The following is a 115,343-nucleotide window of genomic DNA, read 5'->3' on the forward strand; positions in this document are numbered from 1 at the left end:
GACTCATAGTGCTTGTAAGGTAGATACTTTTGATATACACACCTTTAGCAGCAGTTGGCTTAAGTTTGATTAATGTTTGAATAATTTCGTGTGCATTGTCAACAATTTGCTCAGCTCCAAAAGAAACTTTACCAATTCCTGCATGCACGATACCAGTTTTATCAACTTTGAAATCGATTTTACCAGCTTTAACCTCTGCAACAGCTTTTGCAACATCCATAGTTACAGTACCTGTTTTAGGGTTTGGCATTAAACCTCTAGGCCCTAAAATACGACCTAATGGACCTAATTTACCCATAACGCTTGGCATAGTGATGATAACATCAACATCCGTCCAACCGTCTTTAATTTTTTGTAAATACTCGTCAAGACCTACATAGTCTGCCCCAGCTTCTTTAGCTTCCGCTTCTTTATCCGGAGTAACTAATGCTAATACTTTAACATCTTTACCAGTTCCATGAGGCAATGTTACCACACCTCTAACCATTTGATTCGCTTTTCTTGGATCTACACCCAAACGTACTGCGATATCAACAGACTCATCAAATTTTGCAGACGCAACAACTTTAATTAATGCCGCAGCATCTTTCAAAGAGTACATTCTGTTTTTGTCAATTTTTGAAGCAGCCTCTTTTTGCTTTTTTGTCAATTTTGCCATGTCTTTCTTTTAATTAAAAAGGAGCGTCTCCTGATACAGTTATACCCATAGATCTAGCTGTTCCAGCAACCATACTCATTGCAGACTCCGTAGTGAACGCATTTAAGTCAGGCATCTTGTCTTCAGCAATAGCTCTAATTTGTTCCCAAGTAACACTAGCTACTTTTTTACGATTAGGCTCACCAGAACCAGATTTTAGCTTCGCAGCTTCCAATAACTGAACAGCTGCAGGCGGAGTTTTAACAACAAATTCGAATGATTTGTCTTTATACACAGTAATTTGTACTGGGCATATTTTGCCGGCTTTATCTTGAGTTCTAGCATTGAATTGCTTACAGAACTCCATGATGTTTACACCAGCAGCTCCTAAAGCAGGTCCAACCGGTGGCGATGGATTCGCAGCACCTCCCTTAACTTGTAGTTTAACTACTTTACTAATTTCTTTAGCCATTTTTTAAAAAATTTAACACCACAATCATTAAGAAGCGATTGCGATGGATATTATATGTAACAAAATATTATACTTTTTCAACTTGCATAAACCCTAATTCTAATGGAGTTTTTCTTCCGAAAATTTTCACCATTACTTCAAGTTTACGCTTCTCTTCATTAATTTTTTCAACTGTACCGTTGAAACCGTTAAAAGGTCCATCAATAACCTTAATAGTCTCACCTAAATTGAATGGTATAGATCGAGTATCTGCATTAACTGCTAACTCATCGACTTTACCTAGCATTCTATTTACTTCTGAAAGTCTTAATGGAACCGGCTCTCCTCCTTTAGTTTCACCAAGAAAACCAATAACACTAGTTATTCCTTTTATAATATGAGGTATTTCACCTATCAGATTCGCTTCTATCATGACATAACCAGGAAAATAAACTTTATCCTTGATTAATTTCTTTCCATCTTTTACAGTTACTACTTTTTCCGTCGGAACTAAAACTTGAGAAACATAGTCACCCATCTCTAATCTAGAGATTTCGTTTTCTATGTAAGCTTTCACTTTATTCTCTTGCCCACTTACCGCACGAACAACATACCACTTTTTTAGATTATTATCTGTCATCACAAAAATTAGGCTTTTATCCAATTAAAAAATCCAGCTAATGCTTTCGCAAAAAACTCATCTACTCCCCATGTTGCCAAAGCGAATAATACTGAGAAAATAGCAACAACAATCGTTAGACGTTGCACTTCAGGCCACTCTGGCCAAGTCATATTTGACTTTAATTCCTCAAATGATTCTGATATGTAATTAATTATTTTTGCCATTATGATATATTTTTTTTGCACGGGCGGAGGGATTCGAACCCCCATCAACGGTTTTGGAGACCGCTATTCTACCCTTGAACTACGCCCGTTTGTGAAAAACCAGTAACAGCACGAAGCGTTACTGGTTTTGTAATTATTTATAGAATTATGCTACAATCTCAGTTACCTGACCTGCACCTACAGTTCTACCACCTTCACGGATAGCAAAACGTAATCCAACATTCATAGCGATTGGGCTCAACAAAGCAACATTGATTGTTAAGTTATCTCCAGGCATAACCATCTCTACACCTTCTGGTAAAGTAATAACACCTGTTACATCAGTTGTACGTACGTAGAACTGTGGACGATAGTTATTATGGAATGGTGTATGACGACCACCTTCTTCTTTTTTCAAGATATAAACCTCAGCTTTAAAAGTAGCGTGTGGTTTAACTGATCCTGGCTTAATGATAACCATTCCTCTTTTGATAGATTCTTTATCAACACCACGTAACAATAAACCTACGTTATCTCCAGCTTCACCTCTATCAAGGATTTTACGGAACATCTCAACTCCTGTAATAGTAGAAGTTAATTTTTCAGCTCCCATACCAATGATTTCAACAGCATCTCCTGTATTAGCAATACCTGTTTCGATACGACCTGTAGCAACAGTTCCACGACCAGTAATTGTAAACACATCCTCAACCGGCATCAAGAAAGGCTTTTCAGTATCACGTACTGGCTCTTCAATCCACGCATCAACCGCAGCCATCAATTCGATGATTTTTGGTACCCACGCTGGATCATTATTCAAACCTCCTAAAGCAGAACCTTGAACAACTGGACAATTATCACCGTCATATTCATAGAAAGACAATAAGTCTCTAATTTCCATTTCAACAAGTTCTAATAATTCCTCATCATCAACCATATCCACTTTATTCATGAATACAACCATTCTAGGAATACCAACTTGGCGACCTAATAGAATATGCTCACGTGTTTGTGGCATTGGCCCATCAGTTGCTGCTACAACAAGAATAGCACCATCCATCTGAGCAGCACCAGTAACCATGTTCTTTACGTAATCCGCGTGACCTGGACAGTCAACGTGAGCGTAATGACGATTAGCAGTTTCATACTCAACGTGTGATGTATTAATTGTAATACCTCTTTCTTTTTCTTCTGGAGCATTATCAATTTGATCAAATGATTTTGCTTGACAGTAACCTGCATCAGATAACACTTTAGTTATCGCTGCAGTTAATGTAGTTTTTCCGTGATCCACGTGCCCAATTGTACCAATGTTTAAGTGGGGCTTGTTACGGTTAAAGGTTTCTTTTGCCATTTTACTTAATTTTTAATCTATTTATATATTTAATTTCAATCTCTTACTTACTTGAGCCAATGTCGGGAATTGAACCCGAGACCTCTTCCTTACCAAGGAAGCACTCTACCCCTGAGCTACACCGGCAGAGTTTTTACTTTTAGATTTAAAATCTAAAATTGTGGGGAGAGCAGGATTCGAACCTGCGAAGTTTACACAGCAGATTTACAGTCTGCCCTCGTTGGCCGCTTGAGTATCTCCCCTCTTTTCTTACTTTATTTCAACCCATCAAAACCTCAGTTTCATTTTGAGCCGGCGGAGGGACTCGAACCCACGACCTGCTGATTACAAATCAGCTGCTCTAGCCAACTGAGCTACGCTGGCAAATTCAATAAAAAAAGTCCGCTATTTCTAACGGACTGCAAATGTATAGATTTTATCTCTCAATCAAAACATTTTTTTAAAAAACTTTCAGATTAAATATGTGTTCTTATTTTTTCTTTCCTTTTCACTAACAATCTCTCTAAAGATTCAGCCGATAACTCGATAGCCTCTTCAAATGTTTTGCATTGTTTTTTTACCATAAAATCATCACCAGGGACATTCATCTTCACCTCAGCAACCTTATTCTCCTTATCACTTGTCTTTTCAACTTTCAAATAGACATCGGCAGACACTACCTTATCGTAGTACTTCTCCAACTTATCCATTCTCTCTTGAACATAACCTACTAATTTTCCGTCAACAGCAAAGTTAACTGCGTGAACATTTACCTTCATAATCAATTTTTTTAATGGTTAAACATTTTTTGAACTATTACTTATTCCTTGGATGCGCATCTTCATATACTTTTTTGAGCTCTGACAAACTACTGTGTGTATAAATTTGTGTTGAAGCCAAACTGGAATGTCCTAACAATTCTTTCAGTGAATTTAAATCAGCTCCGTTATTTAATAAATGAGTCGCAAATGTATGACGTAAAATATGCGGACTTTTTTTTACTTTTTCAGAGACAGGACTAAAGTAAGAATTTATTAACCGATACACAAAGGATTCATTTAATTTTAACCCTTTTTTTGAAATAAAAAGACAATCAAAACCCCTAACACTTTCTATACGAGACCTCTCGTCAAGATACAAAGAAAGTTGTTCTACTATAATTGACAAAATAGGCAAAATCCTCTCCTTATTTCTTTTACCAAGTACCTTTATTGTACTGTTAGAAAAACTAATATCGCTAATTTTCAAATGAATCAGTTCTGTTCGCCTAATTCCGGTCGTATAAAACAAATCTATTATTAATTTATTTCTAACTCCTTCAAAACCCACAGGACTTTCCATGCCCTTCAACACCTCCGAAACTTCCTTCTCAGAAAACGGAATCTGGAGTACCTTAGCTGTTTTTAGTGCCTTATGCTTTAGCATCGGACTAATCTGTATTTGTTGTATCTTTAATAGAAACTTATAAAAAGCCTTTAGGGACGCCATTTTTCTATTAACAGAAACATTAGACATTCCAGCATCCACAAGTGACACAATCCAACTTCTAATCTGATTGTAATTTACCTGATCTATATTTTCTTGATCAAAATGTATCGTATTGAATGTCTGGAAGTTTGTTACATCATTCAAATAAGCACTTACAGTATGTGTAGAATACTTTTTCTCCTTTTGCAAATAATCCCGAAACGCATTTATAGTAGCCACCATATAAAATAAAAAAACCGTTAGCATCAAAGTTATAAAACTTTAATGACTAACGGTAATTACCATGCAAAAAGAACTACTTAGTTTTCTAAGTTGTCTTTCATGTTTTGAATATAAGCTGCTTTTTGAACTTTAATTCTATTTTTTACAGAAGGCTTAATAAAAGCAGTACGTGCTCTTAACTGACGAACAGTTCCTGTTTTATCAAATTTTCTTTTATAGCGCTTTAATGCTCTATCTATATTTTCTCCGTCTTTAATTGGTATAATTAACATAATTTTGACACCCCCTTTCGTTAAGTGTGCAAAAGTAGTTATTATTTTGACTTATCAGTCATCAATCACCAATTTATTTTTGGTGTGCCGGCAAAACACTATTTATTTCCAAAATAAATTCTCTTTTGCCGTCAGGCTATCCGCTGCAATCTTTTACTCCGCAAGGCTTCATAAAAGGATTTCCACTACTATCCTTCACACATAAAAAAAGAGCCAATAACTAAATTGACTCTTCTAATACTTTCCACTGGCTATTACTCCACCGCTGGCTTATAATTTTTATTATCTATAATCATTTTTGACAATATCTCTTTAAGTATCTCCGAAGTTCCGCCTCCTATCGGCCCCAAACGACTGTCTCTTAATAAACGTGCTAAAGGATATTCTTCCATATAACCGTAACCTCCCAGCATTTGCAAACAACTATAGATTGTTTCATCAGCCACTTTTGTAGATTTCAATTTAGCCATAGTAGCTTCTTTTACTACATATTCTCCTTTATTTAATCGCGCTACGGCAGCATAATTAAACACTTTACAATGCTCTACATCTGTCGCATGTTCTACTATTGTATGTCTCAATGCTTGAAACTTATCTATTGTTTTCCCAAAAGCCTCACGTTGCGACATATATTCTATTGTATAATCAATTGCATACTCCGCTCTTGCATGCCCATTTATAGCCATAATCAAACGTTCTAAAGCAAAATGTTGCATAATGTAAGGAAAACCCTTTCCCTCTTCACCCATCAAATTCTCTAAAGGGATTTCAACGTTGTTAAATGCAATTTCTGCAGTATCTGACGCTCTCCAACCTAATTTATCTAATTTTGTCGCAGAAACCCCGCTCGTTTTTGTATCTAATAAAAATATGCTTATTCCTTTATTCCCAAGTTCAGGACTTGTTTTGGCTGCAACTATATAATAATCCGCATAAACGCCATTAGTGATAAATGTTTTCGAACCATTAATAACATATTTATCTCCTGTTTTAATAGCAGTAGTGCGCATACCCGCAACATCACTACCTCCAAAAGGTTCCGTAATACACAAAGCCCCTATTTTGTCACCTAAAATACTTGGTGCTAAATAATCTTGTTTAATTCTCTCGTCCCCTTCTGCATTCAAATGTGTCATGGCTAAATAAGAATGTGCCCACATCGCAGCTGCAAAACCAGCTGATTTAATTTTCTGAAGTTCTTCTAAAAAAATAACGGTGTAAAATAAATCTAAATTTAATCCGCCATAAGCCTCCGGATAATTTATTCCAAAAAAGCCCATATCGCCGAACTTTTTCCATATAAAACGCTCTATTGTACCTGTTTTCTCCCATTTTTCAATATGAGGCACAACTTCTTTTTGTAAAAACCCTCTTAAACTCTCTCTAAATGATTGATGTTCTTCTGTGAAATAACTTGAATTCATATAACTAATATTATTTTTAACAAATTGATGTGATTGAAACGAAAAGCAACAGCTTTATGTTTCAGGACTTGGTTTTTTTGAGTTACACAATCGAGCGACGTTTTATAGAAATAGAAACCTACGACAAAACAACCATTTTGCAGTAAATTAAAAAATTTCAAACTAGCTAATTATAAACTTCTAATTAAAGTCCAAATATAAGGCAATTATATTTGCCTTATCAACAGGAAATCCCTTAATTTTTGTTAAATCCTCAATATTTCTAATATCTCCGTTCATACTCCTATAGGTCACAATTTCTTTTGCAAGAGCATATCTAAAATAAGAGAACTGAGAAATTTCTTTTAAAGAAGCGTTATTTATGGCGATTTTATTAACTAAAGGTAAAGTGTACACTTTAAAATGAGAATTAAGATTTGCAACAACTTCAGGAGACAAACCCCAGACATCAGTCATCTGATCCATGGACACAAATCCACCAAGACTTTCTTTTAACTTTAGGATTCGTAGCGAAATCGCTTCTCCTATTCCATAAATTTTAATTAGATCTTCTTGTGTCGCACGGTTAATATCTATTAAAACTATTTTTTCTTTTTTGGCAAAACCCATCTTTTCATATTTAATGTACCCCCTACTTTCTGCTTTATTTTTTACCCAATTCGGAAATTTAAAATAAGGCGCTATAACATTTAACAACGAATCTGAAATTTGAGTAACGGCTTGAAATTCTTTTGGAGAGTTAACATATTTATTTTCTTTTCTATAATCCAATAGTCTGTCAATTTCAAGAACAGACATTCCGAGCTTGTATCCTTTATAATCGGTAATGAAATTGGGATTAAACAGATATATCTTTTTACTATACTTTGGATTTGACTCTTTTAATGAATCAATTTTAGATTGCATCGAAAGCCATTTCTGTTTATTAGGAGAAATGGTTTGCAGTGAACTGAAATCAAAGAAATAATAAACCGATTGCAAAACGATTATTATTGCAAACAATATCAAAATACCTGCGCGTTGCTCTGCGGAAAACGCGAAATAACTCCTTATACCTCTTAAATGCATTTTGAAAGAAATAAATGTAAAGAAATTTTGACCATTTTCACTGCTTTTAAAAATTAACTACTCGCTGTTATTAAAGCCTAAATTTAGAAAATAATTTTTGAAATATACATTTCTAAAAAAATAATAATCTAAATATCAGCGTTTAATTACTACTTACATAACGAAATCCATAATCCATGTTGCATTTAATTCTGAAAAACTTGACTAAACTAAAGCACCACAATAAATTTATTTCCATATTAATTTATATAATAACTTTTATTTTTTATAAAATAAATAATACATTTGGGCACTATTAATACTAAAACTAATAAATATATGTCAATTTGGAAAACAAAACCACTTTCGGTTTTATTAAATGAAGCATCAGAAGATGAAAAAGGGCTAAAAAGAACTTTATCTTCAAGATCCCTAGTTGCTTTAGGAGTTGGTGCAATTATCGGAGCGGGTTTATTTTCCTTAACTGGAATTGCTGCTGCTGAACATGCTGGACCTGCAGTTACACTTTCATTTATTTTAGCAGCTGTAGGCTGTGCCTTTGCTGGACTATGCTATGCTGAATTTGCTTCAATGATACCCGTTGCAGGTAGTGCTTATACGTATTCCTATGCAACTATGGGAGAATTCATGGCTTGGATTATTGGTTGGGATTTAGTTCTTGAATATGCTTTAGGAGCTGCAACCGTTGGGGTCAGCTGGTCGCGATACTTACTCGAATTATTAAATAAATATGGTGTACATCTAAATCCAAAATTTATATGTTCCCCCTGGGAAACCTTAACATTGGGTGACGGTACCATCATAGATGGCGGCTACATCAATCTACCAGCTATCTTAATAGTATCTGCACTATCATTATTATTAATAAGAGGAACCCAAGAGTCTGCTTCTATAAATAATATATTAGTGGTATTAAAAGTTATCGTTGTAATTATGTTTATTGTTTTAGGATGGGATTATATAGACCCTGCAAATTACTCTCCATATATTCCTGAAAATACTGGCGTTAAAGGTCAATTTGGTTGGTCTGGAATTGCTGCCGGAGCCGGAACCGTCTTCTTTGCCTTCATTGGTTTTGATGCTGTTTCAACTGCTGCACAAGAAGCAAAAAACCCTCAAAAAGGGATGCCAATTGGTATTTTAGGTTCATTAGTTATCTGTACAATACTATATGTGTTGTTTGCTCACGTTATGACTGGTCTAGTACCTTATTACAAATTTGCAGGTGATGCAAAACCTGCTGCGACAGCATTTGCGGTAACTGGATATTCTTTCCTTCAAACAGGATTAATTGTGGCTATTTTAGCTGGGTATACTTCTGTGATGCTTGTGATGTTAATGGGACAAAGTCGTGTTTTCTACACTATGAGTAAAGATGGACTTTTACCTCCTTTATTTGGACAAATACATTCAAAATTCCGTACTCCTTATAAAACAAACCTTTTCTTTATGGTTTTCGTTAGTTTATTTGCTGGTTTTGTTCCGGTAAGCGATCTGGGACACATGGTAAGTATTGGAACCTTGCTTGCTTTCGTATTAGTATGTATTGGTGTGTTAGTAATGCGTAAAAAAATGCCAGATGCACCAAGATCTTTCAAAACTCCATTTGTTCCTTATGTACCGATTGCAGGAGTTTTAGTTTGTACTTACTTAATGTACTCTCTACCCTATGAAAGTTGGATTCGATTAGTTCTTTGGATGGCAATTGGTGTTGCTCTGTATTTTGTTTACGGTAAAAAGCACAGTAAATTAAATAATCCGGATAAATAGACTTATTCTAATATAAAAAAGGGATGATAAAGTATTTAAATACTTTATCATCCCTTTTTCTTTGCACCTATTTTAAGTTTTGTTACAAGTCAAATACAGAAGTTCTCTTAGCACGAATCAAATCCTTTAGCCTAATCCAAAAGGCTAGCGTTAAATACACTCCAAACCATAATCCAACCGTAACAAATGATATATAAATAAAGAACAGTCTTACGCTCGTCACCCTCATTCCTAAACTATCTGCTAGACGCGATGATACATGGAAGCCATACTTTTCAAAAAAGTATTTAAGCTTAATTATTCTAGGTACACTTTGTCCCATTGCATTATTTTTATAATCTATTTTACAAAAGTACGAAATTATTATTTCTCGAAATTAAAACAGATAAGAATCAGTCCGTTTTCATTAATTCCATACCGATCGCACATTCTAAACATTTGCCTTTAGAACAGTACTCATTCTTAAGTTGTAGCATCGATTGTGTTTCAAAAGCACTTACTGACTTCACTCCAAAAGATTTAAATTTATCTATAATAGCATTTTTTTCTGGTGCAACTTGATCCAGCAATTGGATTAAATCTTCCGCAATCTCCTCTCCCTTACTTTTAGCATAAGCAAATTGAATTGGCATTAAGGTATTTACAATAATCAAATCTATAAATGACTTTGACAGCATCTTCTTCTTCTTTGAACTTTCCTTATCAAATTGATAATGGTCTTGCCAATAAGAAGAAGCGGAAACCTGAAAAAGATCATAGATTACCTTAACCGAAGTAATCTCGCTTATTTGTGAAAACAGATTTTGATTGCTATGATACAAATTGGCAAACTGTGAGAGTCGTATCGTGGGAAAATTATCAGGGCGGTGCTTAAAAAACTCAACGGGATTACCGCTGCATTTTTCTATTTGGTATTTGTGCAATAAATAGTAATACCTGAATTTTAAATCTTTAAAATAATTATCCTCCTTTTCAACGTCTAATAACCCTGCATTACCAAAGAGTAAGCTTTCCAAATTTTCGACCTCAAAACTTTCCTTTCTTATAATAGAAAACGGAATGGAAGTCGCTATTTTCAGAAAGGTTTCCCCGTTCGTATTCAATCCGAAGTTTTTTGCCAACAGACAAAACAAAACCGCCTCCCAATCGTTATTAGTTTGTCGTAGCAACTCAAAAACAGGTTTGGACTTTCTTTCTAAACGTTCAAAAAACAAGCGCTCTTGCCAGTTTTTTAAAATAAAAGGAGAAATAGCAGCTAACTGCTTTTCACAGAAAATCCATGCCTTTGGAGACATTAATGACTGATAATTAACAATCGTATCTTGGTCGACATACTTCTTAAGTTCCAGAACAGGAATTTCAGTATTGTTTTTTCTATAAATTTCAGTATCGTGTTCCCAAACTACATGCAGAATTACGTTTTCGTATGCCGCATCTCTTTCGTGATGATGCACATACCAATCAGAAGATTTAAGGTGAATCTCTACGTTTCCCGCCCACATTTGATCATCGATTGTGATTTGAGCATTAAAAAAATCAGGACCTGCCAGTTCTAAATACTGCCCCACATTGGCAATCGTGATTTGCTCGTGATTTGAAGTTTTCAAATTTAGGACATCAAACTTCTTAAATTTCCAGAGGTAATGGAGAAAATCTTCTTTCATCGTAAAGCCTTGTAGTTAAGAGACTAAAGTAATGAAAAAACAAACAACTTGTACTTCCTATTAAATTTCGAAAACTATCTCAGTAAATACAATTTGGCGCAAGCCCGAGCATCTGACAAAGCTTCATGGTGATTCAATTGAATTTTCATTGTACGGCAGCAATCACTAAGCTTTGTTGGTTTTAATCCTTTGGCTTTGTATATTTTCACGGTACATTCCCAGCGAGCTGACAAATTCAAATCCTCATAATTTAAACCACACAGCGCCATTGATTTGGCCAAAACATTTCTGTCGAAGCTTTCATTATGCGCCACAACAACTCTATTCTGGAGTCGTTTTTGGATTTCAGGAAATATCTGTGCAAATGATTTGGCATTCACCGTATCCCTTGGATAAATTCCATGCACTTGAATTGTAAAAGGGGAATACAGATTGTTTGGCGGTTTAATCAAACTGACAAACTCGTCTACTATTACTCCATTCTCAACTGTCACTATTCCCACTGAACAAGGGTGAAATGCAGTAGCCGTTTCAAAATCTATTGCCGTAAATGTCATTCTGTTTTATTTATTGTTTCTGAAAAAACCACGAATTTAACGAATTTAATTCGTCAATTCCGTGGTCTATACAATGTAATTATCGGAACTAAAAACTATTTAATAGAACCTATAATATCATATTTTGTAATAATATGGTGTCTTCCTTTTCCTAAATCAATTAATACCGCCGCATTATCTCTGGTAAACAATTTAGAAACTTCTTCGATTGTCGTTCCCAGTTGCACGATAGGATAAGGACTTCCCATGATTTCCCGAATTGGTCTTTCGGCTGAGTTTTTATCTTGCACATAACTTTGGAATAAGTCAGACTCATCCAGAGAACCTACAAATCCTGTAATATCCATAACTGGTATTTGTGAGATTTTATATTTACGCATTCTTTCAATCGCATGTGAAACCAATTCTTCTGTACGAGCTACAATTAATGGCTTATCAATATGATCTTTGATTACATCTTCGGCTTTTGTAACTTCCTCTTCAAGAAAACCACGTTCGCGCATCCAATCATCATTGAACATCTTCCCTACATAACGGCTTCCTGAATCATGAAACAAAACAACAACTACATCTTCTGGTTTGAAATGCTCCTTTAGTTGCAACAGCCCTTTTATGGCAGCTCCAGCTGAATTCCCAACGAAAATCCCTTCTTCAAGAGCAATTTTTCGGGTGTATACTGCAGCATCTTTATCTGTTACTTTGGTAAAACCATCAATCAAAGAAAAATCTACATTCAATGGCAAAATATCTTCTCCAATTCCTTCTGTTATATAAGAATAAATCTCGTTTTCATCAAAAATACCTGTTTCATGGTATTTTTTAAATACGGAACCATAGGTGTCAATTCCCCAAATCTTAATATTAGGATTTTTTTCTTTAAGGTATTTTCCAACACCGGAAATGGTTCCTCCAGTACCAACACCTGATACAAAATGAGTAATTTTACCCTCTGTTTGCTCCCAAATTTCTGGGCCTGTTTGCTCGTAATGTGCAATAGCATTCGACGGATTGTCATATTGATTTACATACCAAGAATTAGGTGTTTCAGTCGCTAATCTTTTAGAAACAGAATAATAGGAACGGGGATCCGTAGGCTCCACATCTGTAGGACATACCACAACTTTTGCTCCAACAGCGCGAAGAATGTCCATTTTTTCTTTAGATTGTTTATCCGAAATCACACAAATTAATTTGTATCCCTTGATAATAGCTACTAAAGCCAGTCCCATTCCTGTATTTCCGGAAGTCCCTTCAATAATAGTTCCTCCTGGTTTTAGTCTACCGTCAGCCTCAGCATCTTCAATCATTTTTACCGCCATTCTATCTTTTACAGAATTACCGGGATTAAAAGTTTCTACTTTAGCTAGCACTAATGCATCTATTCCTTCAGTAACTTTATTTAACTTCACTAACGGTGTATTGCCTATTGTGCCTAATATATTTTCTGCGTATTGCATTTAATTGTAATTTTTAAGATTGTAATTTGTTATAAATACTTTTGCAAAGATAGTATTTTGTTAGAAAACATTCCTGCTTCTGCAAAATTGCGTTCTTGATTACTTCCTGTACTTTTATTTAATTAGAAGTACAGTGAATTTCATTTAAGGCAACATCCTTTAAGTAATTGTGGTCGAACCAATGAATACAGATCATTCCGAAGAGTCTGGAGTAGTAGACGACTCCAAAAAAAACGAAGGAATTAATTAAAGAAGTTCCAGATTAGCCCAAAACGAATCATGAAATCACGATACGGATTATTAGGAGCAGAGTAGAAATTATTTCCTGTTAGAGACGAATTAAAATGCTCTGCTTTCAAGTAAATTCTAGTTCTTTGAATCCGTGCATTAATAAAAAAATCAAAGTTTGGATAATTTCCAATTTCTTTTTTATTCTGAATAAAGAACTCTCCGATTACCGGATTATAATCATTTGCCAAATAGTTTGTGAAATAATTTAAGGTAATCCCGGTTTGTAAAAACAAGGCTTTTTTGAACAAATAATTAGTGTAATAAATGGTGTTTCTAGTCACAATTTGAGGAACGTTTAAGATTGCATCCTGTTGACTCACTTTTTGATATAAAACGGTATTGTCAAGCGCAAATCTTCCGAATTTAATTTCTTTATTTGCCTTAACAGAAACATAATTTATGGTATTCCCATATTGATTTGGATTCACAATTTGCTGACTTTCATCAGTAGCAATATTTTCAAAATAGAGATGATCATCTAACGTCAAAAACTGTACTGATGCTTCTACCCATGGAGTTATCGCATTAGCCGTGACCGAGTTTATTTTTTCATTCTTAAAATTATTAGACCAGTTGTAATTAATATAACTGCTTTGATACAAATTGTAATTGTCATTGGGTAACTTATTCAAGTTTTGGTATCCAAAAGAGAATTGATAATCATCATTAAAATCATAATTTAATTTAGCCTCCAAATTTGATAGGGATTGATTCGTCACTGATCTTGAATACAGGAACTTCCCATTCCATTTCTTTTTTTGATATTCATACTGTCCTCCGGCACTGTTAATGTTTCTGGTTAGTGAAGCTGGAATAGTTTTGTCATCCCTAATTAATATTTGGCTGTAGTAATAATTGCTTCTGAAGTCATCTGCAAAAAACTGAAACTTCCCAAGCGTTGTGTTTTCATACATCAAGCCCAGTTTATTATACATTTTGTTATAATGTGTCTGGTCGTTAATACCACTTGTAACATAAGAATCTCCAAATCTATAAACTGTTTGTACGCCTACAGTTGAAGGCACCGTTGCCTGATTGTATTCAAAAAATTTATTCTCGTAATTAAATTGATGGCTCACATATAAATTGTTAGCTCCTTTCTTAGCATTTATTCTCATAAAGTGATCTAAGAATACACGCTTGCCTTTTAGAAAGGATTTAGCATCTTTAAAATAAATCTCGAGTCTTTGTCTATTATCATACTTAGGGTCTTCATTTTCAAAATCACTGATGGTGGTAATTCCACCATTTTCCTCATTTAAGATGTCCTGATAGGTAAAATGTGCATTCGCAAAATAGCGTTTATTTAGCGTATTATAACTTGTGGTATATCTGAAATTTCCTGTGCTTGACAACTGATTAATATATTTTCCCTCAGAACGCAGGCCTTTGTAAGCAATAGAAAAATTAAGCCTTGGCGAAATGTTTAATGTAAAAAAAGCATCCAGAGATTGTCCCTTTTGCATCACCGATTTGAAATACAATTCAGTAACTGGAGTGGCTACAGAGCTATATTTTATTTGGTTTGCTTCCAGAAAATTAAAATGCTTGGCCTTGAAGCCAAATTCCGGATAAGGAGTAAACTGCGTTAAACTATATTGTAAGGTATTATAAGTTTGTCCCTCATTAGCGAAAGCCAAAAGTCCAAAATTATCCTTTCGTAAATAATTAAAACTATATTCTCTTTGAATGGTCAGTGAAGTGTCTAAATAAGTAGTGTCGCGTTCTATAGAAATAAAACGGTATTGATCCATTGCTGCGACTTTGTCAATCAATTGTCCCTCCTTAACTCTACCTATACTTGCATCCAAACGATCTTTACTTTGGGCTAATAAAAAAGATGGCAATAATAAAAATAACCATAAACTAGACTGCTTCATAAACATATTGTAAGTGGGTAAAGATAAAAAAAAAACCATCCCAGATTTGGGATGGTTTAAAATGTTTCGACAAAAAAATTAAAGTTTTAAACTAGGCCAATTTGTATTGTCGGTTCTAGTAAGAGTAGTTAATCCTTTTTCACCAAAACCACTAGCCCAATTAAAAGTTAATTTATTACCACTTACAACAAGATTTGTAAAGGTATATGCTTCACCGTAATTATCTGTACCGCTATATGCGATTTTATTACAAACATCAGTCAACTTTAAGCCAGTAGCGGCAGTATCTCCGTATGCAGCAAAATACAATGCTCGGAACCCACCGAATGACCCATCAGATATTGTATAAACCCCAGCAGCGGCAGTAGCTTCAAAAACTACATTTCCAGTTACTGGCCCTGGAACAGATCTTCCACCTGCATCTGGAGAAGAGATATTAGTTGTTGAATAAGCATACGTACCTGCTAAATCTGATGAACAAAATTTATATATTGACAGTGTAAATAAATTTTTGCTTGGTTCAACAGTGGCGTCACCAATTTTATCCAAACTTAAAATTAAGGATACAGTTTGACCAACATTCAAATTATCAAAGTTACCTTTTACAATAATTTCACCTGAATAAGACCCCGCAGGAATAACTAAACTGGCCGCATCAATTTGATATTGCGCTGGTAAAGCAGTAGAGGCCTGAGCAACACTAACTTCAATAACTCTTGCAGCAGTTGACTTTGATGATATCTCAACTTTAATTTTGAATGTAGACTCTACCCCTTCTTTTACTGGCAATGAACCAGAAGCCGTAGGAAAATCAGCAAGCGATAAATCACCTTTATAAAAAATCTTGTCTTCCTGACAGCCTGTAATTACTCCGAAAAATAAAACAACAGCAGTTATTTTTAATAAATATTTTTTCATAATTTAATTTTAATAATTAATTTGTAACATACCCTGGATTTTGTTGTAGGGGATTAACATTAATTTCTGCTTGTGGAATTGGCAACGTAAATCTATAATCGCCATTATTTATATTAACAGGATTAGTAGCAGAACCATTCACAGCATCGCGAGCATATCGATCAGTACCAGTAACACCCGCATCTGATCCTAGTCTTTTTAAATCTATGTATCTGTGTCCTTCAAAAGAAAGTTCCTTTCTTCTCTCTAACAACACATCAGCTAAAGCGCCGGTAACATTTGCATAAACAGGAGTTGGAACAACACCTCCAGTATAGCTTCGAGCTTGTCTAACCTGTTGAATCAAACCAGCAGCTCCAGGTAAATCTCCACTTCTAATTAAACACTCTGCCTTAATAAAATATATTTCCGATAAACGGAAAACTTTTAAATCATTAGCAGTGTGTCCACCTGTTTTACCGGGATACTTATCAATAACAATCTCTTCATTAGTTCTTGAAGCTGTTGCTGGTGTAGTAGATATAGAAGCTGAACGGTCAACAAAACACCATCTTCTATAGTCTTCTGCTCCTCCACCTAAACTACTTTGATAAGCAGTAAAAAGATTCCTTCCCATATCGTATAACGGACCACCTGTAAGATAAGAACCATTAGTGTTATAAGTACTACTAAAGTTAACTTTGTTAACAGGTCTATCAAGAGCAAATAAAATTTCACCCTGAGCAGCATCAACCCACATTTTTCTGTAAACAGGACTTACTGCAGATACCCATTGATCAACCTGATATAATGCTCTTTGGATAGGAAAACCAGATCCAGGATCAACATTTATAGTAGTACTTCCAGTCCCTGCACCTTGAGGCACGGTAGCAGCAGAAGTAGCAGGAAAATTAGGAACAGTTACAGTACATGTTGATAGAATCCTACCTGAAGTACTAATAACAGAATTAGCATACTTTAAAGCCTCAGGATAGTTTTTTCTGTATAAGTACATTCTAGCTCGAAAAGACTTAATAAAATTAGTGTTAACAAATTTATAAGCATTAGTTCCTGTTGGTTCAATTAAATTTGCATCTACATAAGTTAAATCACTTTCAATAAAATCAAAAACTTTACCATTTGTAGATCTAGGAATATCTTGACTCGCCGCAGGAACAAAATCCACAATCATAACTCCAGGAGCAGCATTATCACTCAAATCAGTAGAATAATAAGTCAATAGCTCAAAATGAGCAAAAGCCCTCAAAGCTCTTGCTTGAGCTATTATCGAATTATATGCAGGAAGTTCTGCAGCTGTTGGTGTATATAAAGCAGCACCTCTAATTAATCGATTACAATAATTAATTAAATTATAATGACTATTCCAAATACCTGCTGCGTAGCCGTTAGTAGTTACCATGAAAAACCTTTGAGTATCATTTACTGTAAGGCCACTTCCAATTGCAACCTCATCTGTTAACAAAGAGGATACAGTAATATCATTTTCAAGGTTTAATCTATCATATGTTTCATTTAAAAACAATTGCATATTGCCTATAGATGTAAACAAGGCCGCGTCATTTAACTCACCTTTTTGAGTTATTTCTAATGCATCGTTGCACGATAGCAACATTGCAAAGAGACTAAAAAGTACTATTCTTTTTTTCATTTTTATTTTTTTAAAAATTAACATCGATTCCAAAAGTATATAATCTTGGAGTTGGGAAATAACCAGTTGTAGAAGATTTAAAACTCTCAGGATCAAATCCTTTCCATTTAGTTAGAGTTAAAATATTTTCACCTTGCAATCTAAAACGTATACTTTTCATAAACGTTTTATCTAAAAATTTAGCTGGCACATTGTAACCTATACTTAAATTTCTTAAACGAACATAAGAGGCATCCATTAAGAATCTGTCGGATAAATCTCCTGAATCGATATTTGAAGCATCCCAAGACGGCACATTAGTATTCATGTTTGTAGGAGTCCAAGCATTTAATATATCAGCAGAAACAGGTAAAGGATCAACGTTTCTAATATCCATCAAACCTGAATAATCCACATCAAATCTGAAAAAATCAGCTGCATAAGTAAAGGCTGCATCAAGGAAGAACCCTTTATAGGAAGCATTAAGACCAAAACCACCTTGATAAACTGGCAAAGCATTTCTATCCGTTAATCTTCTGTCTTCATCTTTAGGACTTTCAGTTAAATCCCCACTTTTGTTTAAGAACAACAGATTCCCATTAGCAGGATTTACGCCTTGATAAGGGACTACATAATATTGATTACTAGGCCCTCCAATTGCATTTGCAAAATCAGTACCTATTCTTTGTTTTCCAGTACCATCATTAAGCACACCTAAATCATCGATCTCATTACGATTATATGATCCATTACCATAAACTGATAATTTAAATTCAGAATTCTTAAGCACATCATATTTAAGAGAAAGCTCTATACCTTTATTTAACAAAGAGCCATTATTTCCATTAAGGAAGGTCACCCCATTAGATGAAGAAACTGGAATAGAAGTATATAAGTCTGTTGTTAGTCTTCTATAAAAGTCAAGCGAACCAGATAATCTATCTTTAAAATTAAAATCCAAACCAATGTTAGCTTGAGCAGTAGTTTCCCACTTTAAATCTGTATTTGCAATAGACGAAACACCAAAAGAAGCTACGTTACCATACCCTGTCTGAGTACTATTTAAATCTCTAACCGCTTGTGCAGCTCCAAAAATCGTAGCAACATCACTATCCTCACCTCTTGCAATAACATTTTGATTTCCAGTTGTACCATAAGAAGCTCTTAACTTAAGATCTCTGATAAAATTATTGTCTATCAAGAAATCTTCTTTAGCAATATTCCATCTACCTGCAACTGACCAAAAAGTACCCCATTTATTATCACCCACAAATCTATAACTTCCATCTCTTCTTACAGAAGCAGCAAATCCATATTTAGAATCATAATCATAATCCAAAGTCCCAAAATAAGAAAATAAACCAGCATCTACTCTATTAGCACCTTCTATTGGCGCATAGGTAATAGGTAAAGCTGCACTATAAGGTATATAACCCGTTCCTGCCCCTGGATACCATGTCAAAGGGTTAAGACCAGTTTGTCGGAAAAAATTAGATCTTCTATGAGCTTTTAAATATTCAGTGAATAATGACACATCAAGTGTATGCTTTCCACCAAATTCTTTATTGTAATTAAGCTGGTTAGTAGAATTAAAAGTAAATTCTCTAGCAGAACTTTGAGTTTCACTTCCATGGAATGCCTGACCAGCTCCAACAGCTCTTACAACAGATAAATAAGCATCTGGTCCAATAGCGAAAGTTCTTTTATCTTCTGCGTAATCAACACCTGCTGTAGTCCTAAATGTTAAATCGTCTGTCAATTTATATCCTAAATTTCCAGAAATTATAGTTTTAAATTCTTCATAAAAACTAGGAGCATTTTTTCCTTTATACAAATCGAGAAGCATAAACGGAATAAGATTTAACGAAGGAGATCCAAAGTCATTAAATAATTTCTGACCACTTACATATGTTGCTGGATCAAAATAAGCAGCTGAAGTAAGATATCCAGTTAAAGGATTCTGCAATACATTACTGTTAATTGCTGCTCTATTTTCTTGCTCAAGTTGGTTTCTTTTAGAAAAAGCAGAAGTTATATTTAAACCGTAAGTTGCTCTTTTATTTGATGATCTACCAGAAAAATTAGATCTTAAAGTGAACCTCTTAAAGTCAGATGTAGGAACAATCCCATCTTGTTGAAAATATCCTAAGGAGGTAAAGTTTTTACTATTTTCACCACCAACGCTAAAACTTACATCTTGACTAGAAGTTGTTCCTGTTCTAAAGAAAATCTTTGACCAATCCGTATCTATAGCATAAGCATCAATATTAGCTGGATCGACTAGCACTCCTCCTGGAGCAGAACCTGAAAAACCAGGACCTGAGCCATATTGCTTTTGAATATTTAAATGCTGTTTCGCATTAACTAAGTTATAATCATCTCCTCTAAATTCAGATGTACCATAAGAAGAAGAAAAATTTACATTTAAATCAGATTTAAAATCACCTTGCTTTGTTGTTATAACAATTACACCATTAGAACCTCTATTACCATAAATAGATGTGGCCGAAGCATCTTTCAATACTGAAACTGTTTCAATATCATTTTGATTCAAGTTTCTAAAGAACGCTTGAGTTAATGGAACTCCATCAATCACGTACAAAGGATCTGTACTCGCATTCAAAGATCCTTGACCTCTAATGATAACATCAATCTTGTTACTACCAGGCTGACCTGAAGACAAAGCAATATTTGCTCCAGCTAACTGACCTTGTAAAGATTGCAAAACATTCACATTAGGTCTTCCTTCGATTGTCTTTGAAGAGACAGTTTGAGTTGCTCCAATTGCTTTGGCTTTAGTAGATGTTCTACCATAACCTTGAATTACAACTTCCTCTAATGCTTTCCCGAATTCCTCTAATTTTACATTAATTGTATTTGAAGCACCTACTACCTTAGTTGTTTCCTTCATCCCAAGAAAAGAAAAAATTAAAACATCTCCAGTTTTTGCTTTAAGAGAGTAGTTACCATCAAAGTCTGTTTGAACGCCTGCCTTAGTACCTTTGACTAGAACATTTACCCCAGGTAATGCTCCAGAAGCATCTGAAACTACACCCTTAACTGTTCGCTCTTGCGCAAACATAAATTGCATAGATAACGTTATCAGTAACGTTAAAATCCATTTGAATTTTGATCTCATTATTTAAATTTTTGAATTAGTTAGGACAAATATGCTAATTATATCTTAAATAAAAAAATAAACAAATCACAAATTTAACGTTTTAATAACAGTAGTAAGGAGACGTTCTTAAAAAATGACCATACTCTCACGCTTTCACCCTCAAAAAAACACAGATTTTATTCCCATGAAAAAAGCGTTAGCAAAAAAAAACTACAAAAAGTGATCGGATGCAGCCAAACCGTAAAAATGATTAAACAATATATAGTCCATTATTATCTGCTATTTAGCCATTTCCGTTATATCATTTGTCTAAAGTCTTATATACACTTATGTTTCTTCCGCAATTCCTCTATCACTAGACTTGGAAGAGTTAGCACCTGAAATCAGAGCATTCCAATAACACATTTCGAACGATATGCCAATAGCCTAAATATATTGTAACCACAATTGAAGCTTTTTTTCATAAATTTGCTTTATGCTGCAACTTAATTTTTCAAAACTCCTTTTAGAATCTGGAACCGATGAGGCCGGCCGAGGTTGTCTTGCAGGACCTGTTACTGCCGCGGCTGTAATCCTTCCTTCTGATTTTGAAAACATAATTCTAAACGACAGCAAACAATTATCTGAGAAAGCGAGAGAAAAATTACGCCCTTTTATTGAGCAGCAAGCCGTTACTTTTGCTGTAACTCACCTAGAACCTTTAGAAATTGATGACATCAATATTTTGAATGCCTCGATAAAAGCAATGCAGGAATGCGTTTTGAAACTCAATCCGCAACCTGAATATATTATTGTAGATGGGAACAGTCCTTTTATTCGAAAAAAAGGGATCAAGAACAGTAGTGGGAAAATTTTTACTCCTGCAGAGCTTACTATTTTGACCTCCATTCCGAGTAGCAGTATTGTAAAAGGAGATGCCAAATTCATGAGTATTGCCGCCGCATCCGTATTGGCAAAAACGTATCGGGATGATTACATGAACAGGATTCACGAAGAATTTCCAATGTACAACTGGAAACAAAACAAAGGATATCCAACAAAAGAACACCGAGAAGCAATTAGAAAATATGGCGTTACTAAATACCACAGAATGAGTTTTAGATTGTTGCCTGAGCAGCAGAAATTTGATTTTTGATTGTAAATTAACGATTTTTGATCTCAGATTTTAAACTAAAGAACTTCTTATACCTTCTCAGTATAGAAAATACTGTAAAATTTTTCAGCCCCAAAATCTAACACTTAGTTTGTCATTCCGACGAAGGAGGAATCCCCGTTATGTGAGTGGCTTGATGAGATTCCTCCTTTGTCGGAATGACAAGATTGTGGTTTTGTTCTATTACAGTATATTCAAAAATAAAATAGTATTATATTTTTTGATTCCAGATTTATACTAAATACAAAATTCTGATTCGATATTGAAATTTGTTATGGTGCTATATATTGAAATTCACAACCAAACAATGCAGTTAAATGTTTCAATATTTTTTCTTTTACTTCGTCCTCATTTACTTTTTCAACACCAAGTTCCACATTTAAAGAAGTTACCGCTTTACCACGAATTCCGCATGGAATGATATTATCGAAGTAACCTAAATCAGCATTTACGTTTAACGCAAATCCGTGCATGGTGACCCAGCGTGAAGCACGAACTCCCAACGCACATATTTTGCGTGCAAATGGTGTTCCTACACCTAACCAAACCCCTGTTTCGCCTTCGCTTCGACCGCATGCTATACCATATTCCTGTAAAGTAAGAATAATGGCTTCTTCCAAAAAGCGTAAATATTTATGAATATCAGTAAAGAAATTATCTAAGTCTAAAATAGGATACCCTACAATTTGTCCAGGCCCATGATAGGTAATATCACCGCCACGATTGATCTTGTAAAAGGTGGCGCCTTTGTCTTCGAGTTGTTTTTCGGACAACAATAAATTAGATAAATCACCGCTTTTTCCTAAGGTGTATACATGTGGGTGCTCTACAAACAAAAAATAATTTGGAGTCTCTAAAGTGAGTTCCTCTCGCCTATTTCTGATTTTTAGATCAACGATTCCTTTGAACAGTTCTTCTTGGTATTCCCAAGTTTCCTTGTAGTCTTTATTTCCTAAATCTTGAAGTTGGATTGTTTTGTTCATTTGAAATTGTTAGGAGTTGCGAAGCACGAAGCAAGGCAATCTATTTTCGTTCACTTATTTGTTGGATACAAAGGTACTATTAATTCTCGTTTTATGCCATGAAGGCACAAAGTCACAAAGTTTGTTGGTTAACGAATTTTTTAAAATAATAATTTATTCCAACACTACCTCAAGATTTGTACTTGTAGGGTTTTGTAGAAAGTCAACTATATTGAATTGTAATTCCAGCGATTTTTTATCGGAGCTAATTATTGCGTTGTGATTTGAAACAGCTTTTATTTTTCGTGGAAAATGATACTTAATTATGTAGGTCTGTACTAGCTTAAAGCTAGCAAGCTTCGTTTTATAGATTTCCAATTTTTCTTTTTCTGTTATAAAAATAGCCTCATCTGTAATGGTCACAATTCTATTAAACTGATTTCCGTTTAAAGTATAGCGAATATTATAATAATGCTCTTCGGCCGTTAAGGCGTAATTGTGCCTAATGTCATCCGCATAGTCTTGTGTTTTTGTCAAGTCTGCAATGTCTTCTACTTTCTTGAAATCTTGAGAAATTGTTGTTCTGTATTCTTTATCAAAAGCGCTTTTTTTCATGTGCACTTTTACGTTTTTAAAGCAGTTAAATAGTTCTTGCTCTTTTGGCGTGTACTTAATAAAATTAGCATTGTATTTATTGATGTATTCATCAAATACATAAGTGGTATCCTGAAAGACGGTTTCTTTTGAATACTCTTCTTTGGCAATTTGCATGTAGCTGTTTTCGTTTCTATGGCTATCATATTCAATATTCCCAGAATTATCTGGATTAATATGTAAAGTTTCAGTGACTTCACAACTCGATAAAAGGACTAGTAACAACAAAAGGCAGGTGTATTTCATATTCTATTTTTTAAAGTTCAAAAATACTAGACTTTTATATAACGACATGCTTTTTAACAAAATATTCTTACAAATACAACTCGTTGTGATCTAGCCCCGATTGAAAGCGATATCCCACGCTCATTTTTGGCGTGGATAAAACGGAAAGCGGGACAGCTCGATATTGAATTTCGACTCCTTGTGCTCCAGAAATTCCACTTTAGAATATTCCTATTTTAGCAGTTGTTCACTTTGCAACTTTAAGACATAAAGACTATCTTTGCGCTCTTAAAATAAGCACAAAAATGGCATTATCAGAACAAGAAAACATCCGAAGAGAAAAACTTCAAGCCTTACGCAACTTAGGAATCAATCCTTATCCCGCTAATCTTTTTCCTGTAAATCATACTTCGAAGCAGATAAAATCGCAGTTTGAAGAAGGAAAGAAGGTAATTGTGGCCGGACGTTTGATGAGTGTGAGAGATCAAGGAAAAGCTTGTTTTGCCGAATTGCAAGATAGCGAAGGCCGTATTCAATTGTACGTCAATCGTGATGTTTTGTGTACTGGTGATGATAAAACATTGTACAATCAGGTATTCAAAAAATTAACCGATTTGGGTGATTTTATTGGTATCGAAGGAGAATTGTTTACGACTAAAGTGGGTGCACAATGTATTCGTGTTGATGGATTCACTTTCTTGAGTAAAACATTGCGTCCATTGCCATTACCAAAGGTAGATGAAGATGGAAAAGTACACGATGCCTTTAATGATGCTGAATTGCGTTACAGAATGCGTTATGTAGATTTAACCGTGAACGAGCATGTGAAAGAAACGTTTATCAAGAGAACAAAAATGTTCAACGCGATGCGTTCTTTCTTTAACGACAGAGGGTATCTTGAAGTAGAAACTCCTGTTTTACAACCGATTCCTGGTGGTGCTGCAGCGCGTCCGTTTATCACACACCACAACTCCCTTGACATGCCATTATACATGCGTATTGCTAATGAGTTGTATTTAAAAAGATTGATTGTTGGTGGTTTTGAAGGGGTTTATGAGTTTTCTAAAAATTTCCGAAATGAAGGAATGGATAGAACGCACAACCCAGAATTTACCGCTATGGAAATATATGTAGCCTACAAAGACTACAACTGGATGATGGAATTTGCCGAAGACCTTCTTGAACATTGCGCGATTGCCGTTAACGGAACGAGCGAAGCTACTTTTGGCGAGCATAAAATCAACTTCAAAGCTCCTTATGCACGTGTAACAATGACTGATTCTATCAAGCATTTTACTGGTTTTGATATTTCAGGTAAAAGTGAAGCTGAATTATTTGATGCAGCAAGAGGCATGGGAATTGACGTGGATGCTACGATGGGTAAAGGGAAATTAATTGATGAGATTTTTGGCGCTAAATGCGAAGGAAATTATATTCAGCCAACATTCATTACAGACTATCCAAAGGAAATGTCACCCTTGTGTAAAGAACACAGAGACAATCCAGAATTGACGGAGCGTTTTGAATTAATGGTTTGCGGTAAAGAAGTGGCGAATGCTTACTCTGAGCTGAATGATCCAATTGACCAACGCAGCCGTTTTGAAGAGCAAATGCGTTTGTCTGAAAAAGGAGATGATGAAGCAACAGGAATAATTGACGAAGATTTTCTTAGAGCATTAGAATATGGAATGCCTCCAACATCTGGTATGGGAATAGGAATGGATCGTTTGATTATGTATTTGACTAATAATGCTTCTATTCAAGAAGTGTTGCTATTTCCACAAATGAGACCAGAGAAAAAACAAGTTCAAGTGGAACTGGAAGACGATGAAAAACTAATTGTTTCTTTATTGCAGGCTAATGAGAACCAAATGGAATTTGGATTACTAAAAATAAAATCAGAATTGAGCGGTAAAAAATGGGACAAAGCCATGAAAAACTTATCTTCTCTAGGAATGACTGAAGTCGTTGTTGACGGAGAAACTAAGGCTTGTCGCTTGAAAGAATAAGTAATTCTTAAAATTATAGTAAAAACGGTCATCTAAAAATTAGGTGACCGTTTTTTTTTTGAATATGCACCGGTGATTATTTTCTATAAAAAATGAGTAGCAATTAAAATTATAAATTTCTATCTACTTCTCTTCTATAATAACGATTCCAGTGAGGGAAAAGCCCGAACTTTTAAAAACTTTCTAAAAAAAAATTCTTGTACCTGTAATAATCCAGAACTTTAGCCACTAATTAAGAAAAAACAATAGTGAGTAGCGATTTTTACACCACATTCATTTTACCCTATTCAGGAATTATCATTAAGATCTGCAGGGCTTATACGAATACCCAAGAGGATTTTGAGGATTACTATCAAGAGGTCTGTTTACATATTTGGAGAAGTCATGCCAGTTTTCGAGAACAATCGGAGTGGTCAACCTGGGTTTACAGGATATCATTAAATGTATGCTTGACTTTACTGAAGAAAAAAAAGAAACATAATTTTGTTTCTAATTCTTTGCCTGAAGAGGCAATAGAGGACAGCCGTTCTTTTGTAGATGAATCACTTAACCAACTCTATCAGGCAATCAGACAATTATCTGATGTGGACAGGGCGGTCATTATGCTTTATCTGGAAGAAAAGTCATATCAGGAAATCGCCGAAATTATTGGAACAAACCCAAACAACATCGGGGTGCGCATTAAACGAATTAAAGAACGATTAAAAAAATTATTAGATGAAAAAGTCAATTGAAACAATTTGGAAAGAAGGTTTTTTAAAAAACGATCCTCTAGTAGCGCCCAAACTGAACAATCTCTATAGTCAGAAATCGATAGATATTGTAGATAAATTTAGAAGAATGTATAAAATAAATCGGGTTGCAATCCTTGCATTTGCATTTATAATTTTGCCTCTTTCTTTTCTAGTCAAAATACCCTACATGGGCATCGGTATGTTCGTTTTATTCAACATACTAGCCGCAATAGCTCAGAAATTCAGTAGAAGCCTAAACAAACTGGACAAAACCGAAAGCAGCTACCAATACCTGATTTCGTTTGACAATTGGGTTAAAGAAATGGTTTCAACAAACACTAAACTCTCTCGATTTTTATATCCTTACGTTTTCATAACGATGACTGGTGGATTTTGGTTTGGAAGTATTGGAGGGGATATTCCGGGCAATACATTTTTAAACCACTTTATTGAGCGGTTCCCCGACAGCTATTTGGTCTTGGGTTTTCCCCTTATACTACTAGTTGTAGCATTCACAATCATCAGTTTACTAGCCTACTTTGGCGGACAAATAGGGAATTTCGATTTGAACCTTGTTTATGGAAGAATTCTAAAAAAACTAGATGAAATGCTCGCTGACATGGATGAATTAACAGCCTAATGGCTATTCGTCGAGCAATACATAAGCTTGTTTTGATTATCTATATATCACAACATGACTTACGGAAAAGATAAAAAAGCGGCTTGAAATTTCAAGCCGCTTTTTCTATTTATACCACTTCCATTTCTGGAATTTTGACACTTAACAGCTCTTCTTTATAGAAAGTAAGTAGATATTGATTCTTATCATTTTCAGAAGAAATAGTCGTTGAAAATAAGGTTCGATAGTAGTCAATTCCCTCTCCTAAATTCTTTTTGAATGCATTCCATTTTTTAATTTGACCCGCCGTAATCTCTTCAGATACTCCTTTGATTTCATTTTTTAGATAATCGATATACATCGTCAATTCTTTGACAAACATATTCGGCCGATTTGTTGTGGTCAATACGTCAGCATTCCCGTAAATGTGTTGCACCATTTTAGAAAGTGATACTTCCTGATCAAAATAAGCCATATTGGGTCCGGGACAAATAACAACCCCTTGCGCCTGCCCTTTGATTTTCATGTCATTCTCTAAATAAGAAGCATTGGCCAAACCTACACAAAGACAAGATTTCTCGGTAATTTTGGTTTTTGCGTTTTCAAACATTTCTACTGTCAAAGTCTCTTTCTTACTATCCAATTCCTCCAATTTCAAATCCTGGAATTTCTTGGAAGCAGAACAGATTCCTTTTGCCCCATATTCTTTGCTTAACGCCAAAAATTTCTTCGGGCAGGAGCTTCCTGCGTTGCTTTCCTGAATTCTTTTTAGTTTCAATAGTTCATTAGTTGTGCCTTTCAAAGTATTAAAAGGAATTCCCAAAGGAGAAATATGACTCAAATACAAGTCTTCTTCTTTGGCTTTCGCCAATAACTTACGGGTCTCTTTATCAACCGAAGTCGCTTCAGGAACTAATAAAAAAGGTGAACCCCAACCCACAGAATCCACTTGATAGTAGTCCAACAAAAAGTTATGTTCTGCAGCTGTTCCTACCCCACCTTGAACAGTGATTTTTAATTCTAATGGATGCTCAGGAACATGTTTTCCTTTTTGCCCTAAGGCCTTCACCATTAGTTCGTGCGCCGATTGGATCAATTGGTCTTTTTTTTGTTTGAACTCTTCTAAAATAGGTCCCAAAAGATGCCCTTCGGTCGCAAAAGCGTGACCTCCGCAGTTCAGCCCTGATTCGATTCGGTATTCAGAAACCCAAAGTCCTTTTTTAGCCAAAAAATTCCCTTGAATCATAGCCGAACGGAAATCACTCACTTTGAGAATAATTTTCTTGTTTAATTTATTCTCAAAATCCGGGAAAAACACATCAAAATTTTCAAAATAGCTATACAATCTTGGATTCATCCCCGCAGAAAGTACCACCGAAGAAGTCAATGAACTGTTAGCAAAACCACGAAGAGAGGCATGGGCATCATTAAATTCCGTTGACAATTGCTCGTCTTTAATAAAATTGTCCTTGTCTACTTTAGTCATGATATTGACGTCAATCTCACCAGCTATCAGATTGTTTTCAAGAAAACTTTTGATATTGTCTTTAAAGGCAACACCTTCATCGATTAAATGCTGCAAGCCCAGTTTTATCTCAGACTTGTTAGGCAACATCGCGATGTAATTTTCTAAAGCTAATTTACTTTCAGCCAGTTCGTTTTTGAAATTCTCGAATTTATCTTTTACGATTTTGTCTACCAAATTCAAATAAGAAGTAATACGTTCCGCACGGTAATCCTGTATTTTTTGAGTTATTTCCTGGTAAGGCAAATTAAATTTAGTGCTGTAAAAGGCATTCATTTTTTCAATTAAATCATCATCTATAATCGAAATTACAGAGGAGATTCCATACTTCGCCACCCTAATCGGACTGTCAATCGTATATGCCAGTCCCATTACAGGGATATGAAAAGTATGTAAGGGTTTAGTTGTTGTTGTCATTCGTCAAATTTTATCTATTGTAATAGACCGCAAATTTCATAAATGCAAACCGTTAAAAAGCTGATAATTATCATTTTATTAAAGTAAAAAAGAGATGACTTTTGCGTTAGTATGCTAAAAATAAGCCAATGTCCCTTTACTAAACATCCAGTTAATTATGTCGATCGATGTTAATTTAATTTTCCCCAGAGTGCAGTCGCAACAAAAGATAAAAAAAATGAAATCGCTATTCATGAAGGAGCAGCGGCTTATTTTTACTATCAAAATATTGACGGCGGTATGACTGTGCAACTCCAACATTAAAGCTAACGAATTCACACAAGATCATTTTTGTGATGGAGAAAGATTTAGCGAATCGCCCCTGTTCATTGATGGAAAGTGTCCTTCAATGCAGTTACAATTCTGGACAGCGACATTCTAAAATTATCAAAAAAGGATTTATCGTAAGATTGTGTTGAAAAAAAAGAAATCTTTTGTGAAATTAAGTCATGCTTTGGTGTCATAATATTGAGATAATACTTCTTCCTAAAAGAGAGATTGAATAATAATATCTAAAGTTCGAAAAATAGTACAATTACAATACTTATTCAAAAATACTTATAAACAAAAAAGCAATACCGATTCTATAGAATTAGTATTGCTTTTTTTATTTTAGAAACTAGGTAATCTCAAAATTCCTATAAAGTATAATTTAAGTTTACACTCCATCTATAATTAGCCTCTATATTGCCACTTGATAAATTTTGATTGATGGGAAGCATTGCATTAATTCCCAACGAAAGTTTGTCTTTTCCTACTTCAAGACCAAACTTGCTAAAAAGAATATCTCCAGCTGTATTTATAACCTTTTCACCATATTGCTTGTTCGTTTCATAGACTTCGCCTGCAAAACCAACTTGCGGAACCAGCTGTACCGTTTTCAAGTCTAAAAGATAGAAGAAAGTACTTCCGTAATTCAATTGGTTACCAAATTGGTACTTCTTAGAATTCTCTGTTTTGATGTTGTAATTTATCATACTATTCAGTCCTAAATTTTCTTTCTTGATCATATATTCGGTAACAAAAAGATAATCCCAGCTTCCGGTTCCCAATTGAAAACTTTGATTAACTGTACCTAAATTATTAGATTCTTCAAATTTTCCTGTGGGCATTTTCACACCACCGCCTATTTGTATATTATGAGTAAAAACAGCACTATCCTTTTGTGTCTTATACACAGAATAGGTTGCCATAAGGGTAATGTCCCCCAGACCGCTGATTTTTTCAGTTCCAGTAGTTAATTCTCTATTATGAAAATGATACGGAATCAAAGCGGCGATTTGGATTTTTTCGTTAACAGGAATTTTAGTCCAAATTTGAGTCGTATTAAAGTTTTCGTCAATCCATGGCGAATTAGCAAAAATCCCATCTCTACTAGAGTAACTTTGATTGAAGTATCGAATACCAATAAAGTTACTATTCAGCATCGAACTGAATCCCATACTTCCTCCGCTGGCAGAACATCCGCAAGCATCACAGTCAAAATCCATGGCGGCATCGAGTTGCATTTTCTGGAAAGTAAATCCAGAAATACTATCTTTTACAGGAGCAGCTTTAACAAATTGAATGGATAAAAAAGTAAGTAGGCTTATTATTATTGTATTTTTCATTGTAATTAAAATTCTGAAAATCGTTTATCAGTAAGATATTGATTGTCGGTTAATGTTTTTAGAAATGCTATTAGCTGTACTTTCTCCGTTTCAGAAAGTGCGATTCCCAATTTTCCATTTTGTTTTAAAATAGGATCTAATGTTGCTGAATCAACAACTCCAGAACTGTAGTGATTAAGCACTGCCTCGAGTGTTCCAAAACGACCATCATGCATATACGGTTCAGATACCTCAACATTACGCAAACTAGGTACTTTGAATTTGTAATAATCTTGTCCTTGTTGAGTTACTCTATAACGCCCAACATCATTGATTAATGGATTAATGGCAAGTCCGCTGTTTCTAAAAGCATCATCAGTCATCAGATCTGTTGCATGACAAGAAGCACATTTGGTATTAAATAGCGCATAACCAGCTGCTTCGTCACTAGTAAGCGTTCCTCCTGATTCATTGCGTCTGTAATGATCGAATTTTGAATTAGAAGAAGTCAGCATGACCATAAATTGAGAAAGTGCTTTGAGCATGTTCTCAATAGAAACGGTGCCGTCATCAAAAGAAGCTTTAAAGAGTTCACGGTAGCTTTTATCCCCTTTCATCATGGCAAGAATGGTATTTAAATTACCATTCATTTCTATTTCGCTAGTCAAAGGAATGATGGGTTGCAGGTCTAAATGTGACGAAGCTCCGTCATACATAAAAATACGTTGAAAAGCCATGTTTTGAATAGCGGGCGCATTTCTGGTTCCCAAGGCATTATCTACACCATGACTTACGGTGTGTCCATGATGGGTGAAGGCATTTTCTTGCAGGTGACAAAATCCACAAGATACTAGTCCGTCAGAAGCTAAGCGACCATCATAAAATAGTTTTTTACCGAGCTCAAACCCTTTTTCTGTTGGAGGATTTATAGTAATATCATAGGCTAAATCCGGGAAATTTGAAGGCACTACAAAATTTAATGGTAGATTTACATAGGTGTCATCTTGATCAGAGCAACTAAATACTAACGGAAGGAGTAGCCAAAGAAAATGTTTTATTTTCATGATTTGGAATTTTAAAAGAAGTACAAAAGTGATGGAATAGCCCCGGTTGCAGCGGCATCCTTTTTTTATTTTCAAAAAAAGATACAGCGAAAAACGGGACTCGACTTGTTTAAACCACCACTCCTGTGCTCCTAAAAAATGAAATTAATCGTTATGAACGTGGTCAACAGTAAACATAGTAGCTACGTTTTGAGTGACTAGAGGTAAGTTTGCACCTCCCATAATCATCGCGCCTGTTCCGTTAGGATTATTATCAGAAAGCTTGATTACATTGGTACTATTTAACACTTTAGACAAATCGGTAACGATATGAATTTGAGGCGTAATGTTACTTCTTACTAATGCTTTCGTCTTTAAATCAAGGATAATCGTTGCGTAGTTATAATCTGTTCCTGTTTGTCCGGTATGTACCTTAAACGGTAAAGCAGTCCCTACGGTAGCTGATGTAAAAGTACCTTCAAAAGCTATAAATTTATATCCTGCTGACCAGCTCCACATCATTCCTTCTGCCTGTGCTTTTGCCAAGAAATCAGCTTGTCCTGTTGCTCCCAGCTCCCACTGCGCTTTATCTACTCCAACTCCAAAAGTTACTTTAGTATAGTTCGCCGCAGGCACATTTTTTAAGTCTAAAACATGACTAGTTGCAGTTGCTTCATCTACGATAAAATAGCTGTCGCTTTTAGGATACGTAAAAGTAGTTCCGTCTTCTTTAGTCAAAACTATATTACTGATGATGTATTTTATAGCCGTAATTTTAAGTACTTCATTACTGGCAGTTGTATTTGCTTGTGTTTCAAGAATTAAATCGTTTCCGTTGAAAGAGTTATCAAATTCTAAAGCTACTTTCCCTGTCCCTGAAACTGTTGTTTCATCATTAGAACATGCGGTCAATGCAGCGCTCATAGCTAAAACAGCTACCGCCTTGTATAGTAAATTTTTCATTTCTTTAAGTGTAATTTCTTTTTTATAATTTTTTAAATAAGCTGCGCCAAAAGAACTCCTCATAGGCTTTGGCCAAAGGGAATCAGACGCAAAAAAAATACGATATTGTTAAGAAATGAAAATTGGTGGGTGAAAAACAAAAGAGCTGTCTAAATACGAATACAAATTAGCATAACTGCAATTTAATTCTTGGTTGGTCCCATTTTGAAAAGAGAGAAAATTAAAAGAAGTCGTTTCTGTAACAAAAAGATCTACAAATGGATTTGAACTTTGCTTTTTATCAGAAGAAATGGGTTTGTCATCTTCTGAAGCTTTTGCCAGTTCTTTCATCAAGTGACATTTTCCATTACATTTCAATTCAGGTTTATCTTTATTGATACAAAGTACTTTTGAAATATAATCATAATTGACGGCGTAGTCTATAACCGGAAAGATTGGCTTTAGAAATAAAACGAGAATAATTATGACTGCACACTTTTTCACTTTGCAAAGATAGATTTTCATTTTCAATTTTATGTGATAAATATCACTTTTACTAAACTTATGTTAAGGATTAAACCTTAATCAGCTAAACGCATCTTATACATATAATCCTAAAACAATAGAAATGAAAAAATTAATTATTGCCGCATTATTAGTTGTTAGTATGACTAGTTTTGCACAAGACCGAAAAGACATGCCTAAAAGAGCAGAAATGGAAAAATTTACTCCTGAGCAACGCAACCAGCTGATGTTGAAAAAAATGACACTAGAACTGGACTTGAGCGCAAAACAGCAAGAACAGATGAAAAGTATCATTGCTGAACAAACTGCTAAACGAGAATCTCGCATGAATGAGTGGAAAGCAAATAAAGATACCGATTCAAAACTTTCTTCAGACGAGCGTTTCGCAAGAAAAAGCCAAATGCTTGACGAGCAAATTGCCATGAAAGCCAAAATGAAAACTATCTTATCTGCTGATCAATTTGAAAAATGGGACGCTATGAAAAGTAAACACCACAAAAGAGGATCACACAGAATGCATAAAAAAATGGATCACAAAATGGATCACAAAAAAGAAATGCAGAAATAAAAAAAAACTTCCGGCTTTCGCCGGAAGTTTTTTTGTTTAAAAAGTTTTAGATACTTTATCAATCGCTCGAATCGTAAAGTCTAAATCTTCATAGGTAAGCGCATCCGTAATAAACCAAGTTTCATAAGCCGATGGCGCAATATAAATTCCCTCTTGCAATAATCCGTGAAAGAATTTTTTGAACGTCTCATTGTCTCCATTTGCAGCAGTTTTAAAATCAACTACGGGAGTAGCGTCAAAATGTACTGAAATCATAGATCCAATTCTATTAATCGTGTAAACCACATTATTTGCTTTTAAAACGGCATCAATTCCTTTATGCAAATAAGCTGTTTTCTCCTCTAGTCTTTCAAAAATAGCCGCATCATTATTTAACGCTTGCAACATCGCTAGTCCCGCGGCCATCGCCAAAGGATTTCCTGATAAGGTTCCTGCTTGGTATACGGGTCCTAGTGGCGCGAGATAGTCCATTATTTCTGCACGAGCAGCGAAAGCACCTACGGGTAGCCCGCCACCAATTACTTTTCCGAAACAAATAATATCTGCATCAACATTCAATAATTCCTGCACTCCACCGCGTGCCAATCGGAATCCGGTCATCACCTCGTCAAAAATAAGTAGTATACCATTGTCGGTACAAAGTTGGCGCAAGCCTTCTAAGAAACCGTTATTCGGCGGGATACAACCCATATTTCCTGCAACTGGCTCCACTATTATAGTGGCGATTTCATTTTTATTGGCCTCAATTAAGATCTTTACGCTTTCTAAATCATTGTACTTCGCTAATAAAGTATCTTTAGCTGTTCCGGCAGTTACTCCAGGACTGTTAGGCGATCCAAAAGTTACTGCTCCACTCCCTGCCTGAATCAAAAACGAATCAGAATGTCCGTGGTAACAACCTGCAAATTTTATTATTTTATCTTTCTTTGTATACCCACGAGCTAACCTTACCGCGCTCATGCAGGCTTCTGTACCTGAATTCACAAACCTGATTTTATCAATATTAGGCACCATCGAAACAGCCAAAGCTGCAATTTGTGTTTCCAATTCCGTTGGCATACCAAAAGAAGTACCCAACTTCGCTTTCTCAATTACGGCTTGTACCACCGGTTCAAAAGCATGACCTAAAATCATAGGACCCCAAGAATTAATATAATCAATTAAACGATTTCCATCTTCGTCGTACATATAAGCACCCTTGGCACGTTGCACAAAAATTGGAGTTCCCCCTACTGCTTTGAACGCTCTTACCGGCGAATTTACTCCTCCTGGAATTACCTTTTCTGCTTCAGCAAAAAGCTGACTACTTCTTTGATATAACATGTATAATTTTGATATTTTATTTAAATTATGCTTTTTTCGATTCTAGCTTCTATTATTTCACTTTCAATTTTTGTCCAATTGAAAGGGTATTGGCTGACAGATTATTGATTTGCTTTAATTCAGTAACCAATAAATTATATTTTTTTGATATCGAATACAAAGTATCTCCTTTTTGCACTTCATACAAAGACCTATTCTGATTATCAATAGCCGCTATTCTTGTACGTTGATTTTCAATTGGCACATACTCTTCACCCATAACAATGGCATCATACTGTCCCAAATGGTACCGTTCGATATAGGATATTAACTTGTCTGGGTATTTTGGATCAGTTGCATAACCAGCTCTTCTAAGTCCATTTGCCCATCCCTTATAGTCTACTTTTGACAACTTGAATAAACTTGCATACCTACTCCTACCTGTCAAAAATAAGGCATGATCATTAAACGACTCTGCAGGTTCATAATATTTTCTAAAACATTCCTGACTCGAATCATCATCATGTCTGACCGATTCTCCAGTCCAACCCTCATGGCATTTTATCCCAAAATGATTGTTGGCCCTAATGCATAAATCACCTTTTCCTGCTCCAGATTCCAATATTCCCTGAGCTAAAATAATACTTGCTGGGATTCCGTAAATTCTCATATTACTCATAGCAATATCTTTATACTGAGAAATATACTTGCCTATCACATCAGTCCCAACGTACGTTACCGAGGTTGATTCTATTACTTCATCTTCCCTGTCAACTTGTTCTTGTTCTTTCTTTAGTATCGACTTGACTTCATTTGTCTTTTTGATTGCACGCGCCGCCACTTTTTTTGAACTTGAAGGCACCGCTTTTTTTGTCACTATCACAGGTTTTGTTACATTACAACTCAGTAAGGTAAGTAGTGTAAATACTAGTAGGATTTTTTTAAACATGGGCGTTTATTATTGATAATTGTTTCTTTCTTAATTTTGTATTCATCCCTTCGATTCCCTGAAGTCCACCAGTATGAACCAGCAAAATTTTTGATTCAGCCGGAAAATAATTCTTCTCTATCCTATCCATCACTCCAAAAACCATCTTTCCAGTATAAATAGGATCCAAAGGAATATTATTTTTTTCAAAAAATTGATTGATAAAAGCAACTAAATCCTGATTCACTTTACCATATCCACCAAAATGGTACTCGGTTATTAGCTCCCAATTTTCATCCGGAATCGTGGTTACAAAACTACGAATTTCATCTTTTAAAAAGTCCCCTTTTAAAGCAGGAAATCCTAAAACTTTTTGATGTGGCAATGCACTGTTAATAATTCCAGCTATAGTTCCCCCAGTTCCCACTGAACAACAAATGTAATTAAACTGTTCGTCTTCTTTGGTTAGAATTTCCTGGCAACCTTTTATTGCTAGTTCATTAGTACCGCCCTCTGGAATAAGGTAAAAGTCGCCGTATTGCTGCTTTAAGCTTTCCAAAAATGGAATCTCGCTTTTTAATCGGTAGTCTTCTCTTGAGACAAATTCGAATTGCATACCACAGTCTTGGGCGAATTGCAAGGTTGGGTTAGTCGCTATTTTATCACGCAATTCATCCCCTCGAATAATCCCGATGGTTTTGAATCCATTTTCTTTTCCGGCAAATGCAACTGCGGCAATATGATTTGAATAAGCTCCACCAAAAGTGAGCAGCGTTTCCTGATTCTCCTCTTTTGCCTGAAGCAAATTATACTTTAGCTTTCTAAACTTATTCCCTGAAATAAAAGGATGAATCAAATCTTCACGTTTGATAGTTACCGAAATCGAGTTTGGGAATTTTATAATGAGTCTTTGATTCAAACTGGGTAATTTTTCTCAAAGATAAAACTTAATATAATAAAAATGCAATCGATACCGATTGCATTTAAATTTCACGTCTTAAAAATTAGTTTTTTATGATTATTTTCTTTCCGATGTCAGGATTTTCAGTAGTAATTAATATAACTATATAGATTCCGTCACTTAATCCAGCAGTTGAAAAGCTGTAATCAGTATTAGAACCTAAATCTTTTTTAGTAAAAATCAACTTGCCCACTATATCATATAGATTACAGGCAACCAATTCTTTTTGTTTTGGATTGTTAATAGTTAAATTTTTGGTAGCATTATTTTGGTACATGATAAAATTTGAACTTTCAGCAGAATCAATTCCTAATGTCACTTCTTTCTTAAAAGTAATTTCAAATTGAGTATTATTAACTCCTTCTGGTAATGTTACATCGTAGAAACTATTTTTAATATCATGATAAACATCTAAAATTTTGTCATGTATATAAATATTTTCAGCGTCGGTAAAATTCAGAATTTGATTAACAGTGATTTTATAATTTGCTTCAGCAGTATTTTTAAACCCAATTGCAATTTTCCTATCGACATCAAAATTTAAAGCATTAATAACATATTCATTATCATCCAAAACAAAATAAATATCTGCAGGACCATCACTTGTTGAGATGGCATCCATTGCATGATCAACTCCGTCTGTTGCTTCTGGAATAAATGCTAAAGCAAGTTGACGTACACCTTGACTGTTAAGTAAAGTATTTAATCTGATTTGTGGCGTTGCTTCAACAATTATTTTTGTATAATCAAAACCCGAAACAGATTCAATACCAGATAAATAGATACTACTTTTATTCGTTTTAGAACTATTTAAGTTTTTTTCAAACTGTGAATTATTTACAGCACCTTCTTTAACAAATACTCTATAACTATTTTTCATATTAACAGTTCCATTAGCAGAACCGCCTATCATAAAACCCTGTCCTACAGGACTAAAACGCCTTTCATAATTTGCCCCCATTCCAGTTTGGGTAATTTGATTACCAGATCCATCATAAGAATAAAAGGTTGCAGGAACATAAATACCTACACTATTTAACGCACCTGGCGAAAAAGTCCCATATCCTCCTTTATAGTCGGCTATAAAATGTGAATTTACTGTTTTATCCTGTTCCCAGAAATAAGCGATACCTGTTGAATTAGTTGCATCGGTCAAAAAAGCAGAAAGATCAATTGCTGAAGGATAGGGATTTCCTGTCAAAGTTAATTTTTCAAATAAAACTGGAATCGAAATAGTACCGTCATTCGGTTTTCCCCTAAAATCATATCGCTGTTTGCTTCCTGGGTTATTTTGAACCCCATTTAAACTAGTAGTATTAGTTCCAGAACTACCTTTCATTGTAAAGCCTTCCGCAGCGTTTATTGTAGAAGCAGCGCCTACATAAACCCAATTTGACGAAGCAACAGCTGGTAATTTCCAAATCCAATATGGAGCAATAGCAAAAGGCGAGGCAGTACCATTATAATTATTTGTTGCTAAAATAGTCGGGGCATTACTAGTAGTTAAATCAACAATATCTTTAAGTTGAGTAATCCCAAATGGAGAGTTCCCTGCAGAGGCTAAACTTCCACCCACTGGGGAACACCAGTAATTGTACTGAAAGTTATTAGTAGTTCCTTCTTGAAACACAGACAGACTACCCTCTCCTTTGTTAGAACTTGTTCCTGAAGCCCCTTGTAGCAATTGAGCATCATTCCTAAGATAAAAATTACTGGTTGCAGTATTCAATTCTAAATCCTGTTTTATAAAAACCGCGACATTACTGGAATAAACATAACTACCGTTACTGACATACATTTGACTTTGTACGGGCATTTGAAATAAAAACCCAGCAACTACCAAAAATGATTGTTTAAGTATTTTTGTATTCATATTTATTACGTTTAATTGTTCGAAATCTAATTGTGCTTTGATAGTTCTAATCTACTCGTTTATAAAAAATTGTCCTACGCTTATCCTAAAAGCCAGTAACTTATTTTTTATTACTCTGAATCAAATATAAGATTAAAAATAAAAATTATATCGACAATAAGCATTTAAAATCGACAAACTACATGTATTTTACTAAAATTAAGATATTATCTTACAAATATAAAAAAAACACATCACGTCTAAAAAAATGCTAAAACTCATCGTATTGATTCAAATAACTATTTGACAATCGATCATTATACTCTCATTGATAATAATGAAATACAGATTTAAGTTGTAATGGAAAAGTAGTTTAAGATATGCTGTTGTTTGTAATTAGCTTTTGATAATTACACTCGATGGGGTGCTACCCTATTTATGTAGCAATAAATATTTCGCAAATCTTAGAAGAGATCTGCTTTTCAAATAGTCTAAATTTGTTTCGTTAGTATACGCTTCCCGCTCAAAACTAATATTTCTGTAGGCCAACTCTCTGTTTCTATACTGAACTAATCGAACAAGATACTCCAGAAAGTACCATATAAAAAAAGGAAGTATTAATAATTCTAACTGCTGGCGCAGGTGTATTTTTTCATGATTGAGAAAAACAAGGTTTTCTTTGTCCATAGCATATCGCACGAAAATGAATGGAAAAGTGGTTAATCCACGAAAGCCTTTAGGTACTAGATATTTTGTAACGATCAGAAACATTAGAAAGTAGTTTATAATTTTTCAATTCTATACAAGCAAAGTAATAAAATAAATGGATGGTTTATAAAATACTTCACATAATTCCCTGAAAAGCAATTTTCGCTCTTTTTTAAAAATACAATAAACAAACCAATTACATGATTGATCCTAAAAATGTCTATAGTAAATGATGAAGTTGTTTCTAAAAAATAATCTCCGAAAGAAAAAAAAATTAAAACCACTCCTAACCAACTGTTTTTTTGTTTAAAAAAGTATCCTCTTGTGTAAAACTTATTGATCAAACTAGTTCCCACAAAACAGAGAATAAGCACCACAATTAAATATTTAGCAACAACAAGAGAGATTCGTTATAAAAATTATAAATTTGTAATAATTAAGGAGTTCTTTTTAATGAAATATTCAATAATTTGAATAGGCGACTAAACCGAACCACCACAAATCTATTTACAACAGCATACTTTCAAACATGATTAACGAGAATGATCCAAATAAATTAATCGAAGGAGAAGATTTTTATTACACGCCAGAAGGTTATAGATGCTTTACTGAAAAGCATCACCTAAAAAGAGGGTATTGTTGCAAAAGCGGATGCCGTCACTGCCCCTATGGCTATGACAAAAAAACAGGTACAAACAAAAAGTAGTCATCTTTAACTGCAGTTGTTATAAAACAAAAAAACAAAATGGATATTTGTTCCCAGAAATTTAGAATCAAAATTCACAAATCCTACCATCGGTCGGATATTCGTTATCCCTAGTGATCTCATAACGCTCAGTATACTGACATAAGAAATAGATTCCAAGGAATCTGTTTTAGCGAAAAACCACTTACATAAACTAACGAATTAAAATAAAATGAATTTTCAAGAACAAATCCAACAAGGAATCCCTACAATACTACCTCAACAAAAACCGTATGAGGTAGCTATCAATCACGCGCCAAAACGAAAAGAAATCCTTTCAGCTGACGAAAAAAAACTAGCTTTAAAAAATGCTTTGCGTTATTTTGAACCGCAACATCATGCCGAATTAATACAAGAGTTTCGTCAGGAGCTGGAAACCTACGGTCGTATTTACATGTACCGCTTTCGCCCGGATTATGAAATGCGAGCGCGTACAATTAATGAATACCCTGGAAAATGTGAGCAAGCAAAAGCCATAATGTTGATGATTCAAAACAATCTGGATTATGCAGTAGCACAGCATCCTCATGAATTAATCACCTATGGTGGCAACGGAGCTGTTTTTCAAAACTGGGCACAGTACCTATTGACAATGAAATACCTGTCAGAAATGACAGACGAGCAAACATTAACCATGTATTCCGGTCATCCTATGGGATTATTTCCTTCTCATAAAGAAGCGCCAAGAGTAGTTGTAACTAACGGAATGGTAATTCCTAATTATTCTCAGCCAGATGATTGGGAAAAAATGAACGCCTTAGGCGTGTCACAATATGGGCAAATGACTGCTGGTAGTTATATGTACATCGGGCCACAAGGAATTGTGCACGGCACAACTATTACGGTACTGAATGCTTTTCGAAAAATAAAACAAAGCCCTACAGGAGGTTTATTTGTTACTTCCGGATTAGGCGGCATGAGTGGCGCCCAACCAAAAGCAGGAAATATCGCAGGTTGCATTACCGTTTGTGCGGAAGTAAATGCCAAAATTACCCACATACGTCACAGCCAAGGTTGGATCAACGAAGTGATCGAAGACATTGATGAATTGGTAAAAAGAGTTGCTTTGGCGAAAGCTAATAAAGAAATTGTATCGATTGCCTACCTTGGAAATGTGGTAGACGTTTGGGAAAAATTTGACGAACAAAACATACACATTGATTTAGGAAGTGACCAAACCTCCTTACATAATCCCTGGGCAGGAGGATATTACCCTGTTGGAATTTCGTTTGAAGAAGCAAATACGATGATGGCAGAAAATCCTGTTTTATTCAAGGAAAAAGTACAAGAAACATTACGTAAACACACTTACGCCATCAATAAACACACTGCCAAAGGAACGTATTTCTTTGATTATGGAAATGCTTTTTTACTAGAAGCTTCTCGCGCTGGAGCGGATATAATGGCAGAAAACGATATAGATTTCAGATATCCAAGTTACGTACAAGATATCATGGGACCCATGTGTTTTGATTACGGATTTGGCCCTTTCCGCTGGGTTTGTGCTTCAGGAAAACCAGAAGATTTACAAAAAACAGATGCCATCGCCTGCCAAGTACTGGAAGAAATGGCAAAAACAGCACCAGTTGAAATTCAGCAACAAATGCAGGATAACATTCAATGGATAAAAGGCGCACAAGATAACAAATTAGTTGTAGGATCTCAAGCTCGTATTTTATATGCCGATGCTGAAGGTCGTGTGAAAATTGCGGAAGCATTTAACCAGGCTATTGCCAAAGGAGATATTGCAACGGTAGTTCTTGGACGGGATCATCATGATGTTTCTGGAACAGATTCACCTTACAGAGAAACTTCTAATATCTACGATGGCTCCCGTTTTACGGCTGATATGGCGATACAAAACGTAATAGGAGACAGTTTTCGTGGAGCTACCTGGGTATCCATTCACAATGGCGGTGGAGTAGGCTGGGGAGAGGTAATAAACGGTGGTTTCGGCATGGTTCTTGATGGTTCTAAAGAAGCTTCAAGACGCTTACAATCAATGCTTTTCTGGGATGTCAACAATGGTATTTCAAGAAGAAGTTGGGCTCGTAACGAAGGAGCTTTATTTGCAATAAAAAGAGCAATGGAAGCAGAACCTTTATTAAAGGTCACGATCCCTAATATTGTTGCAGATAATTTATTGGATTTTTAAAAATTTGAACGTACCTTTAGTAATCAAACAATTAGCCATGAAAGCAATTAAACTCCTTCCCGTACTTTTCCTTTTCATATTAGCTGCTTGTAGCTCTGTTAGAGTGAATGCAGATTATGACAAAAATGTAGACTTTACCCAATATAGAACCTACGCCTTTCACAAAAGTGGCATCGACAAAGTACAAATATCTGAATTTGACAAAAAACGTATCCTTTATGCCATCGATAACGAGCTAAGCAAAATGGGAATGACCAAAAGCGAAAACCCCGATTTGTTAATTAATATTTTTACCAAAGAAAGAGAAAGATTGGAAGTAAATCAATTTAATGCTGGATGGGGTTACGGATGGGGATATGGGTGGAATCCTTATTTGTGGGGAGGACGCAATTATGTAAGCTCTTCTACAGAAGGAACTTTATACATTGACCTGATCGATGCCAAGAAAAAAGAATTAGTATGGGAAGGTGAAGGCGTAGGTTACTTAACCGAAAATCGTGACCAAAAAGAAAAACAAATTAATGAGTTTGTTGCTAAAATTTTAGCACAGTTTCCACCAAAATAACAAATCCATAAACCGTATATACTAGAAATGGCCTACCTTTGCGTAGGCTTTTTTTATATCCAATTATGACAAAACTTACAGACATTACTACCCTCGAAGACATCAAATTACTTGTTGATACTTTTTATTCCAAAGTACAAAAAGACGAATTTATAGGCCCAATATTTAATGAAAAGATAGGCGATCGCTGGCCAGAACATCTGGAAAAAATGTACCGCTTCTGGCAAACCATCTTACTTGAAGTTCATACCTATTCCGGCAGTCCGTTCCCTCCACATAAACAATTACCGGTTGCCAAAGAACATTTTGACCGCTGGATGGAAATTTTCACCACCACAACAGATGAGTTATTTTCTGGTGCTATTGCAGAGGAAGCAAAACTACGTGCCAAGAATATGGCAGAAATGTTCAATTATAAAATTGACTATTTTAGAAATGCCGCACAAAACGGAGATCTTTTAAATTTGAAATAACACTCGATGCGCAAATTATTATTACTTGCTTTTTTACCCTTTAGTTTCCTTTCTTGCTCTACTGCAAAAACAAATGAAACAGCAAACAGCAATCCTAGATTAACGCTGTTAAACAGCATTGAAATTCCGTTCAATAAAGAATTTAAAAATACAGTCGTTGGCGGATTATCTAGCATCGATTATGATGCAAAGAATGATCTTTACTATTTTATTTGTGACGATAGAGCCGTCTATAATGACGCTCGTTTTTATACTGCCAAAATACATTTGACCGCCAATAAAATCGATAGTCTAGCCTTTCAAAATGTAGTTTCTTTAAAAAATGCTGCTGGCAAAAAATACAGCAACTGGGAGACACAACCCAACTCCTCTATTGATCCCGAAGAATTACGCTACAACCCAAAAACCAACACCGTAGTTTGGAGCAGTGAAGGCGCCCGCGTTATCGCCAAAGACTTTTCGGTATTGCAGAATCCAGCAATCCAAACAGCCGCTGTTAACGGAAATTTTGTAAATGAATTTGATTTACCCGCCAATCTCAACATGCAAAAAGAAGAAAAAGGACCTCGTAGCAACGGCGTACTCGAAGGCATCACTTTTAACAAAAAATACACGACGCTGTACACCAACGTTGAAGAACCTTTGTACGAAGACGACACCGAAGCTACAACAACTAAAGGCGGTTTGATTCGAATATTTAAATTTGACACAAAATCTAGAAAAAATACAGCACAATATGCATATGAATTAGATCCCATTGCGCACGAGCCCAATCCTAAAAATGGTTTTGCGGTAAATGGAGTTTCTGCTATTCAATATTATAGCAAAGACCAATTGCTAGTGATAGAACGCTCCTACTCTGTAGGAAAACAAGCTTGTACGATAAAAGTCTATTTATGTGATTTCTCAAAAGCAACTGATGTAAAAAAAATTGCTTCTTTGCAAAACCAAGAATTTACTATGGCTTCCAAAAAACTAATCCTAAACATGGATAACTTGGGGATTTTTATTGATAATATCGAAGGGTTGACTTTTGGCCCAAAACTGGCTAATGGCAAGCAATCTTTACTTTTTGTATCTGATAATAATTTCTCTGATAAACAAAAAACGCAAGTGTTGCTTTTTGAATTTGATTAAATTTTAGAATTTGATTTTCAATACCATCAATAGCTCCGATCTAAATACCGTGGCCATTTTAATACATATCTAATTTACTAGGATTTTGCTTGCCGTTAAAGATATCTACAACTAAGATTGTAGTATCATTTCGTTCGTATATAATTTTATATGACCAAATACTGAAATGACGGAACTTTTCTTTATTTATGATGGGATCCATGGCATACTCATAACGTTCATCTTTTAAAGATTCCACTAAATCAATTATCTTATTTAAAACGTTTTCAGCATTTTGAGGACTGTCCTCAAAAATATAATTGTAAATATCAGAAAGTGAGTTTCGAGCTTCCTGAGACCAAACTACCTTCATTTCTTTTTACCTAAAACATGGTTTTTCACCTCCTCTGACGTGTAGGTTTCTGCTCCATCTGCAACGGATTCACTAATGGACTCGATGTGTTCAACATATTGTGATTTAGTCAAAGTCTTTCCCTCAATAGTTCGAGCTACTATAACATCTCCATTCAAGATTGTGTCTATTTTCTCTAAAATAGTTTTATCTTGAACATCTATTAGTTTCTTGATTATCTTGTTTTTATAAGCTTCGATATTCATAACGCATTTATTTTATAACGTAAAGATACGACTTTTTAAAAACGGATAATCATTTTTAGATTAACCAACTTATACTCATTTTATTCATACCTTGGCTATAATGTTTTTCTTTAAAAAGATCACTTCACTAAAGAAAATGACTATCTATTTAGAACCTAACCCTACCAACTTGTCATTTCGACAAAGGAGAAACCACGATTTAGAAACTCCATTAACTGTTATCTATGTAAACAAGTGTTCCTATTCTTTACATAATCCGATTGCTCTGCCTCTTGTAACAACTAGATTTGTTAATAATTTATAGTGAACAATCCACTGTGAGATTCTTCCTTCGTCAGAATGACAAAGTTGGGCAAATTGTTTACGGAATGTTTTGAGTGCGTGTTTTATCGTGATTGCTTTGCTTCATACTTCGCAACTACTCGCAATGACTCGGTTGATAAGTAATTAAAACGAATAATCATTAATGAGACTCATCCTTCGTTTGAATGATAAGCTAAATGGTTTGAAAGTATCGAATCGTGAATTAAACCACATCAGCTCCCCTAGCCCCGATTGCAATGAAAAGCTTTTTATGAAAGTCGTTTTAGTTTTTCTTGATTATAAAAAGCGACTCCTCTCCCCAGCCCTCTCCAAAAGAAAGGGAGAAAATAGGAAAACGGCCTTTTATTTGCTTTTTTATCAACTTTAGAAAAACGAACGGCTAAATAAAAACTTGTAATGAAAAGCGGGAAATGGCTCCCAGAATTCGTACTTTTGTGCTATAACTACAACGTTTTCGACATGAACACAAATATTGAAAGTAATCCCTTATTAGACCGATTGCCAAAACACTTGAAGCAATTTATTAAGCCTCAAGATTATAGTGACTACACGCCTATCAATCAAGCGGTGTGGCGTTATGTTATGCGTAAAAACGTGGATTACTTGTCAAAAGTGGCTCATCGTTCATATCTAGAAGGATTAAAAAAAACGGGAATAGAAATCGATAATATCCCGAGTATGTACGGTATGAACCGTATCCTGACCGAAATTGGTTGGGCTGCCGTAGCTGTGGACGGATTTATTCCGCCTAATGCTTTTATGGAATTTCAGGCATATAATGTGCTGGTTATTGCTTCAGACATTCGTCAACTCGAACATATAGAATACACGCCAGCACCAGATATTATTCACGAAGGTGCCGGTCACGCCCCTATTATCGCCAATCCGGAATATGCGGAATATTTGCGTCGTTTTGGAGAAATAGGTTGTAAAGCCATATCCTCTGATAAGGATTACCAAATGTATGAAGCCATCCGATTACTTTCGATTGTCAAAGAAGCGGAAGACACACCACAGGCAACTATTGATGTAGCCGAAAAAGCGGTAGAAGATTTGCAAAACAATATGGGCGAACTATCTGAAATGGCCCAAATAAGAAACCTACATTGGTGGACTGTGGAATACGGCCTAATAGGAACTGTTGAAAACCCTAAAATTTATGGAGCTGGACTTTTATCTTCAATTGGAGAAAGCGCCCATTGCATGACGGATCAAGTAGAGAAATTCCCTTATGATATTACGGCTGCCCAAAAAAGTTTTGACATTACAAAGTTGCAACCTCAGCTTTATGTAACTCCAAATTTTGCTTATCTAAATCTGGTTTTGGAGGAGTTTGCTAATAAAATGGCATTGAGAACAGGTGGTTTATCTGGAATCGAAAAACTGGTTAACTCGAATGCTTTAGGAACAATCGAATTAAGTACTGGCTTACAAATATCGGGAGTTTTTACCAATGTAATTGAGCATGAAGGGAAACCGATTTACATACAAACGACAGGAAAAACAGCACTAGCCTCCCGCGAAAAAGAATTAGTAGGTCACGGAACAGCAACTCATGCCGAAGGTTTTGGTAGTCCAATCGGAAAACTGAAAGGCATCAACATAGCCATCGAAGACATGAGTCCAAAAGACTTAAACGCTTACAGCATAACGGAAAGCAACAGTGTAAAACTAGAATTTGAAGGAGACATTACGGTTGAAGGAGAAATCATCACTGGTTCCAGAAATTTACAAGGAGCAATTATCCTTATCCGTTTTAAAAACTGTACCGTTACACATGGAGAAACGATTCTATTTCAACCGGAGTGGGGTATTTACGATATGGCAGTGGGTAAAAAAGTAGTTTCGGCATTTTCTGGACCTGCTGATGTGAATAGTTTTGACCTGATTACACATATGCCTTCTAGCACCACTATTAAGGCAAAGCATACTGCTGAGCGCGACGACCTGGAAGTCTTATACCAAACTGTCCGAATCATAAGAGAATCCAAAGACATATACGCTTCCTTAGCTCCTATTCTTCATAAGCTAAAAAAAGATCATCCTAAAGACTGGTTGCTTGCTGTTGAAATTGCTGAACTCCTTAAAAACAGAAATGAGACCCAACTACTGGATGAAGTTCTAAACCACCTTGAAGATTTAAAACAGAAAAGACCAGAAATAGCTCATTTGATTAGCGGAGGTCTGGACTTAATTTTTCGCCCTATTATAACATTATAATTTCCCCCACTTTTAAATAAAAAGTATTTTAATAGTTTACACGCTGCCCTACATCTCTTGTTTGGCAGCGTATTTTTTTAGTCCTTAAAACAGATTACCTCCTTTTTGCTTTAAAACGAGAATAGTTCAACGGAATAGCGGAATACAGCTAAAGAAAAACAGCAATCAGGCTGATTCAGGATAAAAAAGCCTATATTTAAATTTCAAAAGGAAATCTGAATATGGGTACTAAAGACAGTAAAATGATTCGCATCGTAGAAAATAATATTTTTTGCAGCCAGATCACTCCACTGAATTGCACAAATCAATCCGTACTCATTTTTCTTCATGATGCATTGGGATGTTCTGAAAGTTGGAAAGAATTCCCTGTTCAACTTTGCGACAAACTAGAAACAAGAGGTTTTTTGTATGATCGATTAGGTCATGGAAAATCAGATACCTTAGATTCGAAATGGTCAAAAGGCTACCTTGAAGCGGAAGCTTATTTTCTGAGAGAAATTATACTATCACAAAATTTCACAAATTTTATTTTGATTGGCTCGAGCGACGGTGCCAGCATCGCGCTATTATATGCCGCCAAATACCCAGATTGTCAAGCAATCATAAGTATTGCAGGACACGTCAAAGTGGAAGAAGCGACTAAGGCAGGTATTAGAAATACCATTCAAAATTCAGAAAAAATCATTGCTCAATTAGAAAAATACCATAGCAATAAAACAGCACGTCTTTTTCAAAATTGGAAAAACTGCTGGCTTTCAGAGGGATTTAGCAATTGGAATATAGAAGATGAGCTCCAAAAAATTCAATGCCCGAGCCTTATCCTGCAAGGTGAAAAAGACGAGTATGCCACACAAGAACATTGTACCAACATTGCCAAAAAAATAGGAAGTACTGCATTACCCATTATTATTGAGGGCTGCAGACATTTTCCATACAAAGAAAACCCTTTTCTTATATCGCAAAAAATCAATTCCTTTTTAAATAAAAGATTATGAAAAAATACAGCTACACAAGCGGCATCAGTGATGAACCTTTATTAGGTCTAACAATAGGCGAAGCTTTTGAAGATACCGTAAATCGGTTTCCCAAAAACGAGGCTGTTGTTTCTAGACATCAGAATATTCGTTATACCTACGAGCAACTAGAAATTCGGGTAAACCAATGTGCCAAGGCATTTTTAGCGATTGATATACAAAAAGGTTATCGCGTGGGCATATGCGCCAGCAACTGTGTAGAATGGTTAATTGTTCAAATCGCAACGGCCAAAATAGGTGCGATTTTAGTAAATATAAATCCCAGTTATCGCACTTACGAACTAGAATATGCCTTAAATCATTCCGGATGTAAATCGATTGTGATTGCTGATAAAAACAAACATACGGACTATAGTGAAATGCTTTTTGAATTAATCCCTAATCTCAAAAACAACACTCTTCCTACTTTTGATTGTAATGAATTTCCGTTGTTAAGATCGGTTATTTCTTTAAGTCAGACCAATCTTGAAGGAATACTGATGTGGGAAGAATTTATCGATATGGGAATCCACATTGATTATCATAAATTAGAAACCAGACAACGTCTTCTTTCTTTTGACGATCCGATCAACATCCAATTTACAAGTGGCACAACAGGAAGTCCAAAGGGAGCCACATTAAGCCATCATAATATCTTAAACAACGCTTATTTTACTTCTAAAACACAGCGCATCACTGAAAAAGACAAAATCGTAATACCAGTTCCCCTCTACCATTGTTTTGGTATGGTATTAGGGAATTTAGGTTGCATCAGTCAAGGAGCAACTATGATCTACCCGAGTGAAACCTTTGATGCCGAAGCAACTTTAAAGGCGATTTCTGAAGAAAAGGCCACTGCCCTTTTTGGAGTACCCACAATGTTTTTTGCTGAGCTAGACCACCCTGATCTTAAACAATATGATCTCAGCAGTTTGCGAACAGGAATTATGGCTGGATCGCTATGTCCATCAGAACTGATGAGAAAGGTGCAAACCGAAATGCATTTAGTCGAAATGGAAATTGGTTACGGCATGACAGAAACGAGTCCGCTGAGCACTCAAACTAGGCACGATGCTCCATTTGACAAAAGAGTCAGCACCGTGGGTCGAGTTTTGCCGCATACCGAGATAAAAATCATCCATCCAGAGACTCATCAAGTCGTTCCCATCGGCGAATCAGGAGAGCTTTGTACTCGCGGATACTGCGTAATGCTCGGTTATTGGAATGACCCCATTAGAACAAAAGAATCTATTGACACCGCCGGCTGGATGCATAGTGGCGATTTGGCGACGATGGATGAAGAAGGCTATATTAATATTGTGGGAAGAATCAAAGACATGATTATCCGTGGCGGCGAAAATATTTACCCAAAGGTTATAGAAGAGTTTCTATATACCCATGACAAAATAAAAGAAGTATCAGTTTTTGGAATACCGGATGAAAAATATGGAGAGCAAGTATGTGTTTGGATTCAAATGCATGACAAATCAGAACTCACGGCTTCAGAAATAAAAGAATATTGTAGAGGAAAAATAGCTCATTATACCATTCCTGGTCAGGTAAAATTTGTCACTGAATTTCCGATGACTGTTACCGGTAAAATTCGTAAAGTCGAGATGAGAGAAGCAATGATGGCTGAATTAGGACTTACAAAATAATAAAAAAAAGGGTTTAAATCAGTCTACTGTTTAAACCCTTTTTATTGAATCGAAAAACAAATTGCAAACGCGTCACAATTTTATTTTCTGTCCAAAATCTTTTTCGCTTTCAATTACAACCCCCTCATATTTTAATGTCCATCCTAAACTATTGGTAAGAATTAAGAACTTAGACAACTCGCTAACTAACCTGTTTTGAGCATTTGTTTTAAGTGTTGACTTTTCTATTTTTTTGGCCAGATTTGCTTTTACTGATTTATTAATTTTATTATAATCATCTCCGGTAAAAGGATTTAGCTTGCTTTGTTCTACATCATAAAACTGAATATCTGGACTAATTTTAATTTCCTCTTTTGGAATATATAAAATGGAAATCATTTTGTTTTTTTCGTCAATATCATATTTCATTTTATGCAAATCATATGCGACAGTTACATCTGCATTAACGACTATCAAAGCCTTTTTATCGAATGTAAGCATTCCCATTAGGTATTTTTCCTGATTCTTATATGTAATCACTTCAGAAAAATGCCCTTCCGTTACTACTAGTTTACCTACATTGACAATTTGTTGCTGTATCAAGCTCGTATTGTAATCTATTCCTGAATCGTCCTCTTTCTTGAATTCACAATATTTAAACAATAATACAACGACGACTATCATTGCCATAAAAATAAGTAATCTTCTTAGCATAATTAAAATTTCATGAATGAATATTGAGAGACCAATGTAGTAATTTTATCCTTTAGTTTAGCTTCAAATTTTTGATGACTTTCTGAACTAGGATTAAAAGGTTTATGAGATAAACTTTTTTGGATATTTTCTACTTCCTCCATTGCAACTAAAGCGGCTTCTGAAATATTAGCTTCCTTGAAACGTTTCCAAATATAATCAATCGCAACCTGGCTGGGATGCAACATATCTTCGTTATAAAAACGATAATCCCGAAGTTCATCCATCATGATTTCATAACTGGGAAAGTATTCCGTTTTCAGTTGGTAGCATTCTGTTATCAAAACTTGATGAATAGCAGCTATTAAATGGGACTTACTTAATTGATTTTCGACAAAACCATCTTTGATGTGTCGCACTGGTGAAACCGTAAAAATGATTTTTACTTCCCGATTAATTGAATGAATTAAATCGATTGTATTTTGAATACTTTTTTGAATTATATCTATCGCCAACAGTTCTTTCTTAAACTGTTTTTGAGGAACTTTATGACAATTGGCAACGATCGCGTTGCTTTCAATATTTTGATATGCCCAAGCCGTCCCAAACGTTATAATGATGTGTGAAGCTTCGCTTAGCTGTTTCCAAGTTAATTGGATGATTTTATTCAAATCATTTATTAACTCAAGTGGATTAGCATTACTTAAATCAGAATGTGCAGCATAACAATGCCAGCGTTCATTGTAAAAAAAAATATCGGCCTCCGTAAATACTTTTTCTGCAACAGCGAAGGCAATAAATTTTTCGATTGCCAGCGGATGAAATAAAATTCCAAACGGATTACAGAAATTCTGAAATTTAAAATAATGCAGTTTCTCTGACATATTTACCGCAAAGCAAGAGCCCAAAGACATAATCTTCGAATTGTAATCTATCGAATGAGTACTTTTAGGAATGGGTATTTGAGTTCTGAAATTCATAGGATTATATTAAATCGTTTCAAAAATACAAAATTTGATCTCTATGAAATAAAAAATGAACCCAGAAACGTTACAATGTTCTTGAGTTCATCAAATAAATTAAAATCAACTTAGCAGTTAAATTTCATTAATATAATTTATTTTCATCAACATCTTCTTCTAAGATATAAATTCCTTTTTAGTTTATTGAGCAATTAAAATTTAATTTAGAATCTTTATTTGTGATTTAAAAACCCTTTCGATTTGCCTGCGCAAAAGGAAAGGGTTAGTCATTTTAATGAGTAAGAAAAACTATTTTACAAAATCCACCGCTTTGTTTAAAGCTTCTGCAATTCCATCCACATTTTTTCCACCTGCAGTAGCAAAGAAAGGTTGTCCACCTCCTCCACCTTGTATGTACTTCCCTAATTCACGAACCACTTGTCCAGCATTTAGGCTTTTATCAGCTACTAATTCTTTAGAAATATAACAGCTTAACATTGGTTTTCCTTCTTCGGCTGTAGCCAAAACCAAAAACATATTAGTTCCTAAATTCCCTAAATCATAAGCTAAATCTTTAGCTCCTTCTGGGTTAAGATCTACTTGTACTGCCAGAAATTGTACTCCGTTTATTTCTTGGATTTGTTGCGCCAATTCTGTTTTTAATCCTTTTGCTTTATCTCTAATTAATTGCTCTACTTGCTTTTTTAATTTGGCATTTTCCTCCTGTACTGAAACTACCGCTTTAATAACATCTTGCGGGTTTTTCAGAGCAAGCTTAATCTCGTTCAATGCATTTTCCTGAGAAGCAAAGAAGACCTTAACTGCATCACCAGTAATCGCTTCTATACGTCGAATCCCTGCAGCAACAGCTCCTTCTGAAACGATTTTGAAATACCAGATTTCGCCAGTATTCTTCACGTGAATTCCTCCACAAAGTTCCATGCTTTCGCCAAATTTAATTGCACGAACATGATCTCCATATTTCTCACCAAACAAAGCCATCGCTCCTTCTTCTACCGCTTGCGCGAAAGGAATATCTCTGCGCTCTATTAATGGTAATTGTTCTTGAATTCTAGCATTAACGAAGTCTTCTACTTGCTGCAGTTCTTCATCAGTCACTTTTGCAAAATGAGAAAAGTCAAAACGCAAATGGTTTGGACTTACTAACGATCCTTTTTGTTCCACATGTGTTCCTAATATGCTTCTCAATGCCTGATGCATCAAGTGGGTCGCAGAGTGATTTTTTGTAGTATCTGATCTTAATTTACTATCTACTTTAGCTACAAAACCACCGTTTACATTCTCCGGCAATTTTTTAGTGAAATGCAGAATTAAATTATTCTCTTTTTTAGTATCTATAATTTGGATGGTTTCATTTGCCGAAACTAAAACCCCTTTATCTCCCACTTGTCCTCCACCTTCAGGATAAAACGGTGTGTTATCTAAAACGATTTGGTACATCACACCCTCTTTTTTAGAGTCCACCTTACGAATGCGGGTAATTTTTGCTTCACTTTCTGTTTGATCATAACCTACGAAAGTTTCTGTATTTCCTTCTACTAAAATTTTCCAATCATCTGTTGAAACTTCAGAGGCAGCACGAGAACGTGATTTTTGTTCTTGCATGGCTTTATCAAAACCAGCTTCGTCCAGACTGAAACCTCTTTCTCTCAGAATCAAAGCCGTCAAATCGATTGGAAAACCAAACGTATCGTATAATTCAAATGCTTTTGCTCCCGGCACTTCTTTTCCTTGATTTGTAGCAATTACGTTATCTAACAACTGTAACCCTTGATCTAGTGTGCGCAAAAAAGAAGTTTCTTCTTCTCTAATTACATTTGTTACTAAGCCTTGTTGTTTTTTGATTTCAGGGAAAAACTCTCCCATTTGGTCCGCTAAAACAGCAACCAACTTAAATATAAAAGGTTCTTTGGTATTCAAAAAAGTAAATCCATAACGTATTGCACGACGCAAAATACGACGAATTACATATCCCGCTCCAGTATTAGAAGGCAATTGTCCGTCGGCAATAGCAAAAGCTACTGCACGCACGTGATCCACAATTACACGAATCGCAATATTGGTTTTATTTTGATCTTCACTTATCTCCTTTACTTCGTTCGAAGTATATTTCAATCCTGTAATTTCCTCCACTTTTTCAATAAGCGGTGTAAACACGTCCGTATCATAATTTGAAGTAGTATTTTGCATTGCCATACACAAACGCTCAAACCCCATTCCGGTATCTACGTGTTGTGCCGGTAATTTTTCAAGAGAACCATCGGCTTTACGGTTGAATTCCATAAATACGTTGTTCCAAATTTCAACGACTTGTGGATGATCCGCATTAACTAAGCTTCTACCTGTAACTGCCGCTCTTTCTTCATCAGTACGCAAATCGATATGAATTTCAGAACATGGTCCGCATGGTCCTTGGTCTCCCATTTCCCAAAAATTGTCTTTTTTGTTTCCAAGGATAATGCGATCTTCAGGAACGAACTGTTTCCAAATATCAAATGCTTCTTGATCAAAAGGCACATTCTCTGCTTCGTTTCCTTCGAAAACAGAAACATACAAACGGTCTTTATCTAATTTTAAAACTTCGGTTAAAAATTCCCAAGCCCAAGGCAAGGCTTCTTCTTTGAAATAATCACCAAAAGACCAGTTACCTAGCATCTCGAACATAGTATGGTGATAGGTATCAAACCCTACATCTTCTAAATCATTATGTTTTCCTGAAACACGAAGACATTTTTGAGTGTCGGCAATTCTATTACTTTTTGGTGTGGCATTACCCAAAAAATATTCTTTAAACTGTGCCATTCCTGAGTTATTAAACATCAAGGTTGGATCATCTTTAAGTACTATGGGTGCCGAAGGAACAATTAAATGTCCTTTGCTTTCAAAAAAGTCTAAAAATTGTTTACGTACGTCTTGTGATTTCATTATTTTATTTTTTTTGCCACTAAGGCGCTAAGGCACAAAGTTTTTTTATTTATGTATTGCTCTAAAGCATTTCATGCCCCAGATAGTAGTGGAAAGCTTCGAGATTGAGTAATCATTTTTTTCTTGAAACGGCAGAGCGACCAGCGGAAGCTCCTGCTGTATCATTAGAAAAAACGATTACTAAACGAGAACTTGCAACGAATAGCTGGAATAGGCACATTATTTTATTTATTATTGAAAAAACGCGAGAACAAATGAAACATTTATTAAATTTGTTCATCTTACATTTTACAATGTGCAAAAATAGGGTATTTTAAAATATGGCGAAAGTAAAATATTATTACGATTCGGAAAATCTAGCGTATAGAAAAATAAAAACAAAAAAAAGATGGAAATTTGGTTTTGCCGCCTTGTTTTTAGTGGCTTCGGCATTGTTTGGCTCACTTATATTTGTGCTTTTATTAAACACACCTTACTTTGACACACCGAAAGACCGGCTACTAATTCGTGAAAATGACAATTTAAAATTGAATTACGCCGTTTTAGACAAAAGAATGGATCAGCTTGACAATGTAATTGAAGCGATTGAAGAACGGGATAATAATTTATACCGAACTTATTTCAACACAGCGCCGATACCAGAAGAAGAACGCAAATCAGGATTTAGTGGCGAAGATAGATATGCTGCTTTACAGGGTTATGACAATACGCAGCTGGTACTTAATACAACAAAAAGAGTAGATGTTCTTACCAAAGAATTGGCTATACAATCTAAGTCGCTCGATTACATTTTAAAACTGGCAAAAGCCAAAAACAAATTATTGTCTGCCATTCCTGCCATTCAGCCTGTCATGAACGAAAATTTAAAACGAATGGCTTCTGGTTTTGGATACCGGACAGATCCATTTACTAAAGCCCGTAAAATGCATAAGGGGATGGACTTTACGGCTAAACAAGGCACACCTATTTTTGCAACTGGAGACGGAGTTGTAGCACAAGCGGACAACAGGGCTTCCGGTTACGGGAATCATATCGTCCTTAGGCATGGTTATGGATACGAGACCTTGTATGGCCATTTAAGCAAATACAATGTCAAAGCGGGACAAAGAGTGAAACGAGGAGACATTATAGGTTATGTGGGAAGTACAGGTAGATCTGAAGGTCCACATTTACATTATGAAGTACACAAAGACGGTAAAGTAGTTAATCCGCTTAATTTTTATTATGGAAACATTTCGGCAGTGGAATATGTTGCCATTTCAAAATTAGCGAACCAGGAAAATCAATCATTAGACTAATGCACATAGAGCTACAACCAGATAAAAGATATTATAGCATTGGTGAAATCGCCAAAGCTTTTGATGTAAACGCTTCGCTGATTCGGTTTTGGGATAATGAATTTGATATTCTGAAACCAAAGAAAAATGCTAAGGGGAATAGAATGTTTACTCCGGAAGACATTAAGAACCTGCAACTTATTTATCATTTGGTAAAAGAAAGAGGGTTCACCTTAGAAGGGGCTAAAACACATTTGAAAGAAGGACAGAAGAAAACATTGGATAAATTTGAAATTATCCGAAAATTAGAAACAATAAGAACACAATTAACAAATATTAAAAATCAACTTTAAATTAAACAAACATGAAAAGATTTTTGCCTTGGATTATCGGAGCCGTTGTTATCATCGGAATATACAGCTATGTAAAAGGAATCAATAATACTGCTGTAGTTTACGAGCAGGGAATTAACGAGTCCTGGGGTAATGTTCAAACTTCTTATCAAAGAAGAAATGACTTAATCGGAAACTTAGTGAATACTGTAAAAGGTGCTGCTGATTTCGAAAAAAGTACTTTGACTGCCGTTATTGAAGCACGTGCCAAAGCGACTTCGGTTACTGTTGACCCTACAAATATCACTCCGGAACAATTAGCACAATTCAATCAAGCACAAAGCGGCGTGAGCAGTTCTCTTTCCAGATTGTTGGTTAGTGTAGAACGTTACCCTGAATTAAAAGCAAACCAAAATTTCTTGAAATTACAGGATGAATTAGCTAGTACAGAAAATCAAATTCTTACAGCCAGAACGCGTTTTAACGAAGCGGTAAAACCATACAACAATCATATCAAAATTTTCCCAAACTCAATCTTTGCAGGTATGTTCGGATTTAAGGAAAAACCATATTTCGAAGCTGTTGTAGGTGCTGAAAAACCAGTTGAAGTAAAATTCTAAATCCCCTAAATTAAAAAGGGCAGTTTTAAAATAAACCATTAAGGAATTTAGATTATTAAGAAATAATGAATCTTGTTTCTTAATGGTTTATTATTTTAAAATGAATCAGCCCTCTTTATCTATTAATTCTAAATAAAAAAGCAACTCATGTCAAAAGTAGAAGATTTTTTAACCCAAGAAGAAGAACAAGAAATTGTTGAAGCTATTCGTGTGGCCGAAAAAAATACCTCTGGAGAAATCAGAGTGCATCTCGAGAAAACGACTGCTTTAGATCCTTATGATCGTGCACTTGAAGTTTTTAACGAACTAAAAATGGACCAAACTGAACTTAAAAATGGGGTTTTAATTTACCTTGCCGTGAAAGACAGAACATTTGTGATTTGTGGTGACCAAGGGATAAATGATATTGTAACTAATACGTTCTGGGATAGTACGAAAGATATCATGGTTGCTCATTTTAAAAACGGTAATTTTAAACAAGGATTAATTGACGGAATCCTAAGAGCAGGCGAAGAACTTAAGAAACATTTTCCGTGGTCTGAAGATGACACGAATGAACTATCAAACGAAATATCTAAAGGATAATGATTTTACAAAAAAAGAATACAACCCTTTTACTACACTTACTTATTGGTCTTTTTATAACGCAAATAGGGTTTGCACAATTTACAATTCCAAAGAAACCCGATTTTCAAACTAGTGTTTATGATTATGCCAATGTATTAAGTGCATCAGAAAAAACACAGTTAGAAGAAAAACTCGTTAAGTATGCGGATACCACAACTACCCAGATTGTAGTTATTACTATTGAAAGCCTAAAAGGAGAAGACATAGGTATACTAACACCAAAATGGGGACAAGAATGGGGAATTGGAGGAACTCAAAAGGATGATAACGGAGTCCTTATTTTATTGGCTAAAGCCGAAAGAAAAATATGGATATCACCTGGCTATGGCCTTGAAGATCGCCTAACAGCAGGAATTGGTGGTGAAATAACTCGAAATATTATATTACCCGAATTTAGAGCTGGAAGCTACTATAATGGTTTAGATAAAGGAACTGACGCGCTATTTGATGTTTTTAAAGGAAAATACAAAGGAGAGCGAAAGCAAACCAAAGGAAAAGATTTTCCTATTTTACCTTTTATCATTATTATTGTTATCATTCTTGTATTGATTTCAAAAAATAAAGGTGGTGGTAACTCTGGTAATCGCGGTGGCGGTGGACCCAGTTTACTGGATGTCATTCTCTTAAGCAGTCTTGGCCGTGGAGGCGGAGGCGGAGGTTTTGGAGGTGGATCTTCTGGAGGAGGTTTTGGCGGCGGCGGATTCGGTGGTGGATTTGGCGGCGGCGGATTTTCTGGAGGAGGTTCTGGAGGAAGTTGGTAAACAAGATTCACTCTATTCAATTATAAAAAAAGCTGCAATTTGCAGCTTTTTTTTATGGTTATTCTCTATTTGATTTTTTACCACAACGCAGAAAGTAATTTATATGGACTTATTTCTTGGTCACTTAGACTTTGTAGGTTATTCTAAATTTTAATAATTGATTACCAATTAGTTAACTATATTTTTTAACTATTAATTGTAAATTTAATAGAAAAAAGCCATGAAAAATTTCGCAATAAAAGTCGTGTGGTTTACCACAGCATTTGTATTTGTTTTTGCCGGTTTATGTCTAACTGACATAGTAGTACCCATACTCCTAAGTTTACTTATTTTTGGAGAATTATTAATTCTATTTATGGTTTACACGGTACTGACTGATAAATACACCACTACAAAAACGTTTAAGGATTGGTACGGTGATCATCCTATGAATACTTTAGATGACTAGAGATAAAACTAGTAGAATTTGCCTAATTAAAAAAATCCCGATTTCTCGGGATTTTTTTACTAGTCAATGTTACAGTAAATTTCAATTGGCTTTCTCCGTAAGTAATGTTCCCCTTATATTTTTATGTCGTCTAAAAAAGAAACATAAAAATATTATCTTACTTGACTTTTTAGCACAAGACGATGAAGCAGTTTAGGGAAAAATCGTTTTAAATAAATGCCCAGCACTTCTTTTCCTCCTATATAAGATTCAAACGAATTAGATTCGACAGCTTTGACTAATTTTCTAGCGAAGACCGATACCGGCATACCGTTCAGGGTTGCTTGATCGTTACTTTTTTGTTTTGACCCATCTCCCGTCAGTGCGTTTACTGCGACATTCGTTTGTATGAATCCCGGACAAATGATTGTGACATTGATATTGTCTTTTTGATGCTCCATTCGCAACACGTCAAAAAAGCCATGTAACGCATGTTTCGCTCCGCAATAACCAGAACGATATGGAGAACCAAATTTTCCCATCAAACTGGTTATGGTTACAAAACGTCCTTTTCTATTCGAAATAAAATGCGGTAATAGCGCTTTTGTAATAGCAACCGTTCCTAAATAATCTACTTCAATGAGTTTTTTGTCTACCTCAAAATCAGTGTCAACTAAAAGTGAACGTTGACTCACTCCACCATTATTGATTAGGACATCAATTTTCCCAAAAAAAGAAATGGCTTTTACAACATGCTTTTTGGCATTATTGAAATCTGCCAAATCAAACGAAAGAATTTCGACTTCGGTATTCGAACATTTTGCTTTGACACGTTCGAGATTTTCAACATTACGAGCAGGAAAGTATAAGTTTGCAGTTTCTTTGGCTTAATTCATACGCCAAAGCTTCCCCGATGCCGCTGGAAGCTCCAGTGATCCAAACTACTTTATTATTTATAGATGCCATTTTTTATTATAAATGTAAAAAAGTTTACCGAGTTATGACTAACTCGATAAACTTTCTGTTATAAATATGGAAATAAAAATTATTTCTCTCTAATGTAAATATCAATTGGTACTCCAGAGAAGTCCCAGTTGTCTCTGATTTTATTTTCAAGGTAACGTTTGTAAGGCTCTTTTACATATTGTGGCATATTAGCAAAAAACACAAACTGTGGTGTTTTCGTTGGCAATTGCATACAATATTTGATTTTTACATATTTCCCTTTTGTTGCAGGTGGTGGATACGCTTCAATCACTTTCAACATGTATTCATTGAATTTAGAAGTTGCAATACGTTGTTGTCTACTTTCGTACACTTTTACAGTTGCTTCCAATGCTTTCAATAAACGTTGTTTAGTTAATGCAGAAACAAAAAGAATAGGCACATCCGTAAATGGCATTAACTCTTCTCTGATTTTTTCTTCATAGTCTCTTGTTGACATGGTTTCTTTTTCGACCAAATCCCATTTGTTAACAAGAATAACAACACCTTTTCTGTTTTTTTCGGCTAACCAAAAAATACTTTGATCTTGACCTTCAAATCCACGAGTTGCATCAATTATCAGGATACAAATATCAGAATGCTCGATGGCACGCACCGAACGCATTACAGAATAAAATTCTAAATCTTCTTTTACTTTGGCCTTACGACGAATTCCAGCAGTATCAACCAAGTTAAATTCGAAACCAAAACGGTCAAATTTTGTATCAATAGAATCCCGAGTAGTACCCGCAATATCAGTAACAATATATCTGTCTTTACCAATTAATGCATTGATAAAACTTGATTTTCCCGCATTTGGCCTTCCTACTACTGCAAAACGAGGCAATTCGATTTCTTCCTGTGTTGGTTCTGGTTTTATAGGAAATGCATCAATTAATGCGTCCAATAAATCCCCAGTTCCACTTCCTGAAATACTTGCAAAAGTGTAATATTCTCCTAGACCTAAGTTATAGAATTCAATCGCATCTTTTTCCCGCATCGCATTATCCACCTTATTTACAGCAAGTAAAACCGGTTTAGTCACTTTACGCAATAGTCTCGCAACAGCATCATCCATTGGAGTAATCCCTTCTTCGACATCAACAACAAATATAATAACATCTGCTTCATCGATGGCTAATTCTACTTGCTTACGGATTTCGCCTTCAAAAACGTCATCAGAGCCACGTACATATCCTCCCGTATCGATTACAGAAAATTCCTTTCCGTTCCACTCACTTTTTCCGTAGTTTCTGTCACGGGTAACTCCCGAAACTGAATCTACAATAGCTTCTCTTCTTTGTATCAGCCTATTAAAAAGGGTTGATTTCCCTACATTAGGTCTTCCTACTATCGCAACAATGTTATTCATAATACTAATTTCAATATTTTGCAAAGGTAGTGTTTAATCCCGTCAATATCAATTTTTTTGATATATTAGCACATCCTTACCTTTTTAACAGATATAACTTTACTACTATGGAAACCAATAATGAATTAAGACTTCGTTTACGATTTTACAAAGATGTTCCAGAAAACACAGACATAGTACTTCAAAAATTTGAAGATTATAAAAAATCAAACTGCGACGATTATTCTGTAAAAACGGGTGGTACCCACATTTGGCTAAATATAAAAGACAACAAAAGATCCTACTATTCCCCGCATTTACATTTAGAATTGGAACCGAAAAATGAGAACGAAACACATATAAGAGGATTATTTGGCCCCGACCCCACCTTATGGACTCTTTTCATGTTTCTTCATTTTATAATTGCGGGAATCTTTCTAACATTTAGCGGAATAGCCTACTCCGACTATGTTTTAAAAAACAGCATGACATTCGATTTTATAGTTATTGGACTTATGGTATTTTCCTGGTTCCTATTGTATTTTATTGCAAAACAAATCCGCGAAAATGGTCATGATCAAATGAATGAATTAGAAACCCTGTTCTTAAAGATTCTAGCATCCTAATTATTAAAAATATATTTGATCCCGATCGAATTGAGCAAAAAAAAATCAATATCAAAATTTGAATTCTAATATTGATTTTTCATATTATAAGATCTGCCGGAACTAAACGCTATGTTTCTTACTGTTTACTCTTAATTTCGAATCAAAACGATAAACAACAAGCTTATTGGTTGTAACCAAAACGCTTTAACATGTTCACGTTACTTCTCCAGTTTTTATTCACTTTTACATACAGTTCGATGTGGATTTGTTTTCCAAAGAATTTCTCTAAATCAGCACGAGCATCCATCCCTACTTTCTTTAGTGCAGCTCCCTTATGTCCAATAATAATCCCTTTTTGAGTTTCACGCTCTACCATAATCAAAGAACGGATTCTTATGATGTTTTCATCTTCAAAGAACTCTTCTGTTACAATTTCGACTGCGTATGGAATTTCTTTGCTGTAATTCAATAAAATTTTCTCCCGAATGGTTTCGTTTACAAAGAAACGTTCTGGTTTGTCCGTAAGTTGATCTTTTGGATAATAGGCTGGTGATTCTGGTAAAAGTGAAATTATTCTTTGAAAAACTTCTGGAACATTAAAATTCTGCAAGGCAGATATAGGATATATTTCTGCATTAGGCACCTTCTCCGTCCAAAAAGCCACTTGTTTTTCTAATTGTTCCTGATTAGAATTGTCAATTTTATTCAACAATAATAACACAGGTATTTTTGAATGAATGATTTTATTAAAGAACGCTTCATCTTTTAAGTCTTGCTCCCCTATTTCTACCATGTAAATTAAAATGTCAGCATCTTCAAAAGCGGACTTTACAAAGTTCATCATCGATGCTTGCATTTCGTACGCGGGCTTAATGATCCCCGGCGTATCAGACAAAATCATTTGAAAATCTTCTCCGTTTACGATCCCAAGGATTCTATGACGAGTCGTTTGTGCCTTAGACGTAATGATAGACAATCTTTCCCCTACAAAGGCATTCATTAATGTGGACTTCCCAACGTTTGGATTCCCGATGATATTTACAAAACCTGCTTTATGTGACATTTAATATATTATTTATTTTACAAAGGTAGTTATATCAAGTGAATAGATAAAATAAAACATTTTTTAAAATTTTTGTTGCAAATGATAAAATTCGTTGTACCTTTGCACCCGAAACAACGCGGGATAGAGCAGTAGGCAGCTCGTCGGGCTCATAACCCGAAGGTCACTGGTTCGAGTCCAGTTCCCGCTACTAAGTTAATTTTATTGAGATTAAAAACGCACATCGCGGGATAGAGCAGTAGGCAGCTCGTCGGGCTCATAACCCGAAGGTCACTGGTTCGAGTCCAGTTCCCGCTACTAAGAAAGCTTCACAGCAATGTGAAGCTTTTTTTTATTTATACCTATAGATAAAAAGAATCGTGGGAGATTTTTTAGGAATCAAGGCGCAAACCTACGGAGTAATACATCAGTTAGCCCAAGAAGACAAAACAACTAAAGAACCAACTTGGGAGAGAATAGAATTATAACTACTGCGCTCAAAATAAAAGACTAACACGCTTTCTACTTGAACGACAAAGAATATCCCATATTTCCTTAAAATCAAATACTTCATAACGATTCTGCTAGCGAGATTTATTCGTATAAAAAAACCCATGATGCAGGAGCAGTATGGGCTTGAAGTAACTAAACCAATTAAAAATAAAAACCACTTTAGAGCAACTAAAATTTATTTTACGCAAATTCTAATCTTCAGAAACGATAGGTCTTTCAATATCAAACGAAACATCTAATAAAATTGCTACACCATTGTCATTAACCATTGTCATATTTAAAGTATCCAACAAGGCTAATTTTCTTGATATTAAACCACTAAATTGATTATAAGAAATATTCATTTCTTTTAAATTGCTTAATTTTTCTAACTCATACGGAACTCGTCCATCCATATTATTTTCAAACAAGCTTAAGTTTTCAAGCCCTTTTAAATTTGCAATTTCAGCACTTAATTTACCACTTAACTTATTACTACTCAAAAGCAATACCTTTAATGTAGAAACGCCATAAAGTGAATTTGGTATTTCACCCTCCAATTCATTATTAAAAGCAGCCAAAGTCTCTAAATGCTTCAAGTTTCCAATTTGATCTGGCAATTCTCCAGAAAGTCTATTCATATAAAGTTGAAGAGTAACCAAATTATTCATCTCTCCTACTGAAGATGGAATAGTCCCAGTCAATCTGTTAAATGACAGATCTAAAACTTCTAGTTGTTTTAAATTTCCTAAAGCAAATGGTATTAGACCCGATAATACATTTTTATGTAAATTCAATTCTTTTAAATCCGTAAGATTCACGATTTCATTTGGTATTTCTCCAACAAGATTATTATCTGCTAGATTTATTGATACCACTTTATCCCCTTCCAAAACAACTCCATACCAAGTTGATACAGGAGAAGATAAATCCCATTTGGTGTTCCAATTAGCTCCGTTTGTTGCCGTATACAATTTCAAAAGCACTGTCTTATCTGAGACTGAGACTTTGGCCATCATTGAAATTGATGCCAAACCCATTAGTAGTAGAGTAAAAATATTTTTCATAACCTTGAATTTATACTTGTTCGAATGATTAAATATACACAATACATAGATTATCGACAAATAAAATCGACGAAATACATGATATTATACTATAAAAATATAATTTTCTTACATTAAATTGATTTATGCAATTTATAAAATAAATGTTACATTTTTTTTAACTCAAAAAATAACGTTATGGAAATCAATTTTATAGCACTATTAACTGCCGCCATATCAACATTATTGGTCGGTTTTGTCTGATATCATCCAAAAGCTTTTGGAACAATCTGGATGAAAGAAGCCGGCATGACCGAGGATAAAATCAAAGGAGGCAACATGGCTTTAATTTTTGGAATGGCGGTATTTTATGCTTTTCTAATTGCGCTGACTCTTCAATTTTTAGTTATTCATCAATGGGGTGCAGTAGGCAAGATTAGTGGTGACCCTGCTTTAGCAAAACCTTCTTATGCGAATTTTATGGCTGATTACGGAACTGCTTTCCGCACATTTAAACACGGCCTGCTTCACAGTTTTATCGCTGGTTTGTTTATTGCATTGCCAATTATTGGAACCAATGCGTTATTCGAAAAAAGAAGTTGGAAATACACTTTAATAAATGGTGGTTTTTGGATTGTTTGCCTTATGTTAATGGGTGGTATAATTTGCGCTTGGACTTAATAATACATATATAAATCCCATCTCCCTATTAAAAGGGAATGGGATTTATGATAATTTGCAAAAGCCTCGCGTTCAACTTTCATTTATGTCGGACTGCACCATAATAGAATAACTACTACTTTAAAGCATTAAACAAAATCTCCACTGGATGTAATGCATGACGTCCCGTTCCGTCAGCAATTTGATGACGACAACTGGTTCCAGAAGCAGATATTAAAGTTGTAATCTCTTCTGCTCTAATGGCCGGGAACAAAACGAGCTCTCCAATATTCATAGAAATTTCATAATGTTCTTTTTCATATCCAAACGAACCCGCCATACCGCAACAACCACTTGGAATATTAAGAACAGAATAGTTTTTAGGCAGTGATAATATTTTTTTTAGCGGCACTAAAGATGATAATGCTTTCTGAAAACAGTGTCCGTGCATTCGAATGCGTTCTTCTGCATCCGTAAACAAACTGGCAGTGATATTACCCACTTCCATTTCATTAGCTAAAAATTCCTCTATTAAAAAAGTACGATTCGCAAATTCCTTGGCTTTTGTTTTCAAATTCCCACGACACAAATCAGGATATTCATCTCTAAAACTTAAAATCGCCGATGGCTCGATACCGATTAAAATAGCATCTTCTGGGATGCTTATGTTAAAATCTGCTATGTTTTGCTCAGCAATTTTCCGAGCTACTTTTACCATTCCTTTAGACAAATAAGTCCTTCCGCTAATTCCGATTTCTGGAACTATCACTTTATAGCCCAACTGATTTAATAACTTTACCGCTGTCTGACCAATAGTTACATCATAAAAATTTAAAAATTCGTCGTTGTACAAGTACACCGTTGGCTTATTAAAATTACCATATTGCGGATAACTTCTAAACCATTTGGCAAAGGTGATTTTATGCATCGTGGGTAAATTTCGCTCCGTTGCAAAACCTGTCATTTTCTTAATCACCATACCTAAAATTCCTTTTGTCGAAAAATTATAAACTCCGGGAAAATTAGCAAACAGTTTATTTATTGTAGGTGTATTTCCAATTAATCTAGAGCGGAATTTCACCCCATGCTTATCATGATATTGCTGCAACGTTTCGGCTTTTAGTTTCGCCATATCCACATTCGAAGGACATTCTGACTTACATCCTTTACAGCTTAAACACAAATCTAACACTTCAAGCAAGGCTTCACTATCAAATTTATTTTGTTTATCGGAATGCGTTATGGTTTCGCGAAGCATATTAGCTCTGGCACGGGTAGTGTGTTTTTCATCACGTGTTGCCATATAACTTGGACACATGGTTCCACCACTTTTTTCTGTTTTTCTGCAATCTCCTGATCCATTACACATTTCTGCAGCACGAAGAATTCCGTTAGTTTCCGAAAAATCAAAATAAGTTTCTGGCATTGGCGTATCTTGACCTGCGGTATAACGCAACGAACTATCCATCGGTGGTGTATCCACTATTTTCCCTGGATTGAACACATTCCAAGGATCCCAAGTGTGTTTTATATCTTTAAAAAGCTGGTAAATCTCCTCGCCTAGCATTAACGAAATAAATTCTCCTCTCAACCGACCATCACCGTGCTCGCCACTTAATGACCCCTTATATTTTTTCACTAGATGCGCAATATCAGTCGCAATGGTTCTAAAAAGCGCTGCACCTTCTTTGGTTTTTAAATCAATGATAGGACGCAAATGCAATTCGCCTGTTGCAGCATGCGCATAATGCACACAATTCAGATTACGTTGTTTTAAAATTGCATTAAAATCCTCGATAAAATCCGGTAAATCATTTACATCTACGGCGGTATCTTCTATAACTGCAACCGCTTTAGCGTCACCTGGTATATTAGACAATAATCCCAAGCCTGCTTTTCTTAGCGTCCAAACTTTATTGGTATCTTCTCCAAAAACAATTGGAAAATGATGCCCTAGATTTTTGGCTCTCATTTGAGCTTCCATTTTTTCGGCTATGGTTAGAATTTCTTCTTTAGAATCACGCAAAAATTCGACCACCAAAATCGCTTTGGGGTCACCCTGAACAAAGAATCTATTTTTACTTTGCTCGATATTTTCTTTGGTACAATCTAAGATATAATGATCTATCAATTCCACACTATCAGGATGGAATTTTAAGGCTTCTAAATTTGCTTGCAAAGATTCGTTGATACTATCAAAATGCACGCAAACTAATCCTGAAAATGGTTTTAATTCATCTACTAGATTCAGTTTTATTTCGGTCGAAAAAAATAAGGTTCCCTCCGATCCTGCGATTAGCTTACAGAAATTAAATTTCTCGTCAAAACCCCCAAAAGGATTACTAGCTGCTAATAAATCAAGTGCATAACCCGTATTGCGGCGCGGAATTGATTTTTTAGGATAATTTTCATCGAATAAATTCCTGTTAATCTGATTTGATAAAATGGTTTTCGCCTGAAGGTAAATATTCTGCTCCAGTTCGCTAACCACATTTATTCCGTTGCATTTGTCTTCAAACTCTTCATTAGTCAATGCTCCAAATGTCACCTCGTTTCCATCAGCCAAAAACCCTTTTATTTCCAACAAATGTTCTCTTGTCGAGCCATAAATCACGGATCTGGCACCACAAGCATTGTTCCCTACCATTCCGCCAATCATACAACGGTTACTAGTGGAAGTCTCCGGACCAAAAAACAGCTGATATGGTTTTAAATGTAAGTTTAACTCGTCGCGAATCACTCCTGGCTGAACCCAAGCTGTTTTATTCCCTTTGTCAACTGAAAGTATTTGGGTGAAATCCTGAGAAATATCTACTATTATCCCGCCTCCTACAACCTGCCCCGCGAGTGAAGTACCAGCAGCTCTGGGAATAACGCTAGTTTTATTGTCGCGGGCAAATTGGATAATTTTTTGAATATCCTGTTTAGTTGAAGGTATTGCCACAGCAAGCGGCATTTCTCGATAAGCACTAGCATCTGTAGCATAAAGCGTACGCATGGTCTCATCAAAAAACAATTTCCCTTCTATTTGATCTGCTAAACCTTGAAGATTCATTATGCTATATATTTATCAATTTAAAAAAACCTATTTAACTAAGGTTTTGCAATTTTACATCTGTGCTTTCGAATATTTTATCTGCAGACGCAGCAATAAAACCTTGGTACAACTCTCCGTTTTCCATTGGGTAGCGAAGCGCAAACTCATAATAGCATGAAGGAATTTCTTTTGCACCTTCATCAAAATTAATAGTACACAAGTCAGCTAATGTACTAGATTGCTCTAGTAATTGCTCAGGAGTCCCTTTAATTTCTCCACCAGAACCATTCATTTTCCAATTATTATCTTTCAAATAAGTGTTTAACTCTTCTAAATTTTTGAAGTTCAATAAAGCATTAACATTAATTGTAAAATGGTTTGCTCTAAAACCATATATATACATCCAAGCAGCATATTCAGACTCTTCTAACAAAGAAGCATAAGCATTATACGAATTTGCATTCCAAACTGCACCGCTTAAAACTAAGTCTTCCTTTTCAAAAACATTTTGATCACACGTATCTAAAAGCACTTTAACCGAATTTTGTAAACTTTCAGAACAATTTTCTAATTCTAATTCTGAAATAAAAATCCTTGGTGCGTTAGCATCAGTAGCATGCTCATAATGTTTTGCATACAGTTTTTTAGATTCGAAAAAATACTCGCCTTTAGCAACATATCCTGCATTTACAAATGGTTTTTCTAATACAGAAATATTCACACGCATATCATTAAATGTTCTGATGGCAATATGGTCATTTTCAATTTTTTCGCCATTTTGTTCCAGCAACGCATGGATTTTTTTGGCAGATGGGGTGATACTCATGTATTGTTCCCATAATTTTGACAGTAGAAGATCTTTATTCATAACACAAATTTTTAATTAATAAATATGACACAAATTTACACCCTAAATAACAAAATCGACACTAGACATATTCTTTTATAAATTTTATGATATTTTAATACTGTAAAAGTGTAAATTTGACATTATTTACACGTAGGGTTTCCTTGTTTATAATCAAAACTGTATTTCAATCGGTTAATAGATTATGATTCTTACTTTAACTATGTCTTTTAAATCCTAATAATTAATTACTTCGGGCACGAAAAACATACTTTCAAACTATCCAATAAACAAATTAAATATGCCTAAAAACAGCCTTGACGAAAATATTGATTACATCAATCAACAAATCATAAGAATGCTAAGTGCTGACGGACGCATGGCATACTCAGAAATAGCAAAAGAATTGAAGATCTCAAACTCTTTAGTACATCAACGGGTAAAAAAGCTGCAGGACACAGGAATAATAAGTGGATTTTCAATACAGTTGAATGCAAAAAAAATTGGATATGAAACGATTACCTATACGGGAATCGCAACCAAGGAGGCACGATTTGCCTATTCCATAGCCGAAAAATTAAAAGAGATCCCCGAAGTTGTGGAATGTCATTTTGTATCAGGCAAATACGCTTTGTTTTTAAAAATTGTGGCCGCCAATAATGAAGAGTTTAGAAAGGTACTTTATGAAACTATACACAATATTGAAGGTGTGGGTAGCACAGATTCGTTCATTTCCTTTGGATCTGCCTTCCATAAAAATATCTCCTTATTATAAAGCATAGATTAAAATAGTGTTTCAATGGCTTTCGCCAAATTAAAGTCTTTATCCGTCAAACCGTTTGCATCATGAGTTGACAAGCGAATATTAACCTTATTATAGACATTGAAAAGCTCGGGATGGTGCCCTTGTTTCTCAGCTAAAATCCCCACTTGAACTATAAAACCAAGCGCCTCACTAAAATTCTTGAAAAGAAATTTCTTTTCGATTCCGCTATCATTAAACTTCCAGTCTTTTAGATCTTTTAATATCGGTTGAGCAGTTATTTCATTGTATACATTCATGATTCCTGTTTTTATTAAAATTAGTTAAAATTTGCCTAATTGCATTGCAATTTAACTTAATATATTAATTTAGACCAATCCTAATTTTTAGATCCATTGAGCTCTCCTTTTTCCTTTCAAATTTATTCTTCCGTTAAAAATATTCCTTCAGATTGGGACTCGTTGGCGGCAAACAACCTATTTCTTTCTCGTGCTTACTTAGAGACATTAGCTGTTTCGGCTCCAAAAAATATGCAGTGTCATTTTATCGGACTTTTTCTTAATGACCAATTAGTTGGGATAGCAATGACGCAGTATATCAATTTAAGTGAGCTAAACTCCTTTGGAGAAAGAGATCACTGTCTAAAAACAATAGTACGCGACTTTGTCTTTAAAAATTTCAGTTCGAATGTCCTAGTGATGGGTAACAATATGCTGACTGGTCAAAACGGATGGTGTTTCGGGTCAAAATTGCCAGCATCAGAAGGATTAGCTTTATTAAAAAAAGCGACTGAGGAGTTAAAGATTAATTTCCACGCAAACGGTATAAAAATACATCTTACAATCTTTAAAGATTTTGCTGAAGAAAGAGTTTCGTTTTTTAAAATACCCGAGTTTAAATTGTTTTTCCTGTTTACAACCCAACCTAATATGATTTTCAATATTAGGAATTCCTGGTCTAGCTTTGATGATTATATAGCGGACCTATCTAAAAAATACCGCGATCAATACAAAAGAGCTCGAAAAAAAGCGGAAGGAATTTCGAAAAGGAAGTTATCTCTTGAAGAAATCACGAATTACAATGAAAGAATATTTGAATTGTATATGAATGTGGCTAAGAACGCGCCGTTCAATACTTTTTATTTAACTGAAAATCATTTTAAAACTTTAAAAACAGTATTAAAAGACAAATTTCTTTTTTATGGATACTTTGTTGGCGATGAACTAATTGGATTCAATACACTGATAAAAAACGGAACTGATATTGATACCTATTTTCTAGGTTATGACGAATTCTACCAACGCGAAAAAATGTTATACCTGAACATGCTCTACGACATGATAGGCTTCTCCATTAACAAAGGATACAGCCGTATTATTTTTGCTAGAACAGCATTAGAAATTAAAAGTTCTGTGGGAGCAAAACCCATGGATATGTTTGGAATGATGCAACATAGCAATCCTATTTTAAATCTGTTCGTCTCCAAAACTTTTCGCTATTTTGAACCTAAAATGGAATGGAAGCAACGCAATCCCTTTAAATAAAGAAACATCAAGGAATAGCAACTTTTAATTTGTAAGGAGAAATAGCTACATTCAGTTCTGTTTCTCTACCACAATATTCCCCGTCAATTTGAAAACTTACCGGTGAATGCAATTTAATATTCGCTCGATCAGTTGAAATAATTTCTACATCTCCAGATTCGATTGGTATATTACCGGTAATAATTTTAGCAAAAATGCTCAAATCCAAATTTTTCAAAACTACCAATTCAAACTTTCCATCATTCATTATGCCCTCGGGATTAATAACTACACCTGTTCCGTATTTTTTAGAATTGGCTATAACTATCATTTGCGCTATACATTCTATTATTTGACCATTAGCAGTAATTGTGGCTGTGAATGGTTCTTCTTTATCGGCTAACGTATTATAAACTTGTAAAGCATACCCTAACTTTCCATGCACAGCACTATTCTCGTAGTTTTTTATGAGTTCTGCATTTAATCCTAGATCACTAAGATGTAAACTATTCTTATCATTTATAACGATCATATCCATTTCCATAAATGCATAATGAAAAGCTATTGGCAGGCTTTCCTCCAGTTTTTTAGGAATATTTAAATCTGTAGCTAATCCATTAGCAGAACCAGCTGGTATTATTCCGAAAATAACATCTACGCCTTCCAATGCTTCAGCGACTAATTTTATGGTTCCATCACCTCCGGCTACAATAACCCTTTCCGGTTTGAATGTATCATATAAGCTCTTTATTTTAGAAATATCATCAATAGCTGTAGTGGTAAACAACACAAAATTCAACCCTTCCTTATCTGCAAAAAGCGAAGTTGCTTCAATGATTTCTGATTTGTCAATCCCTCCCGCAACAGGGTTCACAATCAATACAATATTATTTTTCACCGTTTTATTTCTTTTATTGATTAAAAATAATTAATTTTCAACAGACTTCAAAAGTAGTAAACAAAATGAAACCGATCCTAAAATTATATCGTGGTTATGCAAATGAGCAAGAACTAATTGTGATGGGACATGTTTTTAAACCAACAAAAAAAAAGGAATACGATTTTCTTTCAAAAAATTTAAAAAATGCACGGTCAGTAATCGGTTTGTTTCGAATTAAAACACAAGCAAATGCAGACGTATACTTAGTCCATAATGATATAAATATACATACAAAAACGCTTGCTGACGGTTACTTCAAATTTTGCATCCCTTTAGAACAATGTTCTGATTATGGCTGGATCGATTATGAAGTAAGTATCATTTATAAGAATGAAACTATAGTAACTAAAGAAAGCTACATCCGACCGCGGATAGGCAATTTAGGTATCATATCTGATATTGATGATACATTTTTAGTTTCGTATACCCTTAATCCATTTAAAAAATTATACCATCTCTTATTCAGAAATGTCAACTCCAGAAAAGTTTTTGAAGATGTTGTCCCACATTTTCAAGCTTTAAGTTCTTCAGGCAGAGCCCATGTAGGGGAATTAAATGCTTTTTTTTACGTCTCAAGCAGTGAGTGGAATCTATATCGATTTCTTGTGCTGTTTACAGAAATCCACAAATTACCTAAGGCTGTTTTACTTTTAAAAGACATTAAAACAAGTCTATTTAATTTCTTATGGTCGGGAAGAGGAGGTCACAATCACAAGTTTGAAAAAATAAAACACATTTTAGAATTCTATCCCAGTTTAAAGTATGTCTTGATAGGAGATGACTCTCAACATGATCCTTTTTTATATGAAGCCATAAGCAAGATTTTCCCCATGACCGTGACAGCAGTTTATATACGGCAAACTGGAAAATACAAAAAAGACAAGGTAGCTAAAGTGCTGAAAAACCTAGAAACATTGGATGTTTCAGTGTGCTATTTTAAAAATAGTGCACAAGCGATTTCACATTCTAAGAAGACAGGTCTAATTTCATAAAAAAGAATTTATTCTGTTCAAAGACGCAATAGCCCAGATGACAATGAAATCCTTTTACAGCCTCGTTATATTTTTTCTTAGACTAAAAGAGCGACCTACGGAAGCTCCTTTTAGGCTTTAGAAAAAAATAAACGAGACCAGAAAGGATGTAATGAACAGCTGGAAAAAGCTCCTAAAAAATTCTAAAACAACCTCTTAATTAGGCTTTATCTATCTCATCTTGAACTTTTTCCCAATCTAAAAGTAATTTATCCAACTCTGCTTTCTTTTTATTGTATGCTTTAAAGAAAGAAGCATCTTCGATATTTTTATTGTAATTTGAAGCTAACATTTTGTCGTCATTCTGAATGTCTTTTTCTACTTGCTTAATTTGACTTTCAACTTTACTCAAACGATTCTGCAACGCTTTCCCCTTTTTTTGTTCTTCATACGAAGCTTTATTACTGTCCTTGGGAGCCGCTGCTTTAAGTGCATCTTTCTTCTCGACCTCACGCATATTTTCTAAATTACGCTGTTCTAAGAAGTAGTTAACATCTCCTAAGTATTCTTTTATCTTTTGATCTCTGAACTCATAAACAATGTTTGACATTCCCTGAAGAAAATCCCTGTCGTGAGAAACCAGAAGTAAAGTTCCTTCATACTTTTGTAACGCTGCTTTTAAAACATTCTTAGATTTAATATCCAAGTGATTTGTAGGCTCATCCATTACCAACACATTTATAGGCTGTAATAACAATTTACAAAGCGCCAGACGGTTTCTTTCTCCTCCTGAAAGTACTTTTACCTTTTTCTCTACATCGTCGCCACGAAAGAGGAATGAACCCAACATATCGCGCACTTTTGAACGATTGGTATCTGAAGCGGCATCTTCCATAGTTTGAAGTAAAGTAATCTCACCATCCAGATACTCCGCCTGATTTTGCGCAAAATAACCTACTTGTACATTGTGCCCTAACTTTATATCTCCTTCATATTCAAATTCATTGACTATCGCTTTAATGAAAGTTGATTTACCTTGTCCGTTTTGACCGACAAAAGCGATCTTACTTCCACGTTCTACCAACAGTGAAATGTCTTTTAAAATGGTTTTATCTCCATAGCTTTTTGTAACATGGTCTGCTTCAATTACCACTCTTCCGGGAACCTTAGAAAGTGGAAACGAAATATTCATCACAGAATTGTCATCTTCATCCACCTCTATGCGTTCTATTTTATCCAGTTTCTTAATCATCGATTGTGCCATGGAAGCTTTGGATGCTTTGGCACGGAATTTTTCGATTAATTTTTCTGTCTCCTCGATTTTCTTGGCTTGATTTTTTTGTGTGGCCAATTGTTTTTCGCGTATTTCATGACGCAACTCTAAATATTGAGAATAAGGCTTATTGAAATCGTATGCTTTACCCAATGAAATTTCTATTGTTCTATTGGTTACATTATCTAAAAACATCTTATCGTGAGAAACAATTACGACAACTCCAGCATAGTTACGTAAAAAACTTTCTAACCAAATGATACTCTCAATATCCAAGTGATTCGTAGGCTCATCGAGTAACAAAACATCATTAGCTTGCAATAATAACTTCGCTAATTCAATCCGCATACGCCATCCTCCAGAAAAAGTTTCTGTTTGATTATTAAAGACTTCTCTTTTAAAACCTAAACCTAAAAGGATTTTTTCAGTATCTCCAACATAATTATATCCTCCCAACAATTCGAAACGATGCGTATAATCAGATAAATCCTCTATGATTTGACTGTACTCATCACTTTCATAATCAGTACGAGTCACCAATAAATGATTGATTTCTTCTAATTTCTTTTCTACAACTTTAATATCTATAAACGCCTCGTAAGCTTCTTCCAGTACCGTTCTTCCTTGCTCAAAATCAATATCCTGACGCAAAAAACCCATTCTCACTTCTTTTTCCTGTGCGATACTTCCTGAATCAGGAGCAAAATCTTTCGCTAAAATTTTAAGCATTGTAGATTTACCTGCACCATTCTTTCCAACAAGACCAACACGGTCTCCGGCACCTAATCTAAAAGTAACTTCTTCAAATAAATAAGAACCCCCAAACGAGACAGATAAATTGTGTATATTAAGCATGTATAATGATTTTATTCCTTTTCGAATGCGTAAATTTGCAACTCCAAAAAAGGAAAAATTAAATTTTTTGCAAATGTTAAAAAAAGGATCCAAACTATATAGTATTTTAACAGGAACTTGTCCTAAATGTCAGAAAGAAAGTATGTATTTAGATCAAAACCCACTCCATTTGGGTAATATTCTAAAAATGCACGAAAATTGCAGCCATTGTGGGTTGAAATACCAAATTGAACCTTCGTTTTTTTACGGCGCTATGTATGTAAGTTACGGACTAAATGTAGCGATTGGAATTGCTGCCTTTGTAATTTCGTATGTGCTATTGAATTCCTCTCTAAAAGTAGCTTTTATTTCAATAATAGCTTCTCTTCTAGTTCTATTTCCGCTTGTATTACGATGGTCAAGAAATATATACATTAATATGTTTGTCTCTTATGATCCCACTTTTAAACAATAACAAAATTATCTCTGTCCTTTCGGCAGAAATCTTTTTATATCAATTGCGGCATCCAACGGAATATCATTTTCTATAGCATTATATAAAGCCTTAGCCATAGAGGGACCTAACATCACTCCTCTTGTACCTAATCCATTTAGTATATGTATCGACCCATACAACGAATGAGTCCCTACTAAGGGCCGTCTATCTTTTACTGTTGGTCGAACTCCAGCAAAATGCTCAACGATAGTAAAGTCACAGCTAATAATTTCTTTAATTCTATCGATTAATTCCTGTTTACCTTCTGCTGTGACTACATCTGTTTTATCTTTCCAGTTGTAAGTTGCACCCACTTTAAAAAGGTCGTTGCCCAAAGGCAAAATAAAAACGCTTGTATTTACAATAACGTCCAGATCAAGATCAGGAGCTTTAACAATAAACAATTCTCCTTTTGTACCGTCTAATGGTAAATCCTTAAAATAAGGATTAGCATGCATCCCAAAACCCTCTGCAAAAATAATATGTCTTGCTTCAATATCTTTATATCGAATATCATTACCCACAACACGCAACGATTCATAATCAAATGATTCTTCCCTGAATAAATTATTACTCAAAAGATACTTCTTATATTTTTTTAATAGAACAGCCGTATCAACATGACCTGTCTGTAATACTTCTCCATAATTGAATGGAGAATCAATTCCCGAATATTTTTTCGTAATCAATTCTGTAGATAAAAATGGCGCCAATGTTAATTTATCTGACGCTGCAAACCAATTATTTTGTTCTTCAATCGAAAAAAACTTCCTAAGAATAGGCTTCTTAAAATCGACTTTAGTTTTAAGTTTATCTTCCAAAATACTGTAGAACTCGTTCATCAAAACCAACTGCTCTTGTGCTTGCCATACTTCACTAAAACGTTTAAGAATTACTGGATTGTATAATCCACCTGCTATCCTTGAAGAATTTTGAGAATTGTTATCCATCACTAAAATAGTTTTATTATGCTGTAACGCAATTTCAGAAAATCCAATACCAGCAAGACCCGAACCTATAATTAAATAATCAATCATACTATAAAAGTAATAGTTAAAATAAAACACAAAGAAAGAACAATAAAAGAACTAACCTTAAAAATGAGGCAAAAAAAAACTCTTATCAATTACGATAAGAGTTTTTCTATATTCTAATGAAAAACGAAATTAATAATTCCACATATCTGATTCAAAATCACGTATTTTTTCTTTCACTCTTTCCGATTCTAGCAATTGATTCTGAGCATTATCTTTCATATACTCATCAATTGCTCTGTCTCCATATACATTTTCTTCTTTGTAAATAAAACTATTAAAGTGTCTAGAGTTCAATATTTGGTCAAAAGAAATCGGCATTGAAGAATTGGCATCATTAAAAGCTTTTGCCTCATGCAATACCTCTCTTGCAGCTGGGAAGAAAATCCAAAATAATTCAATATAATCTTTTTCGTCACTGTTCATTGTATACACATCTGGAGTAACCGGACAAATACCCAACAAACGATATTTTAATTCACTTTGACGTTTATCAAAATACCAATATCCTTTAATTTTATATTGAGTAACATCCTGAGCTGTTAAATCAGATCGCATAATATATTCAGGAGAAACACTCTGTCCTGCATTTACTTGCTCTCTACCTGCATCAGTAGTATCGACACGACTTAAAGCACCTTGAATGTCCTTGTATGACTTTTTTGTATTAAAATAACTGTCAGAATACACTTCTGTAATCGCACCGCTTTTTACAGCTTTGGTCAATACATCATACAATGAACGTCTGTCAGAACCAATATTTGCCGTATCGATAGGAAAATACAAAGCGAAATTAATTTTTTCACTAAGATCTATGATTTCCCATACGGTTTTACCCATCAAAATATCTCTATCATGCACGTAACCATAAGCCAATGGTTTATCATTGTCTGATATGAGTTGCGCAGCAGTTTTAAGACCTATTTCATTTGGTGTTTTTGCATTTAGCAAATTAGATTGTGCAAAAGAAGAACAACCCCCAGCAATGGAAATAACAACTAGTAAAAAATTTCTAACATTCATCATAATATAATTATAAGATATTGAAGTAGCCCTTAACGGCAACTTACTTATTATTGTATTTCAAAAATAACTGGAGCCGTTCTAGGCAATAAATAACTACCTGCACCAACAAGCCTAGTTTTAATTTCCGAAATCGTAACTTGATCTCCTCTTCCTGCTTTAGAAAGAACCGACTTACACTGTGCATTTAACTTGTCCCCTTGAACAACCACTGTTGGCTGACCAGTAACTTTCAAATTAAATCCTAACACATTTAAACCAACTTCAAAATCAAAATCTTCAAGTTTAGCACCAATTGTAGCAATCTCTAAATTCGATTTAGGTCCTTTAACGACACCTGTTTCTCCTCTAATGGTACCTGTGGGACCAGGAATACCTTTAATTCTATATACTCTTTTGTCATTTGCAACTTTTCCGTCAGACATTTTACCTGAAACACTAATTACAACTTCATTTCCTCCACCTGGGCTCATATTGTACTTACCGTTTCCAACCTTAGTTAAACCAGGCGCGGAAGCAGAAACGTCACTATCAGAAATACCAGCAAAGGAAATAGACATTGGGTTTACAACACCTCTGTATACTACATTCATCTTATCTGCAGAAATCGTAGCTGAGTTAGGTCTTGGAACAACCACATACTTACCTTCAAATTTTAGAGGAACCGTTTTCCCGTCTTCAAGAAAAGAAAATTGTCCTGCTATTTTTTGCTCACCTACACCACCCGCCGTCATCGATATCACTGCCTGACCATTGACAATTTTTCCTGGGCCAGAAAAAGAAGTTGGTTTTGTATTATCGTCATATCTACCTAGAACTACCTTACCAGTAACAGCTTCGCCTTGAAAATAAGCGTTTTTATCTAATACAACTATCGCTTGATAATTGTTATATGATGCAGCTGCAACAGCAGCTTTACCTAGCGCAGAACTATAAACATCCAATTCCGCTTTATTAATATCATTTTGCCAAACCGACAGCTTTGCTACAGTCGCGATGGCTGGAAAGCCTTTAAAGTGATACGATAAAAATTTATCTTTTAATCCTTCTTTATTTTTAACATCAGAAACATCAAACTTAGTTTCAATTTCTTTAATAATTGAAGTGTATTTTCTATCTGATCCTAAAGCAACCTTCATATCTGCTTTGTATCGCTCTATGCTAGCTATAATTTCGTTACCTTTTTTAGAGTAACCTTCTCCTGCAAACCAATCATCGATATTATCACCTTTATCCATTTCCTCATAAGGTAATTTTCCTGTTTCTGGATCTATTTCAAAACCTTTTGTAGCTTGTGCCTTTAAAGATGCAATATAATTAAAAAAATTATCTGTAATAGTTTTTACTTTATGAGCTGTCTCCGCAGCTACTATAAACTCACCTTTTGCCTCACCTGCCTTCGCTTCTAAAGCACTTAACATTTGCTCATTAGATAATTTAGAAGTTTCATTTGACGTTTCAAATTTTTCATTCATCAATCCAAAACCTGAAATAACTTCTTTTGATACATTCATTGCCAACATAGCGATAAAAACCAGATACATAAGGTTTATCATCTTCTGTCTAGGGGTTAGTTTTCCTCCTGCCATATTTTCTAATAATTAGTTAGTTGTTATATTTTGTATAGTTCGAAACTAATTACCCTTTGTTACCCATTGCAGAAAGCATTCCACCATAAACATTGTTCAATGAAGACAAGTTTGTAGTCAATGATTGCATTTGATCTTTTAATTTTAAGTTGTTCTCAAGAACTTCTTCATTGATTTGTGCGTTTCTAGAAGCACCTTGCAACTGTATTTTATATAAACTGTTCAATGATTCCATTTGAGCGGCTGCCATAGTTAACTCTTCACTATATTTTTTAGTAGAAGCCATAGATTCAGCAGTTGGAGCAATACTTTTTGCAGCTGATTCAAAATTTTTGATACTACTTCCTAAACTTGCCATTAATTCACCATCAATTTTAGCATCTTTCAGCATAGCGTCTAATTTTTGAGACAACATTCCTTGTGAATCTGCAGGAGCTTCCATTTTTTTCTTCGATTCTCCTTTAATTCCATTCGCTAATTCTGGATAAACCAATGTCCAATCTAACTCATCATCAACGGGTTCAAACGCAGAAAGCGCAAAAATTAAGGCTTCAGTTAATAGTCCAATTGAAAGCATTAACGTCCCTGTTAATGGCCCAAGTTCGAAATGTGTTATTTTAAATAATGCACCCACGATTACTACTGCAGCACCCATTCCATATGCGAAATTCATTGCCTTTTTACTTAATAATGCCATAATTTTTTTTGATTTAGGAGGTTTTTTTTATTTGTTATTAATTTTCTTTCCGTTTCCGGTGGTTTGCAATCCCATGTAATCCTGAACAGTTCTAAAACCGATAAAACTTCGTGCAGAATCAGCATATTCGAAATCCCTTGTACTTACCTGTAGGAAATAAGCAACGTCTTTCCATGAACCTCCACGAACTACCTTACGTTTATTAGACGCATCTAAAACGTTAGGATTCATTGAGGAAACATACTCATATGCGTTAGGATCGTAGGAAGAGTCTGTCCATTCTGAAACATTCCCTGCCATATTATATAAATTGTAACCATTTGGCTCATATGACTTCGCTTCCACAGTATACAATGCTTGATCAGCTGCATAATCTCCTCTGTTCGGCTTGAAATTTGCTAGAAAACAACCTCTATCACTTTTAGTATAAGGCCCTCCCCATGGATATGTAGCTGATTCTAAACCACCTCTAGCAGAATATTCCCATTCTGCCTCTGTAGGCAATCTAAAAGCGTTCACTAAATCACGACCTTTCTTCTTTGATTTAATATAATTGTTTTTATTAAGTGTTCTCCATGCACAAAAAGCTTTTGCTTGTGTCCATTTTACCCCAACAACAGGATAATCACCATACGCTTTATGCCAGAAATAATCATTATGCATTGGCTCATTATAAGAATAAGCAAAATCTTTAATCCATACTGTTGTATCAGGATAAATTTTAACTTCTTCTGTTTTTATAAAATCTTTTCTTTTCCCAACCTTAGCTTTTGCCGCAGCTTGAATATCCATCCACGAATAACGAAATTTCAATTTATCAACATCAATCGTTCGTAATCCATTGTAAGACTCTTCTAGAGGCAGATACATAGAATCCATTACTTCAACGTAATATTCATCTGGATATAATTTAGGATCTTTTATCAACTTCACTTTTCTGTTAAGCTTTCTTCCAGCATACTGATCATCTTCCGTACCAATACTATAATAATTATCATACATGTATTTGTCGTATGCAGTCATTTTTTCAGGATCTGAATCATTGAAAGCAAAATCGCCAATACTACCAGCATTTTTACCTTTGCCTTTTGTATCTTCACCTTTTATACCACTCATATCTGCAAGAATAGCCAAACGCATTCTAATAGTAGAATCTTTAACCCATTCCACAAACTCACGATACTCACTATTTGTTATTTCAGTTTCATCCATATAGAATGATCTAACAGTTACTGTTTTTGTTGGAGCGTCTTGTATTGAAGCAATATCATCATCAGATTTACCCATAATAAAAGCGCCTCCTGGCACTAAAGTCATACCGTATGGTTTCTCAGGATGCCATTTACCTCCTTTAACTCCTACCAATTCACCTTTGTCACTTGACTTACCACAGCCGACTAACAGTACTAATATTGCCATAAATGCAATGAACTTCTTCATATAAATGTGGGTTATTTATTCATTATTCTTAAAGTCTGTAAACCTATTTATTATTTTTTAAAAAAACAATTATTTTAAACTAAACATTCTTCAATAATAGAATTAAATTAGTTGTATAAAAATCCTGGCTCTAAATGTTATTTTTTCGCTGTGCCTTCCACCATCTTTCTGGCAGTTCCTGATTACACGCGTTTAAATATTCATCGTAAGAACAAGGTAATAACGTATTTCTCTTTAATTTATTATTCCCGTTTGAAATAAATGGTATTTCTATCCACCATCTATCCGTTTTGTCACTTTTATAAAAAACAAGAACCTCATCTTCGAGAGGCACAATGTATTTAATATAATTTTCACGGCTGCCAAAAGGATATTCATTAGATCGGTAATGAAACCCTTCTATAAAGTACCATATTATCTGCGCGATTAGAACAGATTCCTGAGCTGAATTATTATGATTGAATAAGCCAAATATAGAAACTTTATCACTAATTCCTGCATATCTTGACAAAGAACATATTTCCTTTCCATTAAAACCGTTGGGGGTGAAAGAATTAAAATTACCAGAATCCGATGATTTTACGGAGTTCAAATCAAGACTAACTACGTCCGCATCCCTAAATACTGGTTCAGCTAAAGCAATGTTGTTAGAAATTTCTCCTAATCTGTAGCTATCAAAAAACAACTTTTCGACCAAATCAATCTCTTCTTGCGAATTATAATAAGTCTGATAGCCAATATTGCAATAATTGAACAGATTGTTAGGTTCATCTATTATTATTTTAGTCAAATAAGATGAAGCAGACATCTCATCATTTTCTTTTCCAAAATCGAACTTACTGTCTACTGAAACTAAATTCACCATTTGTTCCAATTCGTCAAAAGCCCTGTAAAGCGCAAATGTTAAATCTTGGGAACCACCGATAACTATAGGTACAATTTTTTTCTTAATTAAATTTGAGACCACTTTTCGCAAAGCAAAATAAGAGTCTTCTATAGAATTCCCAGCCAAAATATCCCCTAAATCAGCAATTGAAGCATCCCAATTACCCGGAAACATAGTATACAATTCTTTACGAATTGCTGATAAATCAACATTTTCTGTAGCTTTACCACCTCCGCGGTTCTCTAATACCCCAATTACAGCGATATTAATCTTATTTAAATCCGGAAACTGGTTTTTTGTATGAAAAACTACCTTACTTCCCAACTGTTGAGAAGTCAACCCCTGAACTAATTCAAGAATTTCAGTATCGACAGGTTCTAAAAAATCAAATTCCATTCTATTTCTTTTTTGCTACAGGTTTCTTAACCGCTGGCTTTTTAGCAGCTGCTTTCTTAGCTGGCGCTTTTTTGGCAGCCACTTTTTTTGCAGGTGTCTTCTTAGCTATCATTTCCTGAACTTCTTCCAAGGTCAATTTTGTAGCATCAACTTCTTTTGGAAGTTCAATTTTTATCTTTCCTTTGGTTATAACAGAGCGCCCCCAACGTGCTTTTTCAACTAAAATTCCTTCCTCTTCCCAGTTATGCAAAACCTTGTCAATATTTTTCTGCAATTTATCTTCAATCAAGGCTTCAATATCTGATTGTGACAAATTATCAAAATTATATTTCTTACTTACATTAATAAACAAACCATTCCATTTGATAAAAGGACCAAAACGACCAACGCCTTTCTGAACACCCTCGCTTTTATAGACTGCAATAGGCGCATCAGCAATTGCTTTTTCATCAATTAATTCTTTTGCTCTATCAAAATCTACATCTAAAGGATTTTCTCCTTTTGGCAAGGACACAAAAGCAGCTCCGTGACGAATGTAAGGACCATAGCGGCCATTACTTACCTCAACTTCCTCTTCTTTATATACCCCTAAATTTTTTGGAAGTAAAAACAAATTCAAAGCTTCTTCCAAACCAATATTTCCAATATTTTGGTCAGGCATTAAACTAGCGAATTTTTTCTCTTCATCATCTGCTTCTCCAATTTGAGCCATTGGCCCAAATTTCCCCAAACGAACAGAGACTTGTTTCCCGGTTTTTGGATCTTTTCCTAGAATTCTTTCTCCACTTTCTCTTTCGGCATTTGCCTCTACATCTTTTACTGTTGGATGAAATTGATCGTAAAACTCTTTCATCATAACCGCCCAATCAACATTTCCTTCGGCAATTTCATCAAAATCTTGCTCTACTTTTGCAGTGAAATTATAATCTAATATATTCCCGAAATTTTTTACTAAGAAATCAGTAACGATGGTCCCAATGTCTGTTGGTACTAATTTTCCTTTATCGGAACCTGTATTCTCTTTTAGTAAATTCTCCTCTAATTTTCCGGATTGCAAAATCAATTGCGTATACTTTCTCTCTTGTCCGTCAAGATTTCCTTTCTCAACATAGTTTCTGTTGATAATAGTAGAAATGGTAGGCGCATAGGTTGACGGACGACCAATTCCTAGTTCTTCCAGTTTTTTAACCAAAGAAGCTTCTGTATAACGCGCCGGAGGTCTTGAATAACGCTCCGTTGCTGTTATATAATTGTTTTGAAGTTTTTCATTGACTTTCATCGCTGGCAACATTCCTTCTTGCTCTTCTTCATCGTCATCATGACCTTCCAAGTATACTTTTAGGAAACCTTCAAAAAGTAAAACCTCGCCAGAAGCCGTAAAAATTTCACTGTGATTGTTAGCTTCAATTTTTACGTTTGTTCTTTCCAACTTTGCATCACTCATTTGCGAAGCCAAAGTTCTTTTCCAAATCAAATCATATAAACGGGCTTGATCTCTATCGATATTTACCGTATGACGCGACATGTCTGTAGGACGAATCGCCTCATGCGCTTCTTGTGCCCCTTTACTTTTATTGACAAAAGTTCTCGGTTTAGAGAATTCTTTGCCGTAAGATTTAATGATTTCTGCCTCGGCAGCTTCCATCGCATCTTTAGAAAGGTTTACACTATCCGTTCTCATATAAGTTATAAGACCGGCTTCATATAAGCGTTGTGCTAATTGCATTGTAATCCCAACAGGTAAATACAATTTTCTTGCTGCTTCTTGCTGTAAAGTTGAAGTCGTAAAAGGTCCTGTTGGCGATTTTTTGGTTGGTTTTGTTTCTAAATCCGCCACCTTATAAGTAGAACCGATATTTTTGTTTAAAAAATCTTCTGCTTCATTTTTAGTATTGAAATTCTTTGGAAGTTTTGCTTTGAATGACTTTCCTGATTCATTGGTAAACTCGGCAACAATAGAATAACTTGCTACTGCATTAAAGTTCTGAATATCTCTTTCGCGCTCCACAATTAAACGAACCGAAACCGATTGCACGCGACCTGCTGAAAGTCCGCCTTTTATTTTCCTCCATAATACAGGAGACAATTCATACCCTACTAATCGATCTAAAACACGACGAGCTTGTTGTGCATTTACTAAATTATAATCAATTTCACGTGGATTATCAATCGCTTTTAGAATAGCAGTTTTGGTAATTTCATGAAATACGATTCGTTTTGTTTTTGCTTTATCTAATTTTAATTCTTCGGCTAGATGCCAAGAAATAGCTTCTCCCTCGCGATCCTCATCACTTGCCAACCAAACCATTTCGGCTTTTTTAGCTAATCCTTTTAACTTAGTGACTAAGGCTTTCTTATCAGGTGAAACTTCATATTTAGGTTTAAAACCATTCTCTACATCTACTCCTATTTCTTTAGAAGGCAAGTCGGCAATATGCCCATAACTTGACTCCACTTGAAAATCACTTCCTAAAAATTTCTCGATTGTTTTCGCCTTTGCAGGGGACTCCACTATTACTAAATTCTTTGCCATTGCTCTATTTTTCTGGGACAAAAGTATCTATTTTTTTTAAATATAGCACTTTTGAGAATTTTAAAAGTAGTCTTTACTACTAATAAGGATCAAAATACGGCCGCACTTTAGGGAAGGCACTAAAAAAGTGCTTAAACAAAATAATCTGAAAATTATTAAAAAGGAGCAGAACCGTTGTGTTTTAGCTCCTTTTTAGTTGTTATAATACGCTGTAGTCTAAGAAAAGTGAATTTGAATCAAAAAAGGCAATTAAATAAAATCAAAGTCTTACTTAATTGCCTTTTTTATCAATTATTGAAAAAGAGATACTTTTTCAGTGCCCTCCACTTTAGGCCGCTTTATCAGCAATAAACCATAAGTACAAACAATCAAACATTTATATATTAATAACTTACAAACCCTAAGATAAAAAACCAAATTATAATTTCCCCGCTACAACAACATTAATTCCGATTTCTTCGAGTTTCATTTTAGTTTCGACATCAATACCCTCATCAGTAATTAGTACATCTATTTTGTTCAGGTTACAAATTTTACCAAAACCTCTAATATTCATTTTTGTCGAATCGGCGAGGACGATAACTTTCTCAGCAACGTCAATCATTGCTTGATTTAAATGCGCTTCTAGAGCATTTGAAGTACTCAAACCAAATTCTAAATGAACGCCATCAGTACCTAAAAATAATTTATTACAAGAAAATTGACTCAAAATAGCTTCAGCAATAGGTCCAACGGCTGAAGTGGAGCTGTCTCGAATATCCCCACCTAATTGAATTATGTCAATACTAGGCTCTTTACATAACTCTAAAGAAACCTTTAACGATGGAGTAAGTACTGTTAATTTATGAAAACCTTTAATAATTCGGGACAAATAATGAATATTAGAACCCGAACCTAAAATAATATAATCGCTGTTGCTTATGTATTTCAATGCTTCTTCTGCAATTTGCATCTTCTGCTCCACCTGCATTTCCTCCTTGTCATCAATATTACGCTCAAAAGCATACAGCGGTTTTTTACTTGCTCCGCCATGGGTCCTATGCAATAACTTTTCATTTTCTAAAAAATTCAAATCCTTTCGTATTGTTACGGTTGAAACATTATGAGCTTCACATAGGTCAACCACATTGACATATCCCTTTTGCTCTAACTCGTTAAGTATGTCTTGTTGTCTCCTGTTAATCAAAGCCTGTTTTATTAGTTATTACTACACAAAATAACATATTTTTTTTGAAAAATACAATTTTAACACATTGTTTTTGATAAAATAGCAAAACTTTCATTTTGTTTCATTAAGTTTGTAATGTGAAAGTAAATATATTAATATTACAATTAAAAAACACATTATGAAACTAAACGAACAATTATCAAAACTAAAACAGACTCCAGAATGGGATGTCATCATTATAGGTGGAGGAGCTAGCGGTCTTGGAACTGCAGTTGATGCCGCCAGCAGAGGATACAAAACTATTTTAGTTGAAGCAGTAGATTTCGCAAAAGGAACCTCGAGCAGAAGCACTAAATTAGTTCATGGTGGCGTACGCTATCTAGAGCAAGGTGATATCGCTCTCGTTAGAGAAGCACTAAAAGAACGAGGCCTGATGGCAGAAAACGCTAGACATCTTGTTAAAAATCAATCCTTTGTCATACCAAACTACACCTGGTGGGGTGGTTACTTCTATACACTAGGATTAACTCTCTATGACCTATTAGCCGGAAAATTAAGCTTAGGCCGATCAAAATATATTTCAAAGAAAAAAACGATTGAACTACTCCCAACAATAGAGCAAAAAGGATTGGTCAGTGGTGTTATCTATCAAGATGGTCAATTTGACGATTCGCGCTTAGCTATAAACATAGCACAAACAGCAGTAGAAAAGGGCGCTTGTATTTTAAACTACACTAAAGTTGTTAATTTACTAAAAAACAGTAACAATCAAGTCACTGGCGTTCAGGTTAAAAATCAAGAAACTGGAGAATTATTCGACCTAAAAGGAAAAGCCATTATAAATGCAACGGGGGTCTTCACTAATGCTATAATGAAACTAAACGATACCGTTTATAAAAAATACATTGTACCAAGTCAAGGAATACATCTTGTATTTGATAAATCATTTCTACCAAGCGATCACGCATTGATGATACCAAAAACAAGTGACGGAAGGGTTTTATTTGCAGTGCCTTGGCATAATAAAATAGTATTAGGAACAACCGACACCTTGATAAAAAGCCATAGTCTTGAACCAATTGCATTAGAAACTGAAATCGAATTTGTTCTAGAAACAGCACAGAGATTCTTAGCAAAAAAACCTACCCGTGCAGACGTTCTTTCTGTTTATGCAGGGTTACGACCATTAGCTGCACCAAAGGAGCCAGGTAAAAGCACTAAAGAAGTTTCCAGAAGTCATAAAATAATTGTTTCAGAAACAGGACTAATAACGATTACTGGAGGAAAATGGACTACGTATAGAAAAATTGCCGAAGACATTATTGATAAGGCAATACAGGTACGTCATTTACCAAAAAAGAAATGCAAAACAGAACACATTGCAATTCACGGAAACAAAATAACGAATGCAAAAGACCGCGAAAATCATTTATACATCTACGGAACGGACATTCCTAAAATCATAGAGCTACAAAATCAAGAACCCGAATTAAAAGAAAAACTACATCCTGATTACGAATACACTATGGCAGAGGTAGTATGGGCAATTCGTTATGAAATGGCTAGAACAATTGATGATGTTTTAGCAAGAAGAGTGCGCTTATTATTCTTAGATGCTCGTGCAGCTATTGCTTCTTGTGAAAAAGTTGCACAATTATTAGCAAAAGAACTTGGACATGACGAAATATGGACGCAAAATCAAATAGCTGAGTTTACAACTATTGCTAATGGTTTCCTCCTATCCGGTTTTAAAAAATAATTCTATTAACCAAATCTATAATAGCCATGAAAAAAAAATTAATCTTAACACTAGATCAAGGAACAACTTCGTCTAGAGCAATCGTCTTTAACCATGACGGAGAAATAGTGAGTGTTTCACAAAAACCTTTTGAACAGCTATTCCCAAAACCGGGATGGGTCGAACATGATCCTAAAGAAATTTGGTCTTCTCAAATCAGTTGCGCTGCAGAGGTGATTGCGAAAGTTGGTATTACAGGCAAAGAAATAGCTGCAATAGGAATCACTAATCAACGCGAAACAACAATAGTTTGGGACCGGGAAACTAGCGAGCCATTGTACAACGCCATAGTTTGGCAAGATCGTCGAACAGCAAAATATTGTAATGAATTAAAAGCAGCAGGCCATGCAGACATGATTCAAAAAAAGACTGGACTCGTTTTAGACGCTTATTTTTCTGGAACAAAAGTAAAATGGATTTTAGACAATGTAGAAGGAGCGCGGGAAAAAGCAGAACAAGGAAAGCTATGTTTTGGTACTGTTGACACCTGGCTAATATGGAAACTAACTCGAGGTAAAATGTTCATGACCGATGTTTCTAATGCAAGCCGAACTTTGTTATTAAACATCCATACCTTAGAATGGGATACGGAACTACTTGAATTATTCGATATACCAAGAGCAATGTTACCAGAGGTAAAACAAAGCAGCGAAGTATACGGAGAAACTAGCACTACCCTATTCTCTACAAAAATTCCAATTGCAGGTGTAGCAGGAGATCAACAAGCAGCACTTTTTGGACAATTATGTACCGAACCTGGAATGGTAAAAAACACTTATGGAACTGGTTGCTTTATGCTAATGAATACGGGAAACAAACCTGTTTATTCTAAAAATAATTTACTGACTACCGTAGCTTGGAAAATCAACGGCAAAACAACCTATGCTTTAGAAGGAAGTGTTTTTGTAGGCGGAGCAGCAGTACAATGGTTGCGAGACGGTGCAAAAATGATCGATTCAGCAGAAGACATCGAAGCATTAGCCGCAAGTGTACCAGACAATGGAGGTGTTTATTTTGTACCTGCATTAACCGGTTTAGGAGCACCGCATTGGGATCAATATGCCAGAGGAGCCATTCTAGGTATTACCAGAGGAACAACAAACGCACACATAGCAAGAGCAACCATAGAAGGAATTACTTATCAAGTATATGACTTAGTAAAGTCAATGGAAGCCGATTTTGGCGAAAAAGGAAAAGAGTTACGAGTCGATGGTGGAGCAGCTGTTAATAATTTAATGATGCAATTTCAATCTGATTTGTTTGGCTTTAATGTAATCCGACCGAAGATGCTTGAAACAACAGCACTAGGAGCGGCCTACTTAGCAGGACTGGCTGTCGGTTACTGGAAAAGTATTGACGAATTACAAGAACAATGGTCTATTGACCGTGTGTTTTCTCCTGAAATGCCAAAAGTCGAAGTAGACAAACTAGTAAGAAACTGGGATAAAGCCGTAGGACGTGCAGAAAACTGGATCGAAGACTAACTATAAATCATAAAAACATAAGATATGACACCATTTATAGCCGAAATAATTGGCACGATGTTAATGATTCTATTAGGAAACGGAGTTGTTGCAAACGTAGTTCTTAAAGGAACAAAAGGAAATAATTCAGGATGGATTGTAATTACTACCGCATGGGCATTTGCCGTTTTTGTAGGCGTAGTTGTCGCAGGACCAGTAAGTGGCGCGCATTTAAACCCCATCGTTACACTTGGACTAGCACTTATAGGCAAATTTGCTTGGAGCCAAGTAGCAACTTATGTTACTGCCCAAATAATTGGAGCTATGCTAGGCGCTTTTCTAGTTTGGCTCTCTCACAAAGATCATTTTGCCGCTACAGAAGATGAAACTGGAAAATTAGCTTGCTTTAGCACAGTACCAGCGATACGAAATTATTCTTCTAATTTAATCAGTGAAATCATAGGGACATTTGTCTTAATATTTGTAATTTTTTATCTTGGAGGACCAGAAATTAGTATGGCAGTTGCTGTAGATGCTAAAATTGGATTAGGTTCGATAGGCGCTCTACCGGTTGCAATTCTAGTATGGGCGATTGGATTAAGCCTAGGTGGGACAACGGGATATGCTATAAATCCAGCAAGAGACTTAAGTCCAAGAATTGTGCACTCCTTACTTCTTAAAGGGAGTAGCGACTGGAGTTATGCTTGGGTACCAATTGTCGGTCCGATAATAGGATCAAGTTTAGCTTCATTATGCTATTTAATGCTCAGTTAAAACCTCACTTACATAGATCAAATAAAATGAAAAAAGCACTAATTGTCGCTGTAATTTTACTTACAGGATTAACTGGATACGCTCAAAAAACAGCTATTTCAGACACAATAGAAACACCTAAGCAAGAGATCAAAAAATCTCGATTAGACTTTAATGTCAATCTTAGAACGAGCCACCTTTGGAGAGGCTTGGTGATCAACGACGGGATGACTGCCACCGGTTACCTCCATTATGCCCTAGACAAAAAACAACACTTTACCGTTGGTTTTTGGGGAGGAGCAGGATTTGCTGGTAACTATACTGAAATAAATTATTTTGTTCAATACCAAAAAAATGACTTATCCATTGGTTTATGGAATCTATTTAACACTAAGGGAATAGAAAATCCAGAGGTGTTCAATTATGATAAAAACACTACCACACATCTCATCGATTTAAGAACATCCTACCGCTTTCCATCGACATTTCCACTGCGAGTTGAGGCAGACGTATTACTGTATAGCGGTTTAAACGATCGCGAACTAAACAACGAAAATCAGTACCGAAGCAGATACTCCACTTACGTGGAAGTAAGCTACCCAATTATTAGAGACCAAAAAGTAAATTTAAATCTATTTCTGGGAGCAGCCTTTCCAATAATTGGAAGCAAACATTTACATACTAGCAACGTCGAAAGTAATTTTGATATTGTAAACGCAGGAATGGCACTCACCAAAAATATTGAAATATTTGATTATAAATTACCTGTTTCTGCAACCGCTATGTGGAATCCTGCTAACAAAATTGCAAGAATCCAGTTGGACGTAAGCTTGTTCTAACTTATAATTTTAATTTGTTAGTAAAAACTCTCTTTTAGAAATAGGAGGGAGTTTTTCATTTCTAAATATAATCTATTCCCTAGCCCAGATTAAAGTGAAAATCCTTTTCTCTCGTTTCTTTAACGAGAGAAAAGATTGTAACGGAAAGCTGGAAATAGCTCCATACTACGATTATGCAAGCTAATACAAATAAAAACCAAAAACATTGTTAAATCTTCATATGACATCTTGTCATATCTATTGCGATTGCCTTATCTTTGTGGCTTGAAAAAATATGATGGAAAAGATAATTGAAGAAAGCAAACAAGGCGAAAGTCTTGTACTGGAAAACAAACCCGAGAATACTAAAAAACTCTTTATAGAAAGCTATGGCTGTGCGATGAATTTTTCGGACAGTGAAATTGTAGCTTCCATATTGTCCACGAACGGATACAATACTACTCAAATTCTAGAAGAAGCCGATTTAGTTCTAGTAAATACCTGTTCCATTCGTGATAAAGCAGAGCAAACAGTAAGGAAACGGTTAGAGAAATACAATGCTGTGAAGCGTATTAACCCAAAAATGAAGGTTGGGGTTTTAGGTTGTATGGCAGAACGTTTGAAAGACAAATTCCTAGAAGAAGAAAAAATTGTGGATCTAGTTGTGGGTCCTGACGCCTATAAAGACTTACCTAATTTATTGGCAGAAGTTGAAGAAGGACGTGACGCCATCAACGTGATTTTATCTAAGGATGAAACTTACGGAGATATTTCACCGGTGCGATTGATGAGTAACGGTATTACCGCTTTGGTTTCCATCACTCGTGGTTGTGATAATATGTGTACGTTTTGTGTGGTCCCTTTTACACGCGGACGCGAACGCAGCCGTGAACCACAAAGTATAATGAAGGAAATTCAGGATTTGTGGGACAAAGGCTTTAAGGAAATCACGCTTCTTGGGCAAAATGTGGACAGCTACCTTTGGTATGGTGGCGGATTAAAAAAAGATTTCGCGACCGCTTCTGAAATGCAAAAAGCAACTGCCGTTGATTTTGACCAATTATTAGAAATGGTGGCTATTGGTTTTCCAAAGATGCGTATTCGCTTTTCGACTTCAAATCCGCAGGATATGCACGAAAGCGTTTTGCACGTAATTGCAAAACATCCTAATATTTGCAAACACATTCATTTACCAGTTCAATCAGGAAGCAATAGAATCTTGAAGGAAATGAACCGTTTGCATACCCGTGAAGAATATATGACTTTGATTGACAAAATAAGGACTATCATTCCAAACGGATCTATTTCACAAGATATGATTGCTGGCTTTCCCACGGAAACAGAACAAGACCATCAAGACACCTTGAGCTTAATGGAGTATGTGCGATATAATTTTGGATACATGTACTCCTACTCTGAAAGACCTGGAACATTGGCAGGAAGAAAAATGGAAGACGATGTAACTGATGAAACCAAAGCTAGAAGATTACAAGAAATTGTAGACTTGCAACAAAAACACGCTTGGTCGCGCTCTGAAGAATTTATTGGACAAACGGTAGAGGTTTTAGTCGAAAAAGTTTCTAAAAAATCTACTGAAGAATTTTCTGGAAGAAACTCACAAAGTATCACAGTAGTTTTCCCGAAAGAAGCGTACGCTATTGGTGACTTTGTAAATGTAAAAATAACATCTTGTACTAGCGGAACTCTCAAAGGGGAAGCAGTGGGATTTAGTGAAATGAATTAAAAAAGTGTGAAGTTTAAACAATATAGAACATGGATACAGTTCAAGCTATAAAACAACGATTTGAGATTATCGGTAATGACCCGAAGCTTAATCGTGCGATAGAAAAAGCCATTCAGGTTGCGCCTACTGACATTTCAGTATTAGTCGTGGGTGAAAGTGGTGTTGGAAAAGAAAGCATTCCCAAAATCATACATTCCCTTTCACACAGAAAACACGGGAAATACATTGCTGTAAACTGTGGTGCTATACCAGAAGGAACAATTGACAGTGAACTTTTTGGTCATGAGAAAGGTGCTTTTACAGGAGCAACAAGTACTCGTGAAGGCTATTTTGAAGTAGCGGATGGCGGAACTATTTTTCTTGATGAAGTTGGCGAGCTCCCGTTAACAACTCAAGTTCGATTACTTCGTATTCTAGAAAATGGCGAATTTATGAAAGTTGGTTCTTCTCAAGTTCAAAAAACAGATGTGAGAATTGTAGCCGCTACCAATGTCAATTTATTTGATGCTATCGAAAAAGGAAAATTTAGAGAAGACTTATATTACCGTTTAAGTACCGTTGACATTTTACTGCCTCCATTGCGAGACAGAAAAGATGACATTCATTTATTATTCAGAAAATTTGCTGCTGACTTTGCCTTCAAATACAAAATGCCTCCACTAAAACTGGATGAAGGCGCAGTGCAAGTATTACAAAAATTTCGCTGGAGCGGAAACATTCGTCAGCTGCGTAATGTTGCTGAACAGGTTTCTGTTCTAGAGACTAATCGCGACATTACTGCTGCTGTTTTACAATCTTATTTACCTTCTGAAGGAAGTAATTTACCTTCAGTAATAAAAGATAAGAAAAGCGAGAGCGATTTTAGTAACGAAAGAGAAATTTTGTACAAAGTCCTTTTTGACATGAAAAGCGATTTACATGATCTAAAAAAACTTACTTTAGAATTGATGGAAAATGGCAGTTCTAAAGTTCAGGAAACCAATAAAAACCTGATTACAAAAATATATGGATCTAAAGAAAATGATAATGAAATTGACTTTGAAGAAGAACCGAGAACAGCCTTAATTTCGAGCCAAAGCAATGAAGGAAACTATCAGGAGAATGACGATAATTACCTTTTTGCAGAAACTGTGGAAGAGGAAGAAGAAGTATTGAGATTAGAGCAAAAGGAAATCGAAATGATTAAAAAATCATTAGAGAAAAATAAAGGAAAAAGAAAAGCAGCAGCAGATGAATTAGGTATTTCTGAAAGGACTTTATATCGAAAAATCAAACAATTCGATTTGTAACACAAATAAAACGTCAAAAATCAATTCTATAATCCAAATTAGTATATTTGGCAAAATTGAAAATTATAAATTCGATCGAGTTGGAATTTGAATTTTCAAAAATTGGAACTTTCAAAACTAAATATGAAAAAAATATATTCTTTACTAGCCCTATTTTCGTTATTTATTTTAACTGGTTGCTCGGTATATAACTTTACGGGTACCGGAAAGATCGATGCGAAAACATTTCAAGTAAACTTTTTCCAAAATAATGCAGAGCTAGTTGAACCTGGAATTGATAGAACCTTTACACTTGCCTTACAAGATATAATCCAGAATCAAACTAATCTAAATTTAACAAAAAATGGCGGCGATTTAACTTACGAAGGAGAGATTGTCGATTATAGAATAAGCCCAATGACAGCTACTGCAGATCAGCAAGCTGCTCAGAATCGATTAAAAATTAGAATAAACGTTCGATTTACTAATAGAAATAAGGAAATCGATAATTTCGAAAAAACGTTTGAGTTCTTTTATGATTATCCAGCTGCTCAACAACTTTCTGGTGCCACTTTAAATAGTGCCATTAAAATAATTTTTGAAAGAATCACACAAGACATATTTAATGAATCCCTAGCAAAATGGTAATCATTCCTAGCAATTCGATTTAAAAAATCTGAAATCTGAAAATGAACGTAACTACTTATACAACCTTAATCAATAAACCAAACACTATTTCTGAGCTACAAACTTTAGCTTTAGAAAAAGTACTGGATGAATTTCCTTTTTTTCAAAGCGCAAGAGCTTTGCGATTAAAAGGACTATACAGCCAAAATAGTTTTAAGTATAATTTTGCTTTAAAAGTTACGGCAGCACATACAGCTGACAGAACGGTATTGTTTGACTTCATAACTTCGGAGAGCTTTACCGCCATTCAAAAAGAATTGTATGATAAAAAAGCACTTGAGCTTCTAGATATAGATGTTGTTGACGGCGAAATAATTACTCCTCAAGAGAAATCAGAGCCTAAAAAGAACACATTAGAACAATCTATTCTAACCTCTATAAAAGAATCCACTGTTGCTGACCTGACTGTTAATTTAAATCTTGTTGAGGAGAAACTAGCCATCGGTACTCCCTTAGATTTTTCAAAGAACGAGCAACATTCTTTCCAGGAATGGCTACAATTATCCAGAACACAACCGATCGACAGGGAGAATGAAAAAATTAACACCCCACAACCGATACCACAAAACGAGGGTAAAAAGAAAAAAGCAGCATTAATCGATAAGTTTATTGAAACTAGCCCAAAGATTTTGCCAGTTAAACATGGAGTAGGCTCTACCGTTCGAATTGAAATAAATACGAACGACCATTCGTCGCTAATGACCGAAACTTTAGCCAAGGTATATTTAGAACAAAAAAAATATCAAAAAGCAATTCAAGCTTATGAAATATTAATTTTGAAATATCCAGAAAAAAGTAGTTTCTTTGCAAACCGTATAGCGGATATTAAGATTTTACAACAAAATAATAATTAAACAATGAGCACATTTTCAATTTTTTTAGTTTTAATAACAATAGTTTGTTTTCTATTGATTGTAGTAATAATGGTTCAAAACCCTAAAGGCGGTGGACTATCATCTACAATAGGTGGTTCTCAAATGTTAGGTGGAGTACAAAAAACAACTGACTTTTTAGATAAAAGCACTTGGACACTAGCTACAATACTAATAGCGTTAATATTATTATCAAGTTTAAGTTTCACAGGAACATTAAGCGATACGGATTCTAAAATTATTGATAACACAGAAAATGCAGCTCCAGTTGTACCTACTACACCAATACAAGACGTACCAGCTACAAAATAATCTATCACCTATATTATAAAAAATGCCAGCCTGTCAAAGCTGGCATTTTTTATAAGAAATTATGTCAGTTCAGCAAGGGTGGCATAATTTCTGACTTTCAATACACACTAATATAATTTAAAAAAAAAAAATCATGGCTTTAAACATTAAACCACTTTCTGACCGCGTTCTTATAGAACCAGTAGCTGCTGAAACTAAAACTGCGTCAGGGATTTTTATTCCAGATACTGCTAAAGAGAAACCACAAAAAGGAACTGTTGTTGCAGTTGGAAATGGTACAAAAGAACATACAATGACTGTAAAGGTTGGAGATAGCGTTCTTTACGGAAAATATGCTGGAACTGAATTGAAATTAGAAGGTAAAGATTATTTGATAATGAGAGAAGATGATATTCTTGCAATAATATAATCGCAAAAATAAATCTAAAATAGTACCGACAAGTTGTAACTTGTCTCTTCAAAAAATTTAACAAAATAAAAGAAATGGCAAAAGATATAAAATTTGATATAGAAGCACGTGACGGATTAAAACGTGGCGTTGATGCATTAGCTAATGCAGTTAAAGTTACCCTAGGACCAAAAGGTCGTAATGTAATTATTGGAAAATCATTTGGTGGACCAACAGTAACAAAAGATGGAGTTACTGTAGCTAAAGAAATTGAATTGAAAGACCCATTAGAAAACATGGGCGCTCAAATGGTAAAAGAAGTAGCATCAAAAACCAATGATTTAGCAGGAGATGGAACTACAACTGCAACTGTTTTAGCACAAGCAATTGTAAAAGAAGGGTTGAAAAACGTTGCTGCAGGAGCAAATCCAATGGATTTGAAACGCGGTATCGATAAAGCAGTAGAAGCTATTGTTGCTGACTTAGCAAAACAATCAAAAGTTGTAGGTACTGACTCAGACAAAATCAAACAAATCGCCTCTATTTCTGCAAATAATGACGAAGTAATAGGCGAACTAATTGCTGCTGCTTTCGCAAAAGTAGGAAAAGAAGGTGTAATCACGGTTGAAGAAGCTAAAGGAACAGATACATATGTAGATGTTGTAGAAGGAATGCAATTTGACAGAGGATACCTTTCTCCATATTTTGTTACCAATTCTGAAAAAATGGAAGTAGAATTAGAGAATCCTTATATTTTGTTATACGACAAAAAGGTTTCTTCTCTAAAAGAATTATTACCTGTTCTTGAGCCAGTTGCTCAATCTGGAAAACCGTTATTAATTATTGCTGAAGATGTAGATGGTGAAGCACTATCAACATTAGTTGTAAATAAATTACGTGGAGCTTTAAAAATCGCTGCTGTAAAAGCACCAGGTTTTGGAGACAGAAGAAAAGCAATGCTTGAAGATATTGCCATCTTAACTGGCGGAACTGTAATCTCTGAAGAAAGAGGATATACTCTTGAGAATACTACTTTAGAAATGTTAGGTACTGCTAAAAAAGTAACTATCGACAAAGACAACTCTACGATTGTAAGTGGTGCTGGTGAAGCTGACATGATTAAAAATCGTGTAAACCAAATTAAAGGTCAAATGGAAGCGACAACTTCTGATTATGACAAAGAAAAATTACAGGAACGTTTAGCTAAATTAGCTGGTGGAGTTGCTGTTCTTTATGTTGGTGCTGCTTCTGAAGTAGAAATGAAAGAGAAAAAAGACAGAGTTGATGATGCATTGCATGCAACGCGCGCAGCTGTAGAAGAAGGAATTGTTGCTGGTGGTGGTGTTGCATTATTAAGAGCTAAAAATGTATTAAGTGCTATAAAAGCAGACAATGCAGATGAGGCAACAGGAATACAAATTATATCTCGTGCTGTTGAAGCTCCATTAAGAACCATTGTTGAAAATGCAGGTCTTGAAGGTTCTGTTGTTGTTGCAAAAGTAGCTGAAGGAAAAGGTGATTTTGGTTACAATGCTAAAACAGACGAATATGTAGATATGTTGAAAGCTGGAATTATCGATCCTAAAAAAGTAACACGTGTAGCGTTAGAAAATGCTGCGTCAGTTGCTGGAATGATTTTGACTACTGAATGTGCTTTGATTGACATTAAAGAAGAAAACGGCGGAGGAATGCCTATGGGTGGCGGTATGCCTGGAATGATGTAATATCAAACCATTTTATATATAAAAATCCGTTCTGTTTAATTACAGGACGGATTTTTCATTTATACTGTGATATGCCGAAGTATCAATCCTAAAAAATAATACGTGGAGTATTAGAATATGCTGCGTCAGTTGTAAAAATGATATTAAAGAAGAAAACACACTTGCAACACCAATGGATGACCTTATGCTGAGAGTATCGCAATACCGAAATCCTTTTATAAAAAATCCGTCCCGTTATTACACGGGACGGATTTTTTATTTTTACTTATATTTGAAAAATACTATTGATTGTTCGTTTTCTATATATCTTTTTTGTCCTCCGTCACCTTGGTTTTTTTAGCAAGTTTAAGAAGCACTGGAGAAAGTGTTAATACCACTAACCCAATAATTATTAATTCAATATGGTTCTTTAAGTCTATTTGATAGTTATCAAGTAAAAACCCATATAAATAATGACCTGCAAAAATCAATGTAAAGGACCACAGAAATGAACTTACAACATTGTAAAACATGAACTTCTTTTTGTCCATAGTTACAATTCCAGCTACAATAGGAGCAAAAGTTCTAAATATAGGCAAGAATCTGGCAAAAATAATAGCCCTACCTCCGTGTCTTTCAAAGAAATCTTTAGATTGCACAAGATATTTTTTCTTAAACCAAAAAGTATCCTTTTTATTATAGAGATAATACCCGCTTTTAGACCCAAACCAATACCCCATTACATTACCTAGAACACCTGCCACTGCCACTGAGCTAGACAAGATCATAACATTAATAAAAGCACTGTCTATAAAGAATACATTCTCTATTAACTCTCTATTATAGATCCCCGCCAAAAAAAGCAAACTATCACCCGGTAAAAAGAAACCAGCAAAGAGTCCTGTTTCAGCAAAAACGATAAATAACACAATATAGATACCTAGTTTTATTCCATTTATATCAAAATGAATATAAAAAAGAGGGTCTATTAAATTCTTCCAATCAAAACTATTCATTCTTTGGGGTTTAATGCTTAAATTATATGTGCGTGAAAGTAGTTATAAATTATATTAACCACAATTTATTGGATAATTTTAAAGTTTAATTAACGCTAAAATCATCATTTGAAATGACTGAGTCCTTTAAATAGTTATCGCTTTTATCAATTACATATTTTTGACATTGGAAGTTTAGAATCAAAACCAGTCAATTCTATTTTTTTTAGGCAAAACACAAGCGGAATTATTTCAAAAACAAATCCCAAAGATGTCTCTTTGGGATTTGTTTTTGACCACAGCTATAAAAAACTTAGAGCTCAAATTCCTGTCCCATTAAAGGGATAGAACAATCAAATCCATAAGTCTCGTTTATTTTTATGCGAAGTTCATCTGCTGGTTGATTTTCACTATGAACTAAAAATACTTTTTCCGGTTTGTTCTCTAATGCAGAAAGCCAATTAAGCAACCCCTTTTGATCCGCATGTGCTGAGAGCCCTTCTATTTCAAGAATCTTTGCTTCTACGGGATAATATTTTCCATAAATCTTAACTTCTTTGGCTCCTTCAAGTAATTTTCGTCCCCGTGTACCTTCTGCTTGATAGCCCACAATAATTACGGTGGTCTCAGGTAAAATGATGTAGCGTTCTAAATAACTCAGAACTCTTCCTCCTGTCACCATTCCACTTGCAGCAATCACTACTTTTGGATGTTTATTATAAATTGCATCAATCGTTTCTTGATAATCAGTAATCATAGTAAACATTTTATTTATTGCTATACAATCTTCTAATGATACCTTATGCCACTTTCTATTTTCAAAAAATATCTCAAAAGCACTCACTCCCATAGGCGAATCTATAATATAAGGCATATCAGGGATTTTACCTTCTTCTTTGAGTTGCCATAGCAAATACATGATCATTTGTGCTCGTTCCACCGCAAAGCTAGGTATAATGACTGTCCCTCCCCTCTGAAACGTATTATTAATATACATTTCTAATTCTGACTTGGGATCACTGTCAGGATGAAGACGATCTCCATATGTACTCTCCAGAAACACATAATCTGCTTTTTTGGGTTTTGTTGGCGGATACATTAAAACATCGTTATCCCGGCCAATATCACCAGAAAAAACTAATATTTTATTTTCGAGCTTTAGCTCAATACTGCACGCTCCAATGATATGTCCAGCATTAACAAAAACTGCTGAAATTTCAGCATCCAAAGGCACAGCTTCATTTGTATTAACGACCCTAAAATGTGGAAAAACTTTTCTAGCTTGCTCTACATTATATAGTGGCTCTGCAACTTCGTGTTTAGAATACTTTTCTTTATTCGCTTTTTCAGCTTCCTCTTCCTGAATTTTACCACTATCTAAAAGAATAAGTTCAGCAATTTCTTTTGTAGGGCCTGAACAATATATTTTACCTTTAAAACCTTGATCAACTAACCTTGGCAACCAACCGCAATGATCTAAATGCCCATGCGTCAGAAGAACAAAATCAATAGTAGAAGCTAAAACTGGCAATGGCTGCCAGTTCAGTTCCCGCAAAGGCTTAATACCTTGAAAAAGTCCGCAATCTATCAAAATCCGAATCCCATTACTTTCAATCAATGTTTTTGAACCTGTTACTGTTCCTGCCGCTCCAATAAATTTTACTTTCATGATCCCGTTTTTAAGATTAAAAAATCAAACCAATACTTACTTTAAATACATCTGACTAACTCTCTTACTTCTTTTAAAACATTTTTAATCCTGTTAGAACTCAACCCAATTTTCTCTAATTTATCAGAATTATTTATTAATTCTTTCGCCAAGATTACGTCTAATATTAATAATTTATCCTTTTCCACCAGAGACAATGTAGTCAGACAAGTCACAGGATAAAGGCAATCAATATCATTTTTAGTTTTCAAATTATTGCCTTTCGGATAATCCCAGCTCAATAAATTCATACCTGAACATTTCGCAAAAACTATTGCATCAGATGTAAATCGATTATTAGTTACTATCCAGCATTTTGAAATGATTTCATTTTTCGAGAAAACAATTTGTTTTCTTTCTCTCAAATCATTAAATCTTGAAAAAACATATAAAGGAACTTTTACGTCCGACTTATTTTCTCGTGCCGAATGAAATTTACATTCAATCATTTCCAACTCATTGTCTTTCTTAATCAAAACGTCAATTTCATGCGATACACATTTACCAGGCAAAATTAAATTAGTAACCGTTTGATAACCTTCCGCATCAAAAAGGCGTGCGATATATTTTTCGAAGAAAAACCCGGCAGGCCCTAATGACTGTAGAGCCGATCTTAAATTATATCGCGCCGCATGTGAATTAGCCTCTTTTTTCAACAAAGCAAAAGCGCGTTTATAAATTTTTTTTGTAGAAATTCCCTCGTAGATTTCACTACTGATTTTATGCAAGATATCCTCAACCACCAAATCGTCTGCTCCAGATTTCATTAATGACTTTCGAAGTTTTTCAGGATCAAAATCAACAATATCTCCAGAATGTTTAATTATCTTCATACCTATAAATTATTTAACTGTCGAGTTAAAAAGTTACAATTAAAGATACTTAAAAAAAACTATTTACTTAGCTTTTGATAATAAAATGCGGGAATAAACAATATCACAAAAATAGGCTGAATAAGAAATCGCCTTACATAAAAAAGCGTCAAATTATCGTGAGCTCCATTGAAGTGAATTGTAACGTAGAATAAAGAAATTAAAACTAGAAAGAAAAAGACATATAGAAAAAAAACAAACTTAATCATTGTAACATCCTGAAAAAGCGCATAAATCAACCCTAATGACAAGATTGTGTTTAACCCATAACGAAGCAGCAACCCCATCAACAACTGAAAAGAATTGTAGGACGGCAATGGCAAGGAGTTATAGTCACTTTTAAAATAATTCAAAAAAGGATCATAAAATAATTGATCTTCATAAGCACGGACCACAGCAAGTAATACTACGAATACCAATCCGAGAACAATTCTTAGCTTATGTGACAGCAGTTGTTTTAGCATATAATGAAAATTTACGTACCCAAATTACCCATAGAAGGAAAACTACCCCATAAATGAATAGTGGAAATAATACACTGTGAAGCAAAGACACCTGCCTAGGAAAATGATAGATTAATACACTCAACATAGCGATACGAATCACATTTAATATATAAATGACTATACTTCCGCCAAAAACAAAAAATAACGTTGGTTTTAACTTCCCTGAAAATGAAACAACAAATGAAATAAATAGAATAATAACACTAATAGCATTACATCCCTCAATTATCCGTGCAACATATTTATGATTATAGAGTAATTTTATAGAAGATCCCATTTTGTTTTCCTCGATAGCTGCATCCGTTGGAAATAAATCCAACAACTGTTCCGTATTCCTAGCAACTACTTTAGTAATAGAATCAATCTTATTATCTTCAAACCTTCTCAAAAAACCTTGATATAATAACGTAAGAATGATATAAGTCAAAAAAAACTTTATTAAAAAAAGCAAAAAGGGTTTATATAAGATAAAATATTTTTTCAAAATCTAATTTTTAACAAATTTATATAATTTTTAAAAGAGACTTTAAATACTTTTGCTTAAAAATTAGAAAATATGACATTTCAAGAATTACAACCAAAGGTAACTGCAATTACAATAAATAACAGTCTTTCCAGAGACGAAAAACTTTTATCAGTTTGCCAGCTTTTAAAAGACAACGTAGACTATTACAATTGGGTTGGATTCTACTTTGCTAATCATGACACAAAAACTTTACATTTAGGCCCCTATGTAGGAGCGGAGACTGATCATACTGTTATTCCTTTCGGTAAAGGAATTTGTGGACAGGTGGCAGTTTCTAATGATAATTTTGTTGTTCCCGATGTAGCGGCACAAGACAATTACATCGCTTGTAGCTTTACAGTAAAGTCAGAAATTGTGGTTCCCTTATTTGTACACGGAAAAAACATTGGTCAAATTGATATTGACAGCCATGTAATAGATCCTTTTACAGAAGAAGACGAATGGTTTTTGGAATTTGTAAATAAAGAGATTGCAAAAACGTTTCTTGTTTAATTCTTTGAGCACTACAGCCGTAAATCTTAGCTAAAAATTATATTGCCATATTGAAAATAAATATTATCTTTGCACCCGTCTTACAATAGCTGTAGGACATACATAAAAATCATTAAACAAATATTGGAATGTATTTAACTAAAGAGATTAAAGAAGAAATCTTCGCTAAACACGGAGAAAAAACAAACACAGGTAAATCAGAAGCTCAAATTGCTTTGTTCACTTTCAGAATTAGCCACCTAACAGAACACTTGAAAAAAAATCGTCACGATTATAACACAGAGCGTTCATTAGTATTGCTAGTAGGAAAAAGAAGATCTTTGTTGGATTACTTGAAAAAGAAAGAAATCAACAGATATCGTGAGATTATCAAAGTATTGGGTATCAGAAAATAATCAATATACTAAAGAGGCGCGAGAGTGCCTCTTTTTGTTTTTACCCCCAAACCCCTAAAGGGGCAAAATTAAGAATAAAAAAAGTTTGGTTTTTCATTGGGTTTTAGGCATTAACTACGCAAACAACAACTACAACACAACTAGAACCCATGTTTAACTAAAAAAAATAAATTTATGATTCCACAATTATTTGTAGAAACTATCGATTTAGGTGATGGCAGAAACATCACAATCGAGACAGGTCGTTTAGCCAAACAAGCAGACGGATCTGTAGTAATTAGAATAGGAAAGACTGTTATTTTAGGAACAGTAGTTTCTTCAAGAAAAGCAAGTCCAGGTATCGACTTTTTACCTCTTACGGTAGATTATCGTGAGAAATTTGCTGCAGCTGGTCGTTTTCCAGGTGGTTTTTTCAAAAGAGAAGCAAGACCAAGTGATAGCGAAGTATTAACAATGCGTCTTGTTGACCGTGTTTTACGTCCGCTTTTCCCTAGTGACTACCATGCCGAAGTTCAGGTAATGATTCAATTAATGTCTTTTGACGAAGATGTAATGCCAGATGCATTAGCAGGTTTAGCAGCATCAGCAGCTTTAGCTCTATCTGACATTCCATTCGAAACATTAATCTCTGAAGCTAGAGTAGGTCGTATCGACGGAAAATTCATCATCAACCCAAGTCGTGCACAATTAGAATTATCAGATATTGATATGATGATTGGAGCTTCTATGGATTCTATCGCAATGGTAGAAGGTGAAATGAAAGAGATTTCAGAAGCAGAAATGCTTAGCGCCATTAAATTTGCTCACGAACATATCAAAAATCAAATTGCTGCACAAGAAAGATTGGTAGCTGCTTTTGGAAAAAAAGAAGTTCGTACTTACGAAGGAGAAAGAGAAGACGAAGCTATTTACGCTAAAGTAAAAGCAGCATCTTACGATAAAATCTACGCTATTGCTAGCAAAGGTTCTTCTAAACAAGAGCGCACTGCTGCATTTGATGAAGTTAAAGAAGAAGTTAAAGCCTTATTTACTGAAGAAGAATTAGCAGTAGATGGCGAATTAGTTTCTAAATATTTCAAAAAAACCAACAAAGAAGCGGTTCGTAACGTAACCCTAGATTTAGGAACACGTTTAGACGGTAGAAAAACTACAGAAATTAGAGATATCTGGTGTGAAGTAGATTACTTACCATCTGTACACGGATCTGCATTGTTTACACGTGGAGAAACTCAAGCATTGGCAACAGCAACTTTAGGAACGTCTAGAGAAGCAAACCAAATTGACTCTCCATCTCAACAAGGTGAAGAAAAATTCTACTTACACTATAACTTCCCTCCTTTCTCAACTGGTGAGGCACGTCCTTTAAGAGGAACTTCTAGAAGAGAAGTTGGTCACGGAAACTTAGCGCAAAGAGCGTTGAAAAACATGATTCCTGCTGATTGTCCTTACACAATCCGCGTCGTATCTGAAGTATTAGAATCTAACGGTTCTTCTTCTATGGCAACAGTTTGTGCTGGAACATTATCATTAATGGATGCTGGTATCCAAATGATTCGTCCCGTTTCTGGAATTGCAATGGGATTAATTACTGACGGAGACCGTTATGCGGTATTGTCTGATATTCTTGGTGATGAAGATCACTTAGGAGATATGGACTTTAAAGTAACTGGAACTTCTGAAGGAATTACAGCTTGTCAAATGGACATCAAGATTGACGGATTGAAGTATGAGATTATGGAAGCAGCATTAGCGCAAGCTCGTGACGGTCGTTTACATATCCTTGGAATATTAATCGAAACTTTAGCAGCTCCAAAAGAAGATGTTAAAGCTTACGCTCCAAAAATCATTACAAGAAGAATTCCTAATGCATTTATCGGTGCTTTGATTGGACCTGGTGGAAAAGTGATTCAAGAATTACAAAAAACTACAGGAACAACAATTGTTATCAACGAAGACCCTGCTACGGAAGAAGGAGTTATCGAAATTTTAGGAACTGATCCTGCTGGAATCGAAGCAGTATTGGCTAAAATCAAGTCGATCACTTTCAAGCCTAAAATGAATGAGTCTTACGAAGTGAAAGTAATCAAAATGTTAGATTTTGGTGCAGTAGTAGAATACCTTGAAGCTCCAGGAAATGAAGTGTTACTTCACGTATCTGAGCTAGCATGGGAACGCACAGAAAATGTTTCTGACGTTGTCAACATGGGCGATGTTTTCCAAGTGAAATACTTAGGTATGGATCCGAAAACAAGAAAAGAAAAAGTGTCAAGAAAAGCACTTATGCCAAGACCTCCACGTGAGGAAAGAAAAGAGTAATCAGATCTTAGTTTACTAAAGGTTCATTTATAAAAAACCCCAATTCATTCATTTGAAATGGGGTTTTTGACTTTTATCAAAATATTTTCATCCTTTTGTAACTTTCTAGCAACTTCATACGTATAATTACTTGTACACTTAAAAACTGAGGACACAAAAACATGAGACAACTTAAAATCACCAAGCAGGTTACCAATCGTGAAACTGCTTCATTAGACAAATATTTACAAGAAATTGGAAAAGTTGACCTTATTACCGCTGACGAAGAAGTAGAATTAGCACAAAAGATTAAAGCCGGGGATCAAAAAGCCCTTGAAAAATTAACAAAAGCAAATTTACGTTTCGTTGTTTCGGTAGCAAAACAATACCAAAATCAAGGATTAACACTTCCTGATTTAATTAACGAAGGAAATCTAGGTCTTATTAAAGCGGCTCAACGTTTTGATGAAACACGTGGTTTCAAATTCATCTCGTACGCTGTATGGTGGATTCGTCAATCGATACTACAAGCTTTGGCAGAACAATCTCGTATCGTTCGTTTGCCTTTAAATAAAATTGGTTCTATCAATAAAATCAACAAAATGTATGCCTTATTAGAGCAATCTAACGAGCGTCCACCATCTGCTGAGGAAATTGCAAAAGAACTAGACATGACAGTAAATGATGTAAAAGAGTCTATGAAAAACTCTGGCCGTCACTTATCAATGGATGCACCTCTTGTTGAAGGAGAAGATTCTAACCTATACGATGTATTGCGTTCCGGTGAATCTCCAAACCCAGACAGAGAATTAATCCACGAATCATTACGTACCGAAATCGAGCGTTCATTAGAAACATTAACTCCAAGAGAGGCTGATGTAGTTCGTTTGTACTTTGGACTTGGTGACCAACACCCAATGACTTTGGAAGAAATTGGAGAGACTTTCGACCTAACTCGTGAGCGTGTACGTCAAATCAAGGAAAAAGCGATCCGTAGATTGAAACATACTTCTAGAAGTAAAATACTTAAAACATACCTAGGTTAAAAATATTCCCCAATTAAAATGGTTAAACTATTAAACATTTTAATTCAAAATGAACAACAGTTTGATTGACTGTTCGTTTTTTGATTGATGATTGAAACTCCGGCTGATTACCGGAGTTTTATTTTTTATCAAAAAAACTCTCGGTCTGTTCGAGCTAAGCTCTCGGGTTTCCGAAGTTTTTTATTATTAGCCCCTACCCCAATAAGGGGAATTGAAAACTGCCGATCTTTTTTATTATTGCAATTGAATTTTGTAAATGCAATTGATTTGGGCGTAACCCTTCGTAAAAACTTCGGGTCGGGCTTTCCATTACAATCTTTTTTATATAATACGCTATCGCTCCATAAATAAAAAAGGATTTCCATTGCAATCCCTTACGCACTAAACGTGCTTCACCCCGAAGTTGTCCACGCAAAAAAACTTTCGCATTTGTTTTAAATAACCTAATTTTGCAGAAACTACAACTAAAGAATCTGAAACAAACTCAGATTAAACAACAACACAATGAAAAACACACTTATTGCACCATCAGTATTGGCAGCCGATTTTGGAAATCTGCAACGCGACATCGAAATGATTAACAATAGCGAAGCAGACTGGTTTCATATTGACATTATGGACGGTGTTTTTGTTCCAAACATTTCTTACGGAATGCCAGTTTTGGAAGCAATTAACAAACACGCTAAGAAAACGATTGATGTACATTTGATGATCGTAGATCCAGACCGTTACATCAAAACTTTTGCCGATTTAGGCGCTAACATTCTTAGTGTACACTATGAAGCTTGTACACATCTTCATAGAACGTTACAGGCCATCAAAGCGGAAGGAATGAAAGCCGGAGTAGCAATCAACCCTCACACTAATATTGACTTATTAGAAGACGTTATCAACGATATCGACTTAGTTTGCATCATGAGCGTGAATCCTGGATTTGGAGGACAATCCTTTATTGAAAATACCTATGCAAAAGTTCAAAAACTAAAAGCTTTAATCACTAGAAAAGGAGCTACAACATTAATTGAAGTTGATGGTGGTGTTACTAACAAAAATGCAAAGCAACTCGTAGAAGCCGGAGCAGATGTTCTGGTAGCAGGAAGCTATGTATTTAAGGCTACAAATCCTACAGAAACTATTGCCGATTTGAAAAAATTGACAGCCATCTAAAAAATGTTTCTTTTATAAAAGAAGAGAAGTCCCGTGCTACAACTTTAGCACGGGACTTCTTTTTATATTTCTTCTTTATACTGATCTAATAAATATTTCATTAAATCTGTTGTAGTAACAATACCCATTAGTATCTCATTCTCACATACAGGTAAAGCATGAAATTCATTTTTAGATAAGATTTCAGCAGCCTGATGTATTGTCGTTTCTGGAGAAATCGCAATTATATCTTTGGCCATTACCTGTTTCACCGCAAACATATTGAACACAACAGATTCGACATTGTTAGCCTCGTCGTCGGCAGCATCTGCATACGAGACTCGCAGCAAATCACTATAACTGAGCATTCCCACTATTATGTCTTTATTCACTACTGGAATATGTCTAATTTTATGCTTTTTAAATAAGGCTTCGGCTTTCGTTAAATCATCAGAAAGATTCAACTTAATAATGTTTTTAGTCATAATAGTCGACACTGGTACATTTTGTTTCATGACATCATAGTTTATAATTACACTTAAATTTACAACTAAAAAAGCAGAGCACAACGAACTTAACTCTTAAATCAAGACATTTGCTTTAATAAAAATGCCCCATACTATTTTAAAAATGTTTTTGTTTAGTCAAGAATTCACTCTAATAAATTAATAGCCCGACAAAATTAGTGGAATTAGTTTTCTTTTAAGTTTTATAATTTGCGCCAATTTGTGAAATTCGTGGCAAATTTTTTTTGTTTTTTTATAAAAATTAAAAGAGAGTGTCATACTTGTAAATAATACTATTAAACATGTCTTAAAAGCTAAATTTATAACTTTGAATCGTTTTCATTAAAATTAATCATATCCCGTACATTAGAATAAAGCTCCGGAAACTCTTCCTTAAAAACTTGTGGCGTCTCAAAGAAATGCTCTAAAATTACTGCCAAAAACTCCACCTTATTTGTATAAGCATATATCCTGAAATAATTGGACAAAACCAGTTTATCTAGTACATTGGGCTGAACTAAATACTCTTGTATTTTGACATAAGCACTCGAAAAAACAACCGCACTTTGATCCCTACTCTTCAAACCATGAAAATACAGCGCATGGCTAAACTCATGTATACCAAGATTAAGATTGTCACTATCATAATAATATCCTTCCTGAAAATCTTTCCAAGAGAAAACTAATGCTTTAAGTCGCGGATTAAACTCTCCCTTATGATACTCATCACGTATTGTAGATAAATAATGTTGTGGATAAATGATTATCTTATCAAAAACAGCAATCAGGTAATGTCGCATCCCAAAAGTCATCATTACATAAGTGGCTGCAATCAGCACTTTACTCTGATCCGTAACAACAAAACCATCCTTGCCAAAAAATGGATACTTTGTAATAAAAGCAGCCATACGATGCTCAAAAAAAAGTTTCCTCTTTTCAGATAACCTTTGATAAAAAGCGCACTCCATTCTTAGAACATCTCGTTGTATAGAACTAAGTTTTCGTCTAAATGGATACCAATGTATATAAAACGGTTTATTAAAAATTAGCACATATAGAGGTTCAAAAACCAATACAGCCATAATAATACCGAGCAATACAATTAGAAAAAATTGAAATATACTAATCATCTTTATTGTCTTTGCTATGTTGTTCCTTCAAAACTATTGTATTTATAAACAAAAAAAAGCAACAAAATAACAAAACTTATATTGTCATTTGTTGCTTCTATAGATGTAGTGGCCGAGACAGGGTTCGAACCTGCAACCCTCAGAGTCGAAATCTGATATTCTATCCAGTTGAACTACTCAGCCATCTAATTTTAGATTATTGATTAACGATTTTAGATTTGTGATTTAAAATCGTTAATCAACAACTTTATTATTAAACCAATAATTTCTTAACTATTGCAGAGATCGTTTTCCCTTCGGCTGTTCCTCCAAGTTGTGCTGAGGCTAATCCCATCACTTTACCCATTGATGCAATTCCTGAAGCTCCCGTTTCTGCGATGATTTTTGCAATCACAACTTCTACTTCAGATTCTGTTAATTGTGCAGGTAAGAATTTTTCGATTACTGCGATTTGTGCCAATTCTGGCTCCGCTAAATCCATACGATTTTGCTCCGTGAAAATTTTAGCGCTGTCCTTACGGGTTTTTACTAACCTTTGAAGCAATTTAATTTCGTCTGCTTCAGTGATTTCCTCTTTTGAACCTGAAGCGGTCTGAGCTAAAAGAATTTCAGATTTAATCGCTCTTAAGGCTTCTAAAGCTACTGTATCCTTAGCTCTCATGGCAGTTTTAATATCGTCCATGATTTGTATTGATAAACTCATATTAATTTATGATTTTAGATTTTAGATTTTAGATTTCCCTTCATACTAAAAAAAACGAACACTGTAAACTGAACACTTTCTATATGCCCCTGATGGTAGTGAAAAGCCTTTTTTGAGAAACTGCATTTTTTCTTGAACTTAAAAAGCGACCAAAGGAAGCTCTTTTAAGGACTTTGAAAAAAGCATTTTCGAGAAAAAGCTTGAAACGACAGCAGGATTAGGGCCCCGCAAATTTAAATAAATTTACTGGAATTAACAAAAAGATTGCTTTGTTCCTGACAATGAAAAAAAAATAACCCGAAAATTAAATTCAATTTTCGGGTTAAATCATATTGGTTTGCGTGTCTATTAATCTACATTGTCATGTAAAAAAGAGTTATTAGAGCGCAACTGTAAATCATTGTTGCTATCAGTCCCAACTGAAATCCTCGAATTTGTATTGTTTGACTGTGTATTTGAGATGTCTATTCCTAATCTTTTATAGGCAGGCTCCCTTTCATACTCATCAATTTTAGATACGTTATTATGAAACTTATAATTGAATTCTTTTAGTTTTTTTCTTCTCTCATCAGCTCTAAGCTTCAAAGTTTCTTCAATTGTCATTTCCATAGGAGAGATTTCCTCTAATCCTGAAGGAGCCTCCGTTGCTGAATCCACTTTTTTCATCGTGATATTTAACTCCGCAGGAATAACTTCTTCCACTACTTTTACAGCTGGTTTAGAACTCGCGAAATTATCCTCGACCTCCATATACTCTTCAAGAGAATATTTGACAATTCCTTTATCTGTTACTTCAGTCACGGGCACAAATTGAACAGGCTGATTCACCTTAATATCACGTGTTTCGTTAGTCAATTCAAACAATAGCTTATCCTCTTCCACTTTTTGTACTGGTTCCGGTCTATGTATTGGTAAATCAAAAGAAAAAGTAGTTTGTTCTTGTCTTTCTATCGCTTTAGGTTGTTGTACCTCTTTTACCTCTGCTACTTTTGGAGAAGTAAAAGTGAAATCAATATCTTTAATAGGAGAAACGATTTCGAAAGTAACATCTAAGTTTTTAATAAACTCAGACATCGCCATCAATTCTTCGTTTCCTGCAACAGGAACTACCGATTGTGGAGTAACAGTGTCTTCTACTAAATCAAAAACAATTCTTTCATCAGAACCTGAAACCGTTTTCTCAGCATTTAAATCAAATGCCGCTACTGTATTTTGCGATAGGTTATGAACACTTCTTTGCTCATCCTCTAGTGTATGAATTATTTTTTTTGGCTCTGTATTTACAATTCCGTTTTGTTGTTCAATGTCAAAACCCGTTGCAATAATAGTAACTGCAATGGCATCACCCAATGTTTCGTCTTCACCAACACCCATAATAATATTGGCATTGTGACCCGCTTCATTTTGAATATGGTCGTTAATTTCCCCTATTTCATCTAAAGTGATTTCATTAGAACCAGAAACGATGAGCAACAATACGTTTTTGGCACCAGTGATTTTATTATCATTTAGTAAAGGAGAGTCTAAAGCAGATATTATTGCCTCTTTAGCTCTGTTTTCACCCTCGGCAGTAGCCGATCCCATTATTGCAGTTCCGCTATTAGACAAAACGGTCTTAGCATCTCTTAAATCGATATTTTGAGTGTAGTGGTGTGTTATTACTTCTGCGATTCCTCTTGACGCAGTAGCCAAAACTTCATCCGCTTTTGAAAACCCAGCTTTGAAACCTAGATTTCCATAAACTTCTCTTAATTTATTGTTGTTGATAACAATTAAAGAGTCTACCTGTTTGCGTAGTTTCTCGATTCCAATTTTAGCTTGTTCTTGACGAACTTTACCTTCAAATAAGAACGGAAGTGTTACAATACCTACAGTAAGAATTTCTCTTTCTTTAGCCAACTGCGCGATTACTGGAGCAGCACCTGTACCGGTACCCCCACCCATTCCGGCAGTTATGAATACCATCTTAGTATTGCGATCCAATAATTTTTCGATATCGACAATACTTTCAATAGCCGATTGTTGTCCTACATCTGGATTTGCACCAGCTCCTAATCCTTCCGTTAAGCCTACTCCTAACTGGATTTTATTTGGCACTGAACTGTTTTGTAATGCCTGAGAATCAGTATTACAAACAATAAAATCCACCCCTTTAATTCCTTGTTTAAACATGTGGTTTACAGCATTACTTCCGCCTCCACCTACACCAATTACTTTGATTACATTTGATTGGTTTTTTGGTAAATCAAATGAAATACTTCCAAATTCTGAGTTGCTCATCATTTTATTTGGTTTTTGATATTAATTATTAATTGTTGTATTTTTAATTTGGGTCGATGCCCTACTCTGCGTTATCTAAAAAATCTTTAATCTTATCGACATAACGATCAAAAAATGATCTTTTTATCTTGTCTCCAGTAGATTCTTCATTCTTCGCTTTACTCGTTGTTTCAACTTCTTCCTCTTCGACCATTCTATCATAATGATCCACAACTGGGGCACGATAAGCAGCTGCTTTTGGCGGAGCTATTTCATCCATTTTGACAGCACTATGTGTTTTATTCTCGATGCTATTCATTACTAATCCTACCGCTGTAGCATATAATGGACTAGAAAATTCTTCGTCTGAATCACCAGCTAAATGCTCGTTTGGATATCCTATTCTGGTATCCATCCCTGTGATGTATTCCACTAACTGCTTAATATGCTTCAATTGAGCACCTCCACCCGTCAGAACGATTCCTGCAATTAATTTTTTGCGAGGATCTTCATGTCCATAGGCTTTGATTTCCGTAAAAACCTGCTCCACAATTTCCACAACACGTGCGTGAATTATTTTTGACAAGTTTTTTAAAGAAATTTCTTTTGGCTCTCTTCCTCTTAATCCAGGAATAGAAACAATTTCATTATCTCTGTTTTCACCGGGCCAAGCGGAACCAAATTTTACTTTTAATAATTCTGCTTGTTTTTCAATAATTGAACATCCTTCTTTTATATCATCAGAAATTACATTTCCTCCAAAAGGAATAACTGCTGTGTGACGTATAATTCCATCTTTAAAAATAGCTAAATCTGTAGTTCCTCCACCTATGTCAATCAAGGCAACTCCAGCTTCTTTTTCTTCCTGACTCAATACAGCGTCAGAGGAAGCTAATGGTTCCAATGTCAATCCTGATAATTCAATTCCTGAACTCTGAATACAACGACCCACATTTCTAATTGAAGAGGCTTGACCAACTACAACGTGAAAACTAGATTCTAGTCTTCCGCCATACATTCCTATAGGCTCTTTGATTTCAGATTGACCGTCAATTTTAAATTCTTGAGGTAAGACATGTATAATTTCTTCCCCTGGCAACATAGCCAATTTATTCACCTGATCAATCAGAAGTTGAATATCAGCTCCTCCTATTACTTCTTCAGGATTATTTCTACTGATATAATCCGTATGCTGAATACTGCGTATGTGTTGACCTGCAATTCCTACTACAACATCCTTAATTTTATAACCTGAGTTATTCTCAGCTTCTTGAATTGCTTGTTGGATTGACTGAATGGTTTGCGTAATATTATTCACTACTCCCCTGGCAACACCTAAACTTTTAGATTTACCAACTCCTAGAATCTCCAACTTACCATATTCGTTTTTCTTGCCTATCATGGCAACAATTTTGGTTGTCCCAATATCTAGACCCACTGCAACATTCTCTTTTTCCATTATCTATTTATTTAGTGCAAACTACTTGTTTTGTAAATCTCAGGTCTATTTTTTTATATTTATACAACGAACTGTCTAAAACTGCTTTTTGAAAAAAAGCCTTATAATCTTTGAATTTTTGTTCCATATCTGCGGAATTTCCAAAATCAATCTCATATTTATAATTCCTATTCAGCATTTTCAACCTTCCATTGTGCATAATTTCAACAGCAATGATGTTTTTTTTCAAAAAATCATCATCATAAATAACCCGAAATAATTGGGCGTATTTTTCGGTATTATTTCTATTAATCATCCCTGAAACAAGTGGAACTCTGGCCGTAAAATTATTTGACAATGGCATTACACTCCCTTCATAATCAATATAAAAAGAGTCATTCCCGTCAAAAACCCTTGCTACCGGAGTCTTTTGTTTTACTACTGCTTTTAGAACACCATCAATACTCACAAATACATCTGATTTCTCAATCATCTTATTTGAATTCAGTCTTCTCTCTAGCTCATTCAAAGCTACTTCATCTTTTCCAATGCTTGAAGCGTTCTTATTATTTTCTATTAACAATTTATTAACCGTTTCTCTTTTTACAAAAAGAGC

103 protein-coding genes, 7 tRNA genes and 2 pseudogenes (2 of these 112 cut by a window edge) are annotated in these 115,343 nt (G+C 35.0%); 44 read left to right on the top strand and 68 right to left on the bottom strand.

What is annotated here, in order from left to right; genetic code table 11:
• The 14 genes from rplA to BMW63_RS03650 all read right to left on the bottom strand — a co-directional run.
• A protein-coding gene (rplA, locus tag BMW63_RS03585; protein WP_074721357.1) for a 50S ribosomal protein L1 crosses the window boundary here: on the bottom strand, nucleotides 1–658 show its 5' portion. 32 nt of this gene lie to the left of the window's left edge; the window shows 658 of its 690 coding nt (coding positions 1–658); its start codon is at nucleotides 656–658; its stop codon lies beyond the left edge, outside the window.
• A gap of 13 nt (nucleotides 659–671) precedes the next feature.
• Complete coding sequence (gene rplK, locus BMW63_RS03590; protein ID WP_074721359.1) at nucleotides 672–1,109, bottom strand: 50S ribosomal protein L11; 438 nt, start codon at nucleotides 1,107–1,109, stop codon at nucleotides 672–674.
• 67 nt (nucleotides 1,110–1,176) lie between these two features.
• Nucleotides 1,177–1,728: a transcription termination/antitermination protein NusG gene (gene nusG, locus BMW63_RS03595; RefSeq protein WP_074722024.1), complete on the bottom strand. Its 552-nt coding sequence runs from the start codon at nucleotides 1,726–1,728 to the stop codon at nucleotides 1,177–1,179.
• Between the two features lie 8 nt (nucleotides 1,729–1,736).
• Nucleotides 1,737–1,934: a preprotein translocase subunit SecE gene (gene secE, locus BMW63_RS03600; RefSeq protein ID WP_074722026.1), complete on the bottom strand. Its 198-nt coding sequence runs from the start codon at nucleotides 1,932–1,934 to the stop codon at nucleotides 1,737–1,739.
• A gap of 18 nt (nucleotides 1,935–1,952) precedes the next feature.
• Nucleotides 1,953–2,023 (bottom strand) — tRNA-Trp (locus BMW63_RS03605).
• Between the two features lie 56 nt (nucleotides 2,024–2,079).
• On the bottom strand, nucleotides 2,080–3,267 hold the full coding sequence (gene tuf, locus BMW63_RS03610) for an elongation factor Tu (RefSeq protein ID WP_074721361.1): 1,188 nt from the start codon (nucleotides 3,265–3,267) through the stop codon (nucleotides 2,080–2,082).
• A 54-nt stretch (nucleotides 3,268–3,321) separates the two neighbouring features.
• Nucleotides 3,322–3,393: transfer RNA gene (locus tag BMW63_RS03615), tRNA-Thr, on the bottom strand.
• Between the two features lie 35 nt (nucleotides 3,394–3,428).
• A tRNA-Tyr gene (locus BMW63_RS03620) sits at nucleotides 3,429–3,509 on the bottom strand.
• 47 nt (nucleotides 3,510–3,556) lie between these two features.
• Nucleotides 3,557–3,630: transfer RNA gene (locus BMW63_RS03625), tRNA-Thr, on the bottom strand.
• A 92-nt stretch (nucleotides 3,631–3,722) separates the two neighbouring features.
• Nucleotides 3,723–4,025 (bottom strand): ribosome hibernation-promoting factor, HPF/YfiA family, encoded by a 303-nt coding sequence (gene hpf / locus BMW63_RS03630; RefSeq protein ID WP_074721363.1) that lies wholly within the window; start codon nucleotides 4,023–4,025, stop codon nucleotides 3,723–3,725.
• A 37-nt stretch (nucleotides 4,026–4,062) separates the two neighbouring features.
• Complete coding sequence (locus tag BMW63_RS03635) at nucleotides 4,063–4,956, bottom strand: tyrosine-type recombinase/integrase (protein WP_074721365.1); 894 nt, start codon at nucleotides 4,954–4,956, stop codon at nucleotides 4,063–4,065.
• A gap of 77 nt (nucleotides 4,957–5,033) precedes the next feature.
• The gene (gene rpsU, locus BMW63_RS03640; protein WP_007137807.1) at nucleotides 5,034–5,228 is read right to left on the bottom strand and encodes a 30S ribosomal protein S21; all 195 of its coding nucleotides are present in this window, start codon (nucleotides 5,226–5,228) and stop codon (nucleotides 5,034–5,036) included.
• 254 nt (nucleotides 5,229–5,482) lie between these two features.
• Nucleotides 5,483–6,652 (bottom strand): acyl-CoA dehydrogenase family protein, encoded by a 1,170-nt coding sequence (locus tag BMW63_RS03645; RefSeq protein ID WP_074721367.1) that lies wholly within the window; start codon nucleotides 6,650–6,652, stop codon nucleotides 5,483–5,485.
• Between the two features lie 180 nt (nucleotides 6,653–6,832).
• Nucleotides 6,833–7,720 carry a ComEA family DNA-binding protein gene (locus tag BMW63_RS03650; protein ID WP_074721369.1) on the bottom strand — a complete coding sequence of 296 codons (888 nt, stop codon included), beginning with the start codon at nucleotides 7,718–7,720 and terminating at the stop codon, nucleotides 6,833–6,835.
• Between the two features lie 318 nt (nucleotides 7,721–8,038).
• Between BMW63_RS03650 and BMW63_RS03655 the strand changes: the two genes are divergently transcribed.
• The gene (locus tag BMW63_RS03655; protein ID WP_074721371.1) at nucleotides 8,039–9,490 is read left to right on the top strand and encodes an amino acid permease; all 1,452 of its coding nucleotides are present in this window, start codon (nucleotides 8,039–8,041) and stop codon (nucleotides 9,488–9,490) included.
• An 82-nt stretch (nucleotides 9,491–9,572) separates the two neighbouring features.
• Here BMW63_RS03655 and BMW63_RS18325 read toward each other — a convergent pair whose 3' ends face one another.
• The 8 genes from BMW63_RS18325 to BMW63_RS03695 all read right to left on the bottom strand — a co-directional run bounded on the left by BMW63_RS18325 (nucleotide 9,573) and on the right by BMW63_RS03695 (nucleotide 21,023).
• Nucleotides 9,573–9,812, bottom strand: coding sequence for a PspC family transcriptional regulator (locus tag BMW63_RS18325; RefSeq protein ID WP_074721373.1), 240 nt, complete (start codon nucleotides 9,810–9,812; stop codon nucleotides 9,573–9,575).
• A 70-nt stretch (nucleotides 9,813–9,882) separates the two neighbouring features.
• On the bottom strand, nucleotides 9,883–11,154 hold the full coding sequence (locus tag BMW63_RS03665; RefSeq protein ID WP_074721375.1) for a DUF2851 family protein: 1,272 nt from the start codon (nucleotides 11,152–11,154) through the stop codon (nucleotides 9,883–9,885).
• A gap of 74 nt (nucleotides 11,155–11,228) precedes the next feature.
• Entirely contained in the window at nucleotides 11,229–11,711 is a 483-nt protein-coding gene (locus BMW63_RS03670; protein ID WP_074721377.1) for a 3'-5' exonuclease, read from the bottom strand.
• A gap of 95 nt (nucleotides 11,712–11,806) precedes the next feature.
• Complete coding sequence (locus BMW63_RS03675) at nucleotides 11,807–13,168, bottom strand: pyridoxal-phosphate dependent enzyme (RefSeq protein ID WP_074721379.1); 1,362 nt, start codon at nucleotides 13,166–13,168, stop codon at nucleotides 11,807–11,809.
• 242 nt (nucleotides 13,169–13,410) lie between these two features.
• Nucleotides 13,411–15,339, bottom strand: a complete 1,929-nt coding sequence (locus BMW63_RS03680) for a putative porin (protein ID WP_074722028.1) — start codon at nucleotides 15,337–15,339, stop codon at nucleotides 13,411–13,413.
• A gap of 78 nt (nucleotides 15,340–15,417) precedes the next feature.
• Entirely contained in the window at nucleotides 15,418–16,257 is an 840-nt protein-coding gene (locus BMW63_RS03685; RefSeq protein WP_074721381.1) for a hypothetical protein, read from the bottom strand.
• Nucleotides 16,258–16,273: 16 nt separating this feature from the next.
• Nucleotides 16,274–17,905 (bottom strand): RagB/SusD family nutrient uptake outer membrane protein, encoded by a 1,632-nt coding sequence (locus BMW63_RS03690; RefSeq protein ID WP_074722030.1) that lies wholly within the window; start codon nucleotides 17,903–17,905, stop codon nucleotides 16,274–16,276.
• A 10-nt stretch (nucleotides 17,906–17,915) separates the two neighbouring features.
• Nucleotides 17,916–21,023, bottom strand: a complete 3,108-nt coding sequence (locus BMW63_RS03695; RefSeq protein WP_074721383.1) for a SusC/RagA family TonB-linked outer membrane protein — start codon at nucleotides 21,021–21,023, stop codon at nucleotides 17,916–17,918.
• Between the two features lie 457 nt (nucleotides 21,024–21,480).
• Between BMW63_RS03695 and BMW63_RS03700 the strand changes: the two genes are divergently transcribed.
• Nucleotides 21,481–22,140 (top strand): ribonuclease HII, encoded by a 660-nt coding sequence (locus BMW63_RS03700; protein WP_074721385.1) that lies wholly within the window; start codon nucleotides 21,481–21,483, stop codon nucleotides 22,138–22,140.
• Nucleotides 22,141–22,430: 290 nt separating this feature from the next.
• Here BMW63_RS03700 and lipB read toward each other — a convergent pair whose 3' ends face one another.
• A complete protein-coding gene (gene lipB / locus BMW63_RS03705; RefSeq protein ID WP_074721387.1) occupies nucleotides 22,431–23,141 on the bottom strand; it encodes a lipoyl(octanoyl) transferase LipB in 711 nt (236 codons plus the stop codon).
• A 153-nt stretch (nucleotides 23,142–23,294) separates the two neighbouring features.
• On the bottom strand, nucleotides 23,295–24,020 hold the full coding sequence (locus BMW63_RS03710) for a hypothetical protein (RefSeq protein WP_074721389.1): 726 nt from the start codon (nucleotides 24,018–24,020) through the stop codon (nucleotides 23,295–23,297).
• Between the two features lie 284 nt (nucleotides 24,021–24,304).
• On the opposite strand from BMW63_RS03710, the gene lysS reads away from it, so the two are divergent.
• The 3 genes from lysS (at nucleotide 24,305) to BMW63_RS03725 (ending at nucleotide 27,382) form a co-directional block, all read left to right on the top strand.
• Nucleotides 24,305–26,008 carry a lysine--tRNA ligase gene (gene lysS / locus BMW63_RS03715; protein ID WP_074721391.1) on the top strand — a complete coding sequence of 568 codons (1,704 nt, stop codon included), beginning with the start codon at nucleotides 24,305–24,307 and terminating at the stop codon, nucleotides 26,006–26,008.
• A gap of 248 nt (nucleotides 26,009–26,256) precedes the next feature.
• Entirely contained in the window at nucleotides 26,257–26,742 is a 486-nt protein-coding gene (locus tag BMW63_RS03720) for an RNA polymerase sigma factor (protein ID WP_074721393.1), read from the top strand.
• A complete protein-coding gene (locus tag BMW63_RS03725) occupies nucleotides 26,726–27,382 on the top strand; it encodes a hypothetical protein (protein ID WP_074721394.1) in 657 nt (218 codons plus the stop codon). Before BMW63_RS03720 ends, BMW63_RS03725 begins: the two co-directional genes overlap by 17 nt.
• A gap of 109 nt (nucleotides 27,383–27,491) precedes the next feature.
• On the opposite strand, the gene BMW63_RS03730 is transcribed toward BMW63_RS03725, so the two are convergent.
• The 5 genes from BMW63_RS03730 to BMW63_RS03750 all read right to left on the bottom strand — a co-directional run bounded on the left by BMW63_RS03730 (nucleotide 27,492) and on the right by BMW63_RS03750 (nucleotide 33,441).
• Nucleotides 27,492–29,303, bottom strand: coding sequence for a hypothetical protein (locus BMW63_RS03730; RefSeq protein WP_074721396.1), 1,812 nt, complete (start codon nucleotides 29,301–29,303; stop codon nucleotides 27,492–27,494).
• Between the two features lie 677 nt (nucleotides 29,304–29,980).
• Nucleotides 29,981–30,952, bottom strand: a complete 972-nt coding sequence (locus tag BMW63_RS03735) for a hypothetical protein (protein ID WP_074721398.1) — start codon at nucleotides 30,950–30,952, stop codon at nucleotides 29,981–29,983.
• A gap of 5 nt (nucleotides 30,953–30,957) precedes the next feature.
• Entirely contained in the window at nucleotides 30,958–31,995 is a 1,038-nt protein-coding gene (locus BMW63_RS03740; protein ID WP_074721400.1) for a cytochrome-c peroxidase, read from the bottom strand.
• A gap of 144 nt (nucleotides 31,996–32,139) precedes the next feature.
• Entirely contained in the window at nucleotides 32,140–32,937 is a 798-nt protein-coding gene (locus BMW63_RS03745; RefSeq protein ID WP_074722032.1) for an MbnP family protein, read from the bottom strand.
• 108 nt (nucleotides 32,938–33,045) lie between these two features.
• Nucleotides 33,046–33,441 carry a hypothetical protein gene (locus BMW63_RS03750; protein WP_074721402.1) on the bottom strand — a complete coding sequence of 132 codons (396 nt, stop codon included), beginning with the start codon at nucleotides 33,439–33,441 and terminating at the stop codon, nucleotides 33,046–33,048.
• Nucleotides 33,442–33,544: 103 nt separating this feature from the next.
• On the opposite strand from BMW63_RS03750, the gene BMW63_RS03755 reads away from it, so the two are divergent.
• Nucleotides 33,545–34,009: a hypothetical protein gene (locus BMW63_RS03755; RefSeq protein WP_074721404.1), complete on the top strand. Its 465-nt coding sequence runs from the start codon at nucleotides 33,545–33,547 to the stop codon at nucleotides 34,007–34,009.
• A 36-nt stretch (nucleotides 34,010–34,045) separates the two neighbouring features.
• On the opposite strand, the gene hemL is transcribed toward BMW63_RS03755, so the two are convergent.
• From hemL to BMW63_RS18330, 5 genes are all read right to left on the bottom strand, one after another.
• Nucleotides 34,046–35,332: a glutamate-1-semialdehyde 2,1-aminomutase gene (hemL, locus tag BMW63_RS03760; RefSeq protein WP_074721406.1), complete on the bottom strand. Its 1,287-nt coding sequence runs from the start codon at nucleotides 35,330–35,332 to the stop codon at nucleotides 34,046–34,048.
• A 52-nt stretch (nucleotides 35,333–35,384) separates the two neighbouring features.
• Nucleotides 35,385–36,260: a glucosaminidase domain-containing protein gene (locus BMW63_RS03765; protein WP_074721408.1), complete on the bottom strand. Its 876-nt coding sequence runs from the start codon at nucleotides 36,258–36,260 to the stop codon at nucleotides 35,385–35,387.
• Nucleotides 36,253–37,158, bottom strand: coding sequence for a 1-aminocyclopropane-1-carboxylate deaminase/D-cysteine desulfhydrase (locus BMW63_RS03770; RefSeq protein WP_074721410.1), 906 nt, complete (start codon nucleotides 37,156–37,158; stop codon nucleotides 36,253–36,255). The genes BMW63_RS03765 and BMW63_RS03770 overlap by 8 nt, the downstream gene beginning before the upstream one ends.
• A gap of 85 nt (nucleotides 37,159–37,243) precedes the next feature.
• Nucleotides 37,244–39,073, bottom strand: a complete 1,830-nt coding sequence (locus tag BMW63_RS03775; protein ID WP_083380340.1) for a T9SS type A sorting domain-containing protein — start codon at nucleotides 39,071–39,073, stop codon at nucleotides 37,244–37,246.
• A gap of 411 nt (nucleotides 39,074–39,484) precedes the next feature.
• Complete coding sequence (locus tag BMW63_RS18330) at nucleotides 39,485–39,823, bottom strand: hypothetical protein (protein ID WP_074721412.1); 339 nt, start codon at nucleotides 39,821–39,823, stop codon at nucleotides 39,485–39,487.
• 466 nt (nucleotides 39,824–40,289) lie between these two features.
• Here BMW63_RS18330 and BMW63_RS18080 point away from each other — a divergent pair, with 466 nt between their 5' ends.
• From BMW63_RS18080 to BMW63_RS03805, 5 genes are all read left to right on the top strand, one after another.
• A complete protein-coding gene (locus BMW63_RS18080; RefSeq protein ID WP_175460254.1) occupies nucleotides 40,290–40,466 on the top strand; it encodes a C1orf53 family protein in 177 nt (58 codons plus the stop codon).
• Nucleotides 40,467–40,677: 211 nt separating this feature from the next.
• The gene (locus BMW63_RS03790) at nucleotides 40,678–42,660 is read left to right on the top strand and encodes a urocanate hydratase (protein WP_074721416.1); all 1,983 of its coding nucleotides are present in this window, start codon (nucleotides 40,678–40,680) and stop codon (nucleotides 42,658–42,660) included.
• 37 nt (nucleotides 42,661–42,697) lie between these two features.
• A complete protein-coding gene (locus BMW63_RS03795; RefSeq protein ID WP_074722036.1) occupies nucleotides 42,698–43,225 on the top strand; it encodes a DUF4136 domain-containing protein in 528 nt (175 codons plus the stop codon).
• 65 nt (nucleotides 43,226–43,290) lie between these two features.
• Nucleotides 43,291–43,698, top strand: a complete 408-nt coding sequence (locus BMW63_RS03800; protein WP_074721418.1) for a group III truncated hemoglobin — start codon at nucleotides 43,291–43,293, stop codon at nucleotides 43,696–43,698.
• A gap of 6 nt (nucleotides 43,699–43,704) precedes the next feature.
• Nucleotides 43,705–44,835, top strand: a complete 1,131-nt coding sequence (locus BMW63_RS03805) for an esterase-like activity of phytase family protein (RefSeq protein WP_074721420.1) — start codon at nucleotides 43,705–43,707, stop codon at nucleotides 44,833–44,835.
• Nucleotides 44,836–44,893: 58 nt separating this feature from the next.
• On the opposite strand, the gene BMW63_RS03810 is transcribed toward BMW63_RS03805, so the two are convergent.
• Complete coding sequence (locus BMW63_RS03810) at nucleotides 44,894–45,187, bottom strand: type II toxin-antitoxin system RelE/ParE family toxin (protein WP_074721422.1); 294 nt, start codon at nucleotides 45,185–45,187, stop codon at nucleotides 44,894–44,896.
• The gene (locus tag BMW63_RS03815; RefSeq protein WP_074721424.1) at nucleotides 45,184–45,432 is read right to left on the bottom strand and encodes a hypothetical protein; all 249 of its coding nucleotides are present in this window, start codon (nucleotides 45,430–45,432) and stop codon (nucleotides 45,184–45,186) included. Before BMW63_RS03815 ends, BMW63_RS03810 begins: the two co-directional genes overlap by 4 nt.
• Before the next feature lie 783 nt (nucleotides 45,433–46,215).
• Between BMW63_RS03815 and BMW63_RS03820 the strand changes: the two genes are divergently transcribed.
• The 3 genes from BMW63_RS03820 to BMW63_RS03830 all read left to right on the top strand — a co-directional run bounded on the left by BMW63_RS03820 (nucleotide 46,216) and on the right by BMW63_RS03830 (nucleotide 50,647).
• Complete coding sequence (locus BMW63_RS03820; RefSeq protein ID WP_074721426.1) at nucleotides 46,216–47,976, top strand: aromatic amino acid hydroxylase; 1,761 nt, start codon at nucleotides 46,216–46,218, stop codon at nucleotides 47,974–47,976.
• 221 nt (nucleotides 47,977–48,197) lie between these two features.
• Nucleotides 48,198–48,971, top strand: coding sequence for an alpha/beta fold hydrolase (locus tag BMW63_RS03825; protein ID WP_083380341.1), 774 nt, complete (start codon nucleotides 48,198–48,200; stop codon nucleotides 48,969–48,971).
• Nucleotides 48,968–50,647: an AMP-binding protein gene (locus BMW63_RS03830; protein WP_074721428.1), complete on the top strand. Its 1,680-nt coding sequence runs from the start codon at nucleotides 48,968–48,970 to the stop codon at nucleotides 50,645–50,647. The genes BMW63_RS03825 and BMW63_RS03830 overlap by 4 nt, the downstream gene beginning before the upstream one ends.
• Before the next feature lie 72 nt (nucleotides 50,648–50,719).
• On the opposite strand, the gene BMW63_RS03835 is transcribed toward BMW63_RS03830, so the two are convergent.
• From BMW63_RS03835 to alaS, 3 genes are all read right to left on the bottom strand, one after another.
• The gene (locus BMW63_RS03835) at nucleotides 50,720–51,340 is read right to left on the bottom strand and encodes a DUF4230 domain-containing protein (RefSeq protein WP_074721430.1); all 621 of its coding nucleotides are present in this window, start codon (nucleotides 51,338–51,340) and stop codon (nucleotides 50,720–50,722) included.
• A gap of 2 nt (nucleotides 51,341–51,342) precedes the next feature.
• Entirely contained in the window at nucleotides 51,343–52,299 is a 957-nt protein-coding gene (locus BMW63_RS03840) for a GSCFA domain-containing protein (protein ID WP_074721432.1), read from the bottom strand.
• 291 nt (nucleotides 52,300–52,590) lie between these two features.
• Nucleotides 52,591–55,227, bottom strand: a complete 2,637-nt coding sequence (alaS, locus tag BMW63_RS03845) for an alanine--tRNA ligase (RefSeq protein WP_074721434.1) — start codon at nucleotides 55,225–55,227, stop codon at nucleotides 52,591–52,593.
• A gap of 320 nt (nucleotides 55,228–55,547) precedes the next feature.
• On the opposite strand from alaS, the gene BMW63_RS03850 reads away from it, so the two are divergent.
• From BMW63_RS03850 to BMW63_RS03875, 6 genes are all read left to right on the top strand, one after another.
• Complete coding sequence (locus BMW63_RS03850; protein ID WP_074721436.1) at nucleotides 55,548–56,525, top strand: M23 family metallopeptidase; 978 nt, start codon at nucleotides 55,548–55,550, stop codon at nucleotides 56,523–56,525.
• Entirely contained in the window at nucleotides 56,525–56,857 is a 333-nt protein-coding gene (locus tag BMW63_RS03855; RefSeq protein ID WP_074721438.1) for a MerR family transcriptional regulator, read from the top strand. Before BMW63_RS03850 ends, BMW63_RS03855 begins: the two co-directional genes overlap by 1 nt.
• Before the next feature lie 11 nt (nucleotides 56,858–56,868).
• Nucleotides 56,869–57,456, top strand: a complete 588-nt coding sequence (locus tag BMW63_RS03860) for a LemA family protein (protein WP_074721440.1) — start codon at nucleotides 56,869–56,871, stop codon at nucleotides 57,454–57,456.
• Nucleotides 57,457–57,603: 147 nt separating this feature from the next.
• On the top strand, nucleotides 57,604–58,041 hold the full coding sequence (locus tag BMW63_RS03865; protein ID WP_074721442.1) for a TPM domain-containing protein: 438 nt from the start codon (nucleotides 57,604–57,606) through the stop codon (nucleotides 58,039–58,041).
• Nucleotides 58,041–58,844 carry a TPM domain-containing protein gene (locus tag BMW63_RS03870; protein WP_074721444.1) on the top strand — a complete coding sequence of 268 codons (804 nt, stop codon included), beginning with the start codon at nucleotides 58,041–58,043 and terminating at the stop codon, nucleotides 58,842–58,844. The genes BMW63_RS03865 and BMW63_RS03870 overlap by 1 nt, the downstream gene beginning before the upstream one ends.
• A gap of 220 nt (nucleotides 58,845–59,064) precedes the next feature.
• Complete coding sequence (locus BMW63_RS03875) at nucleotides 59,065–59,292, top strand: hypothetical protein (protein ID WP_074721446.1); 228 nt, start codon at nucleotides 59,065–59,067, stop codon at nucleotides 59,290–59,292.
• A 152-nt stretch (nucleotides 59,293–59,444) separates the two neighbouring features.
• Here BMW63_RS03875 and BMW63_RS03880 read toward each other — a convergent pair.
• Nucleotides 59,445–60,095 (bottom strand): annotated as a pseudogene (locus tag BMW63_RS03880) (SDR family NAD(P)-dependent oxidoreductase); the annotation flags it as partial.
• A 221-nt stretch (nucleotides 60,096–60,316) separates the two neighbouring features.
• Entirely contained in the window at nucleotides 60,317–61,627 is a 1,311-nt protein-coding gene (gene der, locus BMW63_RS03885; RefSeq protein ID WP_074721448.1) for a ribosome biogenesis GTPase Der, read from the bottom strand.
• Between the two features lie 107 nt (nucleotides 61,628–61,734).
• On the opposite strand from der, the gene BMW63_RS03890 reads away from it, so the two are divergent.
• Nucleotides 61,735–62,232 carry a hypothetical protein gene (locus BMW63_RS03890; protein ID WP_074721450.1) on the top strand — a complete coding sequence of 166 codons (498 nt, stop codon included), beginning with the start codon at nucleotides 61,735–61,737 and terminating at the stop codon, nucleotides 62,230–62,232.
• Nucleotides 62,233–62,395: 163 nt separating this feature from the next.
• Here BMW63_RS03890 and era read toward each other — a convergent pair whose 3' ends face one another.
• Nucleotides 62,396–63,277: a GTPase Era gene (gene era / locus BMW63_RS03895; RefSeq protein ID WP_074721452.1), complete on the bottom strand. Its 882-nt coding sequence runs from the start codon at nucleotides 63,275–63,277 to the stop codon at nucleotides 62,396–62,398.
• A gap of 117 nt (nucleotides 63,278–63,394) precedes the next feature.
• Here era and BMW63_RS03900 point away from each other — a divergent pair.
• A tRNA-Met gene (locus tag BMW63_RS03900) sits at nucleotides 63,395–63,467 on the top strand.
• A gap of 34 nt (nucleotides 63,468–63,501) precedes the next feature.
• Nucleotides 63,502–63,574: transfer RNA gene (locus tag BMW63_RS03905), tRNA-Met, on the top strand.
• Nucleotides 63,575–63,960: 386 nt separating this feature from the next.
• On the opposite strand, the gene BMW63_RS03910 is transcribed toward BMW63_RS03905, so the two are convergent.
• Entirely contained in the window at nucleotides 63,961–64,815 is an 855-nt protein-coding gene (locus BMW63_RS03910) for a leucine-rich repeat domain-containing protein (RefSeq protein ID WP_074721454.1), read from the bottom strand.
• Between the two features lie 255 nt (nucleotides 64,816–65,070).
• Here BMW63_RS03910 and BMW63_RS03915 point away from each other — a divergent pair.
• A pseudogene (locus BMW63_RS03915) lies at nucleotides 65,071–65,475 on the top strand (DUF1761 domain-containing protein); the annotation flags it as partial.
• A gap of 115 nt (nucleotides 65,476–65,590) precedes the next feature.
• Here BMW63_RS03915 and BMW63_RS03920 read toward each other — a convergent pair.
• A complete protein-coding gene (locus BMW63_RS03920) occupies nucleotides 65,591–68,509 on the bottom strand; it encodes an FAD-binding and (Fe-S)-binding domain-containing protein (RefSeq protein WP_074721456.1) in 2,919 nt (972 codons plus the stop codon).
• Nucleotides 68,510–68,543: 34 nt separating this feature from the next.
• Nucleotides 68,544–69,359, bottom strand: coding sequence for a DUF1338 domain-containing protein (locus tag BMW63_RS03925; RefSeq protein WP_074721458.1), 816 nt, complete (start codon nucleotides 69,357–69,359; stop codon nucleotides 68,544–68,546).
• A 280-nt stretch (nucleotides 69,360–69,639) separates the two neighbouring features.
• Between BMW63_RS03925 and BMW63_RS03930 the strand changes: the two genes are divergently transcribed.
• The gene (locus BMW63_RS03930) at nucleotides 69,640–70,113 is read left to right on the top strand and encodes an Lrp/AsnC family transcriptional regulator (protein ID WP_074721460.1); all 474 of its coding nucleotides are present in this window, start codon (nucleotides 69,640–69,642) and stop codon (nucleotides 70,111–70,113) included.
• Nucleotides 70,114–70,121: 8 nt separating this feature from the next.
• Here BMW63_RS03930 and BMW63_RS03935 read toward each other — a convergent pair whose 3' ends face one another.
• The gene (locus BMW63_RS03935) at nucleotides 70,122–70,400 is read right to left on the bottom strand and encodes a 4a-hydroxytetrahydrobiopterin dehydratase (RefSeq protein ID WP_074721462.1); all 279 of its coding nucleotides are present in this window, start codon (nucleotides 70,398–70,400) and stop codon (nucleotides 70,122–70,124) included.
• A gap of 96 nt (nucleotides 70,401–70,496) precedes the next feature.
• On the opposite strand from BMW63_RS03935, the gene BMW63_RS03940 reads away from it, so the two are divergent.
• Complete coding sequence (locus BMW63_RS03940) at nucleotides 70,497–71,645, top strand: peptidogalycan biosysnthesis protein (RefSeq protein WP_074721464.1); 1,149 nt, start codon at nucleotides 70,497–70,499, stop codon at nucleotides 71,643–71,645.
• 7 nt (nucleotides 71,646–71,652) lie between these two features.
• Here BMW63_RS03940 and BMW63_RS03945 read toward each other — a convergent pair whose 3' ends face one another.
• Nucleotides 71,653–72,522, bottom strand: a complete 870-nt coding sequence (locus BMW63_RS03945; protein WP_074721466.1) for a diacylglycerol/lipid kinase family protein — start codon at nucleotides 72,520–72,522, stop codon at nucleotides 71,653–71,655.
• A gap of 65 nt (nucleotides 72,523–72,587) precedes the next feature.
• On the opposite strand from BMW63_RS03945, the gene BMW63_RS03950 reads away from it, so the two are divergent.
• Entirely contained in the window at nucleotides 72,588–73,556 is a 969-nt protein-coding gene (locus tag BMW63_RS03950) for an App1 family protein (protein WP_074721468.1), read from the top strand.
• Nucleotides 73,557–73,755: 199 nt separating this feature from the next.
• Here BMW63_RS03950 and BMW63_RS03955 read toward each other — a convergent pair whose 3' ends face one another.
• A complete protein-coding gene (locus tag BMW63_RS03955) occupies nucleotides 73,756–75,663 on the bottom strand; it encodes an ABC-F family ATP-binding cassette domain-containing protein (RefSeq protein ID WP_074721470.1) in 1,908 nt (635 codons plus the stop codon).
• A 73-nt stretch (nucleotides 75,664–75,736) separates the two neighbouring features.
• Between BMW63_RS03955 and BMW63_RS03960 the strand changes: the two genes are divergently transcribed.
• A complete protein-coding gene (locus tag BMW63_RS03960; RefSeq protein ID WP_074722040.1) occupies nucleotides 75,737–76,117 on the top strand; it encodes a DUF983 domain-containing protein in 381 nt (126 codons plus the stop codon).
• A gap of 5 nt (nucleotides 76,118–76,122) precedes the next feature.
• On the opposite strand, the gene BMW63_RS03965 is transcribed toward BMW63_RS03960, so the two are convergent.
• From BMW63_RS03965 to BMW63_RS04000, 8 genes are all read right to left on the bottom strand, one after another.
• Nucleotides 76,123–77,175 (bottom strand): NAD(P)/FAD-dependent oxidoreductase, encoded by a 1,053-nt coding sequence (locus BMW63_RS03965; RefSeq protein WP_074721472.1) that lies wholly within the window; start codon nucleotides 77,173–77,175, stop codon nucleotides 76,123–76,125.
• A 129-nt stretch (nucleotides 77,176–77,304) separates the two neighbouring features.
• Complete coding sequence (gene porN, locus BMW63_RS03970) at nucleotides 77,305–78,195, bottom strand: type IX secretion system ring subunit PorN/GldN (RefSeq protein ID WP_074722042.1); 891 nt, start codon at nucleotides 78,193–78,195, stop codon at nucleotides 77,305–77,307.
• A 50-nt stretch (nucleotides 78,196–78,245) separates the two neighbouring features.
• Nucleotides 78,246–79,784: a type IX secretion system motor protein PorM/GldM gene (porM, locus tag BMW63_RS03975; protein WP_074721474.1), complete on the bottom strand. Its 1,539-nt coding sequence runs from the start codon at nucleotides 79,782–79,784 to the stop codon at nucleotides 78,246–78,248.
• Between the two features lie 49 nt (nucleotides 79,785–79,833).
• The gene (gene porL / locus BMW63_RS03980; RefSeq protein WP_074721476.1) at nucleotides 79,834–80,481 is read right to left on the bottom strand and encodes a type IX secretion system motor protein PorL/GldL; all 648 of its coding nucleotides are present in this window, start codon (nucleotides 80,479–80,481) and stop codon (nucleotides 79,834–79,836) included.
• A 27-nt stretch (nucleotides 80,482–80,508) separates the two neighbouring features.
• Entirely contained in the window at nucleotides 80,509–81,921 is a 1,413-nt protein-coding gene (porK, locus tag BMW63_RS03985; protein ID WP_074721478.1) for a T9SS ring complex lipoprotein PorK/GldK, read from the bottom strand.
• 130 nt (nucleotides 81,922–82,051) lie between these two features.
• Nucleotides 82,052–83,203 carry a formimidoylglutamase gene (locus BMW63_RS03990; RefSeq protein WP_074721480.1) on the bottom strand — a complete coding sequence of 384 codons (1,152 nt, stop codon included), beginning with the start codon at nucleotides 83,201–83,203 and terminating at the stop codon, nucleotides 82,052–82,054.
• 1 nt (nucleotide 83,204) lies between these two features.
• Complete coding sequence (gene topA, locus BMW63_RS03995) at nucleotides 83,205–85,736, bottom strand: type I DNA topoisomerase (RefSeq protein WP_074721482.1); 2,532 nt, start codon at nucleotides 85,734–85,736, stop codon at nucleotides 83,205–83,207.
• A gap of 418 nt (nucleotides 85,737–86,154) precedes the next feature.
• Complete coding sequence (locus BMW63_RS04000; protein WP_074721484.1) at nucleotides 86,155–86,922, bottom strand: DeoR/GlpR family DNA-binding transcription regulator; 768 nt, start codon at nucleotides 86,920–86,922, stop codon at nucleotides 86,155–86,157.
• Between the two features lie 160 nt (nucleotides 86,923–87,082).
• Here BMW63_RS04000 and BMW63_RS04005 point away from each other — a divergent pair, with 160 nt between their 5' ends.
• The 11 genes from BMW63_RS04005 to groL all read left to right on the top strand — a co-directional run bounded on the left by BMW63_RS04005 (nucleotide 87,083) and on the right by groL (nucleotide 98,731).
• Nucleotides 87,083–88,663, top strand: coding sequence for a glycerol-3-phosphate dehydrogenase/oxidase (locus tag BMW63_RS04005; protein ID WP_074721486.1), 1,581 nt, complete (start codon nucleotides 87,083–87,085; stop codon nucleotides 88,661–88,663).
• Nucleotides 88,664–88,689: 26 nt separating this feature from the next.
• Entirely contained in the window at nucleotides 88,690–90,186 is a 1,497-nt protein-coding gene (gene glpK, locus BMW63_RS04010; protein WP_074721488.1) for a glycerol kinase GlpK, read from the top strand.
• A gap of 24 nt (nucleotides 90,187–90,210) precedes the next feature.
• Entirely contained in the window at nucleotides 90,211–90,939 is a 729-nt protein-coding gene (locus tag BMW63_RS04015; RefSeq protein ID WP_074721490.1) for an MIP/aquaporin family protein, read from the top strand.
• A 26-nt stretch (nucleotides 90,940–90,965) separates the two neighbouring features.
• Nucleotides 90,966–91,757: a hypothetical protein gene (locus BMW63_RS04020; protein WP_083380355.1), complete on the top strand. Its 792-nt coding sequence runs from the start codon at nucleotides 90,966–90,968 to the stop codon at nucleotides 91,755–91,757.
• Nucleotides 91,758–92,034: 277 nt separating this feature from the next.
• On the top strand, nucleotides 92,035–93,480 hold the full coding sequence (gene miaB, locus BMW63_RS04025; RefSeq protein WP_074721492.1) for a tRNA (N6-isopentenyl adenosine(37)-C2)-methylthiotransferase MiaB: 1,446 nt from the start codon (nucleotides 92,035–92,037) through the stop codon (nucleotides 93,478–93,480).
• 29 nt (nucleotides 93,481–93,509) lie between these two features.
• Nucleotides 93,510–94,769: a sigma-54 interaction domain-containing protein gene (locus BMW63_RS04030; RefSeq protein WP_074721494.1), complete on the top strand. Its 1,260-nt coding sequence runs from the start codon at nucleotides 93,510–93,512 to the stop codon at nucleotides 94,767–94,769.
• A gap of 123 nt (nucleotides 94,770–94,892) precedes the next feature.
• The gene (locus BMW63_RS04035; RefSeq protein ID WP_074721496.1) at nucleotides 94,893–95,396 is read left to right on the top strand and encodes an LptE family protein; all 504 of its coding nucleotides are present in this window, start codon (nucleotides 94,893–94,895) and stop codon (nucleotides 95,394–95,396) included.
• Between the two features lie 41 nt (nucleotides 95,397–95,437).
• A complete protein-coding gene (locus BMW63_RS04040; protein ID WP_074721498.1) occupies nucleotides 95,438–96,289 on the top strand; it encodes a tetratricopeptide repeat protein in 852 nt (283 codons plus the stop codon).
• Nucleotides 96,290–96,292: 3 nt separating this feature from the next.
• On the top strand, nucleotides 96,293–96,619 hold the full coding sequence (gene secG / locus BMW63_RS04045) for a preprotein translocase subunit SecG (protein ID WP_074721500.1): 327 nt from the start codon (nucleotides 96,293–96,295) through the stop codon (nucleotides 96,617–96,619).
• Nucleotides 96,620–96,752: 133 nt separating this feature from the next.
• A complete protein-coding gene (locus BMW63_RS04050) occupies nucleotides 96,753–97,028 on the top strand; it encodes a co-chaperone GroES (RefSeq protein WP_074721502.1) in 276 nt (91 codons plus the stop codon).
• Between the two features lie 74 nt (nucleotides 97,029–97,102).
• Entirely contained in the window at nucleotides 97,103–98,731 is a 1,629-nt protein-coding gene (gene groL, locus BMW63_RS04055; protein ID WP_074721504.1) for a chaperonin GroEL, read from the top strand.
• Between the two features lie 299 nt (nucleotides 98,732–99,030).
• On the opposite strand, the gene BMW63_RS04060 is transcribed toward groL, so the two are convergent.
• The 5 genes from BMW63_RS04060 to xrtF form a co-directional block, all read right to left on the bottom strand.
• Entirely contained in the window at nucleotides 99,031–99,726 is a 696-nt protein-coding gene (locus tag BMW63_RS04060) for a DedA family protein (RefSeq protein WP_074721506.1), read from the bottom strand.
• Between the two features lie 292 nt (nucleotides 99,727–100,018).
• Nucleotides 100,019–101,374, bottom strand: coding sequence for an MBL fold metallo-hydrolase RNA specificity domain-containing protein (locus BMW63_RS04065; RefSeq protein WP_074721508.1), 1,356 nt, complete (start codon nucleotides 101,372–101,374; stop codon nucleotides 100,019–100,021).
• A gap of 41 nt (nucleotides 101,375–101,415) precedes the next feature.
• A complete protein-coding gene (locus tag BMW63_RS04070) occupies nucleotides 101,416–102,246 on the bottom strand; it encodes a restriction endonuclease (RefSeq protein WP_074721510.1) in 831 nt (276 codons plus the stop codon).
• Nucleotides 102,247–102,305: 59 nt separating this feature from the next.
• The gene (locus tag BMW63_RS04075) at nucleotides 102,306–102,749 is read right to left on the bottom strand and encodes an exosortase F system-associated membrane protein (RefSeq protein WP_074721512.1); all 444 of its coding nucleotides are present in this window, start codon (nucleotides 102,747–102,749) and stop codon (nucleotides 102,306–102,308) included.
• On the bottom strand, nucleotides 102,724–103,275 hold the full coding sequence (gene xrtF, locus BMW63_RS04080; protein WP_074721514.1) for an exosortase family protein XrtF: 552 nt from the start codon (nucleotides 103,273–103,275) through the stop codon (nucleotides 102,724–102,726). The genes BMW63_RS04075 and xrtF overlap by 26 nt, the downstream gene beginning before the upstream one ends.
• Nucleotides 103,276–103,347: 72 nt before the next feature.
• On the opposite strand from xrtF, the gene BMW63_RS04085 reads away from it, so the two are divergent.
• The 5 genes from BMW63_RS04085 to rpe all read left to right on the top strand — a co-directional run bounded on the left by BMW63_RS04085 (nucleotide 103,348) and on the right by rpe (nucleotide 108,712).
• Complete coding sequence (locus tag BMW63_RS04085; protein WP_074721516.1) at nucleotides 103,348–103,809, top strand: GAF domain-containing protein; 462 nt, start codon at nucleotides 103,348–103,350, stop codon at nucleotides 103,807–103,809.
• Nucleotides 103,810–103,937: 128 nt separating this feature from the next.
• Nucleotides 103,938–104,204: a 30S ribosomal protein S15 gene (gene rpsO, locus BMW63_RS04090; RefSeq protein WP_007137711.1), complete on the top strand. Its 267-nt coding sequence runs from the start codon at nucleotides 103,938–103,940 to the stop codon at nucleotides 104,202–104,204.
• Nucleotides 104,205–104,378: 174 nt separating this feature from the next.
• The gene (locus tag BMW63_RS04095; protein WP_074721518.1) at nucleotides 104,379–106,520 is read left to right on the top strand and encodes a polyribonucleotide nucleotidyltransferase; all 2,142 of its coding nucleotides are present in this window, start codon (nucleotides 104,379–104,381) and stop codon (nucleotides 106,518–106,520) included.
• A 161-nt stretch (nucleotides 106,521–106,681) separates the two neighbouring features.
• Entirely contained in the window at nucleotides 106,682–107,545 is an 864-nt protein-coding gene (locus tag BMW63_RS04100; RefSeq protein ID WP_007137700.1) for a sigma-70 family RNA polymerase sigma factor, read from the top strand.
• A 504-nt stretch (nucleotides 107,546–108,049) separates the two neighbouring features.
• A complete protein-coding gene (gene rpe / locus BMW63_RS04110) occupies nucleotides 108,050–108,712 on the top strand; it encodes a ribulose-phosphate 3-epimerase (RefSeq protein ID WP_074721522.1) in 663 nt (220 codons plus the stop codon).
• A gap of 62 nt (nucleotides 108,713–108,774) precedes the next feature.
• Here rpe and BMW63_RS04115 read toward each other — a convergent pair whose 3' ends face one another.
• From BMW63_RS04115 to BMW63_RS04145, 7 genes are all read right to left on the bottom strand, one after another.
• Nucleotides 108,775–109,206, bottom strand: coding sequence for a CBS domain-containing protein (locus BMW63_RS04115; RefSeq protein WP_074721524.1), 432 nt, complete (start codon nucleotides 109,204–109,206; stop codon nucleotides 108,775–108,777).
• 311 nt (nucleotides 109,207–109,517) lie between these two features.
• Entirely contained in the window at nucleotides 109,518–110,327 is an 810-nt protein-coding gene (locus BMW63_RS04120) for a zinc-dependent peptidase (RefSeq protein WP_074721526.1), read from the bottom strand.
• Between the two features lie 109 nt (nucleotides 110,328–110,436).
• Nucleotides 110,437–110,510 (bottom strand) — tRNA-Arg (locus BMW63_RS04125).
• 70 nt (nucleotides 110,511–110,580) lie between these two features.
• Nucleotides 110,581–111,030, bottom strand: a complete 450-nt coding sequence (locus BMW63_RS04130; RefSeq protein ID WP_074721528.1) for a GatB/YqeY domain-containing protein — start codon at nucleotides 111,028–111,030, stop codon at nucleotides 110,581–110,583.
• Between the two features lie 348 nt (nucleotides 111,031–111,378).
• Nucleotides 111,379–113,313: a cell division protein FtsZ gene (gene ftsZ / locus BMW63_RS04135; protein ID WP_074721530.1), complete on the bottom strand. Its 1,935-nt coding sequence runs from the start codon at nucleotides 113,311–113,313 to the stop codon at nucleotides 111,379–111,381.
• Between the two features lie 58 nt (nucleotides 113,314–113,371).
• Nucleotides 113,372–114,748 carry a cell division protein FtsA gene (ftsA, locus tag BMW63_RS04140; RefSeq protein WP_074721532.1) on the bottom strand — a complete coding sequence of 459 codons (1,377 nt, stop codon included), beginning with the start codon at nucleotides 114,746–114,748 and terminating at the stop codon, nucleotides 113,372–113,374.
• Nucleotides 114,749–114,755: 7 nt separating this feature from the next.
• A protein-coding gene (locus BMW63_RS04145) for a cell division protein FtsQ/DivIB (RefSeq protein WP_074721534.1) crosses the window boundary here: on the bottom strand, nucleotides 114,756–115,343 show its 3' portion. It continues 135 nt past the right edge of the window; only the last 588 of its 723 coding nucleotides appear in the window; its start codon lies beyond the right edge, outside the window; the stop codon is at nucleotides 114,756–114,758.

It is taken from the genome of Flavobacterium frigoris, from assembly GCF_900111075.1.
Classification (GTDB): domain Bacteria; phylum Bacteroidota; class Bacteroidia; order Flavobacteriales; family Flavobacteriaceae; genus Flavobacterium; species Flavobacterium frigoris.

What these genes read in the sequence shown, in the direction of transcription:
- rplK (WP_074721359.1), bottom strand. Translation starts at nt 1,109, where the DNA reads ATGGCTAAAGAAATTAGTAAAGTAGTTAAACTACAAGTTAAGGGAGGT.
- nusG (WP_074722024.1), bottom strand. Translation starts at nt 1,728, where the DNA reads ATGACAGATAATAATCTAAAAAAGTGGTATGTTGTTCGTGCGGTAAGT.
- secE (WP_074722026.1), bottom strand. Translation starts at nt 1,934, where the DNA reads ATGGCAAAAATAATTAATTACATATCAGAATCATTTGAGGAATTAAAG.
- tuf (WP_074721361.1), bottom strand. Translation starts at nt 3,267, where the DNA reads ATGGCAAAAGAAACCTTTAACCGTAACAAGCCCCACTTAAACATTGGT.
- hpf (WP_074721363.1), bottom strand. Translation starts at nt 4,025, where the DNA reads ATGAAGGTAAATGTTCACGCAGTTAACTTTGCTGTTGACGGAAAATTA.
- BMW63_RS03635 (WP_074721365.1), bottom strand. Translation starts at nt 4,956, where the DNA reads ATGGTGGCTACTATAAATGCGTTTCGGGATTATTTGCAAAAGGAGAAA.
- rpsU (WP_007137807.1), bottom strand. Translation starts at nt 5,228, where the DNA reads ATGTTAATTATACCAATTAAAGACGGAGAAAATATAGATAGAGCATTA.
- BMW63_RS03645 (WP_074721367.1), bottom strand. Translation starts at nt 6,652, where the DNA reads ATGAATTCAAGTTATTTCACAGAAGAACATCAATCATTTAGAGAGAGT.
- BMW63_RS03650 (WP_074721369.1), bottom strand. Translation starts at nt 7,720, where the DNA reads ATGCATTTAAGAGGTATAAGGAGTTATTTCGCGTTTTCCGCAGAGCAA.
- BMW63_RS03655 (WP_074721371.1), top strand. Translation starts at nt 8,039, where the DNA reads ATGTCAATTTGGAAAACAAAACCACTTTCGGTTTTATTAAATGAAGCA.
- BMW63_RS18325 (WP_074721373.1), bottom strand. Translation starts at nt 9,812, where the DNA reads ATGGGACAAAGTGTACCTAGAATAATTAAGCTTAAATACTTTTTTGAA.
- BMW63_RS03665 (WP_074721375.1), bottom strand. Translation starts at nt 11,154, where the DNA reads ATGAAAGAAGATTTTCTCCATTACCTCTGGAAATTTAAGAAGTTTGAT.
- BMW63_RS03670 (WP_074721377.1), bottom strand. Translation starts at nt 11,711, where the DNA reads ATGACATTTACGGCAATAGATTTTGAAACGGCTACTGCATTTCACCCT.
- BMW63_RS03675 (WP_074721379.1), bottom strand. Translation starts at nt 13,168, where the DNA reads ATGCAATACGCAGAAAATATATTAGGCACAATAGGCAATACACCGTTA.
- BMW63_RS03680 (WP_074722028.1), bottom strand. Translation starts at nt 15,339, where the DNA reads ATGAAGCAGTCTAGTTTATGGTTATTTTTATTATTGCCATCTTTTTTA.
- BMW63_RS03685 (WP_074721381.1), bottom strand. Translation starts at nt 16,257, where the DNA reads ATGAAAAAATATTTATTAAAAATAACTGCTGTTGTTTTATTTTTCGGA.
- BMW63_RS03690 (WP_074722030.1), bottom strand. Translation starts at nt 17,905, where the DNA reads ATGAAAAAAAGAATAGTACTTTTTAGTCTCTTTGCAATGTTGCTATCG.
- BMW63_RS03695 (WP_074721383.1), bottom strand. Translation starts at nt 21,023, where the DNA reads ATGAGATCAAAATTCAAATGGATTTTAACGTTACTGATAACGTTATCT.
- BMW63_RS03700 (WP_074721385.1), top strand. Translation starts at nt 21,481, where the DNA reads ATGCTGCAACTTAATTTTTCAAAACTCCTTTTAGAATCTGGAACCGAT.
- lipB (WP_074721387.1), bottom strand. Translation starts at nt 23,141, where the DNA reads ATGAACAAAACAATCCAACTTCAAGATTTAGGAAATAAAGACTACAAG.
- BMW63_RS03710 (WP_074721389.1), bottom strand. Translation starts at nt 24,020, where the DNA reads ATGAAATACACCTGCCTTTTGTTGTTACTAGTCCTTTTATCGAGTTGT.
- lysS (WP_074721391.1), top strand. Translation starts at nt 24,305, where the DNA reads ATGGCATTATCAGAACAAGAAAACATCCGAAGAGAAAAACTTCAAGCC.
- BMW63_RS03725 (WP_074721394.1), top strand. Translation starts at nt 26,726, where the DNA reads ATGAAAAAGTCAATTGAAACAATTTGGAAAGAAGGTTTTTTAAAAAAC.
- BMW63_RS03730 (WP_074721396.1), bottom strand. Translation starts at nt 29,303, where the DNA reads ATGACAACAACAACTAAACCCTTACATACTTTTCATATCCCTGTAATG.
- BMW63_RS03735 (WP_074721398.1), bottom strand. Translation starts at nt 30,952, where the DNA reads ATGAAAAATACAATAATAATAAGCCTACTTACTTTTTTATCCATTCAA.
- BMW63_RS03740 (WP_074721400.1), bottom strand. Translation starts at nt 31,995, where the DNA reads ATGAAAATAAAACATTTTCTTTGGCTACTCCTTCCGTTAGTATTTAGT.
- BMW63_RS03745 (WP_074722032.1), bottom strand. Translation starts at nt 32,937, where the DNA reads ATGAAAAATTTACTATACAAGGCGGTAGCTGTTTTAGCTATGAGCGCT.
- BMW63_RS03750 (WP_074721402.1), bottom strand. Translation starts at nt 33,441, where the DNA reads ATGAAAATCTATCTTTGCAAAGTGAAAAAGTGTGCAGTCATAATTATT.
- BMW63_RS03755 (WP_074721404.1), top strand. Translation starts at nt 33,545, where the DNA reads ATGAAAAAATTAATTATTGCCGCATTATTAGTTGTTAGTATGACTAGT.
- hemL (WP_074721406.1), bottom strand. Translation starts at nt 35,332, where the DNA reads ATGTTATATCAAAGAAGTAGTCAGCTTTTTGCTGAAGCAGAAAAGGTA.
- BMW63_RS03765 (WP_074721408.1), bottom strand. Translation starts at nt 36,260, where the DNA reads ATGTTTAAAAAAATCCTACTAGTATTTACACTACTTACCTTACTGAGT.
- BMW63_RS03775 (WP_083380340.1), bottom strand. Translation starts at nt 39,073, where the DNA reads ATGAATACAAAAATACTTAAACAATCATTTTTGGTAGTTGCTGGGTTT.
- BMW63_RS18330 (WP_074721412.1), bottom strand. Translation starts at nt 39,823, where the DNA reads ATGTTTCTGATCGTTACAAAATATCTAGTACCTAAAGGCTTTCGTGGA.
- BMW63_RS18080 (WP_175460254.1), top strand. Translation starts at nt 40,290, where the DNA reads ATGATTAACGAGAATGATCCAAATAAATTAATCGAAGGAGAAGATTTT.
- BMW63_RS03790 (WP_074721416.1), top strand. Translation starts at nt 40,678, where the DNA reads ATGAATTTTCAAGAACAAATCCAACAAGGAATCCCTACAATACTACCT.
- BMW63_RS03795 (WP_074722036.1), top strand. Translation starts at nt 42,698, where the DNA reads ATGAAAGCAATTAAACTCCTTCCCGTACTTTTCCTTTTCATATTAGCT.
- BMW63_RS03800 (WP_074721418.1), top strand. Translation starts at nt 43,291, where the DNA reads ATGACAAAACTTACAGACATTACTACCCTCGAAGACATCAAATTACTT.
- BMW63_RS03805 (WP_074721420.1), top strand. Translation starts at nt 43,705, where the DNA reads ATGCGCAAATTATTATTACTTGCTTTTTTACCCTTTAGTTTCCTTTCT.
- BMW63_RS03810 (WP_074721422.1), bottom strand. Translation starts at nt 45,187, where the DNA reads ATGAAGGTAGTTTGGTCTCAGGAAGCTCGAAACTCACTTTCTGATATT.
- BMW63_RS03815 (WP_074721424.1), bottom strand. Translation starts at nt 45,432, where the DNA reads ATGAATATCGAAGCTTATAAAAACAAGATAATCAAGAAACTAATAGAT.
- BMW63_RS03820 (WP_074721426.1), top strand. Translation starts at nt 46,216, where the DNA reads ATGAACACAAATATTGAAAGTAATCCCTTATTAGACCGATTGCCAAAA.
- BMW63_RS03825 (WP_083380341.1), top strand. Translation starts at nt 48,198, where the DNA reads ATGGGTACTAAAGACAGTAAAATGATTCGCATCGTAGAAAATAATATT.
- BMW63_RS03830 (WP_074721428.1), top strand. Translation starts at nt 48,968, where the DNA reads ATGAAAAAATACAGCTACACAAGCGGCATCAGTGATGAACCTTTATTA.
- BMW63_RS03835 (WP_074721430.1), bottom strand. Translation starts at nt 51,340, where the DNA reads ATGCTAAGAAGATTACTTATTTTTATGGCAATGATAGTCGTCGTTGTA.
- BMW63_RS03840 (WP_074721432.1), bottom strand. Translation starts at nt 52,299, where the DNA reads ATGAATTTCAGAACTCAAATACCCATTCCTAAAAGTACTCATTCGATA.
- alaS (WP_074721434.1), bottom strand. Translation starts at nt 55,227, where the DNA reads ATGAAATCACAAGACGTACGTAAACAATTTTTAGACTTTTTTGAAAGC.
- BMW63_RS03850 (WP_074721436.1), top strand. Translation starts at nt 55,548, where the DNA reads ATGGCGAAAGTAAAATATTATTACGATTCGGAAAATCTAGCGTATAGA.
- BMW63_RS03855 (WP_074721438.1), top strand. Translation starts at nt 56,525, where the DNA reads ATGCACATAGAGCTACAACCAGATAAAAGATATTATAGCATTGGTGAA.
- BMW63_RS03860 (WP_074721440.1), top strand. Translation starts at nt 56,869, where the DNA reads ATGAAAAGATTTTTGCCTTGGATTATCGGAGCCGTTGTTATCATCGGA.
- BMW63_RS03865 (WP_074721442.1), top strand. Translation starts at nt 57,604, where the DNA reads ATGTCAAAAGTAGAAGATTTTTTAACCCAAGAAGAAGAACAAGAAATT.
- BMW63_RS03870 (WP_074721444.1), top strand. Translation starts at nt 58,041, where the DNA reads ATGATTTTACAAAAAAAGAATACAACCCTTTTACTACACTTACTTATT.
- BMW63_RS03875 (WP_074721446.1), top strand. Translation starts at nt 59,065, where the DNA reads ATGAAAAATTTCGCAATAAAAGTCGTGTGGTTTACCACAGCATTTGTA.
- der (WP_074721448.1), bottom strand. Translation starts at nt 61,627, where the DNA reads ATGAATAACATTGTTGCGATAGTAGGAAGACCTAATGTAGGGAAATCA.
- BMW63_RS03890 (WP_074721450.1), top strand. Translation starts at nt 61,735, where the DNA reads ATGGAAACCAATAATGAATTAAGACTTCGTTTACGATTTTACAAAGAT.
- era (WP_074721452.1), bottom strand. Translation starts at nt 63,277, where the DNA reads ATGTCACATAAAGCAGGTTTTGTAAATATCATCGGGAATCCAAACGTT.
- BMW63_RS03910 (WP_074721454.1), bottom strand. Translation starts at nt 64,815, where the DNA reads ATGAAAAATATTTTTACTCTACTACTAATGGGTTTGGCATCAATTTCA.
- BMW63_RS03920 (WP_074721456.1), bottom strand. Translation starts at nt 68,509, where the DNA reads ATGAATCTTCAAGGTTTAGCAGATCAAATAGAAGGGAAATTGTTTTTT.
- BMW63_RS03925 (WP_074721458.1), bottom strand. Translation starts at nt 69,359, where the DNA reads ATGAATAAAGATCTTCTACTGTCAAAATTATGGGAACAATACATGAGT.
- BMW63_RS03930 (WP_074721460.1), top strand. Translation starts at nt 69,640, where the DNA reads ATGCCTAAAAACAGCCTTGACGAAAATATTGATTACATCAATCAACAA.
- BMW63_RS03935 (WP_074721462.1), bottom strand. Translation starts at nt 70,400, where the DNA reads ATGAATGTATACAATGAAATAACTGCTCAACCGATATTAAAAGATCTA.
- BMW63_RS03950 (WP_074721468.1), top strand. Translation starts at nt 72,588, where the DNA reads ATGAAACCGATCCTAAAATTATATCGTGGTTATGCAAATGAGCAAGAA.
- BMW63_RS03955 (WP_074721470.1), bottom strand. Translation starts at nt 75,663, where the DNA reads ATGCTTAATATACACAATTTATCTGTCTCGTTTGGGGGTTCTTATTTA.
- BMW63_RS03960 (WP_074722040.1), top strand. Translation starts at nt 75,737, where the DNA reads ATGTTAAAAAAAGGATCCAAACTATATAGTATTTTAACAGGAACTTGT.
- BMW63_RS03965 (WP_074721472.1), bottom strand. Translation starts at nt 77,175, where the DNA reads ATGATTGATTATTTAATTATAGGTTCGGGTCTTGCTGGTATTGGATTT.
- porN (WP_074722042.1), bottom strand. Translation starts at nt 78,195, where the DNA reads ATGAATGTTAGAAATTTTTTACTAGTTGTTATTTCCATTGCTGGGGGT.
- porM (WP_074721474.1), bottom strand. Translation starts at nt 79,784, where the DNA reads ATGGCAGGAGGAAAACTAACCCCTAGACAGAAGATGATAAACCTTATG.
- porL (WP_074721476.1), bottom strand. Translation starts at nt 80,481, where the DNA reads ATGGCATTATTAAGTAAAAAGGCAATGAATTTCGCATATGGAATGGGT.
- porK (WP_074721478.1), bottom strand. Translation starts at nt 81,921, where the DNA reads ATGAAGAAGTTCATTGCATTTATGGCAATATTAGTACTGTTAGTCGGC.
- BMW63_RS03990 (WP_074721480.1), bottom strand. Translation starts at nt 83,203, where the DNA reads ATGGAATTTGATTTTTTAGAACCTGTCGATACTGAAATTCTTGAATTA.
- topA (WP_074721482.1), bottom strand. Translation starts at nt 85,736, where the DNA reads ATGGCAAAGAATTTAGTAATAGTGGAGTCCCCTGCAAAGGCGAAAACA.
- BMW63_RS04005 (WP_074721486.1), top strand. Translation starts at nt 87,083, where the DNA reads ATGAAACTAAACGAACAATTATCAAAACTAAAACAGACTCCAGAATGG.
- glpK (WP_074721488.1), top strand. Translation starts at nt 88,690, where the DNA reads ATGAAAAAAAAATTAATCTTAACACTAGATCAAGGAACAACTTCGTCT.
- BMW63_RS04015 (WP_074721490.1), top strand. Translation starts at nt 90,211, where the DNA reads ATGACACCATTTATAGCCGAAATAATTGGCACGATGTTAATGATTCTA.
- BMW63_RS04020 (WP_083380355.1), top strand. Translation starts at nt 90,966, where the DNA reads ATGAAAAAAGCACTAATTGTCGCTGTAATTTTACTTACAGGATTAACT.
- miaB (WP_074721492.1), top strand. Translation starts at nt 92,035, where the DNA reads ATGGAAAAGATAATTGAAGAAAGCAAACAAGGCGAAAGTCTTGTACTG.
- BMW63_RS04030 (WP_074721494.1), top strand. Translation starts at nt 93,510, where the DNA reads ATGGATACAGTTCAAGCTATAAAACAACGATTTGAGATTATCGGTAAT.
- BMW63_RS04035 (WP_074721496.1), top strand. Translation starts at nt 94,893, where the DNA reads ATGAAAAAAATATATTCTTTACTAGCCCTATTTTCGTTATTTATTTTA.
- BMW63_RS04040 (WP_074721498.1), top strand. Translation starts at nt 95,438, where the DNA reads ATGAACGTAACTACTTATACAACCTTAATCAATAAACCAAACACTATT.
- secG (WP_074721500.1), top strand. Translation starts at nt 96,293, where the DNA reads ATGAGCACATTTTCAATTTTTTTAGTTTTAATAACAATAGTTTGTTTT.
- BMW63_RS04050 (WP_074721502.1), top strand. Translation starts at nt 96,753, where the DNA reads ATGGCTTTAAACATTAAACCACTTTCTGACCGCGTTCTTATAGAACCA.
- groL (WP_074721504.1), top strand. Translation starts at nt 97,103, where the DNA reads ATGGCAAAAGATATAAAATTTGATATAGAAGCACGTGACGGATTAAAA.
- BMW63_RS04060 (WP_074721506.1), bottom strand. Translation starts at nt 99,726, where the DNA reads ATGAATAGTTTTGATTGGAAGAATTTAATAGACCCTCTTTTTTATATT.
- BMW63_RS04065 (WP_074721508.1), bottom strand. Translation starts at nt 101,374, where the DNA reads ATGAAAGTAAAATTTATTGGAGCGGCAGGAACAGTAACAGGTTCAAAA.
- BMW63_RS04070 (WP_074721510.1), bottom strand. Translation starts at nt 102,246, where the DNA reads ATGAAGATAATTAAACATTCTGGAGATATTGTTGATTTTGATCCTGAA.
- BMW63_RS04075 (WP_074721512.1), bottom strand. Translation starts at nt 102,749, where the DNA reads ATGCTAAAACAACTGCTGTCACATAAGCTAAGAATTGTTCTCGGATTG.
- BMW63_RS04085 (WP_074721516.1), top strand. Translation starts at nt 103,348, where the DNA reads ATGACATTTCAAGAATTACAACCAAAGGTAACTGCAATTACAATAAAT.
- rpsO (WP_007137711.1), top strand. Translation starts at nt 103,938, where the DNA reads ATGTATTTAACTAAAGAGATTAAAGAAGAAATCTTCGCTAAACACGGA.
- BMW63_RS04095 (WP_074721518.1), top strand. Translation starts at nt 104,379, where the DNA reads ATGATTCCACAATTATTTGTAGAAACTATCGATTTAGGTGATGGCAGA.
- BMW63_RS04100 (WP_007137700.1), top strand. Translation starts at nt 106,682, where the DNA reads ATGAGACAACTTAAAATCACCAAGCAGGTTACCAATCGTGAAACTGCT.
- rpe (WP_074721522.1), top strand. Translation starts at nt 108,050, where the DNA reads ATGAAAAACACACTTATTGCACCATCAGTATTGGCAGCCGATTTTGGA.
- BMW63_RS04115 (WP_074721524.1), bottom strand. Translation starts at nt 109,206, where the DNA reads ATGAAACAAAATGTACCAGTGTCGACTATTATGACTAAAAACATTATT.
- BMW63_RS04120 (WP_074721526.1), bottom strand. Translation starts at nt 110,327, where the DNA reads ATGATTAGTATATTTCAATTTTTTCTAATTGTATTGCTCGGTATTATT.
- BMW63_RS04130 (WP_074721528.1), bottom strand. Translation starts at nt 111,030, where the DNA reads ATGAGTTTATCAATACAAATCATGGACGATATTAAAACTGCCATGAGA.
- ftsZ (WP_074721530.1), bottom strand. Translation starts at nt 113,313, where the DNA reads ATGATGAGCAACTCAGAATTTGGAAGTATTTCATTTGATTTACCAAAA.
- ftsA (WP_074721532.1), bottom strand. Translation starts at nt 114,748, where the DNA reads ATGGAAAAAGAGAATGTTGCAGTGGGTCTAGATATTGGGACAACCAAA.